Source organism: Paraglaciecola hydrolytica (genome assembly GCF_001565895.1).
Classification (GTDB): Bacteria; Pseudomonadota; Gammaproteobacteria; order Enterobacterales; family Alteromonadaceae; genus Paraglaciecola; species Paraglaciecola hydrolytica.
Genome location: NZ_LSNE01000007.1, coordinates 1 through 115343, shown reverse-complemented (window position 1 = coordinate 115343; position 115343 = coordinate 1). Strand labels below are relative to the sequence as shown.

The 115343-nt window shown below is 42.8% G+C and carries 103 protein-coding genes, 1 other RNA gene and 1 pseudogene (1 of these 105 running past the window's edge); 44 read left to right on the top strand and 61 right to left on the bottom strand.

Annotated features, from left to right (window positions below):
• Window positions 1–901, top strand: the final stretch of a protein-coding gene (locus AX660_RS14295; RefSeq protein WP_068378143.1) for a thrombospondin type 3 repeat-containing protein. Its footprint begins 3314 nt before the window's first position; only the last 901 of its 4215 coding nucleotides appear in the window; its start codon lies beyond the left edge, outside the window; its stop codon occupies window positions 899–901.
• Between the two features lie 363 nt (window positions 902–1264).
• On the opposite strand, the gene recA is transcribed toward AX660_RS14295, so the two are convergent.
• The 3 genes from recA to AX660_RS14275 form a co-directional block, all read right to left on the bottom strand.
• A complete protein-coding gene (recA, locus tag AX660_RS14290) occupies window positions 1265–2299 on the bottom strand; it encodes a recombinase RecA (protein WP_068378141.1) in 1035 nt (344 codons plus the stop codon).
• 267 nt (window positions 2300–2566) lie between these two features.
• Window positions 2567–3712: a lactonase family protein gene (locus tag AX660_RS14280; RefSeq protein ID WP_068378138.1), complete on the bottom strand. Its 1146-nt coding sequence runs from the start codon at window positions 3710–3712 to the stop codon at window positions 2567–2569.
• Window positions 3713–3904: 192 nt separating this feature from the next.
• The gene (locus tag AX660_RS14275) at window positions 3905–4402 is read right to left on the bottom strand and encodes a CinA family protein (RefSeq protein ID WP_068378135.1); all 498 of its coding nucleotides are present in this window, start codon (window positions 4400–4402) and stop codon (window positions 3905–3907) included.
• Window positions 4403–4482: 80 nt separating this feature from the next.
• Here AX660_RS14275 and mutS point away from each other — a divergent pair, with 80 nt between their 5' ends.
• Entirely contained in the window at window positions 4483–7098 is a 2616-nt protein-coding gene (mutS, locus tag AX660_RS14270) for a DNA mismatch repair protein MutS (RefSeq protein WP_068378133.1), read from the top strand.
• 199 nt (window positions 7099–7297) lie between these two features.
• On the opposite strand, the gene AX660_RS14265 is transcribed toward mutS, so the two are convergent.
• The 4 genes from AX660_RS14265 to AX660_RS14250 form a co-directional block, all read right to left on the bottom strand.
• A complete protein-coding gene (locus AX660_RS14265; protein WP_068378131.1) occupies window positions 7298–8011 on the bottom strand; it encodes a hypothetical protein in 714 nt (237 codons plus the stop codon).
• A gap of 49 nt (window positions 8012–8060) precedes the next feature.
• Window positions 8061–8702, bottom strand: a complete 642-nt coding sequence (locus AX660_RS14260; protein ID WP_068378129.1) for an MltR family transcriptional regulator — start codon at window positions 8700–8702, stop codon at window positions 8061–8063.
• Window positions 8703–8770: 68 nt separating this feature from the next.
• On the bottom strand, window positions 8771–9016 hold the full coding sequence (locus AX660_RS14255) for a hypothetical protein (protein WP_068378127.1): 246 nt from the start codon (window positions 9014–9016) through the stop codon (window positions 8771–8773).
• Between the two features lie 717 nt (window positions 9017–9733).
• Window positions 9734–9949, bottom strand: coding sequence for an addiction module protein (locus AX660_RS14250; RefSeq protein ID WP_068378125.1), 216 nt, complete (start codon window positions 9947–9949; stop codon window positions 9734–9736).
• A 633-nt stretch (window positions 9950–10582) separates the two neighbouring features.
• On the opposite strand from AX660_RS14250, the gene AX660_RS14245 reads away from it, so the two are divergent.
• The 3 genes from AX660_RS14245 (at window position 10583) to AX660_RS14235 (ending at window position 14295) form a co-directional block, all read left to right on the top strand.
• The gene (locus AX660_RS14245) at window positions 10583–12214 is read left to right on the top strand and encodes a CTP synthase (protein WP_068378123.1); all 1632 of its coding nucleotides are present in this window, start codon (window positions 10583–10585) and stop codon (window positions 12212–12214) included.
• A gap of 96 nt (window positions 12215–12310) precedes the next feature.
• A complete protein-coding gene (gene eno / locus AX660_RS14240; protein WP_068378121.1) occupies window positions 12311–13603 on the top strand; it encodes a phosphopyruvate hydratase in 1293 nt (430 codons plus the stop codon).
• A gap of 41 nt (window positions 13604–13644) precedes the next feature.
• On the top strand, window positions 13645–14295 hold the full coding sequence (locus AX660_RS14235) for a hypothetical protein (protein WP_068378119.1): 651 nt from the start codon (window positions 13645–13647) through the stop codon (window positions 14293–14295).
• Between the two features lie 7 nt (window positions 14296–14302).
• Here AX660_RS14235 and AX660_RS14230 read toward each other — a convergent pair whose 3' ends face one another.
• Window positions 14303–15094, bottom strand: a complete 792-nt coding sequence (locus AX660_RS14230) for a substrate-binding periplasmic protein (protein ID WP_068378117.1) — start codon at window positions 15092–15094, stop codon at window positions 14303–14305.
• Window positions 15095–15619: 525 nt separating this feature from the next.
• Here AX660_RS14230 and leuA point away from each other — a divergent pair.
• The 5 genes from leuA to AX660_RS14205 all read left to right on the top strand — a co-directional run bounded on the left by leuA (window position 15620) and on the right by AX660_RS14205 (window position 21473).
• Window positions 15620–17176 carry a 2-isopropylmalate synthase gene (gene leuA, locus AX660_RS14225; protein ID WP_068378114.1) on the top strand — a complete coding sequence of 519 codons (1557 nt, stop codon included), beginning with the start codon at window positions 15620–15622 and terminating at the stop codon, window positions 17174–17176.
• Window positions 17177–17182: 6 nt separating this feature from the next.
• Entirely contained in the window at window positions 17183–18271 is a 1089-nt protein-coding gene (leuB, locus tag AX660_RS14220) for a 3-isopropylmalate dehydrogenase (protein WP_068378112.1), read from the top strand.
• A 137-nt stretch (window positions 18272–18408) separates the two neighbouring features.
• Window positions 18409–19821 (top strand): 3-isopropylmalate dehydratase large subunit, encoded by a 1413-nt coding sequence (gene leuC, locus AX660_RS14215; RefSeq protein WP_068378110.1) that lies wholly within the window; start codon window positions 18409–18411, stop codon window positions 19819–19821.
• 38 nt (window positions 19822–19859) lie between these two features.
• Window positions 19860–20483 carry a 3-isopropylmalate dehydratase small subunit gene (leuD, locus tag AX660_RS14210; RefSeq protein ID WP_106404090.1) on the top strand — a complete coding sequence of 208 codons (624 nt, stop codon included), beginning with the start codon at window positions 19860–19862 and terminating at the stop codon, window positions 20481–20483.
• A gap of 87 nt (window positions 20484–20570) precedes the next feature.
• Complete coding sequence (locus AX660_RS14205; protein ID WP_068378107.1) at window positions 20571–21473, top strand: DMT family transporter; 903 nt, start codon at window positions 20571–20573, stop codon at window positions 21471–21473.
• Between the two features lie 317 nt (window positions 21474–21790).
• Here AX660_RS14205 and AX660_RS14200 read toward each other — a convergent pair whose 3' ends face one another.
• A complete protein-coding gene (locus AX660_RS14200) occupies window positions 21791–23164 on the bottom strand; it encodes a GntP family permease (RefSeq protein WP_068378635.1) in 1374 nt (457 codons plus the stop codon).
• Window positions 23165–23316: 152 nt separating this feature from the next.
• On the opposite strand from AX660_RS14200, the gene AX660_RS14195 reads away from it, so the two are divergent.
• Window positions 23317–23868, top strand: a complete 552-nt coding sequence (locus AX660_RS14195; RefSeq protein ID WP_082768920.1) for a DUF6265 family protein — start codon at window positions 23317–23319, stop codon at window positions 23866–23868.
• Window positions 23869–24028: 160 nt separating this feature from the next.
• Here AX660_RS14195 and AX660_RS14190 read toward each other — a convergent pair whose 3' ends face one another.
• On the bottom strand, window positions 24029–25024 hold the full coding sequence (locus tag AX660_RS14190; protein WP_068378105.1) for a zinc transporter ZntB: 996 nt from the start codon (window positions 25022–25024) through the stop codon (window positions 24029–24031).
• A 182-nt stretch (window positions 25025–25206) separates the two neighbouring features.
• On the opposite strand from AX660_RS14190, the gene AX660_RS14185 reads away from it, so the two are divergent.
• The gene (locus tag AX660_RS14185) at window positions 25207–25713 is read left to right on the top strand and encodes a hypothetical protein (protein WP_068378103.1); all 507 of its coding nucleotides are present in this window, start codon (window positions 25207–25209) and stop codon (window positions 25711–25713) included.
• 9 nt (window positions 25714–25722) lie between these two features.
• Entirely contained in the window at window positions 25723–26391 is a 669-nt protein-coding gene (locus tag AX660_RS14180; protein ID WP_068378100.1) for a YoaK family protein, read from the top strand.
• Between the two features lie 133 nt (window positions 26392–26524).
• On the opposite strand, the gene AX660_RS14175 is transcribed toward AX660_RS14180, so the two are convergent.
• The gene (locus AX660_RS14175; RefSeq protein ID WP_068378098.1) at window positions 26525–27361 is read right to left on the bottom strand and encodes a mechanosensitive ion channel family protein; all 837 of its coding nucleotides are present in this window, start codon (window positions 27359–27361) and stop codon (window positions 26525–26527) included.
• A gap of 174 nt (window positions 27362–27535) precedes the next feature.
• On the opposite strand from AX660_RS14175, the gene AX660_RS14170 reads away from it, so the two are divergent.
• The 7 genes from AX660_RS14170 (at window position 27536) to AX660_RS14140 (ending at window position 33916) form a co-directional block, all read left to right on the top strand.
• Entirely contained in the window at window positions 27536–28255 is a 720-nt protein-coding gene (locus AX660_RS14170; protein WP_106404089.1) for a methylamine utilization protein, read from the top strand.
• Entirely contained in the window at window positions 28255–30588 is a 2334-nt protein-coding gene (locus AX660_RS14165; RefSeq protein ID WP_068378096.1) for a bifunctional diguanylate cyclase/phosphodiesterase, read from the top strand. Before AX660_RS14170 ends, AX660_RS14165 begins: the two co-directional genes overlap by 1 nt.
• On the top strand, window positions 30585–31448 hold the full coding sequence (locus AX660_RS14160) for a DUF3034 family protein (protein WP_068378094.1): 864 nt from the start codon (window positions 30585–30587) through the stop codon (window positions 31446–31448). The genes AX660_RS14165 and AX660_RS14160 overlap by 4 nt, the downstream gene beginning before the upstream one ends.
• Window positions 31449–31452: 4 nt before the next feature.
• Entirely contained in the window at window positions 31453–31869 is a 417-nt protein-coding gene (locus AX660_RS14155; RefSeq protein WP_068378091.1) for a group I truncated hemoglobin, read from the top strand.
• Between the two features lie 185 nt (window positions 31870–32054).
• Window positions 32055–32696 (top strand): energy transducer TonB, encoded by a 642-nt coding sequence (locus tag AX660_RS14150; RefSeq protein ID WP_068378089.1) that lies wholly within the window; start codon window positions 32055–32057, stop codon window positions 32694–32696.
• Window positions 32697–32754: 58 nt separating this feature from the next.
• Window positions 32755–33336, top strand: coding sequence for a sigma-70 family RNA polymerase sigma factor (locus tag AX660_RS14145; protein WP_407669395.1), 582 nt, complete (start codon window positions 32755–32757; stop codon window positions 33334–33336).
• Window positions 33329–33916: a hypothetical protein gene (locus AX660_RS14140; RefSeq protein WP_068378087.1), complete on the top strand. Its 588-nt coding sequence runs from the start codon at window positions 33329–33331 to the stop codon at window positions 33914–33916. Before AX660_RS14145 ends, AX660_RS14140 begins: the two co-directional genes overlap by 8 nt.
• A gap of 162 nt (window positions 33917–34078) precedes the next feature.
• On the opposite strand, the gene AX660_RS14135 is transcribed toward AX660_RS14140, so the two are convergent.
• Window positions 34079–36241, bottom strand: coding sequence for a hypothetical protein (locus AX660_RS14135; RefSeq protein WP_131811805.1), 2163 nt, complete (start codon window positions 36239–36241; stop codon window positions 34079–34081).
• A gap of 280 nt (window positions 36242–36521) precedes the next feature.
• Between AX660_RS14135 and AX660_RS14130 the strand changes: the two genes are divergently transcribed.
• A complete protein-coding gene (locus tag AX660_RS14130; RefSeq protein ID WP_068378084.1) occupies window positions 36522–38807 on the top strand; it encodes a TIM-barrel domain-containing protein in 2286 nt (761 codons plus the stop codon).
• A gap of 130 nt (window positions 38808–38937) precedes the next feature.
• On the opposite strand, the gene AX660_RS14125 is transcribed toward AX660_RS14130, so the two are convergent.
• From AX660_RS14125 to AX660_RS14115, 3 genes are all read right to left on the bottom strand, one after another.
• A complete protein-coding gene (locus AX660_RS14125; protein WP_082768919.1) occupies window positions 38938–39465 on the bottom strand; it encodes an NADPH-dependent FMN reductase in 528 nt (175 codons plus the stop codon).
• Between the two features lie 149 nt (window positions 39466–39614).
• Entirely contained in the window at window positions 39615–39836 is a 222-nt protein-coding gene (locus tag AX660_RS14120; protein ID WP_068378083.1) for a hypothetical protein, read from the bottom strand.
• Between the two features lie 89 nt (window positions 39837–39925).
• Window positions 39926–40240 (bottom strand): DUF2956 domain-containing protein, encoded by a 315-nt coding sequence (locus AX660_RS14115; RefSeq protein WP_068378081.1) that lies wholly within the window; start codon window positions 40238–40240, stop codon window positions 39926–39928.
• A gap of 267 nt (window positions 40241–40507) precedes the next feature.
• Here AX660_RS14115 and AX660_RS14110 point away from each other — a divergent pair, with 267 nt between their 5' ends.
• On the top strand, window positions 40508–41182 hold the full coding sequence (locus tag AX660_RS14110) for an HAD family hydrolase (protein ID WP_068378079.1): 675 nt from the start codon (window positions 40508–40510) through the stop codon (window positions 41180–41182).
• A gap of 13 nt (window positions 41183–41195) precedes the next feature.
• Window positions 41196–42152, top strand: coding sequence for a sugar-binding transcriptional regulator (locus AX660_RS14105; RefSeq protein WP_068378077.1), 957 nt, complete (start codon window positions 41196–41198; stop codon window positions 42150–42152).
• A gap of 68 nt (window positions 42153–42220) precedes the next feature.
• Here AX660_RS14105 and AX660_RS14100 read toward each other — a convergent pair whose 3' ends face one another.
• Entirely contained in the window at window positions 42221–42982 is a 762-nt protein-coding gene (locus AX660_RS14100) for a hypothetical protein (RefSeq protein ID WP_068378075.1), read from the bottom strand.
• Between the two features lie 714 nt (window positions 42983–43696).
• Between AX660_RS14100 and AX660_RS14095 the strand changes: the two genes are divergently transcribed.
• The 3 genes from AX660_RS14095 to AX660_RS14085 are packed head-to-tail and all read left to right on the top strand — an operon-like array spanning window position 43697 to window position 47900.
• Window positions 43697–45418, top strand: coding sequence for a purine-cytosine permease family protein (locus AX660_RS14095; RefSeq protein WP_068378073.1), 1722 nt, complete (start codon window positions 43697–43699; stop codon window positions 45416–45418).
• Window positions 45419–45431: 13 nt separating this feature from the next.
• Window positions 45432–46931 (top strand): mannitol dehydrogenase family protein, encoded by a 1500-nt coding sequence (locus AX660_RS14090; protein WP_068378072.1) that lies wholly within the window; start codon window positions 45432–45434, stop codon window positions 46929–46931.
• A gap of 24 nt (window positions 46932–46955) precedes the next feature.
• Complete coding sequence (locus tag AX660_RS14085) at window positions 46956–47900, top strand: PfkB family carbohydrate kinase (RefSeq protein WP_068378070.1); 945 nt, start codon at window positions 46956–46958, stop codon at window positions 47898–47900.
• A 235-nt stretch (window positions 47901–48135) separates the two neighbouring features.
• Here AX660_RS14085 and AX660_RS14080 read toward each other — a convergent pair whose 3' ends face one another.
• Genes AX660_RS14080 through AX660_RS14065 form a run of 4 tightly spaced genes read right to left on the bottom strand, consistent with a single transcriptional unit; the run spans window position 48136 to window position 54235 of the window.
• On the bottom strand, window positions 48136–48771 hold the full coding sequence (locus AX660_RS14080; protein ID WP_068378068.1) for a hypothetical protein: 636 nt from the start codon (window positions 48769–48771) through the stop codon (window positions 48136–48138).
• Between the two features lie 53 nt (window positions 48772–48824).
• A complete protein-coding gene (gene asd / locus AX660_RS14075) occupies window positions 48825–49733 on the bottom strand; it encodes an archaetidylserine decarboxylase (RefSeq protein WP_068378066.1) in 909 nt (302 codons plus the stop codon).
• Window positions 49733–52474: a glycosyltransferase gene (locus AX660_RS14070; protein WP_068378064.1), complete on the bottom strand. Its 2742-nt coding sequence runs from the start codon at window positions 52472–52474 to the stop codon at window positions 49733–49735. The genes asd and AX660_RS14070 overlap by 1 nt, the downstream gene beginning before the upstream one ends.
• A gap of 12 nt (window positions 52475–52486) precedes the next feature.
• A complete protein-coding gene (locus tag AX660_RS14065; RefSeq protein WP_068378062.1) occupies window positions 52487–54235 on the bottom strand; it encodes an aminotransferase class III-fold pyridoxal phosphate-dependent enzyme in 1749 nt (582 codons plus the stop codon).
• 314 nt (window positions 54236–54549) lie between these two features.
• On the opposite strand from AX660_RS14065, the gene AX660_RS14060 reads away from it, so the two are divergent.
• The 7 genes from AX660_RS14060 to AX660_RS14040 all read left to right on the top strand — a co-directional run bounded on the left by AX660_RS14060 (window position 54550) and on the right by AX660_RS14040 (window position 60724).
• Complete coding sequence (locus AX660_RS14060) at window positions 54550–56436, top strand: methyl-accepting chemotaxis protein (protein WP_068378060.1); 1887 nt, start codon at window positions 54550–54552, stop codon at window positions 56434–56436.
• A gap of 249 nt (window positions 56437–56685) precedes the next feature.
• Entirely contained in the window at window positions 56686–57453 is a 768-nt protein-coding gene (locus tag AX660_RS14055; protein ID WP_068378058.1) for a substrate-binding periplasmic protein, read from the top strand.
• A gap of 256 nt (window positions 57454–57709) precedes the next feature.
• Entirely contained in the window at window positions 57710–57886 is a 177-nt protein-coding gene (locus tag AX660_RS22850; protein WP_082768918.1) for a DUF1328 domain-containing protein, read from the top strand.
• Window positions 57887–57951: 65 nt separating this feature from the next.
• The gene (locus AX660_RS14050) at window positions 57952–58146 is read left to right on the top strand and encodes a hypothetical protein (protein WP_068378056.1); all 195 of its coding nucleotides are present in this window, start codon (window positions 57952–57954) and stop codon (window positions 58144–58146) included.
• A 73-nt stretch (window positions 58147–58219) separates the two neighbouring features.
• A complete protein-coding gene (locus AX660_RS23220) occupies window positions 58220–58390 on the top strand; it encodes a hypothetical protein (protein WP_157884340.1) in 171 nt (56 codons plus the stop codon).
• A 122-nt stretch (window positions 58391–58512) separates the two neighbouring features.
• A complete protein-coding gene (locus AX660_RS14045; RefSeq protein ID WP_068378054.1) occupies window positions 58513–59832 on the top strand; it encodes a DUF2254 domain-containing protein in 1320 nt (439 codons plus the stop codon).
• A 346-nt stretch (window positions 59833–60178) separates the two neighbouring features.
• Window positions 60179–60724, top strand: a complete 546-nt coding sequence (locus AX660_RS14040; RefSeq protein WP_068378052.1) for a BON domain-containing protein — start codon at window positions 60179–60181, stop codon at window positions 60722–60724.
• Between the two features lie 251 nt (window positions 60725–60975).
• Here the strand turns inward: AX660_RS14040 and AX660_RS14035 are convergent, their stop codons facing one another.
• From AX660_RS14035 to AX660_RS13950, 19 genes and pseudogenes are all read right to left on the bottom strand, one after another.
• The gene (locus AX660_RS14035; RefSeq protein ID WP_068378050.1) at window positions 60976–61536 is read right to left on the bottom strand and encodes a dihydrofolate reductase family protein; all 561 of its coding nucleotides are present in this window, start codon (window positions 61534–61536) and stop codon (window positions 60976–60978) included.
• 112 nt (window positions 61537–61648) lie between these two features.
• Window positions 61649–61762, bottom strand: a pseudogene (locus tag AX660_RS23715) (DUF6980 family protein); the annotation flags it as partial.
• Between the two features lie 170 nt (window positions 61763–61932).
• Complete coding sequence (locus AX660_RS14030) at window positions 61933–63549, bottom strand: diacylglycerol kinase family protein (RefSeq protein WP_068378048.1); 1617 nt, start codon at window positions 63547–63549, stop codon at window positions 61933–61935.
• Window positions 63550–63711: 162 nt separating this feature from the next.
• Window positions 63712–64149, bottom strand: a complete 438-nt coding sequence (locus tag AX660_RS14025; RefSeq protein WP_068378046.1) for a hemerythrin domain-containing protein — start codon at window positions 64147–64149, stop codon at window positions 63712–63714.
• Between the two features lie 196 nt (window positions 64150–64345).
• Complete coding sequence (locus AX660_RS14020; protein WP_068378044.1) at window positions 64346–66328, bottom strand: response regulator; 1983 nt, start codon at window positions 66326–66328, stop codon at window positions 64346–64348.
• A gap of 21 nt (window positions 66329–66349) precedes the next feature.
• Window positions 66350–66811: a response regulator gene (locus tag AX660_RS14015; RefSeq protein WP_068378042.1), complete on the bottom strand. Its 462-nt coding sequence runs from the start codon at window positions 66809–66811 to the stop codon at window positions 66350–66352.
• Window positions 66801–68294, bottom strand: a complete 1494-nt coding sequence (locus AX660_RS14010; protein WP_068378040.1) for a sensor histidine kinase — start codon at window positions 68292–68294, stop codon at window positions 66801–66803. Before AX660_RS14010 ends, AX660_RS14015 begins: the two co-directional genes overlap by 11 nt.
• A gap of 43 nt (window positions 68295–68337) precedes the next feature.
• Window positions 68338–68553, bottom strand: coding sequence for a histidine kinase (locus AX660_RS14005; RefSeq protein ID WP_068378038.1), 216 nt, complete (start codon window positions 68551–68553; stop codon window positions 68338–68340).
• Entirely contained in the window at window positions 68546–69877 is a 1332-nt protein-coding gene (locus AX660_RS14000; RefSeq protein WP_068378035.1) for a sigma-54-dependent transcriptional regulator, read from the bottom strand. The genes AX660_RS14005 and AX660_RS14000 overlap by 8 nt, the downstream gene beginning before the upstream one ends.
• A gap of 133 nt (window positions 69878–70010) precedes the next feature.
• Entirely contained in the window at window positions 70011–71243 is a 1233-nt protein-coding gene (locus AX660_RS13995) for a serine hydrolase domain-containing protein (protein ID WP_068378630.1), read from the bottom strand.
• A 381-nt stretch (window positions 71244–71624) separates the two neighbouring features.
• A complete protein-coding gene (locus AX660_RS13990; RefSeq protein ID WP_068378034.1) occupies window positions 71625–72812 on the bottom strand; it encodes an ABC transporter permease in 1188 nt (395 codons plus the stop codon).
• A 2-nt stretch (window positions 72813–72814) separates the two neighbouring features.
• Window positions 72815–73972: an ABC transporter permease gene (locus tag AX660_RS13985; protein ID WP_068378032.1), complete on the bottom strand. Its 1158-nt coding sequence runs from the start codon at window positions 73970–73972 to the stop codon at window positions 72815–72817.
• A complete protein-coding gene (locus tag AX660_RS13980; protein ID WP_068378030.1) occupies window positions 73969–74667 on the bottom strand; it encodes an ABC transporter ATP-binding protein in 699 nt (232 codons plus the stop codon). Before AX660_RS13980 ends, AX660_RS13985 begins: the two co-directional genes overlap by 4 nt.
• A 32-nt stretch (window positions 74668–74699) precedes the next feature.
• The gene (locus AX660_RS13975) at window positions 74700–75740 is read right to left on the bottom strand and encodes an efflux RND transporter periplasmic adaptor subunit (RefSeq protein ID WP_068378028.1); all 1041 of its coding nucleotides are present in this window, start codon (window positions 75738–75740) and stop codon (window positions 74700–74702) included.
• 288 nt (window positions 75741–76028) lie between these two features.
• A complete protein-coding gene (gene ahpF, locus AX660_RS13970; protein WP_068378026.1) occupies window positions 76029–77627 on the bottom strand; it encodes an alkyl hydroperoxide reductase subunit F in 1599 nt (532 codons plus the stop codon).
• Between the two features lie 111 nt (window positions 77628–77738).
• Entirely contained in the window at window positions 77739–78308 is a 570-nt protein-coding gene (gene ahpC / locus AX660_RS13965) for an alkyl hydroperoxide reductase subunit C (protein ID WP_068378024.1), read from the bottom strand.
• A 145-nt stretch (window positions 78309–78453) separates the two neighbouring features.
• Complete coding sequence (locus AX660_RS13960) at window positions 78454–78753, bottom strand: hypothetical protein (protein WP_068378018.1); 300 nt, start codon at window positions 78751–78753, stop codon at window positions 78454–78456.
• 412 nt (window positions 78754–79165) lie between these two features.
• Window positions 79166–79519 carry a rhodanese-like domain-containing protein gene (locus tag AX660_RS13955; protein WP_082768917.1) on the bottom strand — a complete coding sequence of 118 codons (354 nt, stop codon included), beginning with the start codon at window positions 79517–79519 and terminating at the stop codon, window positions 79166–79168.
• Window positions 79520–79577: 58 nt separating this feature from the next.
• Window positions 79578–80330 carry a sulfite exporter TauE/SafE family protein gene (locus tag AX660_RS13950; RefSeq protein ID WP_068378016.1) on the bottom strand — a complete coding sequence of 251 codons (753 nt, stop codon included), beginning with the start codon at window positions 80328–80330 and terminating at the stop codon, window positions 79578–79580.
• A 175-nt stretch (window positions 80331–80505) separates the two neighbouring features.
• Here AX660_RS13950 and AX660_RS13945 point away from each other — a divergent pair, with 175 nt between their 5' ends.
• Window positions 80506–81411, top strand: coding sequence for a type 2 periplasmic-binding domain-containing protein (locus AX660_RS13945; protein ID WP_068378014.1), 906 nt, complete (start codon window positions 80506–80508; stop codon window positions 81409–81411).
• A 104-nt stretch (window positions 81412–81515) separates the two neighbouring features.
• Here the strand turns inward: AX660_RS13945 and AX660_RS13940 are convergent, their stop codons facing one another.
• From AX660_RS13940 to AX660_RS13910, 7 genes are all read right to left on the bottom strand, one after another.
• Window positions 81516–81782 (bottom strand): hypothetical protein, encoded by a 267-nt coding sequence (locus AX660_RS13940; protein ID WP_068378012.1) that lies wholly within the window; start codon window positions 81780–81782, stop codon window positions 81516–81518.
• 76 nt (window positions 81783–81858) lie between these two features.
• A complete protein-coding gene (locus AX660_RS13935; RefSeq protein ID WP_068378010.1) occupies window positions 81859–82287 on the bottom strand; it encodes a hypothetical protein in 429 nt (142 codons plus the stop codon).
• A gap of 76 nt (window positions 82288–82363) precedes the next feature.
• On the bottom strand, window positions 82364–82831 hold the full coding sequence (ybaK, locus tag AX660_RS13930; protein ID WP_068378008.1) for a Cys-tRNA(Pro) deacylase: 468 nt from the start codon (window positions 82829–82831) through the stop codon (window positions 82364–82366).
• 121 nt (window positions 82832–82952) lie between these two features.
• Entirely contained in the window at window positions 82953–83189 is a 237-nt protein-coding gene (locus AX660_RS13925) for a hypothetical protein (RefSeq protein WP_068378006.1), read from the bottom strand.
• A gap of 9 nt (window positions 83190–83198) precedes the next feature.
• A complete protein-coding gene (locus tag AX660_RS13920) occupies window positions 83199–84416 on the bottom strand; it encodes an FAD-dependent monooxygenase (RefSeq protein ID WP_068378004.1) in 1218 nt (405 codons plus the stop codon).
• Window positions 84416–85762, bottom strand: a complete 1347-nt coding sequence (gene pepP / locus AX660_RS13915; RefSeq protein ID WP_068378002.1) for a Xaa-Pro aminopeptidase — start codon at window positions 85760–85762, stop codon at window positions 84416–84418. Before pepP ends, AX660_RS13920 begins: the two co-directional genes overlap by 1 nt.
• Before the next feature lie 51 nt (window positions 85763–85813).
• Window positions 85814–86383, bottom strand: coding sequence for a UPF0149 family protein (locus tag AX660_RS13910; RefSeq protein WP_068378000.1), 570 nt, complete (start codon window positions 86381–86383; stop codon window positions 85814–85816).
• A 173-nt stretch (window positions 86384–86556) separates the two neighbouring features.
• Here AX660_RS13910 and ssrS point away from each other — a divergent pair.
• The 7 genes from ssrS (at window position 86557) to rpiA (ending at window position 92251) form a co-directional block, all read left to right on the top strand.
• Window positions 86557–86738, top strand: a non-coding RNA gene (gene ssrS, locus AX660_RS13905) — 6S RNA.
• A gap of 29 nt (window positions 86739–86767) precedes the next feature.
• On the top strand, window positions 86768–87178 hold the full coding sequence (locus AX660_RS13900) for a hypothetical protein (RefSeq protein ID WP_068377998.1): 411 nt from the start codon (window positions 86768–86770) through the stop codon (window positions 87176–87178).
• A 160-nt stretch (window positions 87179–87338) separates the two neighbouring features.
• Entirely contained in the window at window positions 87339–88232 is an 894-nt protein-coding gene (locus AX660_RS13895; protein ID WP_068377997.1) for a ribokinase, read from the top strand.
• Between the two features lie 33 nt (window positions 88233–88265).
• Window positions 88266–89213 carry a nucleoside hydrolase gene (locus tag AX660_RS13890; RefSeq protein WP_068377995.1) on the top strand — a complete coding sequence of 316 codons (948 nt, stop codon included), beginning with the start codon at window positions 88266–88268 and terminating at the stop codon, window positions 89211–89213.
• A 103-nt stretch (window positions 89214–89316) separates the two neighbouring features.
• Window positions 89317–90933, top strand: a complete 1617-nt coding sequence (locus AX660_RS13885) for a GAF domain-containing hybrid sensor histidine kinase/response regulator (RefSeq protein ID WP_068377993.1) — start codon at window positions 89317–89319, stop codon at window positions 90931–90933.
• A gap of 5 nt (window positions 90934–90938) precedes the next feature.
• On the top strand, window positions 90939–91541 hold the full coding sequence (locus tag AX660_RS13880) for a 5-formyltetrahydrofolate cyclo-ligase (protein ID WP_068377991.1): 603 nt from the start codon (window positions 90939–90941) through the stop codon (window positions 91539–91541).
• Between the two features lie 56 nt (window positions 91542–91597).
• Complete coding sequence (gene rpiA, locus AX660_RS13875; RefSeq protein WP_068377989.1) at window positions 91598–92251, top strand: ribose-5-phosphate isomerase RpiA; 654 nt, start codon at window positions 91598–91600, stop codon at window positions 92249–92251.
• A gap of 116 nt (window positions 92252–92367) precedes the next feature.
• Here the strand turns inward: rpiA and AX660_RS13870 are convergent, their stop codons facing one another.
• Genes AX660_RS13870 through AX660_RS13850 form a run of 5 tightly spaced genes read right to left on the bottom strand, consistent with a single transcriptional unit; the run spans window position 92368 to window position 97909 of the window.
• Window positions 92368–93129, bottom strand: a complete 762-nt coding sequence (locus AX660_RS13870) for an SDR family oxidoreductase (RefSeq protein ID WP_068377987.1) — start codon at window positions 93127–93129, stop codon at window positions 92368–92370.
• Between the two features lie 4 nt (window positions 93130–93133).
• Window positions 93134–94051 carry a 3-hydroxyisobutyrate dehydrogenase gene (gene mmsB / locus AX660_RS13865; RefSeq protein ID WP_068377985.1) on the bottom strand — a complete coding sequence of 306 codons (918 nt, stop codon included), beginning with the start codon at window positions 94049–94051 and terminating at the stop codon, window positions 93134–93136.
• A gap of 11 nt (window positions 94052–94062) precedes the next feature.
• On the bottom strand, window positions 94063–95211 hold the full coding sequence (locus AX660_RS13860) for an enoyl-CoA hydratase/isomerase family protein (protein ID WP_068377983.1): 1149 nt from the start codon (window positions 95209–95211) through the stop codon (window positions 94063–94065).
• Between the two features lie 19 nt (window positions 95212–95230).
• Window positions 95231–96388 (bottom strand): acyl-CoA dehydrogenase family protein, encoded by a 1158-nt coding sequence (locus AX660_RS13855; protein WP_068377981.1) that lies wholly within the window; start codon window positions 96386–96388, stop codon window positions 95231–95233.
• A 9-nt stretch (window positions 96389–96397) separates the two neighbouring features.
• Window positions 96398–97909, bottom strand: coding sequence for a CoA-acylating methylmalonate-semialdehyde dehydrogenase (locus tag AX660_RS13850; protein ID WP_068377979.1), 1512 nt, complete (start codon window positions 97907–97909; stop codon window positions 96398–96400).
• Window positions 97910–98136: 227 nt separating this feature from the next.
• Between AX660_RS13850 and AX660_RS13845 the strand changes: the two genes are divergently transcribed.
• Window positions 98137–99765, top strand: a complete 1629-nt coding sequence (locus tag AX660_RS13845) for a response regulator (protein ID WP_068377977.1) — start codon at window positions 98137–98139, stop codon at window positions 99763–99765.
• 66 nt (window positions 99766–99831) lie between these two features.
• Here AX660_RS13845 and AX660_RS13840 read toward each other — a convergent pair whose 3' ends face one another.
• The 4 genes from AX660_RS13840 to AX660_RS13825 form a co-directional block, all read right to left on the bottom strand.
• Complete coding sequence (locus tag AX660_RS13840; protein WP_068377975.1) at window positions 99832–101130, bottom strand: GGDEF domain-containing protein; 1299 nt, start codon at window positions 101128–101130, stop codon at window positions 99832–99834.
• A 223-nt stretch (window positions 101131–101353) separates the two neighbouring features.
• Window positions 101354–102067 carry a sulfite exporter TauE/SafE family protein gene (locus AX660_RS13835; RefSeq protein WP_068377973.1) on the bottom strand — a complete coding sequence of 238 codons (714 nt, stop codon included), beginning with the start codon at window positions 102065–102067 and terminating at the stop codon, window positions 101354–101356.
• Between the two features lie 262 nt (window positions 102068–102329).
• Window positions 102330–103109 (bottom strand): SDR family NAD(P)-dependent oxidoreductase, encoded by a 780-nt coding sequence (locus AX660_RS13830; RefSeq protein ID WP_068377971.1) that lies wholly within the window; start codon window positions 103107–103109, stop codon window positions 102330–102332.
• Window positions 103110–103179: 70 nt separating this feature from the next.
• Window positions 103180–103899 (bottom strand): FadR/GntR family transcriptional regulator, encoded by a 720-nt coding sequence (locus tag AX660_RS13825; RefSeq protein ID WP_068377969.1) that lies wholly within the window; start codon window positions 103897–103899, stop codon window positions 103180–103182.
• Between the two features lie 334 nt (window positions 103900–104233).
• Between AX660_RS13825 and AX660_RS13820 the strand changes: the two genes are divergently transcribed.
• Window positions 104234–105862, top strand: coding sequence for a sodium:solute symporter (locus AX660_RS13820; protein ID WP_068377967.1), 1629 nt, complete (start codon window positions 104234–104236; stop codon window positions 105860–105862).
• A gap of 69 nt (window positions 105863–105931) precedes the next feature.
• Here AX660_RS13820 and AX660_RS13815 read toward each other — a convergent pair whose 3' ends face one another.
• Window positions 105932–106990 carry a glycoside hydrolase family 43 protein gene (locus tag AX660_RS13815; RefSeq protein WP_106404088.1) on the bottom strand — a complete coding sequence of 353 codons (1059 nt, stop codon included), beginning with the start codon at window positions 106988–106990 and terminating at the stop codon, window positions 105932–105934.
• 265 nt (window positions 106991–107255) lie between these two features.
• Between AX660_RS13815 and AX660_RS13810 the strand changes: the two genes are divergently transcribed.
• Complete coding sequence (locus tag AX660_RS13810) at window positions 107256–108278, top strand: arabinan endo-1,5-alpha-L-arabinosidase (RefSeq protein WP_068377965.1); 1023 nt, start codon at window positions 107256–107258, stop codon at window positions 108276–108278.
• A 34-nt stretch (window positions 108279–108312) separates the two neighbouring features.
• Here AX660_RS13810 and acnA read toward each other — a convergent pair whose 3' ends face one another.
• The 5 genes from acnA to AX660_RS13785 form a co-directional block, all read right to left on the bottom strand.
• A complete protein-coding gene (gene acnA, locus AX660_RS13805; RefSeq protein ID WP_068377963.1) occupies window positions 108313–111048 on the bottom strand; it encodes an aconitate hydratase AcnA in 2736 nt (911 codons plus the stop codon).
• A 130-nt stretch (window positions 111049–111178) separates the two neighbouring features.
• Window positions 111179–111931, bottom strand: coding sequence for a hypothetical protein (locus AX660_RS13800; protein WP_068377961.1), 753 nt, complete (start codon window positions 111929–111931; stop codon window positions 111179–111181).
• 1051 nt (window positions 111932–112982) lie between these two features.
• The gene (gene cas6f, locus AX660_RS13795) at window positions 112983–113588 is read right to left on the bottom strand and encodes a type I-F CRISPR-associated endoribonuclease Cas6/Csy4 (protein ID WP_068377959.1); all 606 of its coding nucleotides are present in this window, start codon (window positions 113586–113588) and stop codon (window positions 112983–112985) included.
• Complete coding sequence (gene csy3 / locus AX660_RS13790; protein WP_068377957.1) at window positions 113589–114629, bottom strand: type I-F CRISPR-associated protein Csy3; 1041 nt, start codon at window positions 114627–114629, stop codon at window positions 113589–113591.
• A 14-nt stretch (window positions 114630–114643) separates the two neighbouring features.
• A complete protein-coding gene (locus AX660_RS13785) occupies window positions 114644–115264 on the bottom strand; it encodes a hypothetical protein (RefSeq protein WP_131811803.1) in 621 nt (206 codons plus the stop codon).
• Window positions 115265–115343 lie beyond the last annotated feature (79 nt).

Sequence of the window (115343 nt, the reverse complement as noted above, 5' to 3'; positions counted from 1 at the left end):
GGTTGCAGTGATCAATCCTAACAAACTTACCTTGCCATCATCTAATCGAGATATTCTGTCTTTGTCGGTAAAAGTGACAGACAGCGGTTCAGGCGCCTTGAGTAATACCGAGGTAGTTAACATTGCGCTATTAGCGACACAACCTAGCTTAACCAACAGCGATGTCGATCGTGATGGTTTAAGCGATATACAAGAGGGTTTTGCCGATGACGACTCTGATGGTTTGCCAGCATTTATGGATATTTCAGATGTCACCTACATCCAACCATTACATGTTAATTCTGCTGTCACCAAGTTTGTTGAGACAGAACCTGGCTTAGTACTCAAATTAGGTAAATACGCTAGGTTGCAACAATCAGACGGTGTGATGTTGTCAGAACAAGAAATTAAAGCAACGGGACTCATTACAGCTGATACGATTAGCCACCAAAATGAGTATTACGACTTTGAAATTAGTGACATTTTGCCGGTAGGAAACTCCGTCGCCATTGTATTGCCCTTACAGCAGACCATTCCTGAATTTGCCACCTACCGAAAATTTAGCAAGGCACATGGTTGGCAAGACTTTGTAGAAAATGCCAATAACAGCCTAGCCTCAACCACAGCCGTCAACTCTGTATGCCCAGCGCCAAGCAGTACAGCCTATAAAGTAGGCCTGACTAAAGGTGACGATTGTGTACGCTTGATGATTCAAGACGGCGGCCCCAATGATGCCGATGGCATAGCTAACGGTACTATTGATGATCCGGGTGGCATAGCGGTTAAATCGACCAAAGAAATAGTTAAAAACATTGATCCAGTCACCAGCTCGAGTGGCGGCGCATTAAACCTGAGTCTGGCATTGTTATTACTTTTATTAGGCTGGCGTGGTTTTATGGCTTATGCAAAGAGCAGTGACTAGCAAATAGAAACTAGTGAATAGTAAAAGATTTAAAGCAAAAGCCATTTACCACAGAAGACACAGAGAAAGCGGATGAAAAACGGAAAGATAAAAAACTATTTCACCCGCTCTTCACCTCGTAAAATTCGCGTGAATACAGTAGAGTGATGCTGCCAGTATCTTTTTAGCTTAACAATTAATCGTTTTGTTTTTCTCCGTGAGCGTAGCGCTCTGTGTTCTCTGTGGTGAGAAGCTTTTGGCTTTTGGCTGTTAACTAGTATCTAGCTACTAGTCATTATTTACTGCTTTATTCTGCTTTTACTGCTAAAAAAAAGCCCCACAAATGTGGGGCAAATACAGCTTAACGCTTAAATACTTACTTAATTACAGCACATCTGCCACAGCGGCTGGGGCTTCAGGTTTGATGGTTTTAGATAACAATAAGGCTTCGCGCAAACGCTTTTCGATATCAGCAGCCATCGCGGTATTTTCTTTCAAATACTTGACCACATTCGCTTTACCTTGACCAATACGTTCTCCGTTGTAGCTGTACCAGGCACCGGCTTTTTCGACCATTTTTTGCTGTACACCTAAATCAATAAGCTCGGCTTCTTTACAAATGCCTTGGCCGTACATAATTTGGAACTCAGCTTGTTTAAAGGGTGGGGCGACTTTATTTTTGACCACCTTAACTCGGGTTTCACTGCCTACAATTTCTTCACCTTCTTTGATCGCGCCAATACGGCGAATATCCAAACGCACAGAAGCATAAAACTTAAGTGCATTACCACCGGTGGTGGTTTCAGGTGAACCAAACATCACACCAATTTTCATACGAATTTGGTTGATAAAGATCACCAAGGTATTAGAACGTTTGATATTAGCAGTCAGCTTACGCAAGGCTTGTGACATCAAACGAGCTTGTAAACCCATGTGTGAGTCACCCATGTCGCCTTCGATTTCCGCTTTTGGCGTTAATGCCGCAACCGAGTCAATAACCACTACGTCTACTGCGCCTGAGCGTACTAACATGTCACAAATTTCTAGGGCTTGTTCGCCAGTATCAGGTTGCGAAACTAATAATTCGTCAATATTAACCCCTAAGGCTTTAGCATAAATAGGGTCAAGAGCGTGTTCAGCATCAACAAAAGCGCAGGTTTTACCGGCTTTTTGTGCTTCAGCGATAACTTGTAAAGTTAAGGTCGTTTTACCAGAAGATTCTGGACCGTAAATTTCGACTACACGGCCGCAAGGTAAACCGCCAATGCCTAAGGCAATGTCGATGGTCAAAGAGCCAGTAGAAATAGTATCTATATCTAATGCATTATTATCGCCCAAACGCATAATGGCGCCTTTACCAAATTGTTTTTCAATTTGCCCTAGGGCGGCGGTAAGTGCTTTGTTTTTATTGTCATCCATAGAATGTCCTTAGTGCGTTTGTATTGTCAGTAGCCTTAGCTTTTGACGGATTAACTCAGATAATGGCCGCAGTATACTGTATGGTTATACAGTTGCAAATGAAATATGAAATTAAATCAGACTTGGTTTCAAAATTTTATAGTTGTTACACTGTTATGCGTTTATCTGAGCCAGATAGGTATAGCCAAATTATTTACTCAAGTCAAAAAGGGGTAATCTTGTTGTTGCGGCGCAGATTACCCGCCAGTGTTTTGTGTAAAGTGCTAACTATAACTGACTGATATAAGTAGGTTGAGAGATGGCGATTTTGCTGTCAGTACTGCTCAACAATCCACTTTTGTTATCCCGTTTCAGCACTGTGATTTCGCTTGATAACTGATTAGCCACCAATAAAAACTCACCATCGTTAGAGATCACAAAGTCTCTTGGCCAGTTACCTGCGGTAGTGTAATCCTGCAAAAACTCTAATTTACCTTTTGCTACAATTGCAAACACAGATATAGAGTTGCTGCCACGATTGGCCACATACAAAAAATCCTCAGCAGGTGATAACTTGACTGCTGATACATAGCTTTCTCCAGTAAATTCCTCCGTTAAAGCGGACAATCTTTGGACTTCAGTTAGCTCACCAGTACTTGAATCTTGTTGCACTACCACAAGTGCATTTGACAACTCGTTAACTATGTAAGCAAAGCCTTGTTTTACACTAAAAATCATGTGGCGTGGGCCATCACCAGCTTGCAATTTAAACGCTACTTTTGCCCGTAATAAAGCTTCACCGTCGAGCTCATAGACCTTAACTTCATCTAAACCTAAATCGACTGAATAGATAAACTTACCATCTGGCGACCAATCAACCCAATGCATGTGTGGCGCTTCTTGACGTTCATGAGCACCCTGCCCTTGACTTTGATGGCGAGCAAATTCACGCAAGCTGGTCTCTTGTGAACTAATACCTTCAATTTTAAATAAACGAATATCGCCCGAACTATAATTGGCGACTGTCAACATAGTGCCATCGGGGCTAATACTTATATGACAGGGGTTATCACCCAAATCACTGAGTTTTGAGGCCAGCGACAAGGCATTGTGCTTATCTTGCCAATTGAAAACACTCACACCGCCCTTTTCGGTTTCATTAACCGCAAAAATGGTTTGATTGTCTGCGCTCAAAGCTAAATACGAGGGATTAACGGTATTGGCTAAAGTCGTCAAGCCTGACAAAGCACCACTTTGAGGATCAAGCTGGATACGATAAATGCTTGGCTCATTTTCTTTAGCATAAGAGCCAACAATAAATTCACTCATTTTAGTCTCTGGGTTAACTGGCGTTTTATCACAAGCACTTAATAAACCTGACAATATTGCCAATAAAAGGTAAGAAGCAGAGCGTAATTTTTTACTAAAGTGCATTGTTAATTCCCATTTCAAATAATCCATATTGTTCGACGTGTTGATGAAAAGTTAGTGCCGTATTTTGCGGTGCAAAAAGGTACGTTAGCCAGCCCTAAAAGTCAAAGTCATTACGTCTATACCCTTATAACTGCAGCGGCTGGTTTACTCTCACTCCCCCAATCAATGAGTAGAGGTTCGTCATTCAAAGTCCTATACTTGTTTGCTACCCTCTATTAAGCGCAACACTCGAGACAACGCAAATTCAATTGCTTTAATACGTACTTGCTGGCGACCACCTTTAAATAGCTGGGTAACGCAGTGGGTTTGCCCATCAATAAAAAAACCAAACCATACAGTGCCTACCGGTTTATCCGGTGTGCCACCATCCGGGCCTGCAATGCCACTCACCGAAATCGCCACCTCAGCACCCGCGGTTTTTGCTGCACCTTGCGCCATTGCTGCGACGGTTTGTTCGGACACCGCACCAAAGTTGGCGAGGGTTTGTACACTTACTCCCAGCAGTTGTTGTTTAGCTTCGTTTGAATACGTTATAAAACCTTGTTTGAACCAGCTTGAACTTCCAGAAATGGAAGTGATAGCGTATCCTAACCCACCTCCGGTGCAGGACTCAGCACAGCTGATAGTCCAGTTTCTGGTCACAAGCTTTTGGCCTAACAATTGGGCGAGTAACTCTATATCTGGGGTCATCAAAAGCGCCTTTAAAAGTGTGTGTTTGACCAGCTAAAAGTTAAGTGGCCACTAAACAATAACAGAACAGTAAAGATATTATGCCGTCGAATAAAAGTGCAGAGCAAGGGCAAGTCAGTCCCGCATTACAATCTCATACGCCAATGATGCAGCAATACCTAAGCATTAAAGCCGAACATCCAGATATCTTGCTGTTTTATCGCATGGGTGACTTTTATGAATTGTTTTTTGACGATGCCAAAAAAGCCTCTGAATTATTAGATATATCCCTGACTGCCCGTGGAAAATCCGGTGGTAATGCTATTCCTATGGCCGGAGTGCCCTATCATGCGGTTGAAAACTACTTAGCACGCTTAGTTAAAATGGGCCAGTCTGTGGCCATAGTTGAACAAATTGGTGACCCTGCTACCAGCAAAGGCCCGGTTGAGCGTAAAGTACAGCGCATAGTCACCCCCGGCACGGTATCCGACGAAGCCTTACTGGAAGACAAACAAGACAATATCCTCGCGGCATTGATTTGCCTTAAACAAGGTCAAAAAGAATTTTTTGGCTATGCCACTTTAGATGTCACCACTGGGCGATTTGCCATCTGTGAACCTAGTGACCTTGAAGCCTTAGCCGCCGAAATACAGCGCACTAATCCGGTTGAATTACTCTATCCAGAAAACTTTGCCCATTTTTTTCTTATCGAAGCACGTAAGGGTTTACGTCGCCGCCCCCTGTGGGAATTTGATCACGACACCGCCTTAAACCTGCTTAATCAACAATTTGGCACCAAAGAATTGAATGGCTTTGGCGTCAACAATAGTGCGACAGCCTTATGTGCCGCAGGTTGTGTGATGCAATACGTTAAAGATACCCAACGTGCAGCCCTGCCCCATATTCGCAAAATAGAATTAGAAGTCGCCACTGATACGGTGTTGATGGATGCCGCCACCAGACGTAATTTAGAGTTAAGCCAAAACCTCTCGGGGGGCCGTGAACATACCTTAGCCAGTGTATTAGATAATACGTCTACCCCCATGGGCAGTCGTTTATTACAACGTTGGTTGCACCGCCCGCTTACCAATCGGCAGGTTCTCAAAACCCGCCAGAATAATATTAAATCCTTACTTAATACCGACTATCCACAACTGCAAAAATTGCTCAAACAAGTGGGGGATATGCAAAGGGTTTTGGCGCGTTTAGCCCTGCGTTCGGCACGCCCTCGTGACTTTTCTCGACTACGCCAAGCCTTTCAGTTGTTGCCCGATATTCAAAGTTTTGTCACTGACGAGTCTGCCCAAAGTGCCAATACGGGTTTGATGCAGTTGGCTAATGAAATCAGTCAGTTTCCGCAATTTGCTGATTTACTTGAGTCTGCCATTGAAGACAGCCCACCCATTTTGATCCGCGACGGAGGGGTGATCAAAACAGGTTACAACCCAGAATTAGACGAGTTACGTGCCCTATCCCAAGGTGCCACCGATTATTTAGATAAATTAGAACTCAGAGAAAAAGAACGTACCGGCATATCCAGCCTGAAAGTCGGTTATAACCGCGTGCATGGCTTTTTTATCGAAGTCAGCCGCAGCTCGGCTCACTTAGTACCCGCTGATTATATTCGTCGCCAAACTCTAAAAAACAACGAACGTTTTATCGTTGCCGAATTAAAAGAGCACGAAGACAAAGTGCTCACCAGTCAAAGCCGCTCACTGGCCTTAGAAAAACGCTTGTACGATGAACTGTTTGATATCTTATTGCCTGAGCTTGGCCGTTTAATGCAAAGTGCCGATGCTTTGGCCGAGTTAGATGTACTCACTAACTTAGCCGAGCGCGCCGAAACGCTGGATTACCACTGCCCCAACCTTTCAACTGAGAGTGGCATCAATTTTGGTCAAGGCCGCCATCCGGTCGTCGAACAGGTAATGAAAGATCCGTTTATCGCCAACCCTATCGCCATCAATCCAGGCCGTCGCATGTTAATTATTACCGGCCCCAACATGGGCGGTAAATCGACTTACATGCGCCAAACGGCATTGATAGTGTTGATGGCCTACATTGGCAGTTTTGTACCCGCCGAAAACGCCCAGATTGGCCCCATAGACAGGATATTCACCCGTATCGGCGCCTCAGATGACCTAGCCTCTGGCCGCTCAACCTTTATGGTAGAGATGACAGAAACCGCCAACATACTCAATAACGCCACCGCTAACAGCTTGGTATTAATGGATGAAATTGGCCGTGGTACCAGCACCTATGATGGCTTGTCATTAGCTTGGGCCTGCGCCGAATACCTCGCGCAAAAACTGCAATCTTATACCCTGTTTGCCACTCACTATTTTGAACTAACCGAACTGGCCGAAGCCCTACCCGAACTGGCCAATGTACATTTAGACGCAGTAGAACACGATGACAGCATACGTTTTATGCACGCCGTACAAGAAGGCGCTGCCAACAAAAGTTATGGTTTACAAGTCGCCCAATTAGCCGGTGTCCCCAAAACCGTGATCAAACACGCCAAGCAAAAACTACATGAACTCGAAACAGGTACGGGTGTCACCAAGGTAGCAATACAAACCTCCGCCAAACAATTAGACATGCTCAGCGCCACCGACGATTTACGAGTAGCCTTGCAGCAAATTAACCCAGATGATTTGACGCCAAAACTGGCATTGGATTATTTGTATAAGTTGAAAAAACTAGCGGAAGAATAGCGAGAACAGCAGGTTCGAGCTTTTAAAAGCGAACAGCGTCGCTGCAATTTGCCTCGTTTTAATCTGCGGTACTAGGGGAGCAATGAGTCGAGAGGAAAAATCACTTTCTTCGAATTAACATCTAGTAAGATGTATAAAATTAGCGAAGAACAAGCCAAACGAATTGCGGGCTTTTTTTCAAGCTGCTTGTTATCGAAATTTATAACTTACCATTCCTAACTGCATCTTCAGCCATACCTACTAAAAATCCAATTTCACTCATTTGCCATGGCAACATTTTTAGCACTCCAGATTTACTAATTGATGCTTGAACTACAACATCAGGGACTTCGTTATTACTAATAACAAATACCCAAACAATTCCACCAAACACAAATCGATATGCATCATTTTGATCAACAGCGCTTAACGTAGGTTTAACTATCAAGGCTTCTTGTATTTCGTTTTCATGCAAAATTGGAGACAAAATAAAAGGATAGTCACCTTCATTACCAGCGTCGCCAGAAAGTAGAATTTTCCTAATAATTTCTTCATGCCCCCCTAAATTAACCTCTGCGAAAAAATCTAAAGATGAAATACTGGCTCGCCATAAAATCGACAATGAGAATAATTTGAATTTATTATATTCAACACCTTCAAAATAAAATAATCCGTCAATTTTTTTTGCTATTAATTCAAAACCACCATTTAGCACTAAACTAGCGTAACGCTCAAATTTTGAAAAGTATTCCTCGCACAAGCCACATAAAAGAGGTTCTCTAACTCCTTTTTGTGGAAGTTTATTTTTTCTATTTGAGTCGACATGAATTTCATGAAACCGATGCTTTTCGTCATATAACTTAGAATACAAAAACTCAGGAATTATATGTGATTGTTTTAACGATTTTTCTTCCCTACATAATTTACACTTCATAATCAGTATACCAACACCCAAATATCCGGCTAAGTAATTATTAGTAGTATTATTGCACCAACTCCAGTAGTTCTTTTAAGCCTTTTTCTTCTAAAAAACTTCTCAGGGCGTCAATGCCTTTTTGATTAATAGAAATATCATGATCAGGTTGAACAGTGCGCCTTTCTATATTTTGAAGAGAGACTTCTATAACACCAACTGCTGCCATCATTGAACGAGTAAATTTACCACGGGGTCTTGCAGTGCTTTCTTTCCCATCCAAACATAGGGCTTGGCAACGGGAGATAATTGGTTGATCTTCAAATGTAATTGGTTTTGATACATGCGCGAAATCATTTCTTATTTTTCTTACAAGTTGAATATCAGCTCTTACATTTCTAGGTAATAAACCTAAAGTATATGCACTGTCAATTCTCGATGAAAATGTTCCAAAAGGACCGTTAAAATCAAACATTTGCCCTACTACGGATCTATCATCAACCAAATATGCTTTCAAAAGATCAGCTAAACGCTCATCTAGGTAGGCTGCAGCCATTAACGCGCAACCACGGTCAGATTCATCGACCAATGTCTGTCTAAATTGAGATACTGCAATTAATGGTTCTCGGACATGTTCAGGAAGACCATTAATAGTCCCTCCTATTATTTTATTTAGAAATCCTACTGAATTTTTTAGTTGGTCATCATCCATATGTTACCAACACCTCTAGTGAAGGCTGCTTTTTTTCCGTAACGATGTTTAATAAGTTTGTTTGGTGTTTACTTTTCATCACATACAAATCTTGAGTTTGTATAGCCGATATTTCTATCATCACGCTCTACTTGGTCTTTCATTTGCAGGCAAGCATCTAGAGAATTAAAGGTTTCCACGACCCCAGCATACGTTCCACCCATCATTCGTGCTGCTGCTGAGTTTGGGTCTTTGTAATATTTTTTAAGTTCATACTTAGTACCAAAACATCCTTGTAATAGAATTGTTGATATGAATAGTAATAATATTCTCATTTACATTCTCCATGTATGAGAGTTGTCTCGGCATAGAAACCTAACAGTTATTTAGTCGTAGCTCATGCTATATTTACCTTGAACTGTACGCTTCAAGACAAAAAATTATATTAGTCTTAATATACATACTCTTATAAAAAAAAGAAGTGGTTATTTTTGCCCCGATTTAAACATGCTCGGAGTTGACCTTACTGTATTGTGACGGCATGAAGGCCGACCTAAAAAACATCAATGTCTTCCGCTTTTGTAAGCTGGCTTTGAGTCTTTGGCAAAAAAAGCAAAAGCTTCGGAGCTAAAGCACCTCCTACAAAAAAATTTAGATGAAATTGTGCCATGCTTGGGTTTTGTGGCCGGAGGCCATGCTATGTCGCGCAGCGATAATCTTAGTGACCGCAGGTCATAATCTCTCGACTCAAGGCTCGCCGGTTATTGGTCAAATTCAGTAGGTCAATTGGCATGGATAGCCAATTGAGCTTTTCGTCGTCGGGAACGACTAAAAGCGGCCAGCTTAATTTGGTCAATAATCGGAATAAGAGCCTTGCTGGAGAGCGGCGTTTTTTGCCTACTTTTTTGTGCTGTTGCAAAAAAGTATGGTCGGGCGACATGGATGTCGCTTGAAAAAAGGCAGGGACTGCCAGTGTGCGAAGCACATGCTGTTGCTTTAAAATTTTATTCCTATCACTGTTGCTGGATGAAATAAAATAGGAAACATTCAGTTTATAGTTTTTGCTTAATTTGAGCCCAGGTTAGTGGCTCGACTTTACCTGATTCTAATTCTTCACTTCGCTGCTCGGCCTGTATAGTCCACTCTTTTTCAACATCATCATCTGAGTTGCTATCCATTGCAGATAACAAGCAATGCGCCGCTAACGCTTTTTCTTTAGTACTCAGTTGACCTATATTGGCCATCAAATTTTTGAGGGCTTCGGACATAACAGACTCCTACATCGATTTTGCTTTTTATCTTAGCAGTTTATTAAATTATCAGTAATTAAATTCTACTCTTAGCAACCAATGCTAAATGCAGCACATGCTGTATCGCGCAGCGATAATCTTAGTGGCCGCAGGCCATTTATTCTCGACTCCAACTTTCCCGATAGAAGTTTCGGCTTGTCAAATGTCCAAACAGGACGTTTGGACAAGGCGAGGCTTACAGGGAAGTTACATCTCGCCGTTTTGACATCAAAGCCGAGACTTATAGCGGATTAGAAAGTTGGGTGGAGAGCGGCATTTTTTGCCTACTTTTTGCGGCTGTTGGCAAAAAGTATGGTCGGGCGGCAGGGACGCCGTCAGAAAAACGCAATGGATTGCGGTCGCGAAGCGATGCTCTGTGGCCGCAGGCCATGTTTAGTGCGTGCAGCGCATGCTGTTGCTTTGTAAACAACGCGCATGCCCTGCGCTCTAAAATAATTCCATTAATCCAAGCTTTTGAATTGTCCGAACAGCCGCTTTTAAGTATACTACTATCCCGTCTGGTAGTGCGTTTTTAACAAGGGCTCTAATCGCTCCTTTTAAGCACTACAACACAAGTAAAAATCTATTCAACTCCAACGCCTTAGGGTTCTCATGACAAATTATATTTTCGTCACAGGTGGTGTCGTTTCATCACTTGGAAAAGGTATTGCTGCTGCCTCTCTTGCTGCAATTTTAGAAGCGCGGGGCTTAAAAGTTACCATGCTTAAACTTGACCCTTATATTAATGTCGACCCCGGCACTATGAGTCCGATCCAGCACGGTGAAGTGTTTGTCACCGATGACGGCGCCGAAACCGATTTAGATTTAGGCCATTACGAGCGTTTTATTCGTACTCGTATGACCAAACGTAACAACTTTACGACGGGTAGAGTGTACGAAGAAGTGATCAAACGTGAACGTCGTGGTGATTATTTAGGTGCCACTATTCAGGTTATCCCCCACATCACTAACGAAATTAAACGCCGTATTATTGCCGGTGCCGAAGGCGTGGATATCGCCATTGTTGAAATAGGTGGCACGGTAGGTGATATCGAATCACAACCCTTTTTAGAAGCTATTCGTCAATTAGGTACCGAAGTGGGCCGTGAGCATGCTATGTATATGCACTTAACCTTAGTGCCTTATATGCCAGCCTCTGGCGAAGTTAAAACCAAGCCTACTCAGCATTCTGTTAAAGAATTACGCTCTATCGGCATCATGCCCGATATATTGGTATGTCGTTCAGTCAACTCATTGCCTTCTAACGAGCGTTCCAAAATTGCTTTGTTTACTAACGTGCCCGACAAAGCGGTTATCTCCTTAAAAGATGCCAGCAGCATTTACAAAATCCCTGCGGCCTTAAAAGCCCAAGGTATGGATGACTTAGTGGTCACCCGTTTTGGTTATGATTGTCCAGAAGCCGATTTAACCGAGTGGGAACAAGTATTGTTCGCTGAGTCTAACCCTATTGGCGAAGTAACCATCGGCATGGTGGGTAAATATGTTGAATTGCCTGATGCCTATAAATCAGTCAATGAAGCCCTCAAACATGCTGGTTTAAAAAATCGTTTAACCGTAAATATTAAACTCATCGATTCACAAGATGTAGAAAGCAAAGGTGAGCATGTATTACATGGCCTTGACGCTATCTTAGTGCCAGGTGGATTTGGTGAGCGTGGCATCGAAGGTAAAATTACCACCGCCAAATATGCCCGTGAACATAAAATACCTTACTTAGGTATTTGTTTAGGTATGCAAGTCGCCTTGATTGAGTTTGCCCGCAACGTGGCAGGCATGGAAGGCGCCAACAGCACCGAATTTAATCCGCAAACGGCTTATCCCGTTGTTGGTCTTATCACCGAATGGTTAGAGGCCGATGGCAGTACTGAAACTCGTGATGAGTCATCTAACTTAGGTGGCACTATGCGTTTAGGTAGCCAGTTATGTCATTTAATTCCTGGCAGTAAAGTACATGATTTATATGGCTCATCTGAAATATATGAACGTCACCGCCACCGTTATGAAGTGAACAATAACTTACGTGGTGAGTTAGAAGCCAAAGGATTATTGGTCACTGGTTTATCTACCGACAAACGTTTGGTTGAAGTGATTGAACTCGCCGATCACCCTTGGTTTGTGGCAGGTCAGTTCCACCCCGAATTTAATTCTACTCCTCGCGATGGACATCCTTTGTTTGAAGGTTTTGTTAAAGCTGCCGGTGAGTATTTTAAACAACATAATTAAAATAATAGTAATAGCAATGGGTCTACCTTGGCGGTTTCAAAGTAGACTTAATTATATCCAAATACATTTTATTAGAACTTAAGTAAGGCAACATCAATGTCAAAAATCAGCAAAATCATTGGCCGTGAAATCATGGATTCACGCGGTAACCCCACTGTCGAAGCAGACGTTTATTTAGAATCAGGTGTGATGGGTCGCGCTGCGGCTCCTTCTGGAGCCTCTACTGGTTCACGTGAAGCTTTAGAATTACGTGACGGTGATAAAAAACGCTACCTTGGCAAAGGTGTATTAAAAGCCGTTGCTGCCATAAATAATGATATCCAAACTGCATTGTTAGGCCAAAGTGCTTACCAGCAACAAGCTATCGACGGCATCATGATCAAGTTAGACGGTACTGAAAACAAAGAAAAATTTGGTGCCAACGCCATTCTAGCCGTGTCTTTAGCCGTGGCTAAAGCCGCTGCCCTTGATAAAAAAATCCCGCTTTATCAACACATTTCAGAGCTTAACGGCACTCCAGGCGTTTACTCCATGCCTGTACCTATGATGAACATCATCAACGGTGGTGAGCATGCTGATAACAACGTTGATATCCAAGAATTTATGGTTCAGCCCGTTGGCGCTGCTAGCTTCAAAGAAGCCTTGCGTATGGGTGCTGAAATATTCCACAGCCTGAAAAAAGTATTAAGCGCCAAAGGCCTCAATACTGCTGTGGGTGATGAAGGTGGTTTTGCCCCTAACCTTAGCTCGAATGAAGAAGCGCTAACCGTAATCATTCAAGCCGTTGAAGCTGCTGGTTATGTGATGAATAAAGACGTCACTTTAGCCATGGATTGTGCTGCTTCTGAATTTTATGTTGATGGTAAATACGATCTTAAAGGCGAAGGCAAAGTCTTCACATCTGAAGGTTTTGGCGATTATTTAGCTGCCTTGTCAGAAAAATACCCGATCATCTCTATTGAAGATGGCCTAGATGAAAGCGATTGGGCTGGCTGGGCTTATTTGACGCAAAAAATTGGCAGTAAAGTGCAATTAGTTGGCGACGATTTATTTGTGACTAATACCAAGATCCTTAAACGTGGTATCGACAACGGCGTGGGTAACTCCATCTTGATCAAGTTCAACCAAATAGGTTCTTTGACTGAAACACTTGAAGCTATCCGTATGGCGCAAGCTGCTGGTTTCACTGCGGTTATCTCTCACCGTAGCGGTGAAACTGAAGATGCCACTATCGCTGATTTAGCGGTGGGTACTGCTGCAGGTCAAATCAAAACTGGTTCATTGTGCCGTTCTGACCGTGTTGCTAAATACAACCAATTGCTTCGTATTGAAGAAGCTCTTGGAAGTGCAGCTACTTATGGTGGCCGCAAAGAAATCAAAGGCCAATAAGCCTTTAAAGCTGGTCGGCATAAGCTGACCAGCGACTTTTAATGCAAACGTCCGACAGTCAACAAGTCAATATCTTTTCTGATGATTTACGTCAGCTGCATTTTGCCGAGTTGTGTAATGCCCTCTACGAGCGTGAATTGCACAGTATTAGTCAAAAAAAATTCAATAATATCAGTCTATTACAGCGTCAAATTGGTGGTTTAAAACACCATATCAAACGTGCGGCGTATAACATGTTACAGCATCAATCGCCCCTTGAGATTGATATCCACAATGCCAGTTGGCAAGCCAAACAAGCTGCAAACTGCCCTGCAAAACTCAGCGAAATAGACAAAACTTATTTATGGTTTCAGAGCCAAACTGCCTTAGGGGTATGTACTGCAGTATATGTGAATGAGTTAGGCCTTGAACACATTGAGCTTGATACCATCGATCGCATAGATACAGGCAAAATCCATTTGAACAAATTTGGCTGGTTTACCCTTGATGGCCTCCCGGTAATTCAACAAAGTGAGTCGCAGCAAACCACTTCTCAAGCTCCAAAAATACAGCTACTTAAACCAACCAAAAACTTAATGTTAGCCGCCAGTTGTGGCCATAGCTGGAATCATAAAGGTCGCAGCCAACCACGCTTGCTTTCTTTACGTGAACTATTGTTATCTTTTTCCATCAATTGGAAGACGTTTCGCTAGAATCAGCCTAGTCTATAGTGTTCGATAAACCGTATTTGTTTAGCAGCTTTTGGTGTTGTTTTGCGAGGCTATCAAAAGCCTGTTGAAACTCCTTGACCACAAAATCCGGTGTTTGCTTATTAAAAGCAAAATAGTTACTTTCTTGGTTCACCTCTATCACTATCTGAAACTGCTCTGCTTGCAAATTATTTTCCAATAAAAGCTGCTTTAGACCAGATCGAGAAATAATTATCAAATCTAAGCGGCCATTGGCTAACAACAACAAGGCTTGTTGTAGGTTAGTTAGGGGAGCGATATTTCGTTTTGGAAAACCAGCAGCCACTAAGGCTAATTCAGATATGTCATTGCGTATAGCGGCTACGGGAAAACGATATGCATCCTCTATTTTAACAATATTGTGTTTGAAATCTGCTCGTGCCACGAGCACATGTTTGGCGGTATATATAGGACCAACCCATTTAAATAAGCTCTCTCTATCAAGGGTGCGTGAGGTGGTAAAAAGCACAGTGTTTTTATTTTTCAAGGTATCGCTATAGCCCCGCGCCCAGGGCACAACATGTATTTTTTGTTCAGCTACATCTAAGGTTTTCCATATTAATTTTAAGGTTTCAACGGATATGCCTACTAACTTGCCGTTTTCTAGATAATTTGAGGGTGGATAGTTTTCCGTGTAATACGTTAAGTCAGCAGCACTAATTGCTTCCTCGGCATAAGAACAGAACGAGAAAAACAGCACAATAAATACACAAGCTGAGCTAGTTATATTTGTTATGCGTAAACGCCTCACGCTGAGCGCCATATGGAGTTTCCTATTCTTGTGTTATCGACACATTTGGAATGTTTACTTCGCTTTAATATCAATAACTATAAAAGTCATAGTCATATTTGCAGTCAATTATAGTCGACATGGAAAATATGCAATCTATTGCCTTTTATATCTATACCCAAACAACCTGAAGATACGAGTTTCAGGTTACTTGGGTATATACTAAAAACAACTTAGCCTTTGTATAATATTTATATCATTAAGTTATAACTTTAAATCCGCTTTAGTATTGACCCACTTGGCCTAAAAGGTTACAAATACCGCACTTAGTGAGTTGTTTATTTACATAGAAGATTTTTGGTCAAATACACCATGAAAACATTATTTCTCTCTATCCTACTCCTTCTGGCAGCAAGACTGCACGGGTAGGTTGTAAGTAAACTAAACTAGTTTAATTTTTACAAAACCCGTGCAAGGCACGGGTTTTTTGTATGTGTCATTTTTTAATCTAGCAAAAATGCACAACAGGTCATCAACCACAGAGCAACAGGAGAAGGTATGTCAAACCAAGTCAAAATATTCGACACAACCTTGCGGGACGGCGAACAAGCCCTTCCCGCCAGTTTAGGCGTTAAGGAAAAACTGAAGATTGCTTTAGCTCTCGAGCGACTTGGCGTGGACATCATTGAAGCCGGTTTTCCTGTTTCTTCACCTGGTGATTTTAAATCAGTGCAAACCATTGCCCGTGAAATCAAAAACGCCACAGTGTGTGGTTTATCTCGCGCCTTAGATAAAGATATCGATGCCTGCGGCGAAGCCCTAAAAGTGGCCGACCATTTCCGCATTCATACCTTTATTGCTACTTCAGAAATTCATGTGGGTGCAAAATTACGTAAGACCCAAGACGAAATAGTAGAAATGGCGGTACAAGCGGTTAAACGCGCTCGACGTTATACCAATGATGTGGAATTTTCCTGTGAAGATGCTGGCCGTACTAATATCGATTATTTGTGTCGTATGGTTGAAGCCGCTATCAACGCTGGCGCAACTACAGTAAATATTCCTGATACAGTGGGTTACACCACGCCCACTGAGTTTGGTGGCATCATTAAAAACTTGTTTAACCGCGTGCCTAATATCGACAAAGCCATCATCTCAGTGCATTGCCATAACGACTTAGGTTTAGCCGTGGCCAACTCACTTGCGGCAGTTGAGCAAGGAGCCCGTCAGGTTGAATGTACGATTAATGGTTTAGGTGAGCGCGCAGGTAACTGTTCATTAGAAGAAATCGCCATGATTTTACAAACCCGTCAGGCCATGTTGGGTTTAAACACCAATATCCGCAGTCAGGAAATTTCACGTACTTCTAAGCTGGTCAGCAACTTGTGTAATATGCCAGTGCAGGCCAATAAAGCCATAGTCGGTGCCAATGCCTTTAGTCACTCGTCTGGTATCCACCAAGATGGTGTCTTAAAAGCGCAAAATACCTATGAGATCATGACACCAGAAAGTGTCGGTATTAACAAAAACAACTTAAATTTGACCTCTCGCTCGGGCCGCCACGTGATCAAACATCGTTTGATGGAGCTAGGTTATAAAGAGTCAGACTTTGATTTAGAAACAGTCTACGAAGCCTTTGTTAAATTGGCCGATAAAAAAGGTCAGGTTTTTGATTACGATTTAGAGGCCTTGTTGTTTTTCAGTCAGCAAAAACATGAACATGCCCATTACGAATTAAAGTATTTGCATGCTACTTCAGGCAAAGAAATCATCCCCAGTGCCACCGTCAGTTTGATGGTAGGTGATGAAGAAAAAACCGAGACCGCCATAGGCAATGGTCCTGTTGATGCCGCGTATAACGCCATTACTAAAGTATTGGGTCACAACCTTATTGAGATCGTTGATTTTAAACTGGACTCAAAAGGTGAAGGTGCCAATGCCCTCGCCCAAGTTAGTGTCATAGCCGAGTACAATGGTCGTCGTTTTAACGGTATTGGACTTGCCACTGACATAGTGGAATCAGGGGTTAAAGCCCTCATTTATGTATTAAATAACACACATTTGGCCGATCAAATCGACCAACAAAAAAAACAAGTAAAGATAGTAGGGGTATAAAACCAGATGTCTGAATATAAAATTGCCGTATTAGCTGGCGATGGCATTGGTCCAGAAGTCATGTTTGAGGCCAAAAAAGTATTAGCTGCCGTTAGCAGCAAGTTTAATATTAAATTTAATTTGAGTGAATTTGATGTGGGTGGCATTGCCATCGACAATCACGGTCATGCCCTACCCGATGCCACCTTAAAAGGGTGTGAAGCGGCTGATGCCATATTATTTGGCTCTATCGGTGGACCAAAATGGGATTCATTGCCACTAGAACAACGCCCTGAGCGTGCGGCTCTATTAGCTTTACGTGGCCACTTTGATTTGTTCAGTAACTTACGCCCGGCCAAAATTTATCCTGGTCTTGAAGCCCTATCCCCTTTGCGTGCCGATATTGCCGCCAGTGGCTTTGATGTCTTAGTTATCCGTGAACTCACCAGCGGTATTTATTTTGGCAAACCTAAAGGCTTAGAAGGCGAAGGTGAAGAGCAATATGCTTTTGATACCATGCGTTACAGCCGTCGTGAGATACGTCGTATTGCTATTAGTGCCTTTGAAGCGGCGATGAAACGTGGCAAAAAAGTCACTTCAGTAGATAAAGCCAACGTACTGGTGTGCAGCCGTTTATGGCGTGAAGTCACTGAAGAAGTGGCGCTTGATTATCCAGAAGTAAAGCTCGAGCATATCTACATCGACAACGCGACTATGCAATTATTACGTTACCCCAATAGTTTTGACGTAATGCTGTGCTCAAACTTATTTGGCGACATTATTTCTGATGAATGTGCCATGATAACCGGCTCCATGGGCTTGTTACCTTCTGCCAGTATTAATGGTAGCGGTTTTGGTTTGTTTGAACCTGCCGGTGGTTCTGCTCCCGACATCGCCGGTCAGGGTATAGCGAATCCCATTGCACAAATTTTATCGCTTTCCATGTTATTACGTTTCAGCTTAAACGAAACAGCCGCCGCCGATGCCATTGATCAAGCCGTATTACAAACTCTAGCAGACGGTATACTAACCGGGGAACTGTTAGCAAAAGAACAACGTCACCTGGCCAAATCAACCAGCGAAGTAGGCGATTATATTGTTGGCTTGTTAGCTTAATTTTAACTAGCCACACTAAGACACGTAACAATTAAATACACTGAACTCTTGAAGTTGCAGGTGGGTGGTAAATGACCGCCGCCTACAACATTAACACTTCAAGGGTGACGGGTATAAACAGATAAAGAGTAAGTAAAATGGCAACAACCTTATACGATAAAATATGGCAAGCTCATATTATTAGCGCTCAGCAAACCTCTGCTACAGGTGAAGAAGGTTTAATTTATATTGATCGCCACTTGATCCATGAAGTCACCACACCACAAGCCTTTGCTGGTTTAGATGCCAAAGGCCGTAAAGTGCGTTGTCCGCAGCGCACCTTCGCCACCATGGATCACAGTATTTCTACCCGTTCATTAGCCATTGATGCGTGTGGCCCAACCAACAAATTGCAGCTACAAACCTTGGCTGACAACTGTGAAAAACACGGTATTCAATTGTTCCCTGTTGGCCATCAAAAACAAGGCATAGTCCATGTTATGGGCCCGGAATTGGGGTTAATCCAACCGGGTATGACAGTGGTGTGTGGTGATTCTCACACAGCCACCCATGGTGCTTTTGGTGCCTTGGCCTTTGGTATTGGTACGTCTCAGGTTGAGCACGTATTTGCCACCCAAACCTTAAAACAAAGCAAAGCAAAGAGCATGAAAGTGCAAGTGAATGGCAGCTTGCCAATAGGCATTACCGCTAAAGACGTGATTTTGGCCATTATCGGTAAAATTGGTCATGCTGGCGCAACGGGTTATGTGATTGAATACACAGGTGAAGCGATTTCCAGCTTAAGCATGGAGGAGCGCATGACAGTCTGTAACATGAGTATTGAGGCTGGCGCTAAAGCAGGTTTAATCGCGCCTGATCAAACTACTTTTGATTACGTGCAAGGTCGTGAATATGCACCTAAAGGCGACAACTGGACACAAGCCCTTGCCTATTGGTCCACCTTAAAATCTGACAGCGATGCGGTATTTGATACCGTGATTGAATTAAATGCTAACGACATCACCCCACAAGTCACGTGGGGAACTAACCCAGGTCAGGTTATTGGTGTTAATCACCCTGTGCCTGCACCCAGTGATTTCAGTGATCCAATCGATCAAGATTCTGCGGTTAAAGCCCTTAAATACATGGACTTGGTGCCAGGTCAAAAACTGTCTGATTTGGCGGTAAATAACGTATTTATCGGCTCATGTACTAATGGTCGTATTGAAGATATGCGCGCTGCGGCGGCTATCGCTAAACACGGCAAAGTCGCTAAAGGCGTCACTGCCATCGTTGTACCGGGCTCGGTTGCCGTTAAACAACAAGCCGAAGCTGAACAGCTAGATAAGATTTTTATCGAAGCCGGTTTTGAATGGCGTTTACCTGGCTGCTCCATGTGCCTAGGTATGAACGACGACGTACTCCAAGCCGGTGATCGTTGTGCTTCCACCAGCAACCGTAACTTTGAAGGTCGCCAAGGCCGTGGTGCTCGCACCCATTTGGTTAGTCCAGCCATGGCTGCTGCCGCTGCTTTAGCCGGTCATTTTGCCGACGTACGCGACTATCAATAATAACCGGTACTAGCACAGGCTATAAGGAAACTATGAATATGAACACTCAAACAACAGATGCCGGCATCAACATCCACACGGGTCGTATCGCGCCGTTAAATCAGGCCAATGTAGATACGGATCAAATCATCCCCAAACAATTTTTGACTGCAGTTACGCGCAGTGGTTATGGTAAACATTTGTTCCACGACTGGCGTTATCTGGATCAACACGAACAGGTGTTAAACCCTGAATTTTCTTTGAACAAAGCAGAATATCAAGGAGCAAGCATACTACTTACTCGTGAAAATTTTGGTTGTGGTTCAAGTCGTGAACACGCCCCGTGGGCATTAGATGATTACGGTTTTAAAATTGTCATCGCCACCAGTTTTGCCGACATTTTTTACGGTAACTGCATCAACAATCAATTATTGCCGGTGCAATTGAAAAGTAACGAAATTGACCAGTTATTTGCTGCCGTTGCAGCCGATCCCACAGTGGCAGTTACGGTTAATTTGCAAGAGCAAAGTGTCACAGTAAATAACTTAAACTTTCACTTTGACATCGCAGAGCAACATAAAACCAGTCTGCTAAAAGGTTTAGATGCGATTGGTTTAACTCTCGAGCTCGACGCTCAGATCACCGCCTTTGAAAACAATCTACCTAAGTGGCAAACCGCTTAAGATGTAAATTAACCAATTGGTGTTTTATACAAACGACCCTCTTGGGTCGTTTTTTGTTTCTAGCTTTTAAAGTGCACGGTAAAAACCATGAACGACAGCAAACAACACTCTTTTTTATCTGCTTTATTATTTGCCTTGGGTGGCACCTTTTTGTTTTCCATGAAACCCATCTTGGTTAAACAAGCCTATTTATTGGGCATCGACAGCAGTCAACTTATTGCCTTACGCATGATATTTGCGGCGCCCATTTATTTAATTGTTGGGCTAGTGTTGTGGCATAAAAAACCACAACTGCATGCTGCTTATACCAGCAATTTAGCCGTTATTTTGGGTTTGGGCATACTCGGTTATTATGTGGCGAGTTATCTGGATCTGTGGGCCTTGCAATACATCAGTGCTCAGCTTGAACGAGTGGTGTTGTTTTGTTTTCCCACCATAGTGGTACTGCTGTCCCGCTGGGTGTTTAAAACGCCTATGCCACGGAATATCTGGGGAATTTTGGCCCTGTCTTATGCCGGTATCTTGCTTATTTTTGGTCACGACATGGTCACTTTAGGCCGCGACGTACTATTTGGTACTGCTCTGGTGTTTATTAGCGCTGTCAGTTTTGCCATCTATACCTTGTGGAGTAAACCCCTGATAGGCAAAGTGGGAAGTTTGATGTTTACCTGTATTGCCATGTTATCGGCCAGTGTGGTGATCTTGCTGCATTTTAGTTTTACGCATTCGTTTAGCGATTTACAGGTTGGTTATGCGGCCTTATTGGTCTGCGCCGCTATAGCCTTATTTGCCACTGTCATTCCCTCATTCTTAGTAGCCGAAGCGATAAATCGTATGGGGCCAGAACGTACCAGCGTAGTCGGAACTTGTGGCCCCGTCATCACCTCAGTGGTGGCGGTGTTTTGGCTCGGTGAAGCTTTTACCCTTTATCACTTGGCCGGACTCACTATGGTGATGCTGGCGGTGTGGTTGATGATTAAAAAACGGTAATGAAGCAGTTGCTAGATGCTAGATGCTAGATGCTAGATGCTAGATGCTAGATGCTAGATGCTAGATGCTAGATGCTAGATGCTAGATGCTAGATGCTAGTAATTGTAGAGAGTAAAGGCAAAAGACAAGTCAAGACAAAACGATTCACCGAGAAAACCTTATGCTAAGCAAAAGCCAAAAAAATTTAACCAATTCCATTTTTATGGCCTCTGTGGTCAGAGGCTTTTGGCTTTGCTCTTAACTAGCCACTAGTATGTACTGCCTTCGGCTTTTACTAGTTTCTAGTGTCTATTTACTAGTCTCTAGTCTCTGCTTTATCAAAACAGCGCGCTAATGATGCAAGCTAATAAAAATGCAATGGTGCCCAATAAGGTTTCCATTACCGTCCAGGTTTTTAGCGTGGTTTTTTCGTCCATATTCAGTAAACGGCTGACCAACCAAAAGCCCGAGTCATTAAAATGAGATAACACCGTCGCGCCACCAGCAATAGCTATCACCACACAACATAAGTCGATGGCCGATAAACCAGTAGCAGTGGCGACCACTGGTGTTAACAACGCGGCAGTAGTAGTTAAGGCCACAGTGGCCGAACCTTGTGCAACGCGTAAACAAGCCGAAATAATAAAACCGGCCACTATGATGGGCATACCGGTATCAGCTAGCAAACCAGCCAAGGCATCACCTATACCACTAGCACGTAATACTCCGCCAAACATACCACCAGCACCTGTTACCAAGATAACCCCACAGATAGGCGCTAAGGAATCACCACACCAGGCTTCGATTTTAGCCATGCTGTAACGACGACTGAACAACACTATGCTCAGTAACAAGGTAAGCAACAGAGCCACTGGGGTTTTGCCCAATAAACGTAAGGTATCGATAAACAAGTTGTCAGCCTGAATAAGCCCTGCGGTTAACAAGGTATTCAAACCGGTATCCATAAAAATCAGTAAAACTGGCAACAACAAAATACTTAAGACACTGATAAAACTGGGTTTTTCAGCGACTTCCTGATCGGGCTCGGCAGAAAATAACAATGAATTTAAGGGGATATGAAAACGTCGGCTGGCATAACGACTATACACATAAGCCCCTAAATACCAGGTAGGTATAGCGATCAGCAACCCGATCAACAATAACAAACCCATATCCGCACCTAAAAAGTCGGCAGCAGCCACTGGGCCAGGATGGGGTGGCACAAAGGCATGCATTACCGCAAAAGCCCCAGCGGCAGGCAAAGCATAAGCCAATACCGAACCACCAAAACGTTTGGCCACACTGAAAATGATGGGCATCATGACGATCAAGCCAGCATCAAAAAAGATCGGAAAACCAAAACACAAAGAAGCAATGCCCAAAGCTAAGGGCGCTCTTTTTTCACCAAAATAGCTCACTAAGCGCTCAGCTAATACCTGAGCCCCACCGGAGACTTCAAGTAGTTTACCAATCATCGCACCCAAGCCGACCAACAAAGCCACTGAAGCCAAGGTTCCGCCAAAGCTGCCCAGTAGCGTTGGTACTACCTGAGTCACCGATATTCCCGCAGCCAACGCGGTGACTAAACTCACCAAACACAGGGCCACAAAAGCGTGTATACGCAGCTTGATGATCAACCAAAGTAGTAACAGTACAGCCGCCAAAGCCACTGATAATAACCACGGGGCGGATGATATAAACGAGGATTCCATGCTCAACCTTATAGGTAAATGATTGGTTTTTAACAGAATATCGGCACAAGCCGTGATTAACAATCTATTAACCTGTTTAATTAATAGTTTTTAAAATGCAAATAACGAATAATCGGTCATAAGCCGAGCACTTCAATTCAAGCGAGCAGCAGATGTTAAACAACAAACAATTACGTCTTTTTATCAGTTTAAGCACATTGTTTTTGTGCTCACTTACAGCATCACTCCATGGTGTAGCCAATCCAGAAAAACAGCAGTTTCCCAATACACTAACTCTGCAAGCACACATGACGCCGCCCACAGCAACGATCGCCGATGTCAGTTGGATGGCCGGATATTGGCAAGGTGAGAAATGGGGCGGCCAGACCGAAGAAATCTGGTCAGCTCCGTTAGCAGGTAGCATGATGGCCTCGTTTAAATTCGCGAACAATCAGCAAGTCAAATTTTACGAATTGCTCACCCTGTTTGAACAAGATGGCAGTTTGGTACTGCGCCTTAAACACTTTTCAGCCGATCTGACAGGCTGGGAGGAAAAAGACCAATTTATGGAGTTTAAACTGGTTAAGTTAGGCGACAACGAGGTGTTTTTCGAAGGTTACACCTATCGTTTAGTCAGTCCAGATGAGCTACATGTTTTTGTGGTGATCGACGATAAAGGCACAAAAACCGAAACGAAGTTTGTGTTTAAACGTAAAACTAATTAGCTTCTTGCCGTTCACCACATTTTTTTAAACACTGATTTATCCGTGTCCTCAGTGGTAAATAGCTTTAGCTTTAGCTGTGGCTGTGGCTGTGGCTTTTAACTATTTACTAGAATCTAGTATCTATCTACTGCATCTATTATCTATCTACTGCTTTTTCTCATCACATCCACTTTTTCCACAGCATATAACCCGTAATTCCAAGGGCAATGACTCCCATACCGATGGCCAGCATCGTAAAAGCATCGGGATTTTCCAGGCCCGGTAAGCCCCCTACATTCATGCCAAACACGCCAGTTAAAAATGACAGGGGTAAAAAGATGGCGGTCACTAACGATAGTACATACATACGCATGCCTTGTTGTTCGGCTATACGGTTACGTAATTCATCTTGCAGCACCATGGCGCGCTCTTTGGCCAGATCAAGATCCTCCACATAACGAGTGATGCGGTCGTAATCCATCCGAATATCATGGATATGTTCGTCGCTCATATATTTATTGGCGCGGATAATGGCTTCAAGCGCATCACGTTGTGGTGCCAGATAGCGCCTTAGGGCAGCTGCTTGACGTCGCGCCTGCATTAAACGCCCACGAGATTCATGCTGAGGTACATCTTGAGATTCAAACTCTGTCAATTCGTCATCCAGTTCATCAACGGTTTCACTGATACGGTCGGTAATACAATTAACGATGTTAACCACTAGATCCATTGGGCTGGCTGGACACTCGCCATTGTCGAGACGTTCTTTTACATCTAGTACCGACAATAAACGCCTATCTTTGCGGCGTAAGGAAATAAGCTGTTTTTCCCGTACCCATACACGTAGCGACACCATATCTTCAGGGTCAGCTTCAGGATTTCGATTAATACCACGCAAATAAATCAGCATACCATCAGCGTAATCTTGGGCCTTGGGTCGGGTTTCTAAGGCACATAATGACTCAATACGAGCGGGAGCAAGACCGAGTTTTTCCAAGGTCAGGGGCGTATCTAGCTCGTCGCTTTGCATATGCACCCAAGTATAACCGCTGCCTTGATAGGCTTTTACTTCTTCGAAGCTACAAAGTTGCGCACTTTGATTTGCTTCAATGATGTAACACCACAGCAAACCATCACGATCCGCACGTGAAAAATTTTCTAAGGGTTTATCTGACATTCCAATTCCTCAATTTCAACGCTGGGCCAATAGCCAATATTCATTTAATGACATCAACTAAAACTAATGTGTATCAGCCAATAAGTCGCTAAGATGATGTTTAGTCGATAAAAGTATTAAAAGTTATTTGTCGCCAACAAGCACTAACTAATTAAGCTTGAGACCAGAATTAAGGATGTGTAATGAAAATCTATCTAGCTGTATTACTTTATGCCCTACTACTGGGCTCCAATGCCATAGCCGAGCAATACACGATCACGGCGGCAGAAATGACCCGCAGTTTACAAACACGTTTTCCGGTTATCCGCAGTTATGAGGGTGTTGAAGCGGTATTTTCTGAGCCCAAGGTGGTTATTCAATATCTAGACAATGAAATGGAAATCGAAGTTAAAATTAAAGTCACTTATCAAGAGCAAAATTTATACGCAGAAGGCTTAATTATAGATACCGCGAGTATCCAGACGGTGAATAACACTCTGCGTTTTGATCGCCCTAAACTTGATGAATTTTTTATCAGCCAAGACAATATGCAGGATTCTAGTGAAGCCGTAAAAGTCATCAAACAAACCATAGGTCAAACCTTACCGCCCATCATACTGCTTGATCTAGAAAGCATTGAGCTCAACATGGTGGGCAACGAACCCGCCAAGTTCAGTCTCTCAGTGCAAGGATTAGTGCTGGAATATTAGGAAGCGAAAGTGATAAAAAGATTGCCACGCTGGGTTGAATTTGGTGCTTTTATTCTTGCCTTTAGCGCCGGATGTATTAATGCTATTGGTTTATCAGGTCTAACACATCAAGCTATCTCCCACCTTTCTGGTACTGCAACTTTAGCAGGCAGCGCCTTAGCCAATATCGACTATGCAACCTTATTTCATCTGCTTGTCATCTTACTGAGCTTTTTATTAGGTGCAGCACTGTCTGGTTTACTTTTATCAGGGCGATCGGTCAAGTCAGGACGTCAATATGACTCTTTATTGCTCATCGAAGGGATCTTGTTAATTTTAGCCATGTTGTTAATGCACAAGGGCTCTATTTATGGCCATTTTTTGGCATCATGTGCTTGCGGAATACAAAATGCCTTAGCCACAACATATAGCGGGGCTATTGTCAGAACGACCCATGTCACGGGAATTTTTACTGACCTAGGTATTATGCTCGGCGCAAAATTACGCGGCGAAAGTTTTGATAAGCGCAAAGGCATTCTGTTTGTCTTGATTATTCTGGGTTTTATTACTGGTGGAACATTGGGCACTATATTGTTTAGTCACTTTGCTTTTCGCGCCCTAGTCGCCCCAGCAATTATTTGTTTTGTATTAGCACTGTCATACCGGATTTTTGTGAAAAATGAACCGGTGATTACTTGAGACCCTTTACTATCCCTTATCATTGGAATTGCACAGTTGCGGCAAAGGAGTTTAGCCGTGCCAAGGGCAACGCGCTTGTCTATAGTGGTGAGTGCAGCCAACAAACCTGCAGTCGCAAGGATGGAAGCTATAACTAAGGTGCATCGCTGGCTATTTTATGCAGCTCGGCAAACCACAAATTCATAAAGTCTGTTGTTAAAGCTTGCTCAAGCTCTGCCGCTCGATTGGTGGGGCAAAACAGTGTGAATGATACAACAGTGTCACCTACATTGGTGGTAGAAACCCTAATTTCAGGCTCAGGGCCGGCAATTTTAACGTCCAAACGTCTTTCTATCATGTGGTTATAACGGGTGCCTACATCAACAAAGTCACTGCAATACTCTTGCGCTTTTGCCAATAATTGCGGCATAAACACATAGGGATTCACACTTTGATTACGCGATATAGAAAACTGATGAGAGGCATAACGTTTGAGAAAATTGTAATTTTTAATCGGAATAGCAAAAAATTTGTTATTAGGGATAAACAAGGTTTTTCCAGTGTATTGGTAAGCTTTATGATCCACCTCTAACAAAGTAGTTTTGATCCAATCGGTTTCGGTTACCTCGCCAATATGGCTTTCAACCTCTATCCAATCTCCAATACGAAAAGGTCGGGTAGACATTAAATAGAAAAAGCCAATCACACACTGAATAAGCTCTCGTGTTGCAATCACAATAGCCACAGCAAAGGCCGCTATAGATAAGGCAAAATTTTGGATCTCGGGGGCCCAGATAGCTAATAACGAAACTATAAGTGCAAAATTAATAAAATTCTTAACGTTATTAATCAGATCACGTTTGTCATCACCTTGGCTTTTAGCTCGGCGACGACACCATTTAACCAGCATAAACTTTAAGCTTAAAGCTGAGGACGGAATAACAAAAGTGAGGAAAAACTTATTAGTGAGAATGCTGAAAATCAAATCCACTGTGACGCCTTTTTAGATCAATATTAATCAATTTTTTTATAGTTAACTGTATACTCGCCTACCCCAGCGCAAGTCAAACAGTGATATTGTATATCTGCGATCCTATCATGTAAGATGTTCCGTTGAAGGGTAAATCATGCCCTCATGAGTGATAAAATATAAGGCGTTTATATCTTGAATTTAGATAACACAGTTTTATTAGCAGCATGGCAAAACGTCTTAAGCAACAAGCTCTTTAGCACTGCTAAAAAATTACTTTTTTGCGGTTTATTATTAACCCTTGGTTATCCACTCCAGGCTAAAACCCTCAAACTGATTGATCAAAATAACCAACCCATAATGGATGCCGTTATCGCTATTCCACAAATAGCCTCAGCAGATAAGGCTAACAAAGAAATTGCGGTAATGGATCAGATCAACAAACAGTTTTTACCGCGTGTACTCACCATCACTGCAGGGCAGTTAGTTGCGTTTCCTAATAGTGATGATATTCGTCATCATGTTTACAGTTTTTCAGCCACCAAACCCTTTGAAATTAAATTGTTCAAAGGTGTCGTTAACGCACCGCTGATGTTCGATAAACCGGGCATAGTGGTCTTAGGTTGTAATATTCACGATCAGATGGTGGGTTATATATATGTTGCCCAAGACGAAAAAACCTTTATTTCTGACGCCCAGGGTGAGGTGCAACTACCCGACTCAGCCAGCCTAGTAAATGTTTGGCATGCTAATTTATCCACGCAAAATACCAAACGTGAAAGTGTTGATATAAGCTCATTGCCAGCCTCTGCCGAGGGTGGATTTATCCAGTTGAATTTAAACTTAGTGGGGCAAACAGCAGTGACTGACGAAGCCCCCAAAACCACCTCTAAATTCAAATCTAAGTTTAATTGATGGCAGCGACCTCACTTAATAAAAGCATTTTTAGGCTAGTTGTAGGCACGGTACTGTTTACCACAGTCGGTGTACTCATCAGCATGTGGGTCACCACTTCCGGCCACGCGCAAAAACAATTAAATCGTAACCTCACCATTGCCCAAGGCGTGTTACAGCAAGTACTCGCCAGCCGCGAGCAACAGCTCTATAACAGTGCCGATGTACTGACCTCAGATTTTGGTTTTAAACAGGCAGTTGCCACCCAAGACGAAGGCACTATTCGCAGTGTATTGCTCAACCATGGCAATCGCATTAATGCCGACTTAATGGCGCTGATATCCCTTGATGGCCTGCTTACCTCTAGTACCTCTGCAGCGTTGCCAATTGGCAGCCCTTTTCCTTATGCTGACTTTGTCCAAGAGACCATCAACGAAGGCGGCAGTACCACACTGATGTTATTTGATGACAAACTCTATCAAGTCATTATGCTCACTGTGGATGCGCCACGCCCCATCGCACTGACCTTAGTGGGTTTTGAGCTAGAAAAAGAGCTACTGACTCAGCTTAAAAATATCACTCAGTTAGATTTATCGTTGCAGGTCAGACACAACGATAGCCTGATTTTTTCTGCCAGTACCTTAGCACTAGGCACTCAACTTAATGTTATCGAGGATGAAAAACGCTCCTTTAGCTGGTGGGATACGGCCATATTAAAAAAACATGCTTATATCTCTAAACAGTTCCAGTTAGCTGAATTACAAGATCAAAGTGTTTGGGTTGTACTGTCGGAAAATGCCGAGCATATTTTTTCAGAATTTAACCAACTGCAAATCACCATTACCTTGGTTGCTTTGTTATCCATCCTGATAACTCTGCTATTTGGTGCCATGTTTGCCCGTAACTTGGCTACTCCGCTCAAAAAACTGGCCGAGGTAGCGCATCGTATTTCCCATGGGAATTACCAACAAACCTTACACACCAATAGCGAAGATTTAAGCGAAGTACAGGATCTCTCCAGCGCCTTTTCACTGATGCAAGACAACATCCGCGCCCGTGAGTCTAAAATCATTTTCCAAGCCAATCATGATTTACTGACACGCATCAATAACCGCTACCACATCGAAAAAGTCATTGATGATAAGTTACAGCTAGGAGAATCGTTCCAGGCCATTGGTATCAATATTTTTGGTTTTCGCGGCATTAATGACATCTTTGGTTATCATAGCGGCGATATCTGTTTGAAAGTATTAGCGTCAAGAGTCTCGGCGTTAGGTGGCTTGGCCGCCCGTTTAACCGGTGGAGAGTTACTGTGGATCCCAGATGTAGTGCAAAGTAATGAGCAACTACTCAAGTTAAAACTCGCATTAGAACACCCCATAGAAGAAACCGGCGTTATCATTAACTTAAAAGTGGCTATTGGCATAATTGATTGCCCGGCCGATGCGCAAACGGCGCAAATTTTGTTTAAACGTATGAATATCGTTTTAGACGAAGCGCAAATTACCCGCCAACTACTCTTGAGTTTTGATCCTGAAATTGAACAACGTTATCTGCGCAGATTGTCGATTATTATTGAGCTAAAACAAGCCTTAGCCGGTAATCAACAAGAACTAAGCCTAGCCTATCAACCCAAGCTCAACATTAGTGCCAATAAAATAATGAGTGTTGAAGCCCTCATTCGCTGGAATAGCGTAAAACTGGGGTTTGTATCACCAGAAGATTTTATTCGCATTGCTGAACAGGCCGGTTTTATCGAGAATGTCACCAACTGGGTGATTAACCGCGCCATGGACGACGGCCAGCTATTGCTCGATGCTGGTATAGATGTATGCATAGCGATTAATTTATCCGCCCATGATGTAATGAATCCCGAACTGTTGCCCATGGTGGTCAGCCAGCTTGCAGAGCGTAATTTACCACGCAGTCTCTTATCTTTTGAGATCACTGAAAGCGACGTAGTAAAAGATCCAGATAAAGCCATCAAACATCTCACCGCCTTTAAAGATTATGGTTTTACCCTAGCAATTGATGATTTTGGCACGGGTTATTCGTCGATGGCCTACTTAAAAAATCTGCCCGTAGACACCTTAAAGGTCGATAAAAGTTTTGTACTCAAATTAAATACCCAAGTGGGTGATCAAAATATCGTGCAAACCGTATTAAAGTTAGCCAAAAGCTTTGGCATGGATGTAGTAGCAGAAGGTGTCGAGAACCAAGAAACACTGGCGATGTTACAGCGCTGGGATTGCGAATACGCGCAAGGTTATCACATCTGCAAACCCATCCCAGTTGCTGCGCTTATAGAGTGGTATCGAAGCCATATAAATCAAAACTGGTTGGAGAATACATGAAAATACCAAAGTATCCGGCACTAGCATTATTACAAGCTGGCCTGACTATAGTTACTTTGCATACTCCAGTGGCACTGGCCGCAGACGGCAAATTGATAGCGACCGCAGGTCTAAGTCAAATTGAAGGTAGTGGCGGCGGTGGCATAGTTCCTTGGGCTACCATATCGGGTTACGACAGTCGCGATCAGATATCCGCAGGTGCTGTGGTCACTCAAGTTGATGTCGATGATTATCGCCTGACTATGTTAGGTGCCAGCTTATCCTTTTATGACAGTCTGGAAGTTAGCGTGGCCCAACAACGTTTTGAAATAAAAGGCGCGGGTATCGACATCAAACAAAATATTGTGGGTTTAAAATACCGACTCTATGGCGACGTGGTGTATTCAGACTGGCCCCAACTCAGTGTCGGCATGCAGTACAAACACTTGGAAGATGGCGATATTGCCGCCGCAGTGGGGGCAGACAACAACAGCAGCGGCACCGATTTTTATCTGGCCGCTACCAAAGTACATTTAGGCGCGATTGCTGGTTACAACGCCGTTTGGAACCTGACAGCACGAGCCACCAAAGCCAATGAAATGGGTATATTAGGTTTCGGTGGGATAAAAAATGACGACTACGAAATCATGTTTGAAGCCTCGGCCGGCATACTGTTTTCACGCAATATTGCGGTGGGCATCGAATATCGCCAAAAACCGGATAATTTAGGTTTAGGTGAAGATAACTGGACCGATTATTTTATCTCTTATATTCCCAGTAAAGACTTTAACCTGACTCTCGCGTGGGCAGAGCTTGGCACTATCGCGGGCGCCGCAGGGCAATCAGGTTTGTATCTCTCATTAAACGGACAATTGTGGTAAGACTATGAAAAAATTCGCTACCTTATGTTTCATCTTCAGCCTACTGACTGGCTGTGCCAGCACTCAAATGAGTTTATATGACGAACTGGGTGGCAAAGACACTGTCGCACAGATAGTTGATAATTTTATTCATGAAATTGAATACAACAAAACCATGTTTACTTATTTTGCCGAATCAGACATCGAACGTTTCCGTGAAAAACTCAATGAACACCTGTGTTTGTTAGCTAATGGCCCCTGCACCTATACTGGCGATACCATGGAGCAAGTGCATGCAGGCATGAATATCAGCGAAAGTGACTTTAACCTTGGCGTCGATTTGTTTATCGCCGCCATGACCAAGGCCAATGTGCCTCATACCGTGCAAAACAAACTGCTGGCGAAAATGGTCCCCACCCGCAAAGAAATCATTTATTTGTAGAGCAGTGGCTAGCCGCTAGAAACTAGTGACTAGTTAAAAGCCAAAGTTTTTTCTAGTATCTAGCCGCTATTTACTAGCCTCTGCGGTTACTAGAATCTATTTACTAGCTTCTAGTCACTGTTTTTATTTTTTAACCCCTTTTTCATTTTTGGTCCGTTACTCCTGTAAACCACCGGAGAAATACCATGAATGCAACACTAGAACTGCACTACCCTAAACCTTCTTTATTTAAGTTAACTGCTGCGATAGTAATGGCCAGCGCCATCACTTTTGCCTTGTTTGTGATGATGCAAAAGCTCATCGCATTTGATGGCGAAGATCTGACCCAGCCACGCCTGTCACCCATTATTGAACTGACTTCCGATTTTAAAGAAAATCCATTAATCGAAAGACCACGTCCTAAACCTATGCCAGAACCTTTACCTCATCCTGAAAAAACCCTCAGGATTATTGAGCAAACACCCGACGACAAAACCCTTTTTGTGAACTATACACCCGACCTCAAAATTCAAGACCCAGGCCTGCCCAACAATACCCTGTTGGCATTAGATGACAGTCAAGCCATACCGGTAGTACGCATGGAGCCTAAGTACCCTATCGATGCAGCGCGGGCTGGTATAGAAGGTTGGGTTAAACTGCTGTTTTCCATTGATATTTTAGGGCAGGTGCAGGATATCCAAGTAATTGAAGCTCAACCTGCTCGCATATTTGATCGCGAAGCTAAAAGAGCTTTAGCCAAGTGGAAATATAAACCTCAGGTTGTTGCGGGAGTGCCACAAGCTCAGCAAGGACTAATGGTGCAACTGGATTTTAAACTGGATCAATAAGCTGTTGTTAATCTTACAATTACAGGCAGAATAATCATGTTAAGGAGTTGCAGTGAGTATTAGCTTGTCATTAAAAACGTGGATATTTAGACACAGCTCTACCGGTTGGAGTAACGAAGCATTAATGCTGAGCTACGCCAAGACAGGTGAGCAGGTGTTACTGAGTAAACTATATGACGCTTGTGGCAATGACCTCTATCACTTTTTATTAACCTTGTCTGACGCCACATTGGCTAAAGATATCAGTCAACTCACTTGGCTTAAGGTCATCGAAAAAAAACATCTCTATCGTGACTCAGGTTTGTTTAAAGCCTGGTTATTTACCTTAGCCCGCAACCTGTTGATCGATGAATACCGGCGCAATCAAAGATTAGTTGAAGAGGTAGATTTTGATACTTTTGTCGCCCCTGAGCCTTTGCTAAACAAGAGCCAAGACCACTTGCAATGTTTTAATCAGGCACTGGACAACTTGCCTTTTGTGCAACGAGAGGCATTTTGTCTGCAGCAGGAAATGTTTAGTCTGGAAGATATCGCAACGATTACTCATAACAATATTGAAACGATCAAAAGTCGCCTACGTTATGCAAAAGAGCACTTACGTGCACAATTACAAGGCCTCGCCGAGGAACAAGATGTCTAAGCCCAATAAACCCAATGACGACGCCCTACTAGACTTATATCGTCAACGTAAAAACCAGCACAGCGCACCAGCCAGTATTAAACGAGCGGTACTCGCTGCGCACCAATCCATGTTCAACCATCGACAAATCTGGCAACGCATTGGCCACGTAGCAGTAGCTGCAAGTACTCTATTACTGTGCACCTTGGTATTTTGGCATTACAAGCTATGGCAAACAGATGAGCCACAGCTCAGCGCCACACAATATACCACTGTCGAATTACATTCATTGGCTGCCGAGCAACAATCTACGGCAATCACCGAACGTTATGCCAAACACTACCAAGACTATTTATCCCAACAACAAGTCTTAGCTTTACACCACACCAAACAAGCTGTGTTACGTCAAACAGAAGGTGATTGGCAAATTCAAACTTGTGATCAACAGATAGTGCAGGTATCGCAAGAACTGATTACTGCCCTGCGCAATTTACATCAAATTGACGGTAATCTAAAAAATGGAGACAGTGTTGAACTATTGTTTGATAAAAACGGCATTATTCTGGGTATTAATCAGAGCCAAACCTATATGCATTGTTAGTTCAAAAAGTTGATTAACAGTGTGACTAATGAGCAAAGCTTAACTAACTTTTATCTTTGTTTTCCTAAGCTGTGTCTGGGGTTAAATCGAATTTTGTTTTGGCTTGTAGCTAGCAACTATTCACTAGATTCTATTTACTGTACTTGCTTCATTGCTAAAAGTTCATTGAGGCAAAAATCCCTCAGCCTTAACTTGCCACTCTGTATTAGCCGGAAAGCCTAATGTTGCAAGATTGACATTAGTCGTAGCCATTCTCGCCACGGCGGCCAGCAATGCGCCATTAGCGGGTAAATAGACAGGTAAACCCACCTTAAACTGCGGACAGTGCCCATTTGTTAAATAGTGGTTGTTGTGAGCATCCATCAACAAAGCATCAATAGCGATTTGGGGGCGATTGAGCATATTGGCTGTCATCGCGATCATCGGATAATCCCAACCCCAGATACGTTCGGCAAAATCCCAAGTATTCATCACCGCATCTAGTGTATTAAGCATAGTTTGTCGATCAACACGTTGTTCTTGTAACAAGCCCCACGGAGCTAACATGGCGGGGTGATCATTACGACTTTCAATATTATCAAAAGTATCAGGGATGGTTTCAATGGCCACATACTTGCCGTCTTTTTGCGGCAGCTCAGCCAGTTGGTCAATTTGTTGTTGCCACAAAGGATGGGGGGCTTGCCCCAAACGTTGCCGCCAGATTTGGGCCGTTTGTAAGGCGGTGCGCCAGTAAGCTAATTCAAACGACGGATTTTTAGACTCAGTTACTGCATAGTGCTCTTGGGCAATCCAAATTGGCGGCAACAAAGAGTAACGCTGTTGGTCTTCTTCCCACACTAACATTGACGACAAAGCCTGAGCCGTTTCATCAACCAGTTGAGCGTATTTGGCCAGAGTTTGCGGCTCGGGTTTACTTTGATAAACCAACTCAGCCAAGTCTATAGGTTGAGGCTGATTCCAGATTATCAGCGGATTACCGCCTGGGCTTTCACGCCCATCCGGGCCAAGCATTTTTGACCAGCGCGCACCTTGTAGTCCTCTCTGTTTGGCCGTATCTCTGGCCACATCGAGATGGCTAACATACCAGTCGAGCAGGGTTTCTGTGTATTGACTACGTCCCCACAATGCCCAGTGAGCACTATGCCACCAGCTCATTTCGCTATGAAATTTACCGTACCATGAGCTACTAGTAAGCCCAGTTTCTTGGGCGGGGATTGCCGCACGTTCTTGCACCGCCATTAAATACTGGCTAAGGATAATACGTCGTTCAAGTTCATGTGCCTGAACACTAGTGCTGCCGCTAAAATCAATAGCGGCTCCACTTTGCCAGAAATCCTGCCAGCCTTTTTGAGCAGACTCGCTGATTTGCGCAAACGTGTTCTGCTCAACTAAATCTCTATCTGACGGGTTGAACTGCACACTCAGACTAAAAGCCTGAGTGTCTGTTTCACTATTTGCTATTTTTAAGCTGTATTGGTGAGCTTGATCTTGCATGAGCGAAGCTTGCCCTTGCCAACTTAGTTTAAGCCAATGTTGGGCATCATCGACCTGGCGCAATAACACTGCGGAATGCTGGTCTTGGTATTGAATTGTTGTGACATGTGCACTGTCCTCATTCCACAGTAAATCCGGAGTATTTTTTACGTTAAGATCATAACCACGAGGAAAGGCCAGTTTGATACTCAACTGACCTTGAGCCACCAGCCTAGAGTTAATAGTAAAAGCTACACTATCGGTTTTAGCATCAGCTATGGTCATCACATCAACCTTATTCCCCTCAAGTTGATAGTGGCTGTTTAATTGACCATTCCACAAATCTAAACGTTGCTCAATCGCACTAAGTTGTTCTATTTGCAGCGGTTTACCCTGATATTGCAAGGCGATACGGGCTAATGGCAAATCGTGAGGATTTTGTCGTAACCATTGCCCTGCCGCGGTATCTGCATTGGTTGGAAAATCAGCGTCGCGACCATAAGCTTGATAGTGTTGATTAGCATCATCGAGTTGATAATTATTTGGATTAACACGGCTATGCCAAGCCCAACGAGCTTTTGTTTCAAGAGGAATGCCCTGAGTAAAATAATCAGCCGCCAGACTTTGCAAACCAGTAATATCCGCCGTAAAGGCAAACTGGCCATTACCAACTGTAAAAGGCGAGCTGTAATCAAGGTGGGTTAACTGTGGATTGTGCCGACTAACCAGTGCCTGACGGTCTATTTTATGACTAGTATACCGCCCCTCATCACTGCTATTTTTGCTACAAGCGCTCAAAGCCATCACCAAAGTAAACAACATTATTATGCTAATTTTTGAAAAATCAGGCATGCCGATCCTTATAAATTTTTCGAGTAAAAAGGAGCATCACAAATACATCTCCTTAACTAAGGATGAGATTGATGAATCAAGAGTAACCCAATACTAAGCCCATTCAATTCCCCTCTTTAAATTGGTTAACGCTAAACGTATTTCCATAACATGAATACAACAGTCACTCACTTTACAAGCTAAAATACCGGTGGCACTGTAACTAACAGATTAAATGTGTAGATGCCGTTGCATGCATCTATCCCTACCCTCACGTAGCCATCTTTGAATAGGAAAACCGATGCAAAATTTAATGAAACGTTATATCACCTTGTTGGTATTGCTGGTACCGGCTTACTTTTTTGGCAATATCGCGCTGGCAAAAACAGCTGAATTAGTGCAACACAACCAAAACTTAAAAATTGATAACCGTGACGGCAAACTCATACTGGATGTCACACAAGGCAAAACCAGTAAGTTACTGCTTGAAAAAATTCTGTTTAATTACCAAGAGGCTAAACGCTGGGAAATAACTGCCAGCAATGCTGATGTGCTTGAGCTAAGGGGCTACTTTGCGCCCAGTGTCGAGTTTTACCGCACGGTTTATGACAATGAAGAACGCATTGTCAATCTAACAATTAGCAAGGTTGCAGGCGGTTTTCGTTTACATGCAGCGCCAAAGTGGGGCAGACAAGCCACTCTTGAACTAAAAGATTTGAACGACCATATTTTTGGTTTAACCGAAGGTTTGCAGCCCGATAACCGCCTGTCACCAGATTTACGCAATAGCGTTATTCAGGTCGATGTAAACGCAGAAGAAGCCTCTATGCATGAAAACTTTGCCTCGGCCCATTCCGCCTTTTATATGAGCAGCTTAGGTTATGGAGCATTTTTTGACACTTTCGCCAGAGGCACTTATAGCATTGCTATCAATGGCATACATCGCATCCAACATGACACAGGTGAGCTTGACTGGTATGTGTTTTTTGGTGATAACGGCGCGCAAATCCATCAGGCTTATTTTGATTTAATTGGTTCCCCAAAAAAAGTACCAGCCTGGGGTTTAGGGCCAATTGGCTGGCGCGACCAAAATGATGGTGGTGCCGCCGAAATTCTCGATGACATCGAAAAACTAACTCAGTTACAAATGCCCTTTACCTCGTGGTTTGTTGACAGGCCTTACAGCGATGGCACCCATGGTTGGTCAGAGATGAATTTCAGCCCAATTTTTGCTGATCCCGCTAAGTGGATAACTAAAATTCGTGATGACTATGGCCTAGAGTTTATGACCTGGACCACCCCTGCATTTTTTGGTGCCACTCCTTTTGCTAAACATTTGTTGGGCAACTTCAGCTATATGGATTTAAGTGATCAAACCAGCGTAGAAGCCTACAAACAAACCATTATCGACAAGCAACTGCAATACGGTGTTAAAGGTCATAAAATCGATCGTGCCGACGAAGGCTTTCCCGTTTATGAAAAATGGCAGGATGAAAGTGTACTTCCGGCTTTTCGCCGTAATCAATATGCTTATCTAATGGCCAAAGTGCATGACGAAGCTTTGCGTAGTAGATGGGGAGACGATCAAATTACCTTTGTGCGTTCAGCTATTCATCGCAGCCAGCCATATGTGAGTGCAATTTGGGCGGGCGACCCACGTACTTCATGGGAAGGTTTACAAGCCAATTTTGCCAATGCAGCACGCAGTGCCTTTATGGGCTTTCCGGTGTGGGGCACAGATGTAGGCGGTTATCAGGGTGAAGGTTATATTCCCGAAGACTTGTATTTGCGCTGGATGCAGGCTGGCAGCATGACAGGTCTGTTTGAAATCAAACTAGATGGTGCTGGCGGCGAAGGTAAAGACCGCATGCCCTGGCAATACAGCGAGGCCGTGCAACAACAGTTTCGCGCGATACTGGATGATCGCATGCTGCTTGTACCCTATTTATATTCACTGGCTAATACCAGTAACAAACAAGGCACTATGATGCAGCCCTTGGCTTATCGCCACTTGGATGACAGCGCTACCTATGCTATTTGGGATCAATTTTACGTGGGTGATGCCATTTTAGTCGCGCCGGTATTTACACCGAGCGAGCAACGAAATGTATATTTGCCCCAAGGTCAATGGCGTGACTTTGACGATGCCAGCGTGCGTTATAAGGGGGGTAAAACCATCAACATAAATGCACCACTGACTAAATTGCCGCGTTTTGTTAAAGCCAATAGTTTGTTTGTTACAGGTAATCTGCATGCTGGTAATAGCAAATTATGGCAAAAACAGCCTCAACAACTGACTATTCACGCCTTTCCCGGCGATAAAAATACCAGCAATGAATTTAGCTATGTGGACATGCTGGATAAGGATCAAATCAAAACGCTAGGTTTAAAACATCAAGGCAAAAAGGTGCTAATTAACAGCCCAGCTCTTAGCTATGCACGTCGTTTTGAAGTGATATTGGAAAAGCACCCCAAAGAGGTATTGCTTAACGGCAACAAGGTAGAATTTAGTTACGATGCCAAACTCAAAACCTTAAACCTGACTACTCAATACCAACAGGATATTGAACTAATGATCGAATTGTAAATATCTTCGTTAGTTGGGTAACAGCGATGGTTAAAAATGCCTAAGTTAATGTTAAACAACTAGTTTGCAGTAACATTAAAAAGCTATTTACCTGACAGAGTTTTTTTACTGTTATTTCTCCCTTAGCGCTTTACAGGCTTATTTTTTGACAAAACTCATTAAGCGCTGTTTGCAGAGCATGGGATATTTCAGCGTTTACAATAATGCCATTTTTATCTAGCCCACTGCCTAGCAGTGGCACAGATACACAGGCACTTTCAATGATGTCGCCTGACATAGTGATAAGTACTTCTCGCAAAGATTCTTGAGCATGTGAGGCTCGTGGTGAGGTATTGATCAACATGATGGGTTTATGGGGAAACTCATCACCCGACACTAACCAATCGAGTGCGTTTTTCATGGGGCCGCTTATGCCGTGGGCATATTCGGGGCTGGCGATGATAAGCCCGGAAGCTTGTGCCAAAATCGATTTTAATGTTTCCAGCGCGGGGATAACTTCACTTTCACGGTCCGGGTTAAACAGCGGTAAATCTGCGATGTTGCCCATGACAATTTCAATATGTGCTGGCGCGATTATTTTTAAAGCCTCAAGCACCGCACTATTGTATGAGGCCTGTCTTAAACTACCGGACAAGGCTAATAATTTTATGTGTTTCATTTGTATTTATTCACTCTTGGCTCACAAACTCCTGGATTAACCACAAGTGTGACGCTTGTACTTGGGGGAATGACTGATAAAAATCATATTGTTTGACCGTTAAAGTGCAACTGCTATTAATATTTTATCGCTTATAAGTAAGCACTGAATTATTGATTGAGGGGGCTAAACCACAGGCGTTTATCGTTGAGGGGTGTTTGTTCACTCATAAAGTTATTTTGTAGATAGAACACTTTCCTTTGCGCAAAATTAGCTTTAGCTAATACATTGGCAAAAATCTTATGAAATATGAGATCAAAAGAGCCATCATCAATAGCTCGGTTTAAACCTAGATTTATGGCAGCATGTAAGGCCGTATTATTTTTATTCACAAAGAAGTAAGTAGCTAAGGGGTATGACAGAGCCAAATGGGACTATGACCTAGATATAAAACGCACATATTGTCCTAGGTTCAAACAACCTACCAAGCAATATAAGCAATAAAACCTATCCAACTAAGAGCCAACAAAATCCAGGGCAGGTAATTTATAGGCGTGTCTGCCAATTCTTCTTCGACAACTTCGCTATTGTCATTTTGACGCTGTTTGAGCGTTTGTTTACGCTGTTTATCGATAGCCCGTAGTTTTATATTGTGCTGTTTTTTATATTCGGCAACGCCCTTTTGTATACCCAGAGCAATCAGCTTGGTTTGCTCTTTGGTCTGCCCTTCTTTTTGCCTACCTTTAGCTATTTTTAGGGCTTGTGCTTCAACTTCTGGAGATACTTTATGTTTCATTGTGTCATTTTGCTGAGTCAAACTGCGTCGGATATTAGCAGTTTATCACTGTGTGGTCATATCCTATTGCATGGAAAACACTCAAGCGATTTGTTTGATTAGATAGAAGTGTTTACAATCAATATCAATTACATAGCCGCTTTGGTTATGCCCCCGCTCAATGCAAAAAGTAGCAGTTGAAAGCAAACTGAGTACAGTCAACAAACCTACAGTTTCAAGAATGAAGGGTATAAAATTGGGGATGGCAATTACGCGGTAATATAAAATATGACAGCTTACGAATTAATTATTTTCGACTGTGATGGGGTGCTCATCGACAGTGAAGGTATTAGCAAAAAAACACTCATGGCGCAGTTGCGAGAATTAGGCATCACTATTGATGATGCTTATTTTATTAAAAATTGTCTTGGCCGTAGTTTTGCTCATGTAAAACAAAGCTTACTGGCAGATTTTAAGGTGCTGTTGCCTGACGATTTTGAACAGACTCACCAGACTGCTTTAGTGAAAGACTTTGAACGTGAGCTGGTTGTTACCCCAGATATTAAGTGGTTATTGGGCGAGCTAACGATTAATTTTTGTTTGGCCACTAGCAGTAGTCGGCCTCGTACCTTAAATGCCTTGCGGATCACCGGCTTAAATGAATATTTTAGCGACAATATATTTACTACCTCCGAAGTGGCTAATGGTAAACCGGCTCCTGATTTGTTTTTACATGCAGCTAAAAGCATGGGCGTAGCAGCGGAAAAATGTTTGGTTTTTGAAGATTCGTTATCAGGCATTCAAGCAGCAAAATCAGCGGGCATGACCGTTTGTCGGTATATTGGCGGTAGTCATTTACTTAGCGCAGAGGCCAATTTAATGGCAGAACAGTCAGACTATTTAGCCTTTAGACACTGGCGTGATTTGTCCAAACTGGTACCATCTCTTATATCTAATAAGTAGGAATTGAAGAGCAATGTCTAAGCTTTCAAAGGCTGAATCACGACGTCTAGATGAGGCCGCCAGAGCAGGGTGGTTGTATTATGTGGCGGGTAAAACCCAAGACGAAATTGCCAAAATATTGGCTACCTCGCGGCAAACAGCTCAACGCCTAGTGGCATTATCGGTCAGTTCTGGTTTAGTAAAAGTAAGGCTGGATCATCCCATTGCCAACTGCATGACCTTGAGTCAAAAATTGCAAAATAGATTTAACTTACTGTCATGTGAAGTAGTACCAGGTTTGTCCGATAGTCCCACCTCAACTTTTGGTTTAGGCCAAGCGGGTGCGGCAGAAATAGAACGCCATCTGACAAGCGATACACCCAAAGTGATCGCCATGGGCACAGGGCGCATTATGCGTGCCTGCGTTGACGAGCTTTCTTCCTTATCCTGTCCTCAACATCGCATTGTATCCTTATTGGGTAACATGGCCTCAGATGGCTCTGCGTCACAATATGATGTGGTGGTGCATATGGCAGAGCGTATTCAAGCCAGTCATTATCCCATGCCCTTGCCGGTTATTGCTCGGCGCGCCGATGAAAGAGCGGCCTGGCATCAACAACCTCATATTAGTAGTGTGTTTAATCAGGCCAAACAAGCCGATGTTACCTTTGTGGGCATAGGTAACTTGGGTGAAAAGTCGCCACTGCACATTGATGGTTTTATTACTAAAAAAGAGCTGCAAGAGCTAAGCGATCTTGGGGCGGTAGGTGAAGTCATTAGTTGGATCTTTAATAAAGACGGTAATTTGATTAATTGTGATATTAATCAACGTGTGGCTAGCGTGCCTTTAGTGATGTCTTCCAGCAAACCGGTCATTGGTATTGCCGCGGGTGAAGACAAGGTTATTGCTATTTTAGGCGCCTTACGCTCTAAATTGATTAACTCACTGATCACTAATGAATATACGGCTCAGCGTTTGTTAGATACCTAATAGTTGATGCATGAAAAAAGCCCCCACTTGTTTGCGCAACTGAGGCTTATTCAGCACGAAAGTAGCCGCTAAAAAAAGCTAAAGGCCACTTGTAAAGCGCCATTTTGTAACGCTGGATTCCACATGGCGGTGGCCGATACGGGCAAGTTATAGTCAAGAATTTGCAGGTTTTTGGTATAGCTAAAACCTAGATTAACGATATTAGCGCTGTCGTCGTAAAAGTTTTTATCACCTGTCGGAGAAAATGCTCCGCCAACAAATACCGTAACGGTTTCGCCGTCTTTACCCTGCCATACAGGCAAGTTAGCTTCAATGTAGTTGGTATAGGCACGTTCACGTCTGCCCGTATATTCATCTTCGAATTTATCGACACCTTGCACTATGACTGAATAATACAAAGACAGTGGCATATCGCCCGCAAAGGTATATCCCAGCCCAATGTCAGTAAAGTTACCGGTTTTAGTGGGATCACTAGAGTAGTTAAATATGTCTACATCGTCGATTGAGGAGTGATTACCGTGATTGACGATCTCCACAAATAGCTGCTCAGAAAATTGATGGGATGCAAAATAGGTAAACTCTTGGTATTCACCATCAAAGCTAGCACCAGCCCATAAACCAAATTTAGTGTTGCCACTTGCTGTGATGTAGGTCAGTTCACCCGCCGTCATAATTGAGGGAGTGACTATAAAACCATGCCACAAGTGATTGGTTTTTATTTGAAAGCTTAAATCAACATTACCACTTTGCTCAGCGTTTACGTGCATAGTTGTACAAGCCATCACTAAAAGCGCGCTCATTGTGATGTTTTTGGTCGTCGTTTTTAACATATTTTCATCCTGTGGTCATTTGCCCATATACTGGGCATATGACCAAATAAGTTTAACCTCGTCAACTCTTTTTGCTTACTTTCTGTTCACAAAAACCCAGGGTTTTTATCTTTTGTCTTTTAATTCATATGTTTGTGAAATGTTACAAAGCCAATAATTATTGTTTGCTGACGTTGCAGTTAAAAGATCGAATTAGGCAGGATGAAAAGATAGTTTTGCTTTAAAACTACGACTAAAAACACCCCAAGAGTAATTATTAATCAAGTGATATGTCACTGTAATTAATGGTTGTGTTCTCGATTGAAAAGCCGTTAAACCCATTGATATCAGAGCTTGTACGTTGTTTTGTTTTATTTAACTCATTTTGCTGCAGATGGTATTACTTAAAGATTAAGCAATGACACAAAGCGTTTGATTAACATTGTTATATTTGTTTTACAGTTGTTATTAAGCATGCTTGAAGACAACAACGAACAGATGATTTAAGAAAATAATTTTAACAAATCATTGACAGTTACCTCTATTGTTTGGGAATATGCCCAGTATGATGTCAATTGCCCAGTTATGGTGCTTGGTATTCTACATCGCGAAACAAGAGTCTTAATGTTGGGTCGTCACTTAAGGTGACTAGCGGCCAATTTTTGTTTGAGACATGTCGCGACCTTAGTTGGGATTGAAATGGCCCAAAGTAAATCAACAAGGTTGGAAACAACGATGAAAGCAGATACTCAAGGTGTAAACCTAGATAATGTATGTGAAGAACAGCTCCCTATACCTAAACATAAGTTAAAGGGCTGGACCCACTTTTTAGGTTTGTATGCGGGTGAGCACGTGGCCGCTACCGAGTTTGTTATCGGTGCCACCTTTGTCGCTTTAGGCGCCACCATGACAGACATACTCTTGGGTTTGTTGATTGGTAATATTCTTGCGGTACTGAGTTGGACCTTGATCACCACGCCAATCGCCATTGAAACTCGCTTAAGCCTGTATACCTATCTACAAAAAATTGCCGGTGGCTCCATGACCACTTTGTATAACTGGGTTAATGTTATTATTTTCACGGTTATCTCGGCGGCTATGATTACCGTGTCGGCCACTGCCGTGCGCTTTGCCTTTGGCATACCCGCCCAACTTAACTGGTATCCCACTAATCTGTGGTTTGTTATGGTGGTGGTTTCTGTCGGCATCATAGTGGTATTGGTTGCTATGTATGGTTTTACTGCCGTTTCTAACTTTTCCCGTATCTGTGCGCCTTGGTTATTTGTGATGTTTATCAGTGGGCCACTGGTACTAATGCCGGCCTTGGCCGATCATGTTATTGGTGCTACTACCTTAAGCAGCTGGGCCGACTTTATGCACATTGGCAGTATGTCGGTGTGGACTGGTCTTGATTCCGACGGTAAGCCGGGTATTGGTTTACTTGAAGTGATAGGTTTTGCGTGGGCGGCCAATACCATTACCCATGTTGGCTTAATTGATATGGCCTTGTTGCGTTATGCTAAAAGCCGTACTTATGGTTTATGTACCTCGTCAGGCATGATGTTTGGTCATTATATCGCGTGGATTTCTGCCGGTATTATGGGTGCAGGCACAGCGGTTATCGTACAAAAATCCATTATTGAATTAGACCCAGGTGATGTGGCCTTTCAAGCTTTAGGTTTATCAGGCCTAGTGATAGTTATTGTGGCGGGTTGGACCACGGCTAATGCTAATTTATACCGTGCAGGTCTTGCGGCTCAAGCCATCTTTAAAAACCATTCACGTAACCGTTCTACTCTGGTTGTGGGTATAGTGGCGGTGTGTATCGCTTGTTTCCCCTTTGTATTCAATCAAATGTTACCCCTATTAACTTATGCCGGTTTATTGGTAGTGCCGGTGGGCGCCATTGTTTTTACTGAGCATTTTATCTTTCCCCGGATAGGTTTTACCCGTTATTGGGCGATGTTTCGTAACCTTACCCATAGCACACCTGCAGTGGCGTCGTGGTCCTTAGGTTTGGTCTTTGGCTTTGGCCTTAACGCCTTAGATGTGATGTCGTTTTATTACTTGTTTATCCCTACTTGGTTTTTTACCTCTGTGCTTTACATCGTATTGGCTAAGTACCATGGCGCCGCGCAAAAATACCCCCAAGAGCAAGCCAAATTAGACGCCTATGATAAGCAGGTAGAGGTGTATCAAGCCAAGCAAACTAAGTTAGCTCCAGACTATGTGCACGACTACAGTGTTGTGACTAAGGTTCTGCGTTTTATCTCTGTGTCGAGCTTGGTTATCACTTTGGGCTTAGCCCTTAACACTATGTTTATGAGTGTGGGCATACCTGCTTACGAAAGTAATAGAGAACTATTTTTTAATATCGGATTTGTTTGCACCATTATTTATTTTGCCTCTGCTTATTGGGTAATGCAGCGCAGTAAACAAGTTATCGTATCAGCGTAGAGGACGATTTATTATGCAAACCCCAGCAATCAAACTTAACAATTCGGCACTTAATCAACTGCCAGCAACTGTACTGGTGCCTAACTATGATCGTTCTAAAGTCACTCAAGGCATAGTACATGTGGGCGTGGGCGGCTTTCATCGCTCCCATGAAGCTTATTATACTGACGCCTATATGAGTGAAACGGGTGATCTCAGTTGGGGTATTTGTGGTGTTGGGCTGCGCGAAGCAGACCGTAAAATGCAAACCCTGCTGGCAGCACAAGATTATCTTTATACGCTGATTGTGCGCCATCCCGATGGCAATATCGAAAATCGTGTGATTGGCAGTCTCAGTGATTTTTTACTGGGCTGTGACGACCCAACAGCAGTCATCAACAAGATGGCCAGTAGCGAAACAAAAATCGTCTCGCTGACCATCACCGAAGGGGGCTATAACTTTAATCCTGCCAGCGGCGAGTTTGATTTTACTAATCCTGATGTCATTCATGACTTGGCTAATCCGCAAAGCCCGCGTTTGGTGTTTGGTTACTTGCTTGCAGCATTGCAGCTACGTCGCAAAAATGGTTTAGCTCCCTTTACCATTCAGTCTTGCGACAACGTGCAGCACAATGGTGATGTGGCCAAAAAGATGTTGATTGCTTATGCCAGCAAGGTGGATGGCGAATTAGCCCAGTGGATTGAATCGGAAGTGGCGTTTCCTAACGCCATGGTGGATCGCATTACGCCGGCTACTACTGCAGCGGACATTGCATATTTACAAAAAAATATCGGTATTAATGATCAATGGCCAGTAACCTGTGAGCCTTTTCATCAGTGGATCATCGAAGACAAATTTACCTTAGCTCGGCCACAATGGGAGCAAGTGGGTGCCCAGTTTGTTGACGATGTCACGCCTTACGAGAACATGAAAATCCGCCTCCTAAATGCCGGCCATTCGGTGCTCGGCATACTAGGCTCTTTGCATGGTTTTGCTACCATTGATGAAAGTGTGCAAGACCCCTTGTTCGCCAAATTCTTACGCCACTTTATGGACACAGAAGTCACCCCAATCTTGCCTGCTGTGGCGGGAATAAACTTGGATGAGTATAAAGATACCTTGTTAGCCCGTTTCGCCAATCCCAATATTAAAGATGGCTTAGCCAGAATTTGTTCGGAGAATGCGGCTAAACTCAGTACTTTTTTATTGCCCACTATGGTGGATAACCTGTCTAATAAAGGACAAATCCAATGTGCGACTTTAGTGCTCGCCGCATGGTGTTATTACAGCGATAAACAAGTAGACCAACAAGGTAAGGCGCTGAATATCACCGACGCCATGGCTGTTGAAGTACATAAAGCGGCCAGCCAAACAAACCAGCGTTCACTGGCCTTGCTCGAAATAAGCTCAATTTTTGCTAGCCTTACCTGCCATAAAGAATTTGTGACGGCTTATAAAAAACAGGTTATGGCTTTGTATGCTAAGCCCGATGTGAAACAACACATGCAGTCTATTTTAAGCAGCGTCGCCTAAACGCTAAACAAATCAGGAGTCACAATGACTAGACCAAAAGTAGCCGTTTTTGGTGAAGCTATAATTGATATGATCGAACAACAAGATGGTTCTTACTTATCGTTCATTGGTGGTTCGCCGTTTAATGTCGCCAGAAGTTTTGTCAAACAGGGCCTTGATTGCACCTATTTATCACCAATTTCCACTGATTTGATGGGTGAAAAAATCTATGCAGCGGTAGTGGACGAAGACATTAAAGTCCCTGCTAACAATCGCTCGGATAAAAACACCTCGCTGGCCTTGGTGTATAAAGACGCTGAGGGCAAACCCAGTTATCGCTTGTATCGTAAGTCGGTGGCGGACTTGGATATTTCAGCCGATGCACTATTAGCCATGTTACCCGATGATATTGAGTTATTTCATACCGGCTCTTTGGCCTTAGTACCTGAAATGTTAGATGTGCTGATCCCTGTGGTAAAAAAACTCAAAGCCAAAGGGGTAAAAATCAGCATAGATGTCAACGTGCGCAAAGGAGTTGAAACCAGCCATCAACAATATGTGGCGGCCATCTGGCGCTTTGTTGAGTTTGCCGACATTGTAAAAGTCAGTGATGAAGACTTAGCCCTTAAAGGTTTGTACGGCGAGCCAGAATTTCATGCCAAGGCCATGTTAGCAAGAATGGAAAATGGCATGGTGGTGCTGACTCTGGGCGAAGGGGGCTCACATTTGATCACCAGCGAACATAATCTCAAACAAAGTGTGCATAAAGCCGAAATCTTTGGCGATACCGTTGGGGCAGGGGATACCTATTTTTCTGCCTTGATCGCCAGATTACTAAAAGACCATGCTTTATCACCAGAAGCAGCGCCGGCAAAACTCAGCGACGCCCTACGTTTTGGTGCTATCGCCGCCAGCTTAAATGTGGCCACTGTGGGTTGTAATCCACCAACTTTTGCTGAAGTGCAAAAAGTCATGGAGGCTTTGGTTTGATTCAGCCATCTATTGGTTTGAGCTTATAGCCTGTTTGCTGAAGAGTGGCTGTGCGGACAAATACAAAATTAACTACTGTCAGATTAGATTTAGTAACCTGACAGCAGTGGACGCAGAAAAATCATTGAATATATTTTAATATTGGTCTTCTCCCGTTCTGATTGTTTTATCAAACTCAATCATGGCAAATGGATACCGTAAGGTGGGAGGAGACCATCACATCAGGTTAATTTAGTTATGATTTAACCGGCTGGTTTTCAAATGAGGCTTCTTCGTACCAATCATTCATGTGATCGTACATTTCACCCTTCATAATGTAATAGGGTGATTTATGGTAAATTTTAATATCGTGAAAGGGGTCGGTGATGATTTTGCTCATCCACACTAAACCTGATTGCACACCCATCAATTTAAATAAATGTATTGTTCTAAATGCAATTGCGCCTAAACCAACATATAGCCAAATGATGGCCATATTATTGATAAAACCTGTAAAAGTACTGGCTGGGGTAAATGCGCCAAAAAAATCAGGTTTAAAAAACAGTACCACAGGGACTAAGGCCCAAATGGATAACAACACCACTTTACGTGACAAGTTATAGCCTACTTTTACGCTTTCTTTGTATTGGTGGGTGGCCTTGTTAACTTCGTCATAGGATTTAGGCTCAAAGAAAAAATGCCCAGTTTGGCGTAATACCATAGCTAATAACCAACCTACCAAAGCCGCTGCCGCAGGATAATAGAATACCAGTATGTAGCTGGCCAAAAAGCTCATGGCGCTGAGTAAATGCAGAAACTGGTTAATACGATTATGGTGATAATAACGGTGATCATCCCAACGTTGTTTTTGTAATTCTTCGAAAAAAGTCATGTAGTGATCCTTGCTGCAGTGAAAGTAAGAGTTATAGGTCAGGGTTAATTAACTCAAGCTCCGGCGTAAGCTGGGCTTGTGTGGCTATCGTTTGACTCAGGCTCTGCACTAAGTAAGGCCTCACCCATTTTTATGGGCTGGCCTGGTGTTATGCCTGGACAAAGTTGATATTCGTGGCTTGCAAAAACAATAATGGTCGAGCCATGCTGGAAATAGCCCATTTCGGCGCCTTTGCTAAACTGGGCGTCACAAGGGATCACATTAGCCCCTCGGTATGACAAATTAAGGGTTTGAGACAAAAAGTTAAATTTCATACTGGCGACTAAAATCGCGGCGACTGGTACTAAAGTAATACTGCTGTTAGGTCGGTCGAGCTTAAGTTCGATGACGGCACGTTCATTCTTGCAAAACAGTTTTTCGACCCGTTTAAGGGCGATAGGATTGACGTTCCACGTATCACCAGAGATATAGTTAACTTGCTTAACCTGGCAGTCTACTGGCGCATGAAAACGGTGATACATACTGGACTTAAGGCGCAGTGTTACAAATACCCCGTTACGGTATTTATGGGCAATACGCACATCGGGGATGAGCTCACTCAACTCATAAGGAAAGCCTTTGGCCTGAAAAACTTTAGATCCTTCGACTCTGCCACAGGCGCCCACAATGGCATCACATGGGCTGGATACTATGTCAATACGCTGATCAATCGGCCGTAAGCCGTCTTTCAGTTCGCGAGTAAAACACTCCCCTAAGCTAGTAAACTTCTGCTTTTTAGCATCTTGTAAACGTAAGTCTTCCGCAAAACATTGCCAGATGGCGATAGAGATTTTGGCCAACAGTGGACTTTCAATTTGGCTAAACCAGCCCATAAACAAGGTCAGCCAGCGGCGTGGTATACGGTTAGTCAGTAAAAAGTTAAATTGCTCAGTTTTAGTTAAAGTATGAACGGCGGTTTTCACTAGGCGACTGTCTTCTGTTGGTTGTAAACGGGTGGTCTTTCTGACTTTTGTTGCTTATACACCGATGGCGAATCCAAACCTAAATCACTTAAAAACTGCTGCATGATAGGTTCGGCCTGATAGTCGGCAGCGCGTTGTCGAGCCTGTTGACGCATCAGCTGTTGTTTTTCAGGTGTATTAAAAAACTCAACGATGCGCGCGGCCATGCCGTCAATATCATCAACTAAATAACCATTAACTTCGTGTTGAATAATGTCTTTGGGGCCCTTGCAGTTATAAGCGATGGTTGGCATTCCATGCACAAAAGCTTCAAGAATGACGTTGCCAAAAGTGTCAAAGCGCGAGGGAAATACAAACAAATCTAAGCCCAAGTACAAGGACGCCAGCTGTTTTTTGTTTTGCCAGCCCACAAAAGTGGCATCAGGCATTTTCTGTTTGAGTTTTTCAGTAGCGGGCCCATCACCTGCAATCACTATTTTAAGCTCAGGCAAACGTTGTCTGGCCAGCGCGACAATTTTAGGTAAATCAAAAATGCCTTTTTCTTGGCTAATTCGACAGGCAATAAACAACACCGGCGTAAGGTCGGTAGCGCCGGGGATCAATACATCTTTATGCACCGGCTGCATTTGTGTATCACAGGGCTGAGTATGATGTGCCGTTAAAAACACCTGCTCTTTATTGAGCTGCATTTCGTGGCCGGTAAGCCAGGCTTTATGCTCTTGATTGAGCACAAAAATGCCGTCAAAACGATTGTACAGTGCGCGCATTAAACGCCTGACTCGGTCACGCTCAAATTGGTTGAGGTCGGTGGTATGTTTAATAAAATCGATCCAATCGGTATGCATAAAAAAGAAACTTGGCACATTAAACATTTGCTGCAAAAACAGCGCGACCACCGCCATGGGCCCTTCGGTTGAACACACTATTCTGTCGTAACCACCTGCATAAAATATGCGGGCGATTTCCATGATGTCGGGGATACGAATTTGCTGCTCGCCATAACGCTGCACTTCAAATTCAGCTATCGGTCTCACTACATGTAAGTGAGGTTCAGCTTGCGCTTCGCTGTGACAAATCAAAAAATCAATGGCTAGGTCAGATTTTTGGATTTCACGCAATTTGCCTGATAAAGACGTCGACACACCGTTTTTATCCAACAAGGTATCGGTCAAATAAAGCGCGCGTTTACTGTGCTGATTTTTGCCAAGATGTTGGGCAAATTGATTGAGTAAGTCACGGTTTTGGTAGAGCACCCGAGTCGAGGCTAAATTGGAACCAGCCAAAATAACGCTGATTAGTACCGGAAAAGACAAGTTATCAAACAGCTTGCCCATGTTCACATTGCTCATATTGTCTTGGCGTTTGCCATCACCTAAAAACAAAGCGGTAAGCTGGCTGGGTATTTCTAATTTACGTGTGAGTTCTTCGGTAGAAAAACTCTCAAGTAATACCCCCTGATTGCTGTTAATAGCACAAGCAATACGTTTAGCAATTAACTGATTTAAGTGAGTAAACAACTCACTCATCGCCGTATTTACCGTATCAATATAACTTTCAGGGTTATTCCGTTTGGCATCGGCAATACGTTCAAGTTGAGCGATACAAAATTTGTAGTCTTTCGATACCTGCCACTTCAGCAGTTTGTTCGGTTTTTTACCTTGCAGGGCATCATGCACAAAGGAGAAAAACTTCATGGTCTTTTTGTGTTTTTGCATCTCTAACAACACATTAGAAACGGCAAAACAGCCAATTTTGTCCCAGGTAGAACCACGGTGTAAAAGGATACGTAACAAACCGGGATCTTTAATTTTGGTCGCAACTTGAGAAAAATAATCCAATAAGGAAATATTCAATTTTTGGTTTTCAGCGATTTGACCAAAAGGTGCAATATTGCCTTTTTTCAGGGCTTCGAGTGCTAACTCTGAGGGCTTTTCTGTTTTGAGTCTTTCTTGCAAATTAGGCACATACAACCACGAGCCACACTGCCCTGCAAAAATTCCGGTATGATCATCCGAGCCGCCAGTCAGCACTTTAGGCTGCTTGGGATCAACCCCAAAAGTCGCTGGATTAAGATTGTGCCGTCTGGCGTATTCAGTGATTTTTTCAGGCGTTAGGCTTTGTAGCCAATTAAGCGTTAAGACACTTTGCCACAGGTCGCGCTGGCCGTTTAATACTTCAAAACGCGAAAACATCACCGCCAGTTTTTCAAATAACGACAAGTCGATTAAGTCGTTACGGGTATAAAAATACAAAGGGTGAGGCAAAATAACCGGGATATCTTCGTCGGCGGCATATCGTAGAAAATCATAAATATTCTGGCGTTTTTTATTCAGTACCACTTCCTGATCACGGCTAAAACCGTAAGTCAGCACATGAATAAACAACTCATATTCTGGAAAGTAGCAGGTAAATTCAGCGCCGACTAAGACATCTTGGCCGCTATCTTTTAGCTCCCAACAAGAACGTGCATTATTGTGGTTAGTGATTGTCAGGGCTGAATTGCCATTGGCAACTAAGGTGGATACCAGTTTTTTGGTTTTCAGCCAGGTTTCGGGTAATCGTAGTATGCGTCCCCAAAGTTCATCGGGCACATCACTATTGTGATCATGACAATGAAAGTCGATTTTAAGGCAATTATTAGGATTAAATCGCTGGGCCTGTAGCTCGATAAACGTTGCAAACTCTTGCTCCAGTGACTGTCGGAATTCTGGTTTAGTTTTACTGAGTAGATGCACTGACATGGTCAACCCGCCTTAGTTAACTGGTTTAGTTAAGTGGTTTTGCTGTGCCCGCATTTGCTGAGCCTGCTTTTCCAGAGCCAGTAAAGGTCTGGGTAATAGTCCTGCTATCATTGGAAATTTCGCGCTTAACATGTCGGATAAAAACTGACGTTTAATGGTTTTATTGCTCAACTGGGGCGATTGCCACCACCAATGGTCTTGCTGCATCTGCTGGGCGGCAGAGACAAAACACTCCACCACCTCCTTGAATTCTTGATCTGTAAAACTAAAACTCATGATCAAACGCCCAGTGCCTGTCCAACTCAACTCCACGCCATGATTTTTTAGGTAGAACTGCAACATCCAGTTGTAACGGCTTGGCAGGGTGTAACTGACCGACAAAATAGAATGAATATTACTGATCTTAAGTGGCAGTTTTTCAGCCTGTAAACGTTGATTAAAATAGGCAACACGGCTATTCCACAAGGCTTCAGATTGCTGATATTGCTGTTGAATCTCAGCGCTTTGAATACGTTTTAAAAATACATTCATAGCACCCATTACATAAGGGTGAGAATTAAAGGTGCCACGGGCGAGCGATACATGGGCCGGTTGCTCTAACTTAAAACGTTTCATTAACTGGTGAGTACCAGCCACTACGCCTATGGGTAAACCGCCTCCTAGGGTTTTACCATAGGTGACCATATCCGCTTGAATGCCGTAAAATTCTTGAGCACCACGATAAGCTAAGCGAAAACCGGTAAATACCTCATCAAAAATCAGCACAATATTACGTTCAGTGCAGATCTGCCGAATACGTGCCAGCCAGCGACTGTAAGCTTGTTTATCAAAGCCAGTTTTACGCTCACTGGCGAGCAAGCCAGTATCAGCAGGCGCATCGTTATTGCGGTGAAAAGCCTGCAAGGGATTAATTAAGACACAGGCAATGTCTTTGCGGGTCGCGAGTACTTTTAAACTGTGTTCATTTTCGTCAGCTAAGGTATAGACATCGTGGGTAACACGGGTATTGCCCACTCCGGGTTGCACCCCATCCCACCAGCCATGATAAGCACCACAAAAACGTACTAAATGACTTTTACCTGTGTGATAACGGGCCAAACGTACCGCTTGCATCACGGCCTCAGTACCCGACATATGAAACGACACTTCGTCTAAGCCCGAGATCTGTTTGATCATCTCTACATTGTCGTTAATCAGAGGATGATAAGTGCCCAGTACCGGCCCTAATTGTTTGGTTTGGTTTATGCCCTCTTCCATGCAGGCTTTATAAAAGTCATAACCAAATACATTTACCCCATAAGAGCCTGACAAATCGTAGCGCCAATTACCGTCCAAATCTTTGATTTTGGACCCCTTGGTTTCATCGGCTATCGAGCCAAGTTTAAAACACTTAGGCAAGCCATTACGGTAAGGAAAAGGAATACGATAGTGACTGGTAAACTGCAGGTCAGATACACTGCTTTCAAGCTGTTCACAGTAAGCTAAGGTCAGTGCACATTGGGTATTAATTGATTTTTCAAGCTCTGCCAGCGCCAAACGCCGCTGTTGACCAATGTTTGCAGGGGCTCCGTCGCTGATAAAAAACACAGCATCGTCGTAACTGAAAAACGGCACTAAACGCGCCATACGTCGCGACCACTTGCTATGACCGCGTAATGAGCCATGTTTGGCTCGAGATAATTGCAATCGCACCCGCATTTTGAGTAATACACTAAGCAGCAAAATTAGCGCAAGGATATAAACAATAATAGCTTGATTCATTGGAACTCATTCACAGCAAGTTTGGCTAAAACTAACATGTGAATTTGAACCATTTATTTCACTTTATAGACATTTGTATGACAACGACGGGGTTTTACTTTGACTAAATTTGCCCGCTAACATCAAGATTTATGAGGCTTGGCCGTTACCTATGCTAAGTTACAATTCAATTTATTCTGGTTAATTCACTATTTGGCGCTGCATGTATTTAGGCTCAAATAGCATGTGACATTAATATGACAAATTTTGACAATCTACTAGATTTAAACTTAGCAGTCTCAAGTCTTGCATCACTGAGTAAAGGTATCCACTAAATGTCCGCACTTAAAAGTATTAAAAACAAACTGATTTTTATTGTTGTATGTGTCGTTATTGGCATGGGTGGATTGATTATTTTACAAAAATCCGCCAGCCATAGTCAGGCACAATTGGCTCAAGCAGAATTGCTAGTCAGCGAAATAGAAAGTGGCATGTTGCTGCAACGTCGTTCAGAAAAAGACTTTATGATGCGTTTGGATTTGAAATATCAACAGACCTTTAATAAAGATTTTGAGCATCTACTTGAAGTCACTGAGCATCTAGATGAAATCCTGCAACAACGAGATCTTGATGCAAGCAAAGTCAAAAAGTTAGAGGGCATACTCACCGATTACCAAGAAGTATTTAACCTCATGGTCGATGAGCAAAAAATCCTCGGCTTAGATCCAGAATCTGGCCTATACGGTAAACTGCGGGCCGCGGTGCAAGATGCCGAACAACGCATAAATACACTGAATCAGATGGATCTGTTGGCGAAAATGTTAATGTTACGCCGCCATGAAAAAGATTTTATGTTACGCCTTGAGATGAAATACCTCGATAGGTTTGACGAAGACTTCACTCAATTTACTAACCTTCTGACTCGCTCAGACATACCTGCCACAAACAAATCGGCAATCCTTGCTAGTATCGAATTATATAAAAGTAATTTTCACACTTTAGTTGAAGGCCAGCAAAATATTGGTTTGACTAGTTCGCAAGGCATTCTCAATGAAATGCGTTCTACAGTGCATAAAACTGAAGAGTTATTAGCTGATTTAAGCGCCAATCTAAAAGTCGCTATTGCGGACAACGCATCCCGCTCAAGCGTTATATCTATGGTAGTCGCTATTGTAATAATGCTGACCGTAATTGCCATTGTAGTGATGGCGGCAATGAGCATCTCTAAACCGGTTAATTACTTGCAAAATTTGATGAACCGCATCAGTTCAAACAAAGACTTAACCCTGCGTTATGAGTTTGACGGTGCCGAAGAAATTAATCAGGTTGGCGCCGCTTTAAATGAAATGATGGTTAGTTTTGAGCATTCAATGAACACCGTAAAAATATCCACAATGCAGCTCAGTGCCTCATCTGAAGAATTAACCATGATCACCAATACGACTCACAGTGGTGTGCAACGTCAGAAAATTGAAACCGAATCAGTCGCCTCTGCCATGGAAGAAATGACCGCCACAGTGAAAGAAGTGGCACGATCCGCCAGTGAAGCAGCTGAGGCATCCCGCCTTGCCGATGATGAGTCAGTGCGAGGTCGCCAATTAGTGGTGGATACTGTATCAGGTATCCGTAACTTGGCTACACAGGTAGTTGAAATTTCGTCTGAGATGGACCAACTGCAACTGGAAGCGGGCAATATTACCACTACGCTGCAGGTGATTGGCTCTATCGCCGATCAAACTAATTTGTTGGCCTTAAATGCTGCTATCGAAGCCGCTCGGGCTGGTGAGCAAGGTCGCGGTTTTGCTGTGGTTGCCGATGAAGTCAGAACCTTAGCTTCCAGGACACAGAAATCGACTCAAGAAATCAGTGTGATTATTGAACGCTTACAAAGTCGCACACGCTCAGCAGTCGCCGTGATGGCCAAAGGGCGCGAACAAGCGCAACGTTGTGTTGAACAAGCGGATGTCGCGGGTGGCGCGCTGGATAAAATTACCAGTGCGGTATCGTCTATCAGCGAACAAAATTTCCAAATAGCTAGCGCCGCAGAAGAACAAAATGCCGTCGCGGCAGAAATCGATCGTAACATCATTAATATCAACGACATCGCTCAAGAATCAACCCTTGCGACCAGTCAAACCCTCGAAACCAGTAATGCTTTGGCCGAACTGGCGACCGAACTACATCATATTGTTGAGCAATTTAAATTAAGTCATAAATCATAATATTGGCCAAGCAGTAACAAACAGCAAGCGCCTTATTTATCCGGCGCTTGCTGCCGCATATTAAACAACAGCGCAGTAATCCACATATTTAAACCGTCTAGCAAGAGTTTAACGAATACCAACTCCATTAAATAAATGGTAAACACTTAAATAAGCGCAACAAAATGTTAGAAAAAGTAGTGTTCAATAAACTGACATTTAGCCTACTATTAAAAAATAGTATTACGGCTTAAAAGATAACTATCGCTAATGATATTAAAATCTCAATTCCTGTTGATTTTATTACTGAGCAGCATAAGTACTGCATTTGCGGCACCAGCAGAGTGTCAAAAAACCATGGGCTGGAACAATGATAATCCGCTGCAGCAAAAATCGCCGGATGAACTGCATATCAGTCGCGATATTGAACTGATGCAAAGGGTATTGGCTAAACTGGACTGTAAAATAAAATTTGTGCAAATGCCCTGGGCCAGATCAATCGTAGAACTGGAAAACGGGCGTATTGATATAATGGGTGGAGCTTATAAAACTCAAGATCGTCAGCAGTTTGCGTGGTATTCAGACTTAGCGTTTGAATCAGCCAACGTATTATTTATGCGCACTGAAGACATCAATAAATATTCAATAACGAGTCTGCAAGATATCCAAAAATATCAGCTCAGAATTGGCACGCAGATTAACGTCATTTACAGTGATGAATTCAACAGCTTATTGGCTGATAAAAACTTTGCCAGGTTGATCCACCCTAATACCAGCCGCCAAGCGCTGTGGAATATGTTAGAAATAGGCCGGATAGACGGTTTTATTTCAGAATTAACTCTAGGTATGAGTGAACTGAAAAAACTCGATTTGAATGCCCAAATAAGCCCCAGCGACTTTGTTGTTTCCAGACAAGCCACTTATTTCATTTTCTCTAAAAAAAGCGTGACAGCTGACTTTGTAAAAGCCGTTGATCATGAATTAGCTCTCATGAGTGACTTAGGCGTGCTCGAATCCCTGCAAAAAAAATATCAATAATCCTATTCATCTGCTTTAGCTATTAACGGCCTTGTCTATGTCTGTGCCATAAACTGCTTTACTCATCGGCAAGTTCTACATTTTTACTTGTAAAAATTGCATGGCCAATACTTTCCAATTCTCCTGCATAAAATCAAAATGTAAATTTATTCCTTTAAAAACAAATAGTTAAAAAACTTTTATACTTTGGCACAATTCAAGCTTTAAGCTAAGTGCAGTTGATATAACTTAAATTGAAACAAGAGGAGTACATCTTATGTTGGGCTGGGCATTAACATTTTTAATCATCGCTATCGTCGCCGCCGTATTCGGATTTGGTGGAATCGCAGGGACAGCAGCAGGTATTGCAAAAATCATCTTTTTTGTATTTGTCGTTTTGCTGGTTATCTCTTTAATCATGAATGCATTACGCGGTAAGTCACCCCCTTTGTAATTTAAAACAATTTATTTTACAGAACGGAAAATTAACTACATTACTAAAACATACGGAGAATTATTATGAACAAGTTAAAAAATCTAGGTCTTATGGCTCTTTTACTTACCTCTTTAGCTGGCATGACTGCCTGTGAAGATAACAACGCTGAAGAGTTAGGTGAAAAACTCGATAAAACCGTGACTGATGCAGGCAATGCTGTCGAAGATGCCTGTGAAGAAGTCAAAGAAGGTGTTGATGCAAAAGACACCGACTGTTAATCAAAGTAGACTCAAAAGAGCTTGCTCTTTTGAGTCTTTACTTTTTTAGTCTGTAATGATCGGAGACTGAATTATGAAAATTTCAATATTACTAATCGTCTTCCTTATTTCCATCGGTTTTTTATTTTCTGTGACATCATTAGGTGAACAGGGGTTTTTACTCTCGCTGCTGTCAGCCTTTGGTGTGTTATGTTTAATCGGCTTTTTTGGCTTACTCTTATTTGCTAAAAAACGCCAAAAATAAACTAGCCTGTCATCTCACTTTACCAACGTTGGCAGCTTAACTGGCAGCATCCAGTATATCCCCAAAGCAGAATACGCTTTATGTACTACTGTTAAATTTGTGCAACATAAACGGAAGTCATAATGAATAGTAAATTACAAACCATACTGGAATCGATACGTACCAGTTTTTGGTTAGTCCCATCATTGATGGTTTGTTGTGCCACCTTAATGGCAAGCGTGTTATTAATTATTGATGGCGCTTATCAAACATCCAACTCAGAGATGTTGCAGTACTTTTACCAAATTTCACCAGAATCCATTCGCGCCATTTTAACCACCATAGCTACGTCAATGATTACCATCACCAGTATTGCGTTTTCGATCACTGTGGTTGCCTTGACGCTTGCCTCATCACAATTTGGTCCGCGCCTGATCCGAAACTTTATGTCAGATCAAGGAACACAATTTGTACTGGGTATGTTTGTTGCCATATTTGTATACTGCCTGTTGATTTTACAAGCCATCAAATCAACAGATCAAAGCGATTTTATTCCTGGATTATCTGTTTATGTTGCTATCGCTTTAGCTTTTGTTGGTGTAGGGGTATTGATTTATTTTATTCATCATGTGGCCCATTCGATTCAAGCAGACAACGTCATTGAACAAGTCTATTGCCAATTACAAAGTAATATAGCTCGTCTGTTCCCCGATTATTCCAACTCTAAGCCAACGCAACAATCTAACCCCGATAAACTATATGACTTATTCCAAGGGCAATCTGAAATAAGAGCCCTAAGCGATGGTTATGTGCAAACCGTTAATATAGATAAGCTGTTGGAGTTGGGCTCAGACTTTGACATGGGTTTTGAAGTGGTGGTCGCCGCTGGGGATTTTATTACAAAAGATGCCACAATCATGAGCGTATTTTACCAGCAGGATAAACCCGCTCCTGAGCATAGCGTTATACTAAATAACGTTGTTTTAGGCGCAAAACGTACACCAATACAGGATCCGGAATTTGCTATTCACCAATTGGTTGAAATAGCCGTCAGAGCTCTGTCACCAGGTATCAATGATCCTTATACTGCAATAAGCTGTGTGGATAAACTTAGTGCCATGCTATGTAAATTAACCCAGCGCCAATTCCCAGCTTCCGCCTATTATGATGATGAAGACAAATTACGCTTAATAAGCAGAGCATTTACCTTTAGTGGACTTGGCCAAGCCGCATTTAATCAAATACGACAATACGCAAAAGACAGTATTGCTGTCACCATACGCCTAGTTGAGGGCCTTGAGTCAATCTCTATACAGGCTCAAACTAAGGAGCACAGCGACTTTGTTTTTGACCAATCTAAGGCAATTGCAGAAGTGTTAAACCAATCATCGATGTCGAGCCGTGATCGAGATGACATCAGCAAACGACTTGAGCGGATCAGTCAGAAAAAAAGCAGAAACTAGAAACTAGAAACTAGAAACTAGAAACTAGAAACTAGAAACTAGAAACTAGAAACTAGAATTATACCTAAGAGCAACACGCAAAATTACCAAAGTCATTTGACTCTTATACCTCCCCCAAAAATGAAATTCATTAGCTATTAGAGAGTTAGGACATCGGCTTTTAACTAGTATTTGGTATCTATTTACTGCTTTAGCGCTATGAACTATTTACAAAAATACCGTAAAAATTACCCTTATATATTACTCACAAAACCCTCATGTTAGAATTTAATCTATAAATTTCAATAAGTTATAATTTGGCACAAGAATCGCTTTAGTTACTGTGAACATTAACAGGAGAATACTTATGAAATTTACAATGAAACCAGTAGTTCTTGCAGTAGCTCTTACAACCGCTTCTTTAACCGTTAATGCTGGTGACAGCTGGAAAGATAGCGCTAAAGACGCTTGGATAGATGGCAAAGCCGAAACCACATTATTGTTTAACGAACACCTTAGTTCGTTTGATATCAACACTGACGTAAAAGACGGCGTGGTTATGTTAACCGGCAAAGTTGAACGTGAAGTAGACAAAGCCTTAGCGACCGAACTGATTATGTCATTGGATGGCGTAACCGACGTTAATAACGAACTTACCGTTGTTAACCAAAATGAAGAAGATTCTGAAATCATGGACGATTTAAAAGATTCAAAGGTTGAAACAGTGGTGAAAACCCGCCTGTTATTTGAATCAGAAGTCAGCGGCCTCGATATTGAAGTGGAAGCCAACAAAGGTACAGTAACCTTGACGGGTAAAGTTGACAGTGAAGCAGAGCGTGATTTAGCTATTGCCATTGCCAAACGCACTAATGACGTAAAAAACGTCATTGATAAGCTGCAAATTGTTAGTTAATCACGCACTTATCATCCCATTAAAAATACCCGCCCGTCAGCGGGTATTTTTTTATCTTAAAAGAAAGTGCAGAAACGAGAAACTGATGAAAGCCCTTCACCATAGCTGGCAAAACATAAAACCATTCTCTTTTGGGCATGCCTGAAACACATCCCGTCAGGAAGAGGAGCACTCCAATGAATATATATTTCAGCAGCCTTACTCGTATTTCAACTCTTAGGTAATACGCGTATCTTTTAATGACTTAGGTATTAGCTCTGGCAACGCCGATAATGCATAGCAACAGCACCATTACTAAGCGGTGTTGCCGAAACTAACTCAAGCCGTCGCGTGCTTGTCAACCCACTCTGATATAAGGTCGGGCCGTGACCTGCGATTCTAGGGTGGACGAGGAATTTGTACTCATCTATTAAATCCAGCCGATCAAGCTCTACTGCGAGCTTACTGCTACCAAGGAGCACACCAGTTGGTGTCGCATCCTTGAGTTTCTGCACCTCTGTGCGTAGGTCGCCAGCGATGTGTTGGCTATTGGCCCACGGAAAGTTCTTGCGCGTAGACGCCACCACATACTTTTGCTTGGCCTCTAGTTTGACCGCCCACTCTCGAATTGCGGGTGCAGCCTCAATGTCGCCACGGGCCACCTCCGGCCAGTAACTTTCCATCATTTCGTAGGTGGTGCGACCCCATAACATCGCCCCACACTCATCCATGAGGCGAGTAAAAAAAGCATGTGTCTCGACGTCGGCTATTCCCTCTTGGTGATCGATGCAACCGTCAAGCGTAACATTGATGCTAAATATCAATAGTCCCATAAGTAAAGTCTCTGGTTAATGCCCCAAGCCGTAGAAAACGACAGCGCTTTAGCGGGGTCAGTGAGTGGTTTTCCGATAATTTAACTGGTTAAATGCCATGTTCAAATAACCTTTATCTTTTACCTAGATTTGCACCACACCAAGGACAACATTCAATTGTAATCTTGCTAGTGACGCCAGCATGGATAATGAAACCAGAACTATCATTATGTATAGCAACTAAAACATCTGGGCATTCTTAGGTTTGGCCCAGTGATGTCTTTTAACAATTATTAGTGAGGATGCATGCTACATCCGCTAAAGGAATAGTCGAAATGTAGCTGACTGACGGGTTAATTTTTTAATTAATTCATAGTATTAATCTATTACCCAGCGCTAATTTTTAACATCATTGGCCTATTGGCTAACCAGTATGTTTAGCGAAGAAGGATTAATGGAGATCACTAACTCTTCATCCTTAAAGTTTTCACCATCAATGACATAATCTATGGGTTTATCACTGCTGATTTTGATTTTTTGGGCTTTGGTATATTCCACACTTTCTGGCTGAAATCCCTCAAACAAGCCACTCATGACCAACTCTGACATGGTGTAGATATGCTCATGGGGATCATCTCTGGGGGGTAGCCAGGTAATGTCTAACTGTCCATCTTGAAAATTTGGCTCTCCACCACCTTGCGCCAGTACGGTTAAAAACGGCGCGGCGTTAGCAACAATTAAACTGCAGGCTTCGATGGTTTGTGGTGCTTGTTGATCAACGGTGATATGCAAAGTGTGGGGTTCATTTTGATTCACGGCATCCCACAGCGCACGTAAATAGGCCAGTTGGCCACCTTGATCTTTTTGTTCACGATCAGCAGAGGCAATCATTTTTTGCTCAAATCCAATACCCACCACTAGCAGTACCAAATGTTGGTTGCAGTAAGCGGTATCAATCTTTTGCACTTGCCCAGCAATGATATGTTCACAAGCCACTTCTATCGGGATGATTTTACTTTTTAGGCCAAACAATACATGGGCTAAGGCATTAGCTGTACCTAAGGGGATAATGCCGAGGGTTAGTTCGGTATTAATTAATTCAGCAGCAACTGCCGACAAGGTACCGTCGCCACCACAGGCAATAATGGTGGTCGCCCCTTCAGCGATAGCCTGTTGCGCCAACTCACCCGCACTTATTTGTTTGGTAGTTTCAACCATTTTAAGCTGAAAGTGCCCAGCAAAACGCTGTTCTATTTCCTCTTTATAAATTTGCCATTTAGCCCCACCGGATACCGGATTAGCTATCAACCAAGCAGGTTTACGCAAGTCTAAACCACCATTTCGATGAATTTTGATTAAAGCTTTAAGCTGCGAACGATTCAGCGCCGCGGTTTGCCGGATATCGTTAATGCGTTTAAGCGCTTGTTCGACGCTAAGTTGTGGGTAACGGCACAATAAATACGCCGCCACCACTAATACCGAGCGCCCTCGCCCCAGCGCGCAATGCACTACCACTGGTTTGCCAGCACGTTGCTGATTGGCGATCCAGTGCATGGCATGCATCAAGTCTTGCTTTTTGGGGCTTTGATGATCAAGCACAGGTACGTTCAAGTAAGCTAAATCCTCGGCGTGAGCTGTCCAGTCTAAACCATCAAATTCAGCGGTAACATCAACCAAGGCTTTAACACCTTTAGCATGTAGCTCGGGCATGTCAGCAGAAAAAAGCCGACATGCTAAAAATAACTTGTCGTCTATTTGTTGTATAGCGGGCACCTTGTCACGTTTTCTCGCCCAAAGATTATAAAGCTGCACACCCGCTAAAAACGGGATAAACAGCCAACGTATTGTTAGCGGTATAGTACCATCTTGTTTTTTACGAAAAATACTCGGCATTTGTAATAGATAGGCACTACTCACCGCCGCCAGTGATAAACCAATCCATATAAAAATAATATTGAAAACAAAATACGTAGAAAAATATGCCAGCACAAAACTCAATATTGCCGCAGCAAGATAATATTTGATGATAAACATAGCGGCTCCTATTGCTGTAATTAAAGGGAAATGGAACTTTAGCTTTCAAGCAAAAAAGACTTGGCGCTCTCAGTAAACTGAGGGCTAACCAAGTCAAATGTTGGGTAATCCTTCCCAACAAACTTTTGCCTAATTGGCGCTGCTTAAGCTGAATGCGCTTAATCACCCATGATGTGAGAGCATTTCGTTTTTATACGCCGTGGCTAATTGGTCTTTTTGCTCTGCGCTTAATACCTTACCCGCTTGCTGAAAAAATTCGTGCTCTTCTTCGCTCAGATGATGCAACACTCTTTCTTGCAAGGTTTTCATGTGCAGTAACCACGCCGATGAACTCATGGCAGTTTGCTCAAGTTTTTCGACCAATTCATCAATTTCGTGATGTTCAGCAATAGCATGTCTGGATGGTTCAATGGTGTTATCACTAGCCATTAGTGGTACATAAAAGTGGCGCTCTTCAGCGATAGCATGTTTTGCCAATTCAGCTTTTAGCTCCTTAAAAAAGGTACTACGACTGGGACTATCACCAGAGGTTTCCATCAGTACTTTCATTAACAAGCGCTGTTTTTCATGATCCTGACGAATGGCTTCAAAAATTTTCATACTGCTCTCACTCGCATTTATTAGAAGTAACCTAAACAATGCGAAGGATGTGCCACTTCAAGGCCATGACATAACAGTATGATTTTTAAAGATTAATTTTACATTTTGTGGTTATTAAATGATAAATAGCGTTAGATAGTAGGCAGTTTTTACACGGCTGATGAAACTATTACTCAATGAGTGCAAAAACAAAAAACTAATGCAGGAGGCTTTGTAACTTAGCCAGGTTCAGAGGTTTAAGTAGGGCTTGTTTAATACCTAGTTTGTCTAATTCAAGCTGATTTACCTGTGAGCCACTGACAACAACAATTTCCGCCGCAGGATGCAGCAGCCTGATCTGTGCCGCTAAACTTAGGCCATCCAAATCAGGTAGTTGGAGATCCAATAAAATCTTGCCGTACACACTGTGACCTTTTAATAAGGTTAAACACTCCTGTGCATTGGCTGCCACTGCCACAGTGGCGCCTAAACTTTGTAATAACAGTTGCGTGATCTCAGCAGCGTCGTGATCATCTTCAACCAACAAGATATCGTAGGGTAATACTGCAGGGCTGTGTTTAAGCTCATCAGCCAATCCACTCTCAGACTTAACACTGTCTGACTTAGCACTGTCAGATAAATAGTGGCTTAGGCTCAGATACAAGGCGGTTTTATTGAGGGGTTTGTACAATACATCTGAAAATCCAATCGCTAACAGCGAATGCTTAACCCCTTTTAATGCAGCGGCAGTCACTGCAATCACCGGTGATTCAAACCCTAACTGACGGATCTTGGCGATGGCTTCTCTGCCATCCATCACCGGCATATGCACATCCATTAACACCAAATCATAAGGTTGTTGCTGTGCCATTGACTGCTGGCATTTCTCTAAAGCTATTAAACCGTTACGCGCAGTTTCGGTCTGTAAACCAAAATTAATACAGATATTTTTGATTAAATGTCGAATGTCATTGGCATCGTCTACCACTAGCACTCTACCGCTCAAGGTGGGCAAAAATTCCGTTTTATTTGCATGGGCAGTTTTATCAAAGGTTAACATTTGCCTGCTGACATGAGTGATGTCACCAGGAGTAATCGCAAAACGAAAACAACTGCCTACTCCAGGTTGCGACTCCACAGCAAGCTCGCCCCCCATACGTTTTACCAGTTCGGTACAAATTGCCAAACCCAGACCCGCACCAGATTCTTTACGAGTAACGATGTCTTCGATTTGCTCAAAAGGTTTAAAAATACTATTCAGGCGGGCGGGTGGGATCCCCATACCAGTATCCTGTACGGCAAAGGACAACTGCTCATTAGTCCCGCTACCTTGCATGGCTAATTTGATCGTGACTTGCCCTTGTTCAGTAAATTTAATCGCGTTGTAGGTCAGGTTAATTAATATCTGGCGTAATCGTGTGGCATCAGCATAAATACTTACCGGTAAAAGTGAGGTGCTTTCTACAACCAGAGTTAAGCCTTTATCTTGGGCGTTGATTTGCAATAAATAAAATACATCAGCGATAAAACTGTCCAGTTGTATTTGGCTCGGATTAAGCTCTAGTTTGTCAGCGGCGATTTTAGATAGATCTAATACATCGTTTAACAAACTCAACAAATGTTTGCCATTACTCAAAATAATATTCAGTTCAGAAGCCGCCTGCTGGGCTTTTTCGCTGTTGAGTAATAATTCTGTGTAACCCAAAATTGAGGTAAGAGGAGTACGCAGTTCATGGCTGAGATGCGCTAAAAAACGGTCTTTGGAGCGATTTTGGGTTTCGGCTTTTAGTCGCTCTAAACGTTCTTTGGTCGCATCATTTCGAGCTAGGGCATAACGCACGGCTCTGGCAAAACGATCGGTGGATATCTCATCTTTGTTTAAATAATCGACAGCGCCTGCCGCAAGGGCATATTTATCTAAACTGTCATCGGTTTGACCGGTAAGCATGATAATCGGGGTATTACAGTTTTTTTGTTCAGCCTGACGTAATACCTCTAAACCACTTTGAGCCCCAAGTTGATAATCCAGCAAACAAATATCAAAATCGTCGTGTATTAATTTATCGAGCGCCTGTTTAGAATCCGTTACCCACTCAATATCAAAACAATAAGATTCAAGTTGTGCGAGCGAGTCACTGGTGAGGATGTAATCATCTTCATCATCCTCCACCAACAAAATACGCGCGCTTTTAATCACCATTTTCAGGCTACTCTGTCTAACTTATTCACAGTCGTCACTCGGTAGTTCAACAAATTCAACCCAATAACTGCCTATCGCCTTCATCAAGCCCACTAAACCTTCAAAATTAACGGGTTTGGTAATATAGGATGCTGCACCTAAACCGTAACCTTTCACCATGTCTTCCTCTTGCTGAGAGGTTGTTAGGATAACCACAGGGATACCTTTTAACAGTGGATCAGCCTTAATTTGCTGTAGCGCTTCGCGCCCATCCATACGTGGCATATTCAAATCGAGTAAAATGAGTCCCGGTTTGGGATACAAGGTTTTATCGCTATATTTATCTTCACGGCGTAAGTATTTGAGCAACTCAACACCATCTTCAACACAATATAGTTGGTTTAGTACTCGACTTTCTTTGAGGGCATCTTGGGTTAACAAACGATCATCTTCATCATCATCAGCCATTAAAATGGTTATTGAACGCGTTTTGCTAAATGGCATTTCTTTGCTCCCTGTCTAAATGTAAATTAATAAGGCTGGCAGATATTTTGATGGTAAATACCGAGCCAATACCGGGTTCGCTACTTGCTGTTATCACACCAAAATGCCTTTCAACAATACGCCGACACACGGCTAAACCAATCCCCGTGCCTTTATATTCCTCGCGCGAATGTAAACGTTGAAAGGGTGAAAAAATCTTGTCTGCATATTCTTGTTCAAAGCCAATACCGGTATCACTGATAGTAATAATATGCCAATCCTCATCCAGTTTGTCGGCATGTTCACTGTGTTCAAGATGATAGTTAAAGGTAATTGTTGTTGGCACATCCGCTTTTTTGAATTTGACAGCATTCGAAATCAGATTAAGAAACAACTGGTACATTTGACTGGGATCAGCATCGACTTCAGGTAAGTCACAACGTTCTACTCTAGCGTTTGATTCAGTAATGGCTATTTCTAAATCATCTAATACTGTAGTGATTGTTTGATTTAGATCTGTCGCGACAAAGTCTTTACCCCTTGTGGTGATCCGCGAAAACTCAAGTAAATCATTAATCAAATCAGACATACGTTCGGCAGCATTGCGCATACGATTGATATAATCCGCGCCCCTGTCATCCAACATACTGGTATAGTTCGTTTGCAGCCTATCACCAAAGGCCCTGATTTTACGTAAAGGCTCCTGTAGATCATGTGAGGCTACAAAGGCAAAATCTTCTAGTTCACGATTACTCAATTTAAGCTCTTGTGAATATAACTTAAGTTCAGCAGTGCGTTCTTCAACCTTGTTTTGCAACACTTCATTTTGCTCTATCAGTTCGGCTTTATGTTGTTGTTCAATACGTAAATTCAACCTAGCCAAAAATACCATGCCAATTAACAACAGCGAGCTGGTGATTGCTGAAATCATAAAAGTTATCTGCGCTTCATGCTCAGTTGCAGCCAATTTAGTAAACAGCAACTGACGATAACGTGTTTCAGTACCTTCAACTTCTTCAAAGGTTTGCCGAATGTCGCGATACAGCTCACGCCCTTTACCTGTCATCACCAATTTTATGGCTTGGCGCTCTTGATCTGATAAGGCTAAACCTACCGAAGTGGTTAGTTCATCTAATTTATCCTGAGTGAGGGTAAGTAAGGTATCGATTTTAGCTTTCTGGCCTGGCAACTCTGAACGAATAGCCGCCACCGTTTTTAATTGTAAATTCAGTTCGCTTAAGGCATCAGCATAGGGTGCAAGGTACTCCGCATTTTCGGTCAGTAAATAACCTCGTTGCCCAGATTCAGCAGACAAAATCAGCACATGCAGGCGGTTGAGTTCATTAAGTATATCACTGGCCTTTAACAAACTTTCCTGAGTGGTAGCTAAGGTATTAATGGTCTTACGCGCCAGTAAGGCATTAGCAAAGATGACCCCAATAACTATTATGCTGATAAGCCCCCAGCTTATTTTAGTATTTTCTAACCATTTTATTTTCAGCATTATTTAACTCTTAAATTGGCTCAATGTATAACAAACTGCCCAACTATTTGGACGCTTTCCCCAAAGCAGTTATAGCCTGCAAATGAGTACTACAGTCCTGACAATTTTTAATAATGGCCTGCAAGGCTTGCAAGGCTTTTTCTTTGGGCAGGTCGTTTTCTAATACCAATTTAACCAGTTCGGCATTCATCGATATTTTATTTAATGGGCCACGCGCATCGTGTACTAGTTGAGCGAGATCTTTGATGTTATCAGTCATCAAAATCTCCGTAGGCATGTAAGCGGTTGTACAAGGTTTTAGTACTGATCCCGAGCATTTCTGCCGCGAGGGTTTTATTACCATCAACTTTTGTGAGGGTGGCCGTGATCAATTGTTTTTCAACATCTTCGATAGTTTGCCCAGCACTAATACTATTAGTCTGTTTACTCACTTTGGCGAAAGGTGATTTAAAACTCTCAGGTAAAGCAACATCAGAACCTTGCATATCAGACATGATAAAAGACCGATGCACAGTATGTCGTAATTCGCGCACATTACCCGGCCATTCGTAGTCAGCTAAACGTTGCAATTGAGCTTCTTGCCACTTGAGCGCCGCGCCATATTCTTCATTTAACTCACTCAGAAATACTTGCGCCAATAAAGGAATATCACTGGTACGTTCACGCAGTGGCGGAATATCAATAGGAAACACCGCTAATCGAAAGTAGATGTCTTCACGCATCACCTTAGTTTCTGCCAGTTCAGCTAAATTACGATTAGTAGCCGAGACGACTCGGCAATTAACACTGACTTCACTTGTACCACCAACACGAATGACTTTTTTAGTTTCTAATACCCGCAACAAATTAGGTTGCATATCAATGGGCATTTCGGTGACTTCATCTAAAAACAAAGTGCCATTATTAGCACGTTCAAATACCCCTTTTTTCTGTGCCACTGCCCCCGTAAAAGAACCTTTTTCATGACCAAATAGTTCGCTGCCAATCAACTCTTTCGACATAGCACCACAGTTAGTTGCCACCAGCGGACCTTCAATCTTGCTAGCGCTATGAATAGCTTGTGCCACCACTTCTTTACCCACCCCACTTTCGCCCATTAACAGTACGTTAGCCGAGGTTTGCGAGACCCGCTCTATCATAGTGTAGAGATTACGCATGGACTCAGACTCACCAATTAAACAGCCAAAATGGCGCTTAGGCCCTGTGTGTTGAGTGGTAGATTTACGTTTGCTGGATTTGCGATTTAAGGCCGATTCCAAATCTTCCCTTTGCAAAGGTTTGAGCAAATAGTCGACTTTAGGGCCACATAAACCAGCCAGCATACCTTTAACCGAAGGGTGGCCCGTTATCATCGTAATGTAGGATGTTGAACCTGTTTGAGTAAGATGATCAATTAGATGTAATCCGCTACCATCGGGTAACATAAAATCTAAAAATATGTGATCAAACTGATTATATTCCAACAAATTACGGGCTTCTTGCAGGTTTTGCACTGCTGCTACCGTATGTCCGAGAAATTCAATGATCTGACTAGCTACATCCGTAAACTCAATGTCGTCATCGACTAATAATACGTTTAACAACTTGGTTTCTTCCTTGTTTGGCTAAATAGTACTGATTATATTGCCTATTCAGCTTGGTATTGATGGTGTTTTTTGAGCATAACATTTCATTATTGATTTGGCATCGACTAATCCACAGTAAACTATGGGCTTTCTAAGGCTCAGCAAAATGTCGACTGATAGCTCGAAATAAGGCTATCGTTTTTGCTCCCCACTGCTGGGTTTTGTCGGTATAATGTGGGTTGGCAGAGTTTTTAACTATCACCAAGTCCTGATCAGGATCAATATAAATGTACTGCCCATAAATACCCTTGGCCATAAATTCATCCTCAGCACCGAGTGGGATCCACCATTGATACCCATAACCATCAACCGAACTTGAAGCCGGATTGTTTTCGCCAGCTTGTAGGTGTGGTGCATCAGGGGTAACTGAGTTTAAGACCCATTGTTGTGGCACGATTTGCATGCTTTCACCACGGGCATTTAGCCAGCGACCTTGATGTAAATATAACCAACCAAATTTGGCATAATCACGCAATGTGACGTTTAAGCCACCTAGTGCCAGTTCCACACCTTGATCATCTGCTAACCAATAAGCAGGATCTTGCATGCCCATAGGTTGCCAGATTTTTTCATGCAGATAATCACTTAAACTACGACCGGTTGCCCTTGTCAGGATCATACCTAAAACCTGAGTATCTATGCTGACATAATGATGATAGGTGCCTGGCTCATGCTCACGCGTTAACGAAGCACTAAAACTATCCAGTGAGGTACCAAAAGCGATGGCACGAGAAAAACGATTAATGTCAGAAAAAAAGTCTCCGTAGTCTTCATTAAATTTCACACCCGAAGACATTTGCAATACGTCTTTTATCCGCGCTCCGTCATAACCAGTACCGATAAGTTCTGGTACATAGTCAGTCACTTGTTGCTCAATACTTTGGATATGTCCTTCGTTAATCGCAATGCCAACCAAAGCCGACACAAAGGATTTAGCCAATGAAAAAGAAATATGCTGTTTGTCCGCTTTGTTTTCTAAAAAATACTGCTCAGACACTATCTCACCCGCTTTAATCACCATCAGGCCGTGAGTTTGTGTATCGCTTAAAAACGTCTCAAGCGATAGGGTTTCCCCCTCATATTCAAAGGTTTCGGGCAAGCTTTGGTAATGTACTGCAAAATAAAAAGGTTTAGCGCTGGCTTCAATACGTTTGGCCGTAAAGTGTTGGTACATACTCAGAAAGTTGTGGGCGATTTTGTCAGCGTCGTAGAGGGTTATAGCGGTAGATAAACGTTGGATATTATGATGATAAAAGCCTAAGAGAACTAACAGTGTCAGCATAAAACCTAACACTATTCCTTGAGTACTCAACTTTATCCGCATAGCCATCCTTAACATAAACTTTACATTTTGCTCAATATAAAGCAAAGCGGATAAAAGCCAAGATAAATGCAGTAGATAGATGCTAGTAAATAGTGACGAGTTAAAATCAAGAGCAGAGGCTAGAGACTAGTAAATAGTGACGAGTTAAAAGCAAGAGCAGTGGCTAGAGACTAGTAAATAGTGGCTAGTTAAAAGCAAGAGCAGTGGCTAGAGACTAGTAAATAGTGGCTAGTTAAAAGCGAGTGCAGTGGCTAGAGACTAGTAAATAGTGGCTAGTTAAAAGCAAGAGCAGTGGCTAGACGCTAGTAAATAGTGGCTAGTCTCTAGTCTCTAGTCTCTATTTACTGCTTTGCTATTTACTAGCCTCTATTTACTGCTTGTCTACCTGCCGCTTTGAAACGCCACGATCACTGGTACTCTGGCAGCTCGCCATGCAGGGAAAAATCCACTGATAAAACCAATCACCAAGGCCATGCTAATGCCTTTGGTAAATAACTCTGGCGTAAGGCTAAAACTAAATACCACCTGAGTAAAACTGCCTCCCAAGGTCGAGGTACTTAAACCATCAAAAAAGATAAAGGCCGCTAAGGACCCCACTAAACTGCCCACTACCGCCAAGGTCATGGCTTCAGCCATGGTGCCAATAAAGGCTGAAAAACTGCTAAAGCCTATTGCTCGTAAGGTAGCTATTTCCATGGCTCTATCGGATACCGAGGTATACATGGTATTTAAAGCGCCTGCCAACGCACCTAAGGCCATTATCGAGCTGATTACCCAGCCAAATATGGCCATATAACTCAGGCTTTTTCCTTGTTCGGCAAAATAGCTCGACTCGGCTTGGGCTTCATGAGTTAAACGTGGCTCGGATTTTAAATACTCGTTGATGGCACCTAAACTGTCAGGAGATTCCATCACCGCGCGTACTGACTGATAGGAGCTGCCACGGTTATAAAGGTTTTGAATAACCTTGGCATCAGCCCATAACTCACTTTCAAATACATTGCCGCCGGTAGAAAACACCCCAACCACTTTCCAGGTATTTTTGCCAAAACGGATTTCCTGGCCCAATTCAAAACCGTCAAACTGACTTACTACACCAGCCCCTACAATCAGTTCATCCGTACCGGGATTAAACATACGCCCCGCCACTAGAGTAAAACCTTTGCGCATGTTGACACCACGTTGATCTAATCCACGTAAGGGTAAATTTGCTTCTTGTTGGGTGGATTTTTTAATGCCATCCACAATCACATAGAGCTCAGGGGACACCATCGGACCTTGTTCGTCACGTTTAATGCCGGGGGAATTTTCAATTAAGTTAACCTGATCTCTACCCGCCGAACTGTTGAGTTCCGCCGCTGAGCCAGTGCGTATAAAAAAGGCCACATTATCTGAGCCTGCACTTTCCATAGTGGCTTCAAATCCTTTCGACATGGCCAAAAAAGCCAGTAAAATCGCCACTACCACGGCACTAGCAAACACCATAGCCAGCGACATCCATAAACGCCGAGGTAAACTCTGAATGTTCATTTTAATAACGGCGGCGCTTTGCGATAAAAGAGTACTCATAACTATCCCCTGCTAAATGCGGTAACAATGTTTAAACGCAGCGCACTGATGGCGGGCGCTATACCGGTGATCAGACCCAATACCAGCATGTAAATCAGCGCTTGGCCGAATATAGCTTCATCCAATATCAGGTTAGGTAAAAAGCGCGCCATTTCTTTTGCAGCCCCTTGCACGATCAAATAAGCACCACCAATGCCGAATAAGCCGCCCAAAAAAGCCAATAAACAGGATTCAACTAAAACCATTTTAAAAATTCGTGAGGATTCAAAACCCAAGGTTTTTAGCACGGCAATTTCGTTGGTGCGTTCGCGTATCGCCAGTACCATGGTATTGCCAACCACAATCAAAATGGTGAAAAAGGCCATAAATACCACGCCAAAAATAATCAGCCCGATATTGCCAATCTGATCGATAAAGGCTTTGTTAAAGGCCTGTTCAGTACTGGTCTTGGTTTCCGAGTTGGAATTAGCAAAATTCTCATCAATTGCTTTGGAAACTTGTTCATTTAAGGCCGGATCGGTGGTGGTTAAAATCAACCAACCTATGCTGTCACCGCCCCAAGCTTGGGTTTCGTTAAAGTACTTATAGTGGATCAAGGCATAACCGGTATCCACTTTTGCGTCATTGCCTTTAAAAATCCCATCGACCGTAAAGTCCCAGGTTTGACCGCCGGTTTTTTGTGAAAAAATATTGGACGATAGTGGAATACGATCACCAATCTGCCAGTTATTAGCTTTGGCAATGCGTTCGCCGATTAAGATACCACTTTGGTCTTTTGTCCAATTTTCCAGTTGCTCAGGCTCAACCACCAATTCAGGATACACACTTAAATAAGATTCTGGATCCACCGCCATAGTCACAACTTGATTGGTTGGCTCTTGAAAATAACCACCAAACCAATTTGCGTGAGTTACATCTTTAACCCCATCCATCGCCTTGACTTTATTCACATAAGCATAAGGCAGCGGGTTGGTAAAACTTATTTTATGCATGACTACTAAACGGTTGTCCGCCGACATTTCGATGCCTGAATTAAGCGCGCTGCGCAGCGTCATGATTGCGCCAAAGATGAGGAAGGCGATAAAAATCGCAAAGGTCGTCAAAAACAGCCGCATCTTTTTACGGGTCAGGTTTTTGTAAATTAAGTAGAAGTCTTTCATACCAATAATTCCTCTGCTTTAACAAATTTCCCCTTATTTAAATGCACAGTATGAGTGGCATATTTTGCTGCGGAAGGATCATGGGTCACCATTACTATGGTTTTACCAAATTTACTATTTAGTAATTGCAGCATTTCGAGAATTTCATCGGCGGTTTGGCGATCAAGATCACCGGTGGGCTCATCACACAATAAAAACGTGGGATCAGATACCACGGCGCGAGCAATCGCCACACGCTGTTGCTGACCACCGGACATTTCACTGGGCATATGTTTGGCTCTGTCACTTAAACCCACCAACTCAAGGGCGGTGGCCACTTGTTTTTTACGCTCGCTACTGCTGAGGTTAGTTAGTAACAAAGGCAATTCGACGTTTTTAGCCGCATTGAGCATGGGCATTAGATTATAAAACTGGAAGATAAAACCTATGTTGTTGGCGCGCCATTTGGCGAGCTGGCTTTCACTGAGGTTATCAATGCGCTGGCCGTCAAAGGAGATCTCACCACTGGAAGGTTGGTCGACTCCACCAAGCAAATTTAACAAGGTGGTTTTACCAGAGCCAGAAGGCCCCATGATGGCCATAAAGTCACCTTTTTTAATGTGCATATTAAGGCCTTCAAATATGCTGATGGTTTCTTTGCCCTTGGTAAAAAGTTTGGCGACATTTTTTAGTTCAAATAGATTTTCTGTAGTCATCTTCATTTCCTTTTCTGCTCAGATTTCTGAGGTTAATCTTTTAAAAACCCGACTTTTACACCCATGTCGGGCAGAATTCGAGCATCGTTTAATTCAATTTTAATGCGTACTTGTACTGTTGCTTTTGCCCTGTCGGCGGTTGGAATAGTGGCAATAACCGAGGCTGGAATAGTCCAATCAGGATAGGCGTCAAGTGTGGCTTCGACCTTTTGCCCAGGATAAACCCGCCCGATAAAGGACTCGTTAACGTCTACTTCAATTTCCAGTGAACTCATATCCACTATGGTGCAAATACCGGTACGGGTAAAACCACCACCTGCCGATGAAGGCGCGACTATTTCACCGGGTTGAGCGTTTTTCTGCGTGACTACACCGCCAAAAGGGGCACGAATAGTGTGATCATCCAAACGCTCTTGTTGGCGACGGACTTCAATTTTAGCCAACAATAAATCAGCTTCAGCGCTTTCTAAATTAGCCAATAGACTTTGCTGAGCCGCAAAGGTACGCGTGCGATCAGCATCACTTGAATAGCTATTATTAAGCACCCGCTGGTAGTTGGATTTGGCTTCGTCGAGGTTAGCGACTATGGACTTACGCCTAGCTTGCAGTACTGCAATTTGCGCCACTGAGTAGTCGTAATTCACTTTAGCAATTGCATCATCTAGGCGCGCAAGAATTTGTCCTTGCTCCACTTCCATGCCTTCTTCAACATTGACTTCGGTGATCAGGCCCATGACTTCTGATGACACGGTAGCCATACGTCGCGCGGTAATATAACCAGAAGAATTAAGGATGCTGTTATTGTCAAGAGACTTATTTACTTTAGGGCTAGGAGCAGAGCTGTTAACTTGAGTTGTGCCAGCGCTTGTTACTACTTGTGTTTTTGAGTTGCTTATTTGCGGAGTTTGACTAGCAGGAACAAGGGCAAACTTTAAAGTTAACCAGATCGACACTGAGACACACAGCACAACAACCAATATAAGTTGCCAAAATTTAATACCTGCGGCGACGGGGGCTTGATTTCTGTCTATTTTAAGTTGTTGTAACAGCTCACTTTTGTCGTTCACACTCATCTCATTCCCTGCAGTAATCGATTATTTAGTATACAAGACTATCATTACATAAAATTAACAACAGCGAATAGGCTAAAAGTCACAATATGTTTATGACATTTGTCACAAGTGATGAAGAAGTGGATAGAAACTAGCTAAAAAGGAGGAGCAGCGGCTAGATGCTAGATGCTAGTAAATAGTGACTAGTTAAAGCGGAAGCCAAGAGCGAAGTCTTGTAAAACAGCGCTCTCAGTGGTGTTTTTAACTAGCTACTAGAATCTAGCATCTAGTTTCTAGTTTCTAAAGCTATTACGCTGCTTGGTTTTGTTTGACCGGCAGGGTTTGGCGTATCAAAAAATCAAAAGCACCTAGTGCGGCATTGGCGCCGTCACCCATAGCAATAATGATTTGTTTATAAGGTGAAGTCGTTACGTCACCTGCTGCAAATACCCCAGGGATAGAAGTTTCGCCTTTTTGGCTCACCACTATCTCACCACGGTTGGTCAACTCAATATCACCTTTTAACCATTCGGTATTGGGCACCAAACCGATTTGTACAAAGATCCCAGCCAGCTCAACATGTTTGCTGCTGTTGTCACTGCGGTCGGTATAAGTTAAACCGCTTACCCGCGTACCATCACCCAGTACTTCGGTGGTTTGCGCATTTAAGATAATCTCGATATTACCCATAGAATTGGCTTTATCTTGCAATACCTTGTCGGCGCGCAGTTTTGTATCAAACTCCAGTACGGTAACTTGTTCAACGATATTGGCTAAGTCAATAGCAGCTTCGATACCCGAGTTACCACCACCAATCACCGCCACCCGTTTACCTTTAAACAAGGGGCCATCACAGTGCGGGCAATACGCCACACCTTTACCACGGTATTGTTGCTCACCCGGTACATTCATTTCGCGCCATCTTGCCCCGGTGGCAACGATTACCGCTTGGCTACTTAGGGTTGCGCCATTAGCCAGTTCAACATTAATCACGTTGCCCATTTCAGAGGCAATGCGCGTAAGTTTAACTGCTTGGTTATCGCTCATGATATCCACCGGATAATCACGAACGTGCTCTTCAAGGCCAGAGACTAATTTGGGGCCTTCGGTAGCTTTGACTGATATAAAGTTTTCTATGCCTACTGTTTCAGCAACTTGACCACCAAATTTGTCGGCCACTATGCCAGTGCGTAAACCTTTGCGTGCGGCATAAATCGCTGCAGCGGCACCTGCCGGACCACCACCAATGATCAACATTTCAAAGGCTGCTTTTTGCTTTAACAGCTCAACCTGTTTTTTACCGCTACTGGGATCAATTTTTTTCAGAATTTGATCGATAGTCACTGCGCCCTGACTGAAAGTTTCACCATTTAGAAAAACACTAGGCACTGCCATGATATTGCGCTTAGTTACTTCATCTTGAAACAAGCTACCGTCAATCATGGTATGGCGAATATTGGGATTAAGGGCAGCCATCATATTGAGGGCCTGCACTACTCCCGGGCAAGTCTGGCAACTGAGCGAAACAAAGGTTTCAAACTCAAAGTCTCCATCCAGAGCTTTAATAAATTCGATTTGTTCTTGGCTAATTTTTAGTGGATGACCACCACTATGTAACAAGGCCAAGACTAAAGAGGTAAATTCGTGACCTAAAGGCACACCCGCAAAAGTCATGCGCGTATTATTAACAGCTGATACCACTTGTAAAGAAGGAACACGGACGCTGCTATCTTGTTGTGGCATAACAGTAACCAAATCAGACAGTTGCGCGATTTCATTTGCCAACTCACTGATTTCATTTGATTTACTAGGATGAGCCACAGCATCCAAGGCAATATGTAATTGCACTTCGGTTTTAAGGTTTTGTAAATAGGCTTTCAGTTGAGTACTTAATTTAGCATCTAACATCTTGGTATTCCTATGCGCTTATGCATGATCAATTAGGGTTTTATTCTGAGCATCTTGGGTGAATTCAAGGGTGGCTTAAGGCCACCCTCAGTTTATTTCACCACTGGCAAATTAGATTTTGCCAACAAGATCTAACGAAGGAGCAAGGGTAGCTTCACCTGGCTGCCATTTAGCTGGGCATACTTCACCGTCGTGAGTTGCAACGTACTGAGCGGCCTGCACTTTACGTAATAGTTCAGAAGCAGAACGACCAATACCTAAGTCATGAATTTCAGCGACTTTGATCACACCTTCTGGATTGATCACGAAGGTACCGCGCAGAGCTAAGCCGTCTTCTTCGATCATCACACCAAAGTTACGAGTAATACGGCCAGTAGGGTCGCCAATCATGGGGTATTTGATTTTAGCAATGGTGTCAGAAGTATCGTGCCAGGCTTTATGGGTAAAGTGTGTATCAGTTGACACCGAATACACTTCAACGCCCATTGCTTGCAATTGCGCGTAATGGTCAGCCAAGTCACCTAGTTCAGTGGGGCAGACAAAAGTAAAGTCAGCAGGGTAAAACATAAAAATGGCCCATTTACCTAATACACTTTTTTCGGTGACTTCAATAAATTCACCGTTATGAAAAGCCGTAGCTTTGAAAGGTAATAAGCTGGAGTTGATAATGGATTGGTACATGGTTCTTCCTCTTCAATAGGTTTTAGTTAAAGTAAATCTCGAAGAGGATAGTAGGTGTTACGCACCAATCATTAAAATTGAACTAATAGATTGTCTTAATCGTTTTATTGAATGCAAAATGTGTTATTTGTTCAAATCAGAGTTTTCAACTCTGAGGAAATTGCTTTTCTAGAGCCAAACTCGCCGAACTCAAAGCGAGTGCAGAGGCTTTATGCATATTTTGGTGTTTACAAACCGCCAATATTGAAGGTAAACCAAATAATACCACTTGTACTTTGCATAGAATGGTCTTAACCCCTTTAGGGCTTTCTTCTGAAGTAAAGTTGATGGTGATTTTGCGGATCTTTTCTTGGGTTTTGGTAAAAATGGCTCTTACTTTTCGAGCAAAAAATTCTTTCAATTGGCCCGTTATGGTTAAATTTTGCGAATATATGGTTAATTGCATGATTATTTCTCAGTTCCAATATTAGTATTGCTTTTACTCATCAATCTTTTGGCAAATGGGCAATCGAGACAGCGTACTTTTGAGACACCCTGTTGAGACAACAAAATTTGCTATTTGTTTCAATTCAGATGAGTTGAGAGACAGATAATAATTAACTTACATGACAAAATTATTTAACGGCAGCAGCTAACTCAGAAACTAGTTTTGAGCTACCTGATTTTGATTAGTTTGATTGGGATGGTGATTGTCGTTTGAGTTAACTACTATCAACAAATTCATTGGAATTGCACGGCGGCGGCAAAGGAACTCAGCCCCATGAGCTTAACCTTACTAAGTGATTGGAGTGTGAGTGCAGCCAACAAACGTGCAGTTTCAAGCGGACGGCGCGCGGGATGAAGGGTATAAATACAGCTCAATGGGTAATAGGCTTCTCTAAGGCTTGTGCGGCTTGCTCTAAACTGCCTAGATTTACCACATTGCTGTAACCTGCTGCATTAAGCAAGGCCATAGCTTTACCGGCGCGATTTCCACTGCGACAAAATAAGGCAATAGCTTGTTTCTTATCTAACCCGAGCTTATCGGTTTCAGCGACTATGCCTTCCCAAGGGATTAATTTTGCATCATCAAGGTGAGCGTCTTGCCACTCTTCTTGCGTTCTTACGTCAATAACAAGGGTTTGAGCAAGATCAACGTCTTGTGCCTGTGCTTGAGCATAAAAAACCACAAAAACTAAACTGATTAAAATCCGAAATACTCGTTTATACATAAAAACCTCCATTAAACCAAATGAACAACTCACCCTTTATACTAGGCTAACTAATTGTTTATATCAGCATAAACCCAGCTGCCAAAGCGGTCATGCTAATCACTAACCAGCGATAATATTTCTCAGGTATGCGTTTTACCACCCAAATCCCAGCCCAAGCACCTAAAGCAATAGCGGGTAAACAGAGTAAATTTAGATAAAACGAATTAAGACTAATGCTGTGCCAACTAAAAATATGAAAAGGCACTTTAAACAGGTTAATTGCTAAAAAGAACCAAGCCGCCGTACCTATGTAAACATTTTTAGGTAAACGCATACTGAGTAAATACAGTGCCATCACCGACCCCGCCAAATTACCTATCATGGTAGTGATGCCGCCCAAGGTACCCATCAATATGGCAAACCACAGATAGTCGGGGATAGTGTCTTTGTTGGCTTTTTCCATCCATAACATAATGGCTAAGCTGACAAAAATGATCACACTCATGACATTACGAAATACCTCATCATCGATCATCTGACCTAAGTAGGTACCAATCAACACCCCAATAGCTGCCGAGGGAAAAAGCTTAAGCAGGTAACTCCAGTTTGCATGGCGATGATAGTATTTAACTGCAAATAAGTCGGCCATGATCAACATGGGTAACATTAACCCTGCCGACATTTTGCCACCAAAAATAATCGCCAACAGTGGCACTGCAAACATCGAGCTACCATGTACCCCAGTTTTTGCCATACCAATAAAAAATGCCACCAGCAATAACATGGCAAAAGTAGCGTAAGTCAGTGAATAACCAAATAGTTCTAACATAAGTGAGGACTTGTCTCTTATTATCGGTTTGCAAGTGTATGTTTTGATTTACAAATAATACTGTAGGTTATTCAACTACACTTGAAATAGTGAGTACAGAATAGAATCTGTCAGAAGCATCTGTTTTAATAAGCATAATGTAACACTATACCCGATGAAGACGAGAAACATTGCTATGCCTTTTAGCCGTTTTATTCATGAAATTTGGCATGTCCGGCTCAAGTCACAAACACAGTATGGTCGCAAAAAATCGCATTTAGCCCTGTTACTTATCCTGTGTAGCAAACTTGCTTACAGCCAAGAAATACAAACGGTGATTTTTCCGGGAACCGCCAACGACTATTACTACAGTTTGTTGTTGGAACATGCTCTTAGCTATAACAAAAATAAGCGCTATCACGTTCAGCCCTTAGGTGCACACATTCCTAAAGATCGTAATTTTGAATTACTCGCCAGCGACGATGGCCTACATGTTGTATTTGCAGGCTCTACTTTAGAAAGAGAACAAAAGCATCGTGCTGTACATTTTCCTCTTCTAAAAGGTTTACAAGGTTGGTGTATACCCTTGGTTAGAAGAAATCAGCTCGATCTATTTAAAAACGTGCATAACTTAGAGGCTTTTAAAAAACTGATACCTGGCCAATACCATACCTGGAGTGATACTGAAATACTGGAAGCCAATGGCCTAACAGTGGCAAAAGGCTCAGACTTTGAGGGTTTGTTTGGCATGCTCAGTAAAGGGCGCTTTGACTATTTCCCCCGCTCTATCCTCGAAATAGATCAAGACTACCTGAACCATAAAAATTTGAATATCGCCATTGAGCCAAGTGTGATAATTCACTACCCCACCGCATTTTATTTCTATGTAAATAAAGATAATCATGACTTAGCAAAGGTTATTTTAGATGGTCTCGAAACAGCTCTTCTGGACGGTTCATTTAATAAACTATTTATGCAATATTTCGGAGAACAGGTTGAAAAGGTCATCAATACCAAACGCCGGATCATTGAGTTAGCAAACCCATTGTTACCCGCTACAGCCCCCTTGGGGCGCAGCGAGTTGTGGCTCAAACTAAATTAACTCTTTTAACTGCTTTAACTGCTTTAACTGCTTTAACTGCTTTAACTGCTTTAACTGCTTTAACTGCTTTAACTGCTTTAACTGCTTTAACTGCTTTAACTGCTTTATTTAATATTATCGCAATACTGCATAATGGCGGCTTTTACTCTATTGATTTGTGGAATATCTTGAGCACTTTCGACTTCAACCAGATCTAATTTTGCCTGCTGACACTTTGCCGGATTAGGCTCTCCTCCCTCTTTTTTGTTAGCTTGTTGCTTTTTAGTTTCTGCTGCAACACTATCAATAATAGCTTCATCACTGACAGGCTTGGTTTGGCAAGCACTCAAGCCCACAACAGCAACAAATAACAACGGGATAGTAAATTTCATTTAACACTCTCTTTTTTAAATAAATATTTAGGTTGGCAACCGAAAAATCGATTAAGCCAATAGTAAGTTGCAATACTCAGGCGAGATTGCGTAAAATTTTGCCATCGTCACAACGTAGTCCTTGTTGAATTAACCACGCTAACGCCGCTGTATCACACTGAAATGTACGTAAATTTAGACCAGATGATTTATACACATTGAGAAATTGCGCCTCAGTGCTAGTTTGAACAGAAGAATTACTCAGGACGATTGCAACATCAGTAAGCCCCTGACTAACACTGATCATGACAGCCTTTGCCAACAAATATTCAGCCGCAGGAATAAGTAAACTTTCTCCATGTAAAATGATTAAATTTCCCCAGCGACTGCCGTGCAGAGGTAATATTAATTGATAATAATCCTGCATAAAACTATCAACGCACTCTGCATTCCAAGGGCCAAGTGCAACGGTAAACATGATATTTCCAGACAATACTAACTTATATTCACCATGAGCTTTATTCACTGTAATAACCTCGAAAGCTATTAATGCGTAAAACTTTTAACTAGGACTACCTGTTTACCACAGATAGACTAAAACATTAAACAGCAATGCTAAAAAACTGCCCTTGTGTCACTTTAGCCAAATCCGTAGCGGCTAGTTCGATTTCTAGTCCACGGCGTCCACCACTAATAAAAATACTAACAAACTCTTGAGCACTTTGATCAATCACGGTTTTGAGGCGTTTTTTCTGGGCTAAAGGACTTACACCACCTAATACATATCCCGTACTGCGTTGTACTGCGACTTTGTCAGCCATCTCGGCCTTTTTAGCATTTAAGGCCTTTGCCATGGCTTTCATGCTCAGCATTTGATTAACCGGCAAAATCCCCACGGCTAACTGTCCATTGTCGAGCTTGACCACTAAGGTTTTAAATACTCGTTCAGGCTCAATATTGAGTTTTTCAGCCGCTTCTAAGCCATAAGATTCATACTGTGCATCATGTTGGTACTCATGCACCTTATGACTTATTTTGGCTTGTTTGAGTAAATTAATGGCGGGTGTCATGTGTTTATCAAAGTTCCGTTTCTAGTTTCTAGTTTCTAGTTTCTAGTTTCTAGTTTCTAGTTTCTAGTTTCTAGTTTCTAGTTTCTAGTTTCTAGTTTCTAGTTTCTAGTTTCTAAAGATATTAATAACGTCGCCACACACAATACAATTCAATATTGCGCTTCAGTTCATGCAGACTATTGTGCTCCCCCGCTTGCACTGCCTTGTCTAACTCCTGCTTAGCATGCAAACAATTGGCACTTAAAGGCTTGGAGTTTATTTCGCCCTCTTGTTTAGGCGTGGCCACATTGCTTTTTTGCTGGGCACAAGCGCTCAGTAAATAGACTCCAAAAACAGCAACCACAAAGGGTTTTAACATCTGATTTCCTTAGCTAAGCTCAAGAGATTTTGCCAATGTGGGTAACTCACCGGCTAAACCCATGGCATGTTTGATTATAGTATTTTTACTTTGAGGTAATTGGTTTACCGCATTCAAACCAAGATCACGTAACAGCTTTTTGCCCGTCGCATTACCCGCAAACAAACGTTTAAAACCTTCCATCGCAGCAATCATTTTTAAAGTTTCTGTTTTACGCCAACGTTCAAAAGGGCGTAAATTTCTGAGCAAACTAAAGTCTTTATCCTGTGCCACTAAAGTACAGATTTGTTCAGCCAGCGCTGCCGCATCTAATATGCCCAAATTAGCGCCCTGTCCTGCTAATGGATGGATAGTATGGGCAGCATCTCCCACTATCGCGACACCTTGACTGAGCCACTGACGCGCATAAGACATTTTTAAAGGAAAAGACTGGCGCACGCTGACAAGTTCACACAAACCAAGTTGCCCATCAAAGGCCGCTGTCAGCGCTTTATTAAACTCGGTATCAGACAAAGACATTAACATACTCGCTTGCGCTTCGTCTTGAGACCAAACTATCGAGCAATGCTGCTGATCCCACAAGGGTAAAAAGGCCAAGGGACCAGAGCCTGTGAAAATTTGCCGAGCCACATTGTCATGAGGCACTGAGGTAAGAATGGTTGCCACTATGGCATGTTGTTCATAGTCCCAAAAAGTCTGCGGGAAATTCGCCACTTTGCGCACCAATGAATTCGCGCCATCGGCACCAATCACTAAACGTGCAGTCAGCATACGTTCATCGGCTAAACTGATAAAACTGCCTTGAGGTGATAAGGCTAACTGTTTGATTGGGCTCTCGGCAAACAATTCTATAAAGTTGGCACATGCGGCTTGATGCCACAAACTAGCAAGCACTGCTTGATTCTCAACAATATAACCGAGTTGTGCTTGTTTAACGTCCCTAGCCGCAAATTCAATCTTGGCAAAACTGTCTTGCTCCCATACCGACATTGAGTGGTAGGGCGCAATCCGGCTTGTATCCAGTTTTTGCCACGCACCTAAGGCAGTTAGTACATTTTGTGTCGCTAGTGTTAAGGCGCTAACCCGCAATTTAGCAGGACCAACAGGCGTCTCGGGTGCATTTTGACTGTCGATTAATGCGACTTTCAAACCACTGGACTTGAGTGCCAGCGCTTGCACTAAACCGACAATTCCCGCCCCAATAACTGCTACATCAAAAGTTTGCATTAGCTTTTGCCATTTTGCTGGTGTGCCATCAGTGATTCAATGTCGACAATGGTTTTAGGCGTAGCTTGGGTTAAATTTTCAAAGCCGTCATCGGTCAATAGCACGTTATCCTCAATACGAATACCTATACCCAACCAACAGTCGTCAACATCGGCGTCAGGTGCCACATAAATGCCTGGCTCGATAGTCAAGACCATGCCTGCTTGCAAAGAACGGTCTTGTCCAGCGATTTTGTAATGCCCTACATCATGCACATCTAAACCTAACCAGTGGCCAATGCCGTGCATAAAAAAATCACGATAAAGCTGTTTGTCGAGATTAAAAGCCAAGCTACCTGACAGCAAACCTAAGTCTATCAGTCCCTGAGTAATCACTTTGATCGCCGCATCACCTATTTGTTTGAAGGTCGAGCCTGGTTTGACTTGAACTAAAGCGGCTGATTGGGCATCAAGCACCAATTGATAGAGCTGCTTTTGCGCTGCGGAAAATTGCCCGGATACCGGAAAAGTACGGGTAATGTCGGCGGCATATCCCTGAAGCTCACACCCTGCATCGATCAAGACCAAATCACCAGCATTCAATGTTTGATTATTTTGGGTGTAATGCAAAATACAGGCATTAACTCCGCTGCCCACAATAGTGCCGTAAGCCGGATTTTTAGCACCATGCATGGCAAATTCATGATGAATATGAGCTTCAAGATGATATTCATTCAGCCCAGCTTTGGCACTTTCCATCGCACGGATATGAGCCTTACCAGAGATCTGAGCAGCCTCACGCATAATGGCTATTTCGGCTGGTGATTTAAACAAACGCATTTCATCCAATAAAGGACGTACATCCACCAAATTAGCGGGTGCTTGCATACTTTGTTTGGGTGCTTCTCGCAAAGCCTGTAACAGGGCAAAAACTAACTCGTCTGCTTCAGTATTATGACCTTGGGCAAAATACAGATTATCGTGGCCGTCCAACAACTCAAGTAAGTGCTCGTCCAGTTCATCTAGGCTAAAAGCTTTATCTAGCTCAAAGTGTTTTTTTGCCTGACGCGGGCCAAAACGTCGGCCTTGCCAAATTTCAGCCTGTTCGTCTTTGTCCAAACAAAACAAAATACTCAGTGATTTTACTGTTTTAGGATTTTTAGCGCGATTCTGGTTAGAGAGCACTAACCACGCCTGCGGCTCAGGAAAGCCACATAGATAATGAAAATAACTGTCCTGCCGAAAGGCATATTCGGTGTCGCGACTGCGAGTAACTAACTGGGCCGCAGGGATCAGACAAATACTATTGGGCAACATACCTTGAGCAAGTTGCTGACGGCGGCTAGAAAATTCGGTATTGGTGAGCATATTGGGTGACAACTCGTTAACTAAACCTAGAGTGAGACAGAGTGTAAAATTCTAATGAACCGTTTTAGGCTCACCTTGTTGCTGTTCTGCCGATTTACCTAATTCATTGAAACATAACATCACAGTCACTCGCACATATTCCATCACTTCAAACAAAGCTTGCTCTGACTCTTCGTCTTCTGTCATTTCTTCGTCCATGCGGGCGATTTCTGCAAAATCTTCGAGACCTTCTTTCACATCTTCCGAACAACCGGTTAAATCCGCCTGATGTAAACCAAAGCCCAATAAAAATCCGTGTACCCAGTTTAACAAAGCATGACCACGATCATTAATGGGGGCAGCGTCATCGGGCAAACATAATACCAGCGCAAAATCACCTTCAACTAGCTGTTGGCAAGTGGCATCAAACAAAGATTTAAACGCGCTTATTACCTCTTTAGGCAAAGACTCACCCTGATTAATCACATCAGCCAGTGGCTCTAACCAATCTTGGGACTCCAAAGGCATACCACCGCCTAACATGCCGCAAATCATGCCCTGCACCTCGGCGGCACTGGTTAAAATATTATTGCGCTCAAGTAAGGCGCTTAAAGATTCAAAAACTTGACTGCTGGTATTCAAAATAATCTCTCTCGTAATTTGAGTAGTAATGCTACCACCCTGCGCATCTGATGCCCAGAACTTGACTATGATAGACAAAAATCAACATAGTAAATCGTGGCAAGACCAGTTTATACTATGGGCCGTGATATAAGTTACAGCAGTGAAGTAGCAACCTAATCACGCACTTTTTATGCCTCCTGGAGTCTTTGCCAGTTTAGTTATGTCCCTGGCCGATGCTTTACAACCTGGAAGTTGATTCCATTACTATTGTGCAGGCTCGACCCGTATCGAGAAGCCTACGGTAGTGATGATACTTCCGCCCTGAACTTTCGGTTCACGGGCTTACACTGAACAGCGGGATTTTGGGAGGCACCCTGATTTTTATTAATCACTGGTAGTCATATGAACCAAGCAGAACAATTACAAACTTATGGAAAAACGGTGATTGAAGCTTTATCACCCTTGGTTAAATGGCAATACAACGATTTTCATCGAGTGATGTTAGCCGAGTTTTCAGTGGATAAACAACAGCAGGTAATGGCTACCTTGCAGCAAATCCTGCCTTGCCAGTGGGATGCTAAGTCTATCAAAAAAGCCCCACATGAAATTCACCATCGCGCTGGATTTTTTGCCAAATTAATTAAAAATCAACAACTACTGAGTCAAGAATTGCACTCGCAACCTAAATTTATGGTGGCATGGTGGCCTTGGGGTCATGGTGCAACAGTTTCTATACGACTATTTTTGACTAACACCAGCGAATACCAAGCAAAAAATGGCTTTTTACAGCGCCTCTCAGCTATTTTTGCCTAGCACATGCTTAACGTTGTCGGTCATTTTTGCGATAAAGGCAAATAGCGACTAGACCAAATGGTCAAGTTAACGTTATATTGCACGTTTATTAACAACATCTCACCAACAAACTGCGAATTTGGCAAGGATGTGGCGGCGAGATTATGAGGAGGCGCATTCCATGGCAGTCATAAATTTTGGTTCTATTAATGTTGATCATGTTTATCAGGTCGATCACTTTGTGCAGCCTGGTGAAACCTTAGCGTCCTCTGATTATCAACGTTTATTAGGTGGTAAAGGCGCCAATCAGTCTATCGCACTGGCCAGAGCAGGATCTGAAGTTTGGCATGTGGGAAAGGTGAATGAAGCCGATGCCACTTTTAAGCAAACCCTGATCCGTGAAAACATTAATTGCAAACATGTTAGTTGCACCGAAACCGCGTCGGGTCATGCGATAATTCAAGTCACGCCTTCAGGTGAAAATGCCATAGTGTTATTTGGTGGGGCCAATCACGAACTAACCTCCAAAGACATTATGTATGCCTTAGACGCCGCAAAATCCAGTGATTGGGTACTGACTCAAAATGAAACCAGTGGTATCGATCAAGTATTATTACAGGCTAAAGAAAAAGGCCTCAAAGTGGCTTTTAATCCAGCTCCAATGACCGAATCCGTTAAACACCTACCTCATCATTGTATCGATTTACTGATCGTCAACGAGGTAGAAGCCGAGGAGATTTCTGGCCATGAAAACCTCGACAAAATTGAAGCTTATTTTCGCCAAGAATGGCCCCATGCCGAAGTACTGATCACCTTAGGCAAGGCTGGTGTACGCATGCTTAAAAAAGATAAAACCATTGATGTTCCGGCCTTTGAAGTCACCGCTGTTGATACCACCGCCGCAGGTGATACTTTTATCGGTTACTTTTTATCGGCCTACGCAGATCACAGTGATTCTAAATCTGCCTTGCTTAAAGCCTGCGCTGCATCAGCACTAGCAGTGACCAAAGCAGGAGCAGCCCAATCTATTCCAACTAAAGAAGAAGTCAGTCGATTTTTAGCCAAACGCAGCTAATTTCAACTCATTCTAAAGCAAAGTGAGAACCTTATGAGCCACAAAATAATTTTAGATACAGATCCCGGTATTGATGATGCGATGGCCATCTTCTTTGCTTTTCAATCACCCGAAATTGAAGTACTGGGTTTAACTACCGTATTTGGCAATGTCCCAGTTGAAATGGCCGCGCAAAATGCCCTGACCTTATGTGAATTGGCCGGTAAGGATATTCCAGTATGTAAAGGTGTAAGCAGAGCTTGGGTAGGTAAAGAATCGACTTACGCCCACTTTGTGCATGGCGATGATGGGTTTGGTAATATTAATTTTCCGCCCGCCACCAAAGCAAAATTAGATCCTCGCAGCTCTGCGCAGTTTATTGTGGATATGGCGCGCCAGTATCCCGGTGAGGTCACCATCGTTGCTATTGGTCCTTTGGGTAATCTGGCCTTAGCCCTGCGTCTTGAACCCGAACTACCCAAATTGATCAAAGGGGTGTCCATTATGGGTGGTGCAGCTTTTGTGCAGGGTAATGTTACGCCTGTGGCCGAAGCCAATATCTGGAATGACGCCTATGCTGCAGAGATCGTATTTGCTGCAGACTGGGAAGTCACCATGTTTGGCCTAGACGTAACCCTACAAGTCCCATTCTCACTAGAGTTTCTGAATAAACTCAAAGCCTGTAATCAAAAGTTTGGTGGCTTTGTGCATGATGCCGCACAATTTTATGTGGAATTTTATTCAGAGCATCGTGCAGACAAAGTATGTTTTTTCCACGATACCATGCCATTAGCCCACTTGGTTGATCCAACGTTGTTTGAATTTCAAGTTGGCCATGCCAGAGTATCGACTGATCCACTCAATATCGGTCAAACCTCGATTGCGCCCGTCAATTCCACTACCAGTGCAGATTGGTTAAATGCTCGTCAAATCAAGGTTGCTACTCAGGTAGATATACAACGCATCACCCAACTTTATTTGGATACCTACGCACGGGCATAGTCGCGAATTTATTTTGGCTTACATTAGTCTAAGGTGCTGATTTGTATTACTTTCAATCTTAGGCTAATTTAGTCAGATAGTTTCTGACATGGAATGAGCCTGTATGCAGGTAGCCCCCCCCACTGATAACGAAGAAGCCCGACTCAAAGCCTTACTTGACTACGATATTCTCGATACTGAAGAAGAACGAGTGTTTGATGAGTTAGCCCAACTAGCCTCTGAAATATGCGAAACTCCCATAGCCCTCATCAGTTTAGTGGATCCCAAACGTCAGTGGTTTAAAGCGTCGGTGGGATTGGATGCTAAAGAAACCCCCAGAGATATTGCGTTTTGCGCCCACGCCATTCATCAACAAAACCTTTTTGAAGTCGAAGATGCCTTACAAGACCCACGTTTTTTTGATAATCCCTTAGTAACCAATAAACCCAACGTTCGTTTTTATGCCGGGACTCCGCTTATCACTCCCGAAGGATTAGCTATTGGTACGTTATGCGCAATTGACCATAAACCGAAAAAATTAAACGAATTTCAAGCTAATGCTTTAGCTATATTAGGTCGCAATGTTATTTCGCAAATGGAATTACGCCGTAAAATCAAGTTATTAAAAGAACATGACAAAAACAAAACCGCATTTTTATCTAATATGAGTCATGAGTTGCGCACTCCACTCAATGCCATCATTAGCTTTAGCGGATTGTTAATTCAAGATGAAAATCAAGCAGTTGACGATGATAAACTGCGCGAATATCTGCGACATATTGAATACAGCGGTAAACGTTTATTAGGTGTTATCAACACTGTACTGGATATCAATAAAATTGAAGCGGGCATGATGTCCCTTGATCCCAGCCCGTGTAATATTAGGAACTTAATGAGCCGATTAAACGGTATCCTGGCCCTGAGCGCTCAAGAAAAACATCTTGATTTGCAGACTGATATTGCCACTGACATGCCCAAAATGATCATGTTAGACGAAGCTAAATTTGGGCAAATTGTGCTTAACTTAGTCAGTAATGCGATTAAGTACACACCACCTTATAAAAGTGTCATGGTGAGTTTGAGTAACCGTCAAGACCGCTTATGTTTGAGTGTACAGGATCAAGGCATTGGCATCTGTCATGCCGACAAAGCTAAACTATTTAGTCCTTTTCAACAGGTTGGAGATAACAAAAAAACTCAAGGTTCAGGTCTCGGTTTAGCCATCACCAAAAGTTTGGTTGAACTCATGCAGGGTAATATCAAAGTACAAAGCGAGCCGCAATTTGGCAGTACTTTTAGCATAGAGTTACCTTTACACTTACCGACTGGCAATACACCTGAGCCTTCTCCGGTCGATAGCAAACCACTATTCAAACCACAAAGCCGCATATTAGTAGTTGAAGATAATGAAATTAATCAAGTGGTTATCGAAGCAATGTTAGCTACTTATAATTTAAGTGCCACAATTGTAGACTCAGGTGAAGCTGCGTTAGAGGTTTTACAAGATGAGGTATTTGAGCTGATTTTTATGGATATTCATCTGCCCGGCATGAATGGCATTGAAACCAGTGAATATATCCGGAAAAATCTAAGTCCTATGCCTATTGTAGCGCTCTCAGCCGATACCTTTGAACACGAAAGAACCAAAAATTCCCCTTCGGTGTTTGATGATTTTTTAACTAAACCTGTGGAAGGGGATAAATTGCTTGCAGTACTCACGCAGTATTTATCACAAAATTAACAACTATGTCTGCTGTTGATCACCGCGCAACACTGCGCCAACATTACCGTGCACTGCGCCGCGCACTTAGTCCCAGCCAACAAACTCAAGCTGCCCAAGATGTAGTGGCGCGCTGCATTAATGATCCCACTTTTTTAACGGCTAAAACTATCGCTTTTTATCTGGCTAACGATGGTGAAATAGACAGCCAATACCTGCTGGAATATTGTTGGCAACAAGGTAAAACGACACTGTTACCCTTACTTGATCCAAACTTGCCTGGCCATTTGGTATTTATTGAACATCAAGCCCATTGGCCATTAACGAGTAATAAATACGGTATAGCCGAACCTCAATACAACACAGATAAAGTTGTTGCTCTCCAAGCTATTGATATTATTTTTACGCCTTTGGTCGCCTTTGATCTACAGGGTAATCGCTTAGGCATGGGCGGTGGTTATTACGATCGCACACTGGCGGCATTAAATACTGATAGGCATTCGACTCAGGTCCTCGGTTTAGCCCATGACTGTCAGCAAGCTGACAGTTTGCCAATGCAAGCGTGGGATATTCCCCTGCACGGCATAGTCACACCCAGTCAAATTTTTACACTCAAGGGATCAGTTTAGTCCGCTCTTGAGTTACACTAACACCCCAATCGCAACAACATCATTAATTGACTGCTATGACCCAAGATCAAAAGAAACAAGCTGCTGCACTAGCCGCTATCGCCTTTATCGAAAATGACACCATTATTGGCGTAGGCACAGGCTCTACCATCAATTATTTTATCGACGCACTGGTTAGCGTTAAAGACAAAATCAAAGGGGCAGTTTCTAGCTCTGAAGCCTCCACCAAACGATTACAAGCCTTAGGCATAGAAGTATTTGATCTCAATTCAGTAGCCTCATTTGATATCTATGTTGATGGTGCGGACGAAGTTACCCAACACAAACACATGATCAAAGGTGGTGGCGCAGCTTTAACCCGCGAAAAGATCGTCTCGTCTGTCGCTAAAAAGTTTATTTGCATCGTGGATGACAGCAAAGAAGTAGGGGTATTAGGTAACTTCCCCTTGCCAGTAGAAGTCATACCCATGGCACGCTCTTATGTCGCCCGAGAGATAGTAAAACTCGGCGGTGATCCGGTTTATCGGCAAGGTGTAGTGACTGACAACGGCAACGTAATACTAGATGTTTACAACCTCGAAATACTCAAACCCATTGAGTTAGAAAAGCAGTTAAATAACATAGTGGGTGTAGTCACCAACGGACTATTTGCCGCCCGTGGTGCCGATGTGGTTTTGGTAGCCGGTGATGCGGGTGTGAGACAGTTTTAAATAATAAAAATATCAAAGCCATAACTACCTTTTGTGTTCGCAGTATTTATGGCTTTCTTCTGGGTTTATTGCTGAATCGCAATGCAAAAGACGGCTCTAAATCTCATAGTAAAAACCTATACTCTAGTTCCGCCATCCAATTCCAAGGTACGGCCGGTAAAATAGTCATTTTCGAAGATAAACTTGGCGGCGTGAGCTAATTCGCTAACATCAGCTAAACGTCCGGCAGGTACACTTTTGATAAAGAGTTCACGCATTTCGGGGCGCATTTGTTGGGCCATGGCGGTATCCACCAAACCTGGAGCGATACAACCGGTGCGTATACCAAAACGGGCAAGCTCTTTTGCCCAGGTCACTGTCATGGTCGCCACTGCGGCTTTAGATGCAGAGTAATTGCTTTGCCCCATATTGCCACCACGGGAAACCGAAGATAGGTTGATGATCACTCCTTGGCTCTTTGTCTCAACCATTTGCGCTGCAGCTTCACGGCTGCACAAAAAGGTACCGGTGACGTTAACATCGAGAACTGATTGAAATTGTTGGCGTGACATTTTGTCTACTACCTTGCCTTCTTTAACCTTAAGCAACATACCGTCACGCATAATGCCCGCGCTGTTAATCAATCCATTCAATTGGCCAAATTCAGCGACGATGGCGGAAAAAGTAGCCTCTACTTGTGCTTCATCTGTAACGTTAACCACAAAACCTTTGGCTTTAACACCTAAGGCCACCAGCTCGGCTGCGGCGTCATCAAGCGCTTCGGCTTGCATATCTAACAAGGCAATGTGCGCGCCTTGCTCTGCAAATTCTAAGGCCATAGCTTTACCTAAACCCTGAGCGGCACCCGTAATCGCGATAACTGAATCTTTCAATTGCATGTGTTTAATCCTTGTTTGAATGTTTGGAAAACATTGAAAAAATACTTGAAAAGTCGAGTTGGCCATTACCCTGTAAACTGTGCATGGCATACAAACTTTGCGCAAGTGAGCCCATGGGTGTTGATGACTGGCTTTTTACCGCGGTATCCATAGCTAAACCGAGGTCCTTTTTCATCAAATCGACCATAAATCCACCTTGATAAGCTTTTGATGAAGGCACGTTGGGCATCACATCTGGGCAAGGGTTATACAGTTCTAAGGTCCAATTACGTCCTGAACTTTGCAACATAATATCGGATACCACTTTGGGATCTAAGCCGTTATCTATGGCTAGTTGCAAGGCTTCTGACGTGCCGACCATCAAGACCGACAACAGCATGTTATTGCAGATTTTAGCCACTTGCCCAGCTCCTAAAGCACCGGCATGAAAGATGTTTTTACCCATAAGTTGCAATACCGGTAAGGCATCTTGATAGTCTTGTTGCTCACCGCCCACGATAAAAGTAAGAGTACCTGCGGTAGCTCCCCCTACACCGCCAGATACCGGCGCATCAATAAAACGTAGACCTTGTGTAGCCAGTGCTTTACCGACTTTTTGCGCGGTGGCAGCATCAATAGTGCTGGAGTCGATGACTAAACAATTTTTTGCCAGCACCGAGATCAAACCACCGTGTTGTTCACTACCTAAATACAGCGCCTCAACATGTTTGCCAGCAGGAAGCATAGAAATTACGACATCTGCATCTTTAACTACTTCAAGGACAGAAGCTGCGCCACTAGCGCCTTGTTCTACCAACTTAGCCACAGCCTGAGGCATTAAATCAAACACACAAACCTGCATGCCTGCTTTTAGTAGGTTTAAAGCCATGGGAGCGCCCATATTACCTAAACCGATAAAGCTGATTTTTGGATTAGATTGCATATCTTACCTACTTAATTTTTAACTAAGGCCTTGGCACCTAGGGTGGCCAGAGGATGTTGTGTGACTGACCACGGAGAATCAAAAAATCCCTCGATAATATCAGCAGGTACCGCTTCTACATTGGGATAAAGCCATTGTGGTTGGTTGTCTTTGTCGATTAACAGAGCCCGTACTCCTTCCTGAAACTCCCCCACCGTGCCGCAATGACAGGACATGACTAACTCCATCCTAAAACACTCATCTAAGGATAATTCACGCCCACGTTTAAGTTGTTCAAACACCAAATGTTTAGTGATGTTGGAACCCGCTTTTAAGGTCTGTTGCGCTTTGCTAAACCACTTATCCTCAGCTCTGTTCATGGTCAGTATATGTCGCTCTACCTCAGCGACTGTGGCATAAGAGGCCAACTCAGTGAACAGGCTTTGATAGATGATTAAGTTAGCGTTGGGCAAGACATTTTTATCTTCGCTTTCACGGCACAGGGCATATAACAATAAATGGTTAACCTGAGCATCGCTTTGCCAATCAGTTTGTTGTAAACGCTGAATAAAAGCGGCTTTATTGGCATGGGGGATAACATAATCTGCTAGTTGACAATATAGGGCATCAGCAGCATTAATGCTGGCACCAGTTAATCCTAAAAAAAGGCCACAACCTGCTGGCATCTTATTTAAAAAATAGCTGCCGCCCACATCAGGATACAAACCTATGTTGATTTCAGGCATGGCAATACGGGATGTTTCAGTGACAATGCGGTGACTCGCTCCGGCCATGAGTCCCAAACCGCCGCCCATAACGATGCCGTGGCCCCAAACCAAAATAGGCTTTTTATAGCTATGAATAAGATAATCAAGTTGATATTCGTGAGTAAAAAAATCTTGCAAGACTTGGGGGGCTAGCTTACCGCGGTTTGCAGCCATGGCTTTATGCATAGCCACCACATCGCCACCCGCACAAAATGCTTTATCTAATTGGCTGTCAAGCACCAACATGCAGATACTAGGATCCTGCTTCCACGCTTCAAGTTGCACAGTGAGCAAGGTAATCATGTCACTGTCTAAGGCGTTTAAGGCCTTGGGTTTATTGAGGCTAGCAAGCCCAATACAGCTACCGTTTTGGCAGTGAATTAACTCAAACAATACTTTGGGTTGCTCACTCATGTTGGCCCCTTATCCAAACCTAAAGAATATCACCGGCATTTTCTGCCAATAAACGACGTCCCACGATCAAACGCATAATTTCATTAGTGCCTTCGAGAATTTGATGTACCCGTACATCACGCACATAACGTTCTAGCGGATACTCTTTAATATAACCATAACCACCATGAATTTGCAGGGCCTGATTACACACTTCAAAACCCACATCAGTGGCAAAACGTTTGGCCATGGCACAATAAGCACTGCACTCTGGGTCTTGTTGATCGAGTTTAAATGCCGCTAATCTAACCATCTGCCGTGCCGCCACTAATTCGGTGGCCATGTCGGCTAGTTTAAATTGTAGCGCTTGGAACGCCGCCAGCGGTTTGCCAAATTGACTGCGCTCTAACATGTAGTTTTTGGCGGTAGTAAGTGCCTGTTGGGCGGTGCCAATTGAGCAAGTAGCGATGTTAATACGCCCACCATCCAAACCTTTCATGGCAAAAGAAAATCCCTGCCCTTCTTCACCTAGTAGGTTTTCAACTGGAATGCGCACATTATCAAAACTGATCAGCCGTGTTGGCTGGGCATTCCACCCCATTTTTTCTTCGGCTTTGCCATAAACCACTCCAGTCGCATCAGCATCAACGATAAAGGCTGAAATACCTTTAGGGCCAGCTTCGCCAGTACGCGCCATCACCACTAAGACTTCGGTTTCACCAGCGCCAGAGATAAACATTTTTGAGCCATTAAGCACATAGGCATCGCCATCTAATACCGCTGTTGAGCGCATGGCCGCAGCATCAGAGCCCGAACCTGGCTCAGTTAAACAATAAGACGCAAGGTGTTCACCGGTAACTAATACGGGGCAGTATTTGGCTTTAGCACTGTCAGTGCCCCACGTCGCTATCATCCACGTTGCCATATTATGGATAGTCATCATGGCTGTGGTTGCAGTGCAACCCATGGCTAATTGCTCAAAAATGATCGAAGAATCCAAACGGCTTAGGCCTAAACCACCGGCATCTTCAGGAGTATAAAGTGAACAAAATCCAAGCTCTCCGGCTTTTTGAATAGTGGCCTTAGGAAAGATATGTTCTTTATCCCACAAGGCGGCATTAGGAGCTAACTCTTGCTCTGCAAACTGCTTTGCGGTTTCAGCAAAGGCGATTTGATCATCAGTAAAATTAAAATTCATCTGCTGCTCCTAACGTAATGAAATGGTCATGTTAGGTTCATCCTTACCAGATGTACCACCTGCTTGGGCTTCTTCATCAAACCAACGGGCCGTGACGGTTTTGGTTTCAGTATAAAAACGGATGGCTTGTTTGCCATAGGCGTGTAAGTCACCGTAGAAAGAGTTTTTCCAACCCGTAAATGAAAAGAACGGCAGTGGCACGGGAATAGGCACGTTAATACCCACCTGCCCGACTTCAATTTCGTGTTGGTATTTACGTGCCGCACCACCACTATTGGTAAAGATAGAGGTGCCATTGCCATAGGGGTTGCGGTTCACCAAAGCGATAGCCTCTTCTAAGGTATCAACCGCCATGCAGCACAATACTGGGCCAAAAATTTCTTGCTGATATATGGCCATACTTTCGTCAACATTGCTAAATACCGTGGGGCCAACCCAATTGCCAGCTTCATAGCCGGGCAAACTAAAGCCTGAACCATCCACTAAACACTCCGCGCCCTGCTCTTTGCCTTGTTGAATTAAGGCCAATACTTTTTGTTTGGCTTGCGGGCTGATCAAGGGTCCAAAACCGGCATTTGGGTCATCCCACAAACCGGGTTTTACTGCTTTGATTAAAGCGGCTAATTCAGGGATCCACTCTTTGGCAGGACCAACAAAGACGGCTACCGAAATGGCCATGCAACGTTGCCCCGCAGCACCAACCGAAGCCCCCACTAAGTTATTCAATACTTGCGTTTTATTGGCATCAGGCATGATCACCGAATGGTTTTTAGCCCCAGCAAAACACTGAGCGCGTTTCATATTATCAGTAGCGGTTTTGTAGATATGCTGACCGACGGGCACAGATCCCACAAAAGACACAGCACGTATTTCCGGCTCTGCCAGTAATTTATTAACCTGCTCTTTACCACCATGAATAACGTTTAATACCCCTTTTGGTGCCCCAGCCTGCATAAACAACTCGGCGAGTTTCATTGGGGTGAGTGGGTCTTGCTCTGAAGGTTTTAAAATAAAGGTATTGCCACAAGCAATGGCCAAAGGAAACATCCATAGCGGGATCATGGCCGGAAAGTTAAAAGGCGTAATGCCAAGGCATACTCCCAAGGGTTGAATATAACTATACGTATCTATGCCACGGGCGACGTTTTCAGCGGTTTCACCCATCATTAAGGAGCCTACATTCATCGCCTGTTCAACCACTTCAATTCCACGCCATACATCACCTTTGGCATCAGCCAAAGTTTTGCCGGTTTCCTGACTCAAGATAGTAGCGATTTCATCATGATGGTCTTTCAGCAATTGTTGATAAGACATCATCACACGAGCGCGCTCTGGTGCCGGCACTTCACGCCAGCTTAAAAAAGCATGTTTAGCCGCAGCGACGGCATCTGCTAGTTCATCGTCGGTGGCACAAGGAGCCTGAGCAATAAGACTGTTGTTGGCGGGGTTAGTTACTTCAATAAAATGTGTAGACTGAGAGCGAATAAACTCACCATTAATTAATAAAGGAACCTGCTGCATAATTTACCTGTGCTTAAAAGAGCCATAATGCCCGTTAATAATATGTTAGCCACTGTAACAAAGTTTTTACCTTTACGTTAACGTTAAGCCTAAATTTTTAGCTAAGCCATTGCCAACTTCTGTATACACTTCAATGACTGGGTATCACTGCCAAACAATTTCTATTATTTTATGTTTCCACTCGCGTGTTATGCTGCAAAGATGCAAGAAACAAATCTACTTTAAATATGTTGATTGAAAAAATTAAAGTTGCTGTGGTTGAAGACAACGGATTAGCTAGGGCTAACCTGCGCAACCACTTATTAGATATGGGTTTTAACGAAATCCACTGTTTCAGTAGTGGTAGAGAATTAAAAAACAACATCAGACTACAAAAACCAGATTTATTGCTCATGGATTTTCACTTAGGGCAAAATAAAAATGGGGTGGAGGTTGTTCAAGAACTAAAACGCGATCGCTTGATCCAACATTCTACTTGCATCATGTTTATCACCTCAGATCGCCTGCCTTTAATCATTGGCCAGATTGTGGATATTCATCCCGAAGCTTTGGTGATCAAACCTTACACTATCCGCAATTTGTCGAAAAATATCGAAAGTAGTATCAAGTTACATCAGTACTTACTGCCAGTATATGAATTGATGGACGACAATAACTATGCACAAGCCTTAGTCATTACCGATATCTTGCTCGATAAAAACGAAAACCCACGTAAGCTCAGCTCGTTAATCAAACTGAAAGCCCGCATACTCACTAAGCTCGAGCGCTACAATGAAGCGGCCGAGTTATATCGAGAAATCCTTAAAGGTTCGGATAAAATCATCTGGGCAAAATGGGGCTTAATTCAAAATTTATTTCTCGACCATCGCATTGAAGAAAGTCAGTTATTACTGCATGAACTAACCGAATCTCAGTTAACCAGCGATAAAGCCTGCGAATGGCTGGCGCGTATTTGTATTAATAACAACCAATATAATCGCGCCGAAAACTACATTCAGCAAATTCGCGAAGGCGAGTTATCGTTATCGGCAACACGCTTAAAAGCCTATATTTATCAGGCTCAAGAGCGGGGGCAAGAAGCCATAAATTTGCTCGAGAAAAAACGTGAATCCAATCGTTCTATACGGGAGCGCTTTGACGAAATCACCTTAGAGCTTGCCCGTTGTTATCTAATAGAAGCCGAAGACAAAGCAGAAAATGAGCGAGCGGAAGACTTGCAAATTGCTCGATTTTTAATTGGTTCAGCAGGTCGCAGAACCTCAGACGAACAACTGGTACTCAGAAAAGATTATATGCATGCTGCCATCGCACAATTGGAAGGCAATACCGAAAAAGTCCGAGAAATTCTCAACCGCAGCGGCATGGATAAACTGCAAGAGGCCGACATACCTACCTTGTTTGATGCGATTAACGCATGGCGCAATATCGGCGACTTAGAACAAGCCAAAAACCTACTGGAACTCAGTCAAGAAAAACTCAAAGATATAGATGAAAGTAATGAAAAAACTATTTCTACTATCTTAGTGATGCGCAGTGAAGAAGCCATTGGCGAACGTAAACCTATGGCGCTGAAACTGAATAAACGTGGCTTGGAAAAACACACCGCTCAGCGTTTTAAACATGCCATCGAGGATTTCCACCGCGCTTATACTCTTTTTCCCCGAGAAATTGCTTTTAGTCTCAACCTCTTACAAAGCCTCGTTGATGCTGAAATGAACCAATATAAAGAAATTAACAGCACGGAATTTTTAGTCGAGTTACAACATCGTAGGCTCAGCACCGCCAATAAAAAACGGCTGGATGAAATCGCTAAAAAAATGCACTACAAACCCCAAATTTTTAAGCAATCCAGCTAGGCGAAACAAAGCAACAACATTATACAAGCTTCAATTTACCGTAATAAAAACTTTATTTTATGAAGACTAAATACTCGTCACCACGCGGTTTCTGCCTTGTTCTTTAGCCTGATAAAGGGCATCGTCGGCACTCTTAAATAGCTTTTTAAGATCAGGTTCGGACATTGATGATACCCCAAAACTTGCGGTAATGGCGTGATCACTATCGATATCCATATGCTCTATTTTGTCCCGTAAAAACTCCGCCACGACTTCGGCTTCGTCTAGGGTGGTATTTGGGCAAACTAAAATAAATTCCTCACCGCCCCAGCGAGCTAAAAAGTCTGTACGCCGAATGTTTTTACCTAGCTGCAGTGCCGTAAGCTGCAGTACTTTATCACCCATGTCGTGACCATAAGTGTCGTTAAGTCGTTTAAAATGATCTATATCAATTAATACAAAAGAAAAGGGCTGACGCTGATTTTTCCAGTTGTTTAAACCTTCATACAAAGCATCACGTATACCCAAACGATTATGCAACCCCGTCAAGGGATCGGTTTTTGCCAAGTCTTCAAACTTCTTATTTTTTAAATTCAAAAAATCATTAATTGAAATCAATTCTTTTTGATAACGCTGATTATTTTTTAACTGAATATTGAGCGCCACAATACGATAAATCAGTATGGCAAAAATAAACATTATCCATACCAGAATGATGATCTTGTAAAGTGCAGCCTGAGTTAACCAAGCCCCCTGCCATTCGACCTTTTCTAGCTGGATTTGATGAACTCCCTCTCGACTTTGTGAGCCAGTCTGAATTTCCAGATAGACCACATCTTCAAATTCAGGGCGGGATAGCTGCAAAGGTATTTTATGGGAACTTAGCCACCAGTCAGCGACGTTGATATTGTTCATATCAATCACCAAGCCGTCTTTAAGTTGACTAACCGGCACCTCAACCACATTATATTTTGTTGAAGTGATATCGCCCAATACAAAGTATTGCGGATTGCGGTTACGCAGATATACCCTAAGGTGCTCCGCTTCACCCGTATAATTAAGCCAGATCGTCATGGAATCATAATCACTCAGGTTAATACCTTTTCCATGTTCATCGATAATATCTAATTGCATGCTACAAAAGGGCGTAATGTGCTGATCATTGAGTACACATTCCCACAACTGTTTTTCTTGGTCGAGCCAACGTATCTCACTCAGTCCATTATCTTTATACAGGTGGGCATCATAGTCACTGGCGATGAGGGTTTTGTGAAACTTAATTAGATCCGTAGGGATAAGTAATAGAATTACTGATAAGACTGCGAGGACACCTAAAACTAACTCTACAGAAGTCATTTTAGATCGAACGTTGTGCTCTTCACTCATTAATGTCGCCTTTACATACGCACATAACTAAACTGCTGTTTAATTAACGGAAAATAAACAATATCAGCCAGTTATGTATAAAATCAATTCTGAATTGTAGCAGTTAACTTGCTAAATATAATTTAAGCTAAAAACCTAATTAAACGCTTAAATTTAATGAGAAAAGTTCAGGATGGGTAGCTTGTTAAACGAGTGTCTGTATGACCTTGATATATTAAAAGTATCAGGCAAATATACAAACAAGCCCAGAGCAAAAAGCGATAAACAGGATCAACGGGCGGATCACATTGAGATTCAAATACCGCCTGAAAAACAATGACAAGACATAACCCACAATGACAGCCGGAACACTATATACAAACAATAACAAATCTTGTTTATTGACCACATCAGCCATGCTCAGCGATAAAATACTCAAAGCATTGATATAGACAAAAAACAAACTTAGATTCGCTTTAATTTGCTGCTGATGGGCAGTTTGATACAGCAGCCCCATAGGTGCACCACCAGCCGAGGTTAACGTGCCCATAAAACCAGACAAGGTACCAGCAATAGCACTACTGACACCCGATACACGAGGGGTAAAACCCGCTACCGACAATAACACCGCACACACTATCGACAGGCCGAAGAGTATTTGATACTGAGCTAAATCAAGCAAAGTAAATACTGCGGTAGCCAAAAACACGCCAACACTGCCACCTAAAATCGAAAATGGCGCCAGTTGTTTGTCAACATATCTGCGATTAGCCAGCAACAAGGCTAGAGTGATGACCAGCGCATTAAGGATCATTGGCACTGGCACTAACTGCGGGGCGATTAAAAATAGAAGAGGCGCACTAAACAAACCCAGCCCAAAGCCGATGAGCCCTTGTAAACAGGCACCTGTAATGAGTATTAGATAAACTAAAGCCCAATCATGTAAAGCTAATATCATTTATTTTTTAACTACGCGCACTTACAATTGACATATTGTATTATAAATATCATGAGTTCAGGATTGATACAATGTTTGTCGCTGGGTAAAGTGGATGGAAAAGCACATAAGCTGCGCTTACCAAACATGGCCTGACGCTACTAAGAAATAGTCACTTCGTGCACCTATCGCTTCGCAACAGCGCATTCTTTATCGCGCAGCAATAAGTGTGCGCAGCTCATAATTCATTTCCCGTGCCACTCGTTGCTTCTTTCAAATAAAGCTAAACCCACCCTCCATCTACAATAATCGATTGAGCGGTGATCATTTTGCTGTCGTCAGAAGCTAAAAATAAGGCGGCGCTGGCAATATGTGAGGCTTCGAGGGTTTCTTTGATGCATTGATTTTTACGAATATCTTCAAAGTCGCCGGCTTGCAGGCGATGAGAGATTTGCTTTTCGGTCATGACCCAACCAGGTATTAAGGTATTAACCCGAATATTATCGCGACCATGATGTTTAGCCAGCGTACGGGTCATGCCTTCGAGAGCTGCTTTGGCGGTGGTATAAACCGGCATAAAGTCTTGTTTAATACGCCAACTTATCGAACCCAGATTAATAATACTGCCGCCACCTAAACGTTTCATGTGCGCAACTACAGCCTGCGCGGTAAAAAAGTTAGGGCGCAAATTCACTGCCATCTGATCATCCCAATATTCCACTGACAAGGTTTCGGTATCGTGGCGGGCGTCATTTGCTGCGTTATTCACCAAAACCGATACATCGCCAAATTGGTTTCTAGCATGATGAATGGTTTCAAGCAGTTGCGGAATGTTACGAATATCACACATAAAATATTGTAAACGTTGGCGATCACTCCCCGTAATGTCCGCACATAATTGTTGACTGGCAGGCTCGTCAATATCGATGAAGCTGACGAAGGCACCTTGCTGATAAAACGCACGCACCAACTCGGCACCAATTCCCGTTGCACCGCCCGTAATAAAAACGTGCCTGTGTTTGAGACTCGGGTATTGGTTTATCTGATCATTATTGGCAGACATTTAATGCTCTTGAATGTATTTTCATTATGGATATTGGCGATGTTTCGCTGGTTTTCAAACGTCATACCGCTTATTTTTGTTCTTGTTTGGCAATCTCTGCATCGATAAAGATGATGGCTTCATCGATCAAATAGGCTGTCATGCTTTTGGCACGCTCTGGTTGGCGCAAACTGATGGCGCGATAGACTTTGTCATGCTCTTCAATAATTGCTTTGATACTGCCTTTAGCTGGTGTGGTGTGCTGAATACTGACATTTAATGCGGTACTAACAAAATCTCGTAGTTGCAAAATAAAACGGTTATTGCTGGCGGCCAAGATGCTGGTATGAAAGGCAATATCAGCTTCATGCAGTGACAAGCTGGGATCATTGCCCGCAGCAATCATGGCGTTTAAGGCTTTTTCAATCTGTTGGATCTGTTCGTCTGTGGCAAATTGTGCAGCCAAGGCTGCCGCTTGTGGCTCGATGGCCATACGCATTTGCAAAAATTCTCTTAATACCTGCAATGAAGGGCTGCTATCCAACATCCAGCGTAAGATGCTGGTATCGTATAAATTCCATTTTGTGGCAGGCTCTACCACTATGCCTTTTCTCGGACGTGAAGTGATTAAACCCTTGGCGCCCAGCATTTTTACAGCTTCGCGAATAGAAGTACGGCTGACACCGTAGTCTTCACACATTTTAGCTTCGCTGGGGAAACCCGATTCGTTGGAATATTTGCCGGAAATAATGGCTAACCCTAACTCCTGTGTAACACGATCTGACAAATTAAGGTTTTCTATTAAGGCCATGTTGATTATTCACTTCAAATATCCGTTGTTTGATTATCTTATCATAATTTTAAATGACGTAAGGTCAATGTGTTTATATTCATACACCTCATATTGTGCGTTTCATAAGGATTTTAAGACCATTTAGACAAGGCGACATTTTGTAGAGACTCCTTATTTAAAGAAGGGATCTAATTCAAAAATAATCAACGCAGAATATATGGCTTAGCCGAAAATATTTATTTTTAATTAACATTCAGCTAACACTTCTCATTTGTAATACAATATGTCAATATCCAAATCTGTGAGAAAAAGACACTGATATTAACTAATTCACAATTTGTGAGAATAAAAAATGATTGAATTAAGTACTCTGGACTGGCTGGTATTAGCAGGCTTTTTTGTATTACTGATTGGCGTGGTGTGGTTTTCGATGCGCCAAAAAGGCCAAGATACCGCAGACTATTTTCTGGCCGGACGTAATGCCAGTTGGTTGGTGATCGGTGCCTCCATTTTTGCTTCCAATATCGGCTCAGAGCATTTAGTAGGTTTGTCTGGCGCAGGTGCTCAGTCAGGCATGGCCTTGGCACACTGGGAATTACAATCGTGGATCATCTTATTGCTTGGTTGGGTGTTTGTACCTTTTTACTGGAGCAGCAAGGTTTACACCATGCCAGAGTTTCTGGAACGTCGTTATAACTCGGCTTCTCGTACGTTTTTATCCATTATCTCACTAGTAAGTTATGTACTAACTAAAGTCGCGGTAACTGTGTACGCCGGTGCCATTGCGCTGCAAACCATCTTGGGCATTGATTCCATCTACGGTATCGATTTCTTCTGGATCTGTGCTTTTGGTTTAGTCGGTATCACGGGTATCTATACGGTATTAGGTGGCATGAGGGCTATAATGTGGACTTCCGTTTTGCAAACCCCGGTACTGATTATCGGCTCGGTGGTTATCTTAGTGGTTGGCCTCGATAAAGTAGGCGGCTGGGCAGAAGTAGAGCGTATTAACGGCGCTAATATGCACTTGATCCGTTCAGCATCAGATGAAAACTTCCCTTGGCCTGGTATTATTTTTGGCTCATTTATTATCGGTTTTTGGTACTGGTGTACCGATCAATATATCGTGCAACGAGTATTGTCGGCCAAAGGCATCAAAGAAGCTCGTCGAGGCACTATGTTAGCCGGTTACCTCAAACTGTTACCGGTATTTATCTTTTTAGTACCAGGCATGATTGCTTATGCTTTAAAGGTTAAAGGCATCATTCACTATGATAGTCCTGACCAAGCCTTTCCGACGTTGGTATCTGAATTACTTCCATCTGGTATAAAGGGTATTGTTATCGGTGGAATTTTTGCGGCACTGATGAGCTCACTGGCCTCGCTGTTTAACTCTTCAGCCACACTATTTACTATCGATTTTTATAAAAAATTCAAACCAGAGTCGTCTGAAAAACACTTACTAAGTGTTGGTCGCTGGGCAACCGTAGTAGTGGTAATACTGGGTATGTTGTGGATACCCGTAATGAGTTTGATTGCTGATGTGCTTTATGAATACTTACAAAGTGTGCAATCACTTATTGCCCCTGGCATCGCAGCCGTATTTTTATTAGGTTTGATCACTAAAAAAATCACCCCTGCCGCGGGTTTTATTGGCTTAGTCGCTGGTTTCATTTTAGGCATGTTCAGATTGGTACTGTTACCTTTCAAAGAGTCCTTACAAGGCACTATTTTTGCGCCAGTGACTGATATGAACTGGTTATACTTCTGTATCCTGTTATTTGTGATTGTTTGTGTGGTGATGATTGTTACCAGTGTCTTTACCAAACAAGCCACTGACGAACAAATTGATGGCCTAACCTTTGGTAGCTTAGGCAAAGCCAGATTACGGGAAGTCGTCGCGACTATGGATATCTGGGACTACGTGCATACCGCAGGTATTCTAGGTATTACCGTGTTTATCTACTACCGTTTCTGGTAGTAAACACGCTATAAAAAAAGCCCCTGTTGATGTTATCGACAGGGGCTTTTTTATATCTCGTTAAATATACTAATCAGCTAACTCATTCATAAATAACGGAAATCCTTGTGCGTCCCAGTAAATAGGTCGCGCACGAGCATGGCGATTAGGATCACTCAAAGGACTACCCTGTAACTTCAGATAGTCTCGACTGTGGTAAATCAACAAGTCGGTAACACCATCCTCAGCAACGGAAAAGCTATTATGACCGGGGCCAAAACGGCCAATATCCGCTTTGGTACTGAATACCGGCTCCGCTGATTTATGCCAGTTTTTTGCGTCCATTAAATCGCTGTTAGCATCAGCCCATAACAACCCCATGGCATAACGTTCGTCAGTGGCGGCACCTGAATAGGTTACAAATACTTTACCGTGCCGAATGAGCACCGCAGCACCTTCATTGACTTTATAACCTTGCATTTCCCAGTCTAAAGTAGGCTCAGTTAAAGTCATTATTGGACCAGTAATACTGGTTGGGCTATTCATCTGTGCCATCAACAAAGCTGAGTTATACGTGCGGGGTTCGTTCATTTGTGCCCAAATCAAATAGCGCTTTCCTTGGTGTTCAAAGGTAGTGGCATCCAGTGAAAAACTGTCAGTCGGCGTCAGTATTTGGCCTAACTCCTGCCATTCACCCTGTGCGGGATCGGTATTCGTATTGGCTAATACATACATACGGATGCGCCAGGGATCTTCAACCTCTCCTGCGGCAAAATAGATGTACCAGCTATCGTTAAAATAGTGCAACTCAGGTGCCCAAATATGCGCGCCCATATTGCCGCTTGAATGTTTTTGCCAAATAACTTTAGATTCGGCCAACTTAAGATCGTTGATCCGACAGGCACTGCGGATTTCAATTTGATCAAACAAAGGAGAAGTACCAATAAATTGATAACAGCCAGTTTTTGGATCTTTAATAATCCAAGGATCTGCCCGTTGTAATACGATTGGGTTATCAATATTTAGGTGGCTTGCTGGCTGAGTAAGCTCAGTTAAACTCTGAGCTAATACTGATGTGCTAAAAATATTCAGCAGAGTAATACTCAGCAGTGAATGTTTAAATATTGTGTTCATTTTTAACTCAGGCATAAGGCCAGGACTCCGTTGTATTCTTGTGGCAGATACACATTAAATATACCCTTCATCCTTAAAGTTGCGTGCTTGTTGGCTGCTCTCATTCACCACATTCGCCAACCGTATTGCACTTAGTAGGGCTAAGCTCATCGGGTTGAATTCATTTGCCGCCGCCGCGCAATTCCAATGATTTTGAGTATACATCAATAATTCATTGTTAATATTGTATTACAATTATGCTAGCATAAGGGATAAAATTGATCATTAGCAGGATTTTTACATGACCAAGTGTTACATCACTTTATTTATAAGCAGCGTTTGTTTATTGCTTAACTTCGCTCAAGCTAAACAAGTAGAAGTGCATGATCCGGTCATGGCTAAAGAGGGTGATACCTATTATGTGTTCAGCACTGGCCCCGGTATTACTTATTATCAATCCAAAGATATGGTCAACTGGCAATTAGCCGGGCGGGTATTTAAAGACGAACCAAGTTGGGCGCAGCGCATCGCCCCAGGTTTTAGTGGGCATTTATGGGCGCCGGATATTATTCAAAAAGACGGCAAATTCTATCTGTATTATTCCGTTTCGGCCTTTGGTAAAAATACTTCGGCTATCGGTGTCACGGTTAATAAGACTTTGGATCCAAAGTCTCAAGATTATCTATGGGTAGATCAGGGCATTGTTCTCCAGTCGGTACCCGAGCGTGATGACTGGAACGCCATTGATCCTGCCATTATCCAAGATGAAAACAAGCAATATTGGATGAGTTTTGGTTCGTTCTGGGCCGGGCTAAAATTAGTCAAATTAGACGATGATCTGACTCGTTTAGCTCAGCCTCAAGAATGGCACAGCATAGCCGCTCGCCCGCGTAATCCGGATGCAAGCATAGAAGGCGACAAAAACGGTGCTATCGAAGCGCCTTTTATTTTCCACAAAAACAATTATTACTATCTATTTGTCTCCTTTGATAAATGTTGTCGCGGCGCCAGCAGCGACTACAACGTCAGAGTCGGGCGCGCTAAATCAGTTGGCGGTCCCTATCTAGACAAAGACGGTAAAGACTTGATGAAAGGTGGCGGTAGTCTTGTCATGCAAGGCAATAAAGACTGGCCTGGCTTAGGTCATAACGCAGCTTATAGCTTTGATGGTCAGGTCTACTTGGTATTACATGCCTACGAAGCTGCCGACAAGGGTATTCAAAAGTTACGTATTTTGCCTATGAGCTGGGATAAAGGCTGGCCGGTGGTTGATCCGGCTGAGTTAAACAGCCGCATCACCCACTTAGAAAACACGGACAATTAAAACGCACCCAACAAAAACGAGTTTAATGTATGCCTTAGTTCAGGCTGCGCAGCACATATTGCAAGATCCCACCATGGCTGAAATAGCTAAACTCATTGGGGGTATCGATTCTGATCCGCGCCTTAAAGTTAAACCTGGCGCGGTCTTTTTTCACACTCACCTCAACCTCTTGTTGCCCCAGAATGATTGGCTCTATGGTGTATTGTTCAGTACCATCCAGTTTCAAGCTCGCAGCATTTTGACCACTGTTAAATTGTAAGGGCAAAATCCCCATGCCAATTAAATTGGAACGATGGATACGTTCGTAACTTTCTGCCAGCACCACTTTTACCCCCAGTAATAAAGGCCCTTTAGCTGCCCAATCCCGAGAACTGCCTGTGCCATATTCTTTACCCGCGATAACAATACAAGGGATATTCTGCCGCTGATATTCCATCGCAGCCGCAAATACGCTCATCTGTTCGCCTGAAGGTTGAAAACGCGTCCAGCCCCCTTCGGTGCCGGGCGCCAACTGATTTTTCAGTCTGATATTGGCAAAGGTACCGCGCATCATGACTTCATGGTTACCGCGTCGTGAACCAAAAGAATTAAAGTCTTGTTCCTCAACACCCTGTTCGCGTAAATACTCAGCAGCGGGGCCATCCGGGGCTATACTGCCCGCAGGAGAAATGTGATCAGTGGTCACCGAATCACCCAGTTTAAGCAAACAACGGGCGTCTTTAATCGTCGTTTGCGGTTCAGGCTTTAAGCTCATGCCCGCAAAAAACGTCGGCTTTTTAACGTAAGTTGAATCTGGCCAGTTATATTGAGCACTGTCGACAACCTGCAAACTATTCCAGCATTCGTCACCTTCAAATATATGGGCATAACGTTCACTGAACATCTCACTGTTCACCACTTGAGTAACAAGTTGTTGTATTTCGTCGTTAGTTGGCCAGATATCACGCATATATACAGGTTTACCGTCTTTTGAGGTACCCAAAGGCTCATTAACTAAATCAATATCCATGTTGCCCGCCAAGGCATAAGCGACCACTAAGGGAGGTGAGGCTAAGTAATTAGCTTTGACATCAGCGTGAATACGCCCTTCAAAATTACGATTACCCGACAATACCGCGCTCACATTCAGTTTAGCAGCGCGAATGGCCTTACTTATTGGCTCGGGCAATGGGCCCGAATTACCGATGCAGGTCGTACAACCGTAACCTACCAGATGGAACCCCATTGCTTCGAGGTCGTCTGTTAGCTTGGCTTTATCAAGGTATTCAGTCACGACTTGCGAACCTGGCGCAAAACTGGTTTTAACCCAAGGTTTGACGGACAAACCTAGCGCTCGCGCTTTTCTCGCCACCAAACCAGCAGCAACTAACACCGATGGGTTAGAAGTATTAGTACAACTGGTGATGGCAGCAATGACTACTGCGCCGTCTTTAAGACTAAATTGCTGGCCGTTATAATCACATAAAGCTTGTAAAGATTTCTCATCGTTAGGCGAAGTCTGTTGGCCACCTTCATTTTCGAAACGGCCTTTTTCAGGGTCGTCGGTAGCAATGAGCAATTTTTCTTGCTGTGATAACCAATGTTTAAACTGACTGGCGGCGTCTGTTAAAGCGATGCGATCCTGAGGGCGTTTAGGGCCTGCGATAGAACTCACCACATCATTAAGTTTAAGACTTAGGGTGGCGTGATAGGCCGCAGTTTGCTGGGCTGCCGATCCCCACATGCCCTGAGCTTGGGCATAAGCTTTGATCACTTCAATTTGATGTTCATCCCTACCGGTCAATTTCAGGTAGGTCACAGTTTGTTCGTCCAAAGGAAACAAACCACACGTCGCACCATACTCAGGCGCCATATTGGCGATAGTGGCACGATCCGCTAAGGTCAGATGTTTTATACCTTCACCAAAAAATTCAACAAATTTACCCACCACGCCAAACTGACGAAGTTTTTCAGTGATGGTAAGCACTAAATCTGTCGCGGTAGTACCGGCCGGTAAATTACCGGTAATTTCCATGCCCACTACCTCAGGGATCAACATTGTCACAGGTTGTCCTAACATCGCAGCTTCGGCTTCGATACCTCCTACGCCCCAACCCAAAACACCAAGACCATTGATCATAGTGGTGTGAGAATCGGTCCCAACTAGAGTATCTGGGTATAACATGCCAGCACTGCTGCTCCCTTGTGTCAGCGGGTCAATAAAAACCACACGGGCGAGATATTCCAAATTAACCTGATGCACTATGCCTTTACCTGGTGGTACTACTTTAAAATTATCTAAAGCATTCTGCCCCCAACGCAAAAATTGATAACGTTCTTTATTACGCTCAACTTCCTTTGCGGTGTTTTTACTAAAAGCATCTTTTTGTGCAAAAAAATCCACCATCACGGAATGGTCAATTACCAGTTCAACAGGTTTTAAAGGGTTAATTTTTTGTGGTGAGCCACCCAGCGCCACCATGGCATCGCGCATTGCGGCGAGATCGACAACCGCCGGCACACCGGTAAAATCTTGCAAAACCACGCGGGATGGCACAAAGGCAATTTCTGTTGCCACGGTGTTTAATACATCCCATTTGGCGAGCGTACTAATATCATCAGGCTGAACAAAGGGCTGCTCACTATGGCGCAGCAAGTTCTCTAATAGTAACTTAGCAGCAAAGGGTAAACGCGAGAGATCATAAACTCCCGCCAGCGTCGCGAGGCTGTAATACTGATAGTTTTTACCGTCAACTGACAGTGTTTGTAGATAGGGTGATGAATTAGGCATGGCATGGCTCCGTATTGGTGCTTGTCGTCTTGGGCAATTTTTTAGCGACTATTGCTTGCGAAAAAACAGAGCAAAGTGACTTATTTGACTTTGCTCTGCATATTGAGTTTAGCGTCTACAACGTTAATAACTATAAGGCTAATAATTGCTGTCTTACTTTTTGCTGATAAACGCTATCATTTAAGCGCTCTGGATCGTATTCAGGACAATGTTTAATGGCATCAACACTCAAATGGCAGCCCACATTTTTTTCCAACCAGTTGATGGAGTTAATGTGTTTAGGCGCCACTAAAACTTTTTTACCACCCGGCAAAATCTGATGAGTATCAATGACAATTAACGGAATCTCCCAATTTTCGGTATCCAGAATTAGATCGTGAACCTGACCAAAGTTTCCATCTTTGGCTTTCACTTCGTAACCTTGCAATTCATTAATAGAACGCAAATGATTAGCCTGAGATCCTGTATCCACTTTTTCAAGTTCAGCTCGTTCAGGCAGCGTCTGCACCTGAGCCAGCGCAGTAGGGTAAGCAAATTCGCCCCAAGCTCCTGGGCCTGTCCAGTAATAACCATAACCAAAATACTGAAAATAAAGCGCTTCATAATCCCGTGAAACGGTTTTGTGTTCATCAATCGATGGGCTATCTTCAACTTGCTCTTTAGACAAGGTCACATGAATTTTTTCATCTTTGATATCAATGCTGTGCAAAGAGACGGGTGAAATAAGTACCTTTTCCCCCAAAGGCAACCACTTATGGGTATCCACATACATATATCTCACTGTCCATGCACGATCATCAAACAAAAAATCTTTGCTAATACCAATGTCACCATCAGTGGCTGCAATGGTAAAACGCTTAACATCTCTCAGACCTGCATACATAGTATTTCTCCGCTATTGAAACATTGTGTATTAAACGCAGCAAGTTACAGACCAGCCACTGATATATTATGTATATCAATAACTTAATGAATATTAAGTATAGTCAGTGAGATAAAAATCGTAAGATTTACTGCATAGCTTGTAAGAATTACGTGTCTTTAGATATAGGGAGGGCAACACAAAAACCGAACTATCTGCGATGTTTTACAAAGTCTCGTTATGCTATCAACAGAGCTAATACCACATCGCGCGGCGTATCTTTTTAATTCAGTGAACACTAATACATTGTATAACAAAGGTTTAATTGGTGAGCGAACATTGACCGCTAAATCTAGTGAGTCTGTTTTAAGACTAATCCAAAGCTGTTTTTGATACAGAGTTAAACGAAGATAATAGTGTTTATTACGACAATAAAGATGGGAAAAATTTGCTACAGCAAGCATAAGTATTCCTTATTTCACTGTAGCAATTTTTGTAGCAGCTAAATCTTGAAAATCTCTTAATCTGTTGATCCAAGCATATCTTGTCATCACTAAATAGACAAAAATCAATGATTTAAGTAATTTACAAGCATATCGTGTCACAATAAATACCAAGCATATCTTGTCATTTAATATGTCTACTTTGAATAGAATTTTGTAGTAATGTAATAAAATTACAAATTTGTTTTTCAAAAAGAAAATCGGCCATAGTTAACCTATCTTCATGGAATATTTGATAATGCAAGATTGTCCATAGCAAAAAGCCCTATTTTACTAATTCGCTCCCAGCATCAGTTGAAGCTCAAACTGCCTATTCGGCAGATACTTCAGGGTTATGGTGAGGACATTCATTCATCTAATTTTTAACTGCCTATGCGGCAGAGAGCTATTGCGAAAGAGCTAGAAGACCCATTAAATGGTTATTAACTGCCTATGCGGCAGAGAGCAGTACCAAAATATACAAAACACTATTTAATACAATAGTTTAAAACTAAATAGTGTCAAATACCTTTTTAATTTATTTGAATATTTATTTAGGTAATTCAACAGCTTGGGTAACATGAAATAAATTAGGGTAGATGCTTAGGAACTGAACTAACAAAATTAGTTTTATTCGAGAGCCCATAACTAGAAAATCGATCATTCAATGTCTCATCCATTTTTACACACTGAATACTTAAAGAAAAATTAAAACCGCTACTGGAACTACTCATCGGAATTTTATGGAAAAGCTGAAAAGTCAGATTTTTCTTGGTTTCTACTTTGGGGTTATATATATCCCCCCGACTTTCAGCTCTTTTTTTAGATCGGTTTATTTGTCTTTGTATCGACTTAGCTGATATCTGGTCAATCGCCTGATTGCGGATAAAAGTAACTTCCTGGTGCGTCGTACCTAAAATTTGCTTTATATCTGAAATATCAAAGTACTTTAATTTTTGCATTTCTAGAAAATATTGCTGCTCAATTAATAAATTTAAGTGACTTAAACTAACACTGACGAACCCCAAAGTTTTACCTGGCCCGCTATCGTCCCATTCAGGAAAAGTGACACCAATATCGTTTATTTCATTTCTTTTGCTAAACCCATGAAGGATTTTTAAGCAGCGCCCAATCAGAAAACTCGAATTACAATCAAAAGGTAAAAAAGTAATCTTGAAGTAGTAACGCGCGTTCAACTATTTGGACCCCATTCCAAATAAACCACCTTTAATTAAATTCGCTGCAATAAAATGAGCGTCTTTACAATTAACTAATTTATCCTTGGATTTGCCAAAACAAGAACGCAGATTGCCAGTAATGTCTTCGATAATATTAAGCAGAGAAAAAAGGTCTTTTTTTGTCACTGGATGGCGATAAATAGTATCTTTTTCCTTATCTACTGCGAAGCTTCCAACTCTCACAGCTAAATCCGCATTTTCATACCAATCATCAATACTGGCAATTGCAGCACCTACTTTATACGCCCCTATGATAGCGGTTCTTTTTTGTTCGAGGTAAGTTTCTTGATAAGTTCGACTTTTATCAAACTTACTACCTTTTTCCACAAAGGCTTGACTAGGGTAAATTTCGTGAGCAATGGGCACTGTCAACTTAGCAGTGACTTCACAAAACATGTATTTTTGTGGTGAGCAGAGCGCATTTTCAAATTCGTTCACAACGTCATCCCAATGCGTTACTGCCTTATTCCATTCGGGTTCAAATTGTTTTCTGTTAATGCCACTGATGTTTATTGAATGCCCCCCAGAAGTATTAAGTTCAATAGTTGTGTCCCGAGTTTTTTGATTCCGCCAAAGCCAATTTCCACTCAAAATATTTTTAAGGTACCGTTCAGATAAATATCTGAACCCACCCACCTTCTGATAATTTTGCACAAATTCAACTAAAGCCTTTTCTACTTCCTCGTTATTACACACTCTTGGCTTCAAAGAACTGGCATCGACAGTACAGGAGAACTTGCAAAGCAAATGTGTTGAATTTGCTGGCGCATAACAAAAATCAATAGTGTGAGGATTACCTTCAGCCAATCGTTTATGACTCACTTCTTTTTTTAGCTCCATTCCTCCAGAAAAACCTTCAGAAGCACTCTCTTTTTGCCCCAATACTTTCACTGTGCTGATTTCTAATGGAGATTGGTTTCCATTTGTATCTACAGAAAAAAACACTGCCATGCTGGGAGAAATTGAACGCTGATAACTCAATTTTGTTGGCAGCCTCATATAAAAAACTCCTACTAATTAGTTAAGTACAAACTAGTTGAGTTTTTTTGATATTGCCAAATCAACTTCTCATGGGTATCGCCAAACACAAAACTAGACATGCGAACCGCAGCTAAAATTGGCTCAGCAAAAACATGCTGAATGTTGTCCAGTGATCCAATCTTATCTTCAGGCAATTCTAAAAAGTGATAACCAACACATCCTGCAACGAGATCGTCTCTTTTTTCAATTTTACTCATCATGTCAAAGACGTTATTAAAAGGGTTATTTGAATCATCAATAGCTAGCCATTTCCCTTTTGTAAGAGGTATTGCTTCCACAGCGTGTTTAAAGTCATTATAAACGTCAACTGAAGATAGGTTTGGTAATCCAATATGGACCGCCCCTCCACAAAGTTTTTGCGGGAGGCAGGCTAAAATATGCTCCTTATCTAACTCTAAATAATTAACCTTTATTAACAAACTTAATAAAAAATCACATTGCCTTGAATCAACAATTCCAGGAATTTTTTGGACGTCATTAATTGTGTAGTATTGCTCTTTGGTTATGCCTCTTTTGTGAAAACTGTAGCTATGGAGGCAAATTGCAAACTCCTGAAAATCAACTTTTAATCCAAATCGCTTGTTAATTTGCATCCAGAACTGATCCACTTTACCCCCTAATTTGCATCGAAAACTGATCCACATATTTAATACCTCCTGCCGCCTCTAAGCA

What these genes read in the sequence shown, in the direction of transcription:
- eno (WP_068378121.1), top strand. Translation starts at nt 12,311, where the DNA reads ATGTCAAAAATCAGCAAAATCATTGGCCGTGAAATCATGGATTCACGC.
- AX660_RS13885 (WP_068377993.1), top strand. Translation starts at nt 89,317, where the DNA reads ATGCAGGTAGCCCCCCCCACTGATAACGAAGAAGCCCGACTCAAAGCC.
- mmsB (WP_068377985.1), bottom strand. Translation starts at nt 94,051, where the DNA reads ATGCAATCTAATCCAAAAATCAGCTTTATCGGTTTAGGTAATATGGGC.
- AX660_RS14235 (WP_068378119.1), top strand. Translation starts at nt 13,645, where the DNA reads ATGCAAACGTCCGACAGTCAACAAGTCAATATCTTTTCTGATGATTTA.
- leuA (WP_068378114.1), top strand. Translation starts at nt 15,620, where the DNA reads ATGTCAAACCAAGTCAAAATATTCGACACAACCTTGCGGGACGGCGAA.
- AX660_RS14070 (WP_068378064.1), bottom strand. Translation starts at nt 52,474, where the DNA reads ATGTCAGTGCATCTACTCAGTAAAACTAAACCAGAATTCCGACAGTCA.
- AX660_RS13925 (WP_068378006.1), bottom strand. Translation starts at nt 83,189, where the DNA reads ATGTTAAAACCCTTTGTGGTTGCTGTTTTTGGAGTCTATTTACTGAGC.
- AX660_RS14125 (WP_082768919.1), bottom strand. Translation starts at nt 39,465, where the DNA reads ATGAAACACATAAAATTATTAGCCTTGTCCGGTAGTTTAAGACAGGCC.
- AX660_RS14205 (WP_068378107.1), top strand. Translation starts at nt 20,571, where the DNA reads ATGAACGACAGCAAACAACACTCTTTTTTATCTGCTTTATTATTTGCC.
- AX660_RS13830 (WP_068377971.1), bottom strand. Translation starts at nt 103,109, where the DNA reads ATGTCTGCCAATAATGATCAGATAAACCAATACCCGAGTCTCAAACAC.
- AX660_RS14095 (WP_068378073.1), top strand. Translation starts at nt 43,697, where the DNA reads ATGAAAGCAGATACTCAAGGTGTAAACCTAGATAATGTATGTGAAGAA.
- ybaK (WP_068378008.1), bottom strand. Translation starts at nt 82,831, where the DNA reads ATGACACCCGCCATTAATTTACTCAAACAAGCCAAAATAAGTCATAAG.
- ahpF (WP_068378026.1), bottom strand. Translation starts at nt 77,627, where the DNA reads ATGTTAGATGCTAAATTAAGTACTCAACTGAAAGCCTATTTACAAAAC.
- AX660_RS14265 (WP_068378131.1), bottom strand. Translation starts at nt 8,011, where the DNA reads ATGAAGTGTAAATTATGTAGGGAAGAAAAATCGTTAAAACAATCACAT.
- AX660_RS13975 (WP_068378028.1), bottom strand. Translation starts at nt 75,740, where the DNA reads ATGAGTGTGAACGACAAAAGTGAGCTGTTACAACAACTTAAAATAGAC.
- AX660_RS14085 (WP_068378070.1), top strand. Translation starts at nt 46,956, where the DNA reads ATGACTAGACCAAAAGTAGCCGTTTTTGGTGAAGCTATAATTGATATG.
- AX660_RS14190 (WP_068378105.1), bottom strand. Translation starts at nt 25,024, where the DNA reads ATGTCAGATAAACCCTTAGAAAATTTTTCACGTGCGGATCGTGATGGT.
- AX660_RS14160 (WP_068378094.1), top strand. Translation starts at nt 30,585, where the DNA reads ATGAAAATACCAAAGTATCCGGCACTAGCATTATTACAAGCTGGCCTG.
- AX660_RS14050 (WP_068378056.1), top strand. Translation starts at nt 57,952, where the DNA reads ATGAACAAGTTAAAAAATCTAGGTCTTATGGCTCTTTTACTTACCTCT.
- AX660_RS14280 (WP_068378138.1), bottom strand. Translation starts at nt 3,712, where the DNA reads ATGCACTTTAGTAAAAAATTACGCTCTGCTTCTTACCTTTTATTGGCA.
- leuB (WP_068378112.1), top strand. Translation starts at nt 17,183, where the DNA reads ATGTCTGAATATAAAATTGCCGTATTAGCTGGCGATGGCATTGGTCCA.
- AX660_RS14155 (WP_068378091.1), top strand. Translation starts at nt 31,453, where the DNA reads ATGAAAAAATTCGCTACCTTATGTTTCATCTTCAGCCTACTGACTGGC.
- AX660_RS13940 (WP_068378012.1), bottom strand. Translation starts at nt 81,782, where the DNA reads ATGAAATTTACTATCCCGTTGTTATTTGTTGCTGTTGTGGGCTTGAGT.
- AX660_RS14140 (WP_068378087.1), top strand. Translation starts at nt 33,329, where the DNA reads ATGTCTAAGCCCAATAAACCCAATGACGACGCCCTACTAGACTTATAT.
- AX660_RS14045 (WP_068378054.1), top strand. Translation starts at nt 58,513, where the DNA reads ATGAATAGTAAATTACAAACCATACTGGAATCGATACGTACCAGTTTT.
- AX660_RS14260 (WP_068378129.1), bottom strand. Translation starts at nt 8,702, where the DNA reads ATGGATGATGACCAACTAAAAAATTCAGTAGGATTTCTAAATAAAATA.
- AX660_RS14015 (WP_068378042.1), bottom strand. Translation starts at nt 66,811, where the DNA reads ATGCCATTTAGCAAAACGCGTTCAATAACCATTTTAATGGCTGATGAT.
- mutS (WP_068378133.1), top strand. Translation starts at nt 4,483, where the DNA reads ATGCCGTCGAATAAAAGTGCAGAGCAAGGGCAAGTCAGTCCCGCATTA.
- AX660_RS13870 (WP_068377987.1), bottom strand. Translation starts at nt 93,129, where the DNA reads ATGCAATTGAAAGATTCAGTTATCGCGATTACGGGTGCCGCTCAGGGT.
- AX660_RS14135 (WP_131811805.1), bottom strand. Translation starts at nt 36,241, where the DNA reads ATGCCTGATTTTTCAAAAATTAGCATAATAATGTTGTTTACTTTGGTG.
- AX660_RS13810 (WP_068377965.1), top strand. Translation starts at nt 107,256, where the DNA reads ATGACCAAGTGTTACATCACTTTATTTATAAGCAGCGTTTGTTTATTG.
- AX660_RS14040 (WP_068378052.1), top strand. Translation starts at nt 60,179, where the DNA reads ATGAAATTTACAATGAAACCAGTAGTTCTTGCAGTAGCTCTTACAACC.
- AX660_RS13880 (WP_068377991.1), top strand. Translation starts at nt 90,939, where the DNA reads ATGTCTGCTGTTGATCACCGCGCAACACTGCGCCAACATTACCGTGCA.
- recA (WP_068378141.1), bottom strand. Translation starts at nt 2,299, where the DNA reads ATGGATGACAATAAAAACAAAGCACTTACCGCCGCCCTAGGGCAAATT.
- AX660_RS14010 (WP_068378040.1), bottom strand. Translation starts at nt 68,294, where the DNA reads ATGCTGAAAATAAAATGGTTAGAAAATACTAAAATAAGCTGGGGGCTT.
- AX660_RS23220 (WP_157884340.1), top strand. Translation starts at nt 58,220, where the DNA reads ATGAAAATTTCAATATTACTAATCGTCTTCCTTATTTCCATCGGTTTT.
- AX660_RS13990 (WP_068378034.1), bottom strand. Translation starts at nt 72,812, where the DNA reads ATGAGTACTCTTTTATCGCAAAGCGCCGCCGTTATTAAAATGAACATT.
- AX660_RS14100 (WP_068378075.1), bottom strand. Translation starts at nt 42,982, where the DNA reads ATGTTAAAAACGACGACCAAAAACATCACAATGAGCGCGCTTTTAGTG.
- AX660_RS14105 (WP_068378077.1), top strand. Translation starts at nt 41,196, where the DNA reads ATGTCTAAGCTTTCAAAGGCTGAATCACGACGTCTAGATGAGGCCGCC.
- AX660_RS14060 (WP_068378060.1), top strand. Translation starts at nt 54,550, where the DNA reads ATGTCCGCACTTAAAAGTATTAAAAACAAACTGATTTTTATTGTTGTA.
- AX660_RS14065 (WP_068378062.1), bottom strand. Translation starts at nt 54,235, where the DNA reads ATGAATCAAGCTATTATTGTTTATATCCTTGCGCTAATTTTGCTGCTT.
- AX660_RS14080 (WP_068378068.1), bottom strand. Translation starts at nt 48,771, where the DNA reads ATGACTTTTTTCGAAGAATTACAAAAACAACGTTGGGATGATCACCGT.
- AX660_RS13955 (WP_082768917.1), bottom strand. Translation starts at nt 79,519, where the DNA reads ATGTATAAACGAGTATTTCGGATTTTAATCAGTTTAGTTTTTGTGGTT.
- AX660_RS13960 (WP_068378018.1), bottom strand. Translation starts at nt 78,753, where the DNA reads ATGCAATTAACCATATATTCGCAAAATTTAACCATAACGGGCCAATTG.
- AX660_RS14005 (WP_068378038.1), bottom strand. Translation starts at nt 68,553, where the DNA reads ATGACTGATAACATCAAAGATCTCGCTCAACTAGTACACGATGCGCGT.
- AX660_RS13895 (WP_068377997.1), top strand. Translation starts at nt 87,339, where the DNA reads ATGGCAGTCATAAATTTTGGTTCTATTAATGTTGATCATGTTTATCAG.
- AX660_RS14030 (WP_068378048.1), bottom strand. Translation starts at nt 63,549, where the DNA reads ATGTTTATCATCAAATATTATCTTGCTGCGGCAATATTGAGTTTTGTG.
- AX660_RS14255 (WP_068378127.1), bottom strand. Translation starts at nt 9,016, where the DNA reads ATGAGAATATTATTACTATTCATATCAACAATTCTATTACAAGGATGT.
- AX660_RS14230 (WP_068378117.1), bottom strand. Translation starts at nt 15,094, where the DNA reads ATGGCGCTCAGCGTGAGGCGTTTACGCATAACAAATATAACTAGCTCA.
- AX660_RS13945 (WP_068378014.1), top strand. Translation starts at nt 80,506, where the DNA reads ATGCCTTTTAGCCGTTTTATTCATGAAATTTGGCATGTCCGGCTCAAG.
- AX660_RS14275 (WP_068378135.1), bottom strand. Translation starts at nt 4,402, where the DNA reads ATGACCCCAGATATAGAGTTACTCGCCCAATTGTTAGGCCAAAAGCTT.
- AX660_RS14165 (WP_068378096.1), top strand. Translation starts at nt 28,255, where the DNA reads ATGGCAGCGACCTCACTTAATAAAAGCATTTTTAGGCTAGTTGTAGGC.
- AX660_RS13950 (WP_068378016.1), bottom strand. Translation starts at nt 80,330, where the DNA reads ATGTTAGAACTATTTGGTTATTCACTGACTTACGCTACTTTTGCCATG.
- AX660_RS13850 (WP_068377979.1), bottom strand. Translation starts at nt 97,909, where the DNA reads ATGCAGCAGGTTCCTTTATTAATTAATGGTGAGTTTATTCGCTCTCAG.
- rpiA (WP_068377989.1), top strand. Translation starts at nt 91,598, where the DNA reads ATGACCCAAGATCAAAAGAAACAAGCTGCTGCACTAGCCGCTATCGCC.
- pepP (WP_068378002.1), bottom strand. Translation starts at nt 85,762, where the DNA reads ATGCTCACCAATACCGAATTTTCTAGCCGCCGTCAGCAACTTGCTCAA.
- AX660_RS13920 (WP_068378004.1), bottom strand. Translation starts at nt 84,416, where the DNA reads ATGCAAACTTTTGATGTAGCAGTTATTGGGGCGGGAATTGTCGGTTTA.
- AX660_RS13845 (WP_068377977.1), top strand. Translation starts at nt 98,137, where the DNA reads ATGTTGATTGAAAAAATTAAAGTTGCTGTGGTTGAAGACAACGGATTA.
- csy3 (WP_068377957.1), bottom strand. Translation starts at nt 114,629, where the DNA reads ATGAGGCTGCCAACAAAATTGAGTTATCAGCGTTCAATTTCTCCCAGC.
- AX660_RS13860 (WP_068377983.1), bottom strand. Translation starts at nt 95,211, where the DNA reads ATGAGTGAGCAACCCAAAGTATTGTTTGAGTTAATTCACTGCCAAAAC.
- AX660_RS14020 (WP_068378044.1), bottom strand. Translation starts at nt 66,328, where the DNA reads ATGGTGATTAAAAGCGCGCGTATTTTGTTGGTGGAGGATGATGAAGAT.
- AX660_RS13890 (WP_068377995.1), top strand. Translation starts at nt 88,266, where the DNA reads ATGAGCCACAAAATAATTTTAGATACAGATCCCGGTATTGATGATGCG.
- AX660_RS13980 (WP_068378030.1), bottom strand. Translation starts at nt 74,667, where the DNA reads ATGACTACAGAAAATCTATTTGAACTAAAAAATGTCGCCAAACTTTTT.
- AX660_RS14115 (WP_068378081.1), bottom strand. Translation starts at nt 40,240, where the DNA reads ATGAAACATAAAGTATCTCCAGAAGTTGAAGCACAAGCCCTAAAAATA.
- acnA (WP_068377963.1), bottom strand. Translation starts at nt 111,048, where the DNA reads ATGCCTAATTCATCACCCTATCTACAAACACTGTCAGTTGACGGTAAA.
- AX660_RS13825 (WP_068377969.1), bottom strand. Translation starts at nt 103,899, where the DNA reads ATGGCCTTAATAGAAAACCTTAATTTGTCAGATCGTGTTACACAGGAG.
- leuD (WP_106404090.1), top strand. Translation starts at nt 19,860, where the DNA reads ATGAACACTCAAACAACAGATGCCGGCATCAACATCCACACGGGTCGT.
- ahpC (WP_068378024.1), bottom strand. Translation starts at nt 78,308, where the DNA reads ATGTACCAATCCATTATCAACTCCAGCTTATTACCTTTCAAAGCTACG.
- leuC (WP_068378110.1), top strand. Translation starts at nt 18,409, where the DNA reads ATGGCAACAACCTTATACGATAAAATATGGCAAGCTCATATTATTAGC.
- AX660_RS22850 (WP_082768918.1), top strand. Translation starts at nt 57,710, where the DNA reads ATGTTGGGCTGGGCATTAACATTTTTAATCATCGCTATCGTCGCCGCC.
- AX660_RS14090 (WP_068378072.1), top strand. Translation starts at nt 45,432, where the DNA reads ATGCAAACCCCAGCAATCAAACTTAACAATTCGGCACTTAATCAACTG.
- AX660_RS14245 (WP_068378123.1), top strand. Translation starts at nt 10,583, where the DNA reads ATGACAAATTATATTTTCGTCACAGGTGGTGTCGTTTCATCACTTGGA.
- AX660_RS13900 (WP_068377998.1), top strand. Translation starts at nt 86,768, where the DNA reads ATGAACCAAGCAGAACAATTACAAACTTATGGAAAAACGGTGATTGAA.
- AX660_RS13840 (WP_068377975.1), bottom strand. Translation starts at nt 101,130, where the DNA reads ATGAGTGAAGAGCACAACGTTCGATCTAAAATGACTTCTGTAGAGTTA.
- AX660_RS14035 (WP_068378050.1), bottom strand. Translation starts at nt 61,536, where the DNA reads ATGGGACTATTGATATTTAGCATCAATGTTACGCTTGACGGTTGCATC.
- AX660_RS13855 (WP_068377981.1), bottom strand. Translation starts at nt 96,388, where the DNA reads ATGAATTTTAATTTTACTGATGATCAAATCGCCTTTGCTGAAACCGCA.
- AX660_RS13785 (WP_131811803.1), bottom strand. Translation starts at nt 115,264, where the DNA reads ATGCAAATTAACAAGCGATTTGGATTAAAAGTTGATTTTCAGGAGTTT.
- AX660_RS14025 (WP_068378046.1), bottom strand. Translation starts at nt 64,149, where the DNA reads ATGAAAATTTTTGAAGCCATTCGTCAGGATCATGAAAAACAGCGCTTG.
- AX660_RS14130 (WP_068378084.1), top strand. Translation starts at nt 36,522, where the DNA reads ATGCAAAATTTAATGAAACGTTATATCACCTTGTTGGTATTGCTGGTA.
- AX660_RS13820 (WP_068377967.1), top strand. Translation starts at nt 104,234, where the DNA reads ATGATTGAATTAAGTACTCTGGACTGGCTGGTATTAGCAGGCTTTTTT.
- AX660_RS14055 (WP_068378058.1), top strand. Translation starts at nt 56,686, where the DNA reads ATGATATTAAAATCTCAATTCCTGTTGATTTTATTACTGAGCAGCATA.
- AX660_RS13995 (WP_068378630.1), bottom strand. Translation starts at nt 71,243, where the DNA reads ATGCGGATAAAGTTGAGTACTCAAGGAATAGTGTTAGGTTTTATGCTG.
- AX660_RS13815 (WP_106404088.1), bottom strand. Translation starts at nt 106,990, where the DNA reads ATGCCTGAGTTAAAAATGAACACAATATTTAAACATTCACTGCTGAGT.
- AX660_RS14200 (WP_068378635.1), bottom strand. Translation starts at nt 23,164, where the DNA reads ATGGAATCCTCGTTTATATCATCCGCCCCGTGGTTATTATCAGTGGCT.
- AX660_RS14250 (WP_068378125.1), bottom strand. Translation starts at nt 9,949, where the DNA reads ATGTCCGAAGCCCTCAAAAATTTGATGGCCAATATAGGTCAACTGAGT.
- AX660_RS13985 (WP_068378032.1), bottom strand. Translation starts at nt 73,972, where the DNA reads ATGAAAGACTTCTACTTAATTTACAAAAACCTGACCCGTAAAAAGATG.
- AX660_RS14195 (WP_082768920.1), top strand. Translation starts at nt 23,317, where the DNA reads ATGTTAAACAACAAACAATTACGTCTTTTTATCAGTTTAAGCACATTG.
- AX660_RS13800 (WP_068377961.1), bottom strand. Translation starts at nt 111,931, where the DNA reads ATGTATGCAGGTCTGAGAGATGTTAAGCGTTTTACCATTGCAGCCACT.
- AX660_RS14185 (WP_068378103.1), top strand. Translation starts at nt 25,207, where the DNA reads ATGAAAATCTATCTAGCTGTATTACTTTATGCCCTACTACTGGGCTCC.
- AX660_RS14150 (WP_068378089.1), top strand. Translation starts at nt 32,055, where the DNA reads ATGAATGCAACACTAGAACTGCACTACCCTAAACCTTCTTTATTTAAG.
- AX660_RS13835 (WP_068377973.1), bottom strand. Translation starts at nt 102,067, where the DNA reads ATGATATTAGCTTTACATGATTGGGCTTTAGTTTATCTAATACTCATT.
- AX660_RS14110 (WP_068378079.1), top strand. Translation starts at nt 40,508, where the DNA reads ATGACAGCTTACGAATTAATTATTTTCGACTGTGATGGGGTGCTCATC.